This window comes from Serratia sp. Ser99 (assembly GCF_024519545.1).
In the GTDB taxonomy this organism is placed as follows: Bacteria; Pseudomonadota; Gammaproteobacteria; order Enterobacterales; family Enterobacteriaceae; genus Serratia; species Serratia liquefaciens.
Map to the genome: position 1 here is coordinate 111,988 of NZ_JALJRT010000001.1, position 112,592 is coordinate 224,579.

Consider the following 112,592-nt stretch of genomic DNA (forward strand, 5'->3'; position numbering starts at 1 on the left):
TGGCGTCGGAAAATATCGGCATCACGCCATAGGCCCCAGGCGGCACGCGCGCCGCCATCTCTTCCAGCAGGCTGTAGGCATCGATACCCAGCCGTTCCGCCAGCAGCTTCTCTTCGGCACAGAAGGCGTCGCGGAACCAGCGCATGGTCAACCCGGTGAAGAAACTTATCGACTCCGCTTGTGCCATGCCGGGGATCACGTGTGGGTTGATGCGAATGTTCATCTCCGGATCGGTGGCCGGTTCCGGCAGATTGACGATCTGTTGCCAGAAGGTGCCGCCCAGCACGGCTGTCTGCCCGGCATGCACCACCCCCAGCCCCAGGCTGCCCAGTTGCACATCGCCGCCGCCCATCACGACCGGTGTGCCGCGCAGTAAGCCGCTTTGCTGTGCCGCCTGTTCGGTGATGTGTCCCAGCACACAGCCGGTCTCTTTCACCGGCGACAGCATATCGGCACGCAGTCCGGCCATATCGAGCAGCGCCGGACGCCAGTCGCGGTTGACCAAGTCGAGCATGCCGGTGGTACCGGCGTTGGAGGGATCTACCGCCAGTTCACCGCTGAGCATATTTGCCAGCCAGTCGCTGATCATGGTCAGCGTTGCCGCCTGACGGTAAATGTCCGGCCGGTGATGCGCCAGCCACAGCAGGCGCGGCATGGCGCTCAACGCCAGCGTTTGGCCTGAATACTGGTAAACCTCGCGCTCAAAATTATGGTTATGCAGCTCTTTCAGTTCGCTGACTTCCTGGCTGGCACGGGCATCAACGTTGGCGCAGGCCCAGATCGGCACGCCGTCGCGATCGTAGAGTACGATGCCTTCACGCATGGAGCAGCAGGCCACGGAACGGATGGCCTGGCCAGAGAGACCGGCGTTTTGCAGCGCCTGGCGGATACATTGGCAGGTCAGCTGCCAGTTGTGGCTGAGGTCAAACTCCATGGAACCGGGCACGCCCGGCACGGCCAAATGCCGCCATTCCGCCTGGCCCTGAGCGATCTGGTTACCCGCCAGATCGAAGATTACCGCGCGAACGCTGCCGGTGCCTGCATCCAGCGCCATCAAATAGTTATCCATAGCTCACACTCTCTGGGGAGGAACCTTAACTATAGATGCCGTACTGTTTGCACCGGTGGGGGAAGCGGCAGGCCTGGTGGGATTTGTGAGCCAGGCAGCAAAATTGCCCTTGCGGAGGGGCAATCTGTGGGATTAAACCTATGGTTGGAAAGAACATTGACCTTCGAGGTTTAACAAGGAGTCGCCATGCACGTCACACTGGTAGAAATTAACGTTAAACAGGACAAAATCGACGAGTTTATTGAGGTCTTCCGTGCCAATCACCTGGGGGCGATAGAAGAGCCGGGCAACCTGCGTTTTGACGTATTGCAAGATGAATCCATCCCGACGCGGTTTTATATTTATGAAGCCTATCGGGACGAGCAGGCGGTCGCCGCTCATAAAAAGACGCCGCACTATCTGCAATGCGTGGAGAAACTGGAAGCGCTGATGACCGGCCCACGCAAGAAAACCAGCTTTATCGGCCTGATGCCGGGTTAGCGCCGGCGTAGGGTAATTCTGTTCAATACATTGACAAGCCAAGCCGTCAGTCTGGCATCTGTGAACTCTTTCTCAGGTGCCTTTAATGAATATCTATCTTTCCATGGCCGCATTTGCGCTGGCCTCTTCCATCACCCCCGGTCCGGTCAATATCGTTGCCCTGAGCGCGGGGGCACAATTCGGTTTCAACGCCACTCTGCGCCATGTTTCGGGCGCCACGCTGGGGTTTACTCTGCTGTTGATCCTGCTAGGTCTGGGGCTGAACACGCTGTTGGAGCTGTGGCCGGTGCTGACGCAGGTTATCCAGTGGGCGGGCATCGCGTTTTTGTTGTTTATGGCGTATCAACTGGCGTTTGATGACGGCCGCTTGGGGCAGGGTAGTCAACCGCAAGCCCCTTCTTTCTGGTACGGCGCGCTGTTGCAGTGGCTGAACCCCAAGGCCTGGCTGGCGTCGGTGGCCAGTCTGGGAGCGTTTGTTGCCGATGGCGATCGCCTGCTGCTGTGGCAGTTCGCGGTAATTTACTTTGTGATCTGTTATGCCTCGGTGGCCTGCTGGGCTTACACCGGCGCGATGTTGACCGGCCTGCTGCGGCAGGCACGCAACGTACGGCGTTTTAATCGCTTGATGGCGCTGCTGTTGGCAGCCAGCGCCTGCTATCTGTTGGCCGACGGCATTTAGCGTGGGTTTTGGTACTGGCCGGGGGTGGCGGCCAGCAACAGTTTGAAGGTGCGCTGAAAGTGCGCCTGATCGGCAAAACCGCTTTCGCTGGCCGCTGCGGCGATCGGATAACCGCGTTTCAGCAACCGGTGACCGAATTGAATGCGTTGGTTAACCAGATAAGCATGCGGCGTCATGCCGTAACGCTGTTTAAAGGCGCGTATCAGGTATGAGGGCGAAAGCGCTGCCGCCTGGCAGATGGCCTCCAGCGTGAGCGGTTGGGTGCAATGCGCGTTGATAAAGGCTGCCGCCGTCGCCAATCTTGGGTGCTCGTAAGGGGTAACTGGCGTATTCCCCAAAGAGGTCTGCAAATCGCTGAAGTATTCCACCAGAGCGATCTGTTTTTCCAAATGGCAGCGCAGTGGGTCGATCAGTAGCTCATACAGCCGGTTCAGGCCACCAAACAGTTCGGGGTCACGGCTGAGCACCTGAGTGAAGGGGATAAAACGGCCGTCGCCGCCGACGATTTCTTGCTGCAATTTACCCAGCCAGGCGGCATCAATATAAAACATGATGTATGACCAGCGCTGGTCGCCGATGGGGTTACAGGCGTGGGCCTGCTGCGGATTGATGATCACCACATCGCCGGTGCTCACCTGCAACGCTTGGCTGCCGTTAATATAAATACTGGTGCCGTCGGTGATGGCGCCGATGGAAAAGATTTCATGGCTGTGCAGGGCGTAACAAACCTTACGGCCATCTTCAATGGCGCGGGCTTCCACGAAGGGGAGCTGCGGATCACGCCAGAACTGCGGCGCATTAGCGGTCATTGTCTTTCCTTTTCGATGCGGCGGGGCTAGCTTGTGTTATAGCCTAAAACGCGCCGGGGAGGGAATGCGGGTGATGATTTTTAATGTGTTCGGCCGCCTGCTGGGGGTCAAACGGGCAGGGGGCAGTGGCAGCTGTTTCGCGTGACGTTGCCGGAGCGCAAGTATGCGCGCAGTTACGACATCGTGTTGCCGGATGAATTGACCGAAAGCGAGATAGCCGGCTATCTGGGGGACATTTACCACGAAGCCGCGACGGAACGCCATCCTGACGTCGTCAGGATCGAATAAACCCCGGCCCGATAAAAAGGGCCGGAGGATTAATCTTCTTCGTTGCGGGCCATCAGTTGGCGTTGGTGCTCTTCGCTGGCCGCCTGGATCTCTTCCAGGACGGAACCGACATCGGCGCGTTTGTTGCTCTCGACAAACTTGCCGGTAAGCACGCTCGCCGGGGTCAGATTACCTTCCTGGTACAGCGCCCAAATCTCTTTGGCATATTTGCTGCCGAGCAGTTCTGGCGCGTACTGGCCGTAAAACTGCGACATGTTGTTGATATCACGTTCGAACATGCTTTTGGCGTGGTTGTTGGCGGCGGCATCCACCACCTGCGGCAGATCGATAATCACCGGCCCGTTTTTATCCATCAGCACGTTGAATTCCGACAGATCGCCATGCACCAGCCCGGCACACAGCATGCGTACCGCGTAGTTCATCATCAATGCGTGATCGGCCCGAGCCTGTTCCGGCGTCAGGGTGACATCGCTCAAGCGCGGCGCTACCAGGCCTTCTTCGTCGGTGATCAGTTCCATCAGCAGTACGCCATCCAGACAGATATCCGGCTGCGGCACGCGAACGCCCGCTTTGGCGAGCAGGTTCAGCGCATCGACCTCGGTGTTCTGCCAGGCTTCTTCCTGCTGCTGGCGGCCGAATTTAGAGCCTTTGCTCATGGCGCGCGCATCACGGCTGTTGCGCACTTTGCGCCCTTCCTGATAGTTCACGGCCTGCTTGAAGTTACGTTTTTCTGCTTCTTTGTAGACTTTGGCGCAGCGGATCTCTTCGCCGCAGCGCACGATAAAGACGTCGGCTTCTTTGCCACTTTTCAAACGGCGGATGACGTCGTCAATTAAACCATCATCTACCAATGGCTGGAGTCGTTTTGGAATTTTCATGCAGCCTTGTACCCTATTTAGGCTCCGGTGTGAATGGTTTGCTAAGGTGTTACCCCAATTTAGACCTGAAAGGCAAAAAATAGTTTGCCGCCGTTGCGACCGAACGCCGCAACGGCGCACCCACTACAGGGTTTCCGCCAACACCCAAACGCTGACGCTGCCGCCGTTAACCGGGAAAGTCGCCTGTCCCAGTTCGTCGGTGATGACCTCATCCTGACGGTTGCCGAGCAGATCACGCCAGCTTTTATGTGCCAGAGCATCGCCCAGCGAAACCGCTTTGCCGCTTTCAGCCCCGTTGGTGAGCACCACCACGCAGCCAGGGGCATCGGCGGTGCCGCTGCGGGTGAAAGCGACGCAGTTTTTATCATCAAAATAATCGGTTTGCACGCCGTTGGCAAAGCGTTGACGCGCCTGGATCAACTTTTCCAACTCCGGGATCACCGGCATATCAATTTGGTATTCCTGGCCGTCACTGCCTTTATCCTTATAGCTGGCACCGTACAGATCGGGATAGAACACGCAGGGTACGCCTTGTTCGCGCAGCAGGATCAGAGCATAGGCCAGCGGTTTGAACCAGGGTTCGACCGGAGCTTCCAGCGATTGCAGCGGCTGGGTGTCGTGGTTGGCGACCAGCGTGACCGAATGGGCCGGATCGGCGGCGGTCAGGGTGTCGGTGAAAATCTGCGCCATATCGAACCCGTCCCCCTGCTTGGATGCCTGATGAAACTTCAGGTGCAAGGCTACGTCGAACAGCATCACTTTGCCCTCGACCAGGTCAATATACTGTTGTAACGCTGCCAGATCGTGCGACCAATATTCGGCGACGATAAACAGATCGCGCTGCGCGCTGTCACGCACATGATCAGCCCACTCTTTAAAGAACCAGGCCGGGATGTGTTTGGCGGCGTCCAGCCGGAAACCGTCGCAGGGCAGGGTCTCCATCAGCCAGCGAGCCCAGTATTTCAGCTCCTCCGTCACGGCGGGGTTGCGAAACTCAACGTCGGCGCCCATCAGGTAATCGTAGTTGCCTTTCTCGTCGCCGACCTGATCGTTCCAGCCGTCGTCGCCGTAATCATTGGCGATTTTGAAAACGCCTTTTTCATCGGGCTGTTCTACGTAATCCACTCCGCCGAAGCATTTGTAGTCCCAAATGAATTTGGAATAGGTACCTTGCCGCCCTGGAAAGGTGAAGCGGGTGTAGGCCAGGGCGTCAAAACCCTGATCGTTGATGTCATTGCGGTTGTTGGCATCCGCTTTGTATACGTGCACCTGCTCTTTATCGTCGGCCCCGAGCTTATGGTTGAACACCACGTCGTAAATGACCCTTACGCCGTTGTCCCGCAGCCGGTTGGCGGCGTGGGTCAACGCCTCTTTATCGCCGTACTTGGTGGCGCGACTGCCTTTTTGATCGAACTCCCCTAGGTCGAACAGATCATAGCTGTCGTAACCTACCGAATAGCCGCCGGAAGCGCCTTTATAGGCAGGAGGAAGCCACAGGTCGGTGATGCCGATTCCGGCAATTTGCTCGGCGCGTTCGGCGGCTTCCTGCCATAACTTACCGCCATCGGGGTAGTACCAATGGAAAAACTGCAGCAACGTGGTTTTTTTCGTCATGAGCAAGCCGTCCTGTTTGCCAAAAGGAGGTGCAAGATGAGCGGTAGCTCACCCCATCACTGTTACAGCATGGGCTACTTTTGGCAAAAGGGAAACCAGGTTTGGGCGGCCGGATATGCCGCCCTTGGAGGTTAGCGTTGGCTGGCGTAATGCGGCGAGCGCGGGCCATACAAAATGGCGCCGTTCTGGCCGTTTGCCGACAACAAGCGGGTATTGGCGATGGCACCAACATCGAACCCCTTGTCACTGATGGTATCGGCAATTTGCGCGATGGCGGCGCTGATTACCATACCGAGCAGACCGCCGCTGGAGTTGTTGTTATTTTCGTTGCTGGAGGCGGTAGCGCTGCCGGCCCAAAGTTGTTTGCCGTTACGCAAATCGACCAACCTGGCTTTCACGGTAACGCGCGTTTCGCTGTTAATAACGATATAGCTGGTGCCGTATTGTGTGACATCCAGGTACAACACAGCGTCGGCACCGAAGATCTTATGCAGCTTTTGGATACTGACCGCACGGATATCGTTGGCGTTAGTCAGGCCGTTTTGCTGAAAAGTCTCTTCGACCACGGCGACCGGCAGCACATAGTAACCGGCTTCCGCCAACGGCAACGTGGTGCTGGCAAGGACGCTATGGCTGGCTTTGACATCCGGCGACTGATTGACAGGGGGGAGCACCAGGATGGATTTCGGCTTGCTCTCGTGGAAGGCTGCATAATCGTAAGGTGCTTGTTTGGAGCAGCCGCTCAACAGCAGGGTAACGGCGACGCTGAAGAAACCTAATGCACGTTTCATTTAAAGCTCCCCTTATCCTTAGCCATCAGGAAATTCATAAACGGCGCTGATTCCGGGAACAGCGTTTTCTCTGTATTGAACTCGGTCATGGCCTGGCCGGTATTGCCGGTTTTGCTGTACAGCAACCCCAGTTGTGCATGCAGGCCCGGCGGCACGGCTTTATTCTTGGCGCGAGATTTTTCGGCAATTTCTTTTAGCGTCAAAATCTGTTGTTCAGGGCTTTGACCATCCTGTTGGTAATATTGGTAAATCGAAGTTTGATAGCCATCCCAGTTGTAGAGCGTTTTTGGCGCGGCGCAGCCGGCCAGCAGGGTCGCTGCGAACAGCGCCCCACCCATTTTTTTAGTTATCATATTGCTGCTTCTATTCCGTTAGTTAGCAGGGCGCCATGCGCCACTTTCGATACCGGCAACCAGGTTATTGACCGCTTCGCGTACGGCCAGATCCAACACTTTGCCGTTGAGGGTGGAATCGTAGCTGGCGGTGCCGCCGAAGCCGATGATTTCACGGTTGGATAGTTGGTACTCGCCGGCACCTTGGGTGGAGTAAACCACTTCTGAGGTCTGTACGTTGACCACATTCAAATTGACCTTGGCATAGGCCACCTGCGTTTTACCGCGTCCCAGAATGCCCCACAGCTGGTGATCGCCCACTTCTTTACGGCCGAATTCGGTCACGTCACCGGTGATCACGTAGTTGGCGCCTTTCAGCGTCTGGGTTTGGCCTTTAATGCCGGCTTCGGTTTTCAACTCATCCATATTGGCGCGATCAAGCACGTTGAAGCGGCCGGTTTGCTGCAGATGGGTGATCAGGATGGTTTTTGACTGGTTGCCCAGGCGATCGACGCCATCGGAGAAGATGCCGTTCATATAGCTGGAGCGGTTATCGAACTTGCCGACGGAGATAGGGCTGCGCTGCCCCTGGTAGCTGGTGTTGTAGGTCGCCACTTTAGGTACTTCCAGAGAGCGCGAGGATTCAGTAGCACAGCCTGCCAGCAGGCTGACGGAAAGGGCGACTGAGCAGACAACGAGTGATTTTTTCATCGGAATACAATCTCTCCATGATTATAAAAGCGCACAAAACAGACCGTTTTGCGCCAGGAATTTAAACGGCAGGGGAAATAACAGGTGCTATTTAAACGGGGCAATCCTGCCATGGATATGTAACAAAATACAACTGAATATCGACATAATTGGCGCTATTGGGGATTAAATAACTCATTCAAATACAATGGATTGTGTAAGGATATCATTCGTATTTTATCTGGTTTTCTGAATTGTCCGGTTTTTGATGGGTTTATTATTTGTAAAATGTATATTTTATGGCTTTTTATTTTATAAATTTAATTCAGTAAAGAATGTAATTCTGCGTTAGACGACAGATTGCTGCAGGTGTCTCGTCAGGTTGAGATTTCACGCCGTTTAAAAATCCGTTATGGTAATGAATATTAGGTAACACTATCAACTAAGTGAAGTGTTTTAGCGCTGGTACCAACGGGGACATTGATTGTGAACATCAGAGATTTCAGGGCATTGTCGCGCAACCTGGTCAGAGAACTGGGCATGCTGAATAAACAGAGTAACGGCAGCCGTTTTTCACCATTACAGATCCATATTCTGATTGAGATCAGCACGCTACCCCTGGGCGTGACCGAACTGGCCACCCGATTGTGTATCGATAAGGCCAGTGCCAGCCGGGCGGTGCGTAGCCTGGTTGCCGCAGGCATGATTGAAGCGGTGGATTATCCGCACGATAAACGCCACAACCTGAATCAACTGACCCGTTTGGGCCGTAAAACGCTGGCGGCGATAGACACCAATGCCGATGGTTTTATGCAGGATGCATTGGCGCAGTTGGACGATGATGAGTTGGCTGCCACTACGGCCGCGATGAAAAAGATGACCTCGGCATTACGTAACGCACGTAAGCAGCGTGACGCCGCTTTGCGGGTTCGTCCGATAACCCAGGATGATGATGCCGCGATGGCGGGGATTATTTGCAACGTATTCCGCGAGTACGGCATGGATAAAATGGAAGGCGTTAGTCTGCACGATCCCGATTTGGATCGCCTGACCGGCGTTTACCAGGATAACGGTGGAAAATATTGGGTGCTGGAACAGGAAGGCCAGGTAGTGGGGGGCGTCGGCATTGCCCCTTTGGCGGGCGGTGACGTCGGTTACTGCGAGCTGCAAAAACTGTTTTTCAAACCCAGCGTACGCGGGTTAGGCATGGCGCGTTACATGGTGGTGCAGGCGCTGAAAGCGGCGCGGGCAGCGGGGTACCGCTACTGTTATCTGGAAACCACCGAGCAGTTGAAAGAGGCGCTGGGATTGTATTATGCGCTGGGTTTTACGCTGCTGACGGAAAGACGCGGCAATACCGGCCACCACGGCTGCAATATCTACCTGCTCAAGAATCTGCAAAGCGACTGAGCACCATCCATAAAACAAAAGGCGGCCCAAGGCCGCCTCTTTGCGCAATAGCTGATTCAGCCATTAATTGTAGATGATCGCAGTACCGTGCAGCTTGTTGTCGCCGGTAGTTGAGATGATCTGGAATGATTTAGCGCCTGCTTCATCCGCTTTGGCCGCCAGTTTGTTTTCCAGGCTGGTCAGGTCGGATGCACCGCTGACGGTGACTACGCCAGCTTTTTGCAGATCTGCCGGTTGAGCGTTAACCAAATCGGCGGCAAAGCTGCCGAATGAAGCGGTGGCCAGTGCGATGGCTGCGATGGTGATTTTCAGGTTTTTCATAGTCTTATTCCTATCTTTATATTCTGTATAAGGTTTTGTCTGTTGGGTCGTTAAATTAATTAACGATCGATAATTTAATGTTAGACGCCTGTTCGACGCTTTGCAACTATTTTTTTAGTGTTCGTTAATTAATTTTTTCTGACAGCTTTTTGCTGGAAGGCCAAAAGCCGTAGCCACTCCAGCATTATTTAATCAACTTATTGTTATTTATAAATTAATGCGGTGCCGTGCAGTTGGTTGTTGCCGCCTGCACCAACGATCTGGAACGATTTTGCCCCGGCTGCGTCAGCCTTGGCCGCCAAACCGGCTTCCAGAGCGGTGAGGTCTGAAGCCCCGCTGACGGTGATCACCCCGGCTTTCTGCTGATCTGCCGGTTGGCTGTTAACCAGATCGGCGGCGAAGCTGCCGAATGAAACAGAGGCCAGCGCAAGGGCTGCAAGCGTCATTTTTAAGTTTTTCATGAAGTTATTTCCTGTTTTATCAACGTAAATAGGCGTATTTGAATTGGTTGTCGCTAATTACTTAACGATCGATAACTAAATGGTAATCTCTTCTCGACGAGAGCGCAATATTTTTTTATAATGACCGTTAATTTAATTGGCAAGCCCTGCTGCAGAGCGGGATAAGAGAGGGTCTATGAGCATCAATGAAGAAGTCTGCGCCAAAAAAACGCGTGGCAGACCGAAGCAGTTTGATCGCGACCGTGCGCTGGAAAGCGCACTCGATCTGTTCTGGCTGCATGGTTATGAATCCACCTCGATGGCCGATCTGGTCGAGGTGACCGGTGCCAAAGCGCCTACGCTGTATGCGGAGTTCGGCAATAAAGAAGGGTTGTTCCGCGCAGCGGTAGAGCGCTACCTGGAAAAATACACCACGTGCATCAACCAACGGCTGGAGCAGGATTTGCCGGTGGCGGAGATCGTCGAGGATTATGTGCGTTCTCTGGCGCAGCTGTTCACCGATCCGGAAAAACCGTCCGGCTGCCTGATGGTTTGTGCGTCCGCGGCGTTATCGTCCTCTTCCGGTGATGTGGCCGAGATGCTGCGCAAAAAGCATCATATGCAGGAGGCCAGCCTGAAGGCTTGCTTCGACCGCAAGGTAGAACAGGGCGAACTGTTGGTGAAAACCGATACCGCGCTGCTGGCCAAATTTATCATTTGTACCATTGAGGGCATGTCGACGCAGGCACGCGAAGGCGCCAGCCGTGAAGATTTGTTGCGTTTGGTTGATGCGTTGATGCTGGTCTGGCCGCGCCTGAGTCAGGTGGGCAATAAGGTCTAAGAAGGGCACACGGCAGGAATAAAGGCCGCATCGCTGCGGCCTTGGTCGGTATTATTGGTTAACCGGGATCACCGCACCCTGGTATTTTTCGCGGATGAAATCCTGAATCGCCTTGGAGTGCAGCACCTTCACCAGCGCCACAATTTCCGGCTTGTTCACGTCGGCCTTGTGCACGGTGATGATGTTGGCATAAGGGTTGTTTTCGCCGCTTTCCACCGCAATCGGGTCTTTGGTCGGGTTCAGCCCGGCGTCGATGGCGTAGTTGGCGTTAATCACCACCGCATCGCCCTCGTCGTTGTTGTACATCTGCGGCAGCAGTGCACCTTCCACATTGGCCTGGAACTTCAGGTGTTTCGGGTTTTCCACCACGTCAGAAATGCGCGCATCCACCTTGCTCACGCCCGGCTTCAGTTTAATCACGCCCTCTTTTTCAAAGATCGACAAAATACGACCTTCTTCCGCCACCGCGTCACGCATGATGATTTTGCCGTTGTCCGGTAAATCCTTCAGGCTTTTGTACTTCTTGGAGTAAATACCGATAGGTTCGATATGGATAGCGCCGGCGCTGACAAAGTCATAGCTCTTGTCGTCGGCATGATCCTTAAGCACCGAATTCAGGTAAGGCACGTGTTGGAAATAGTTGGCGTCAATATCGTGGCTGGCCAGCGCGGTGTTCGGCAGGATGTAGTCCTGGAAAGGTTTGATCACCAAATCTATGCCTTCCTTCGCCAGTATCGGCTTGGCCTGCTCGAGGATTTCCGCGTGCGGCACGTTAGATGCGCCGACCACCAGCTTGGTTTCCGCCGAGGCACCCAAAGAGGCCAACGCGGTCAGTGAGGCGAAAGCCAGCATCATAATTTGTTTTTTCATCATCATTATTCCCTGGTTATTTATCGTTTATCGAGCGTGGTTGTAAGGGTGTCGCCAATGAACTGGATAACGAAAACGATCAATAAAATCGTCAGCGTTGCGGCCAGCGTCACGTCACCGTGGTTGCGTTGAAAACCTTCCAGATAGGCCAGATTGCCCAGCCCGCCTGCGCCAATCACCCCGGCCATCGCGGTGTAGCTCACCAGCGCGATCAGGGTAACGGTAATGCCTGAAACCAGTGCCGGTGAAGATTCCGGCAGCAGCACGCGGAAGATAATGGTGCTGGTTTTGGCGCCCATCGATCGCGCCGCCTCAATCACTCCTTTGTCGACTTCGCGCAGGCCAATCTCGACCAATCGGGCGTAGAACGGTGCCGCGCCGACGATTAGCGCCGGCAATGCCGCATCGGCGCCCAGAATGGTGCCGATCAACGTCTTGGTGAACGGGATCAACAACACGATCAGAATGATGAAAGGAATGGAGCGGAACACGTTGACCAGCACTGAAATCAGCGAATAGACGGCGCGATTTTGCAGCAGCTGACCGCGGGAGGTCAGGAACAGCAACACCCCGAGGACGATGCCGAGTACCAGCGTCGCCAAACCGGCGATCCCGGTCATATACAGGGTTTCCCAGGTGGCATTCAACAACGAATCAAGACGCAGGTGAGGGAACAGTGACTCAAGCATGTTTAATGACCTCAACGGCGATCTGTTGCTCTTTCAACAGCTTCAGCATGCTGTCGATTTGCAGGTCGTTGCCTTCGACGTGAATGTAAAGTTCGCCAAAGGAACCATTCAGGGTTTGACTGATTTTGCCGTGCAGAATGTTGATACTTACCTTGTAACGCAGGATAACGTCGGAAATCACCGCCTGATGGGTCTGCACGCCGACAAACGTCAGCTTGAAAATCGCGCCCGACAGATGTTGGCTCAACAGCGGATTGAAGCTTTCCTCGGTTTCCTGATATTGCGAAACCTGTTTGACGAACTGTTGGGTGATCGGCTGCTGCGGCCGGGTGAACACGTCAATCACCGGGCCTTCCTCAACGATGCGACCGTTTTCCATCACTGCCACCCGGTGGCAAATTTTGCGCACGACGTGCATTTCATGGGTGATCAGCACAATGGTCAGGTTCAGTTTGCGATTGATGTCCAGCAGCAAATCGAGAATCGAGTCTGTGGTTTGAGGGTCGAGCGCCGAAGTGGCTTCATCGCACAGCAGAACCCCCGGATTATTGGCCAGCGCGCGGGCGATGCCGACGCGCTGTTTTTGTCCGCCGCTCAACTGCGACGGATAAGCATCTTCGCGGCCCTGCAGCCCAACCAGTGCGACCAGCTCCGCCACTCGCGGTTTAATCTGTGCTTTGGGCACGCCGGCGATTTGCATGGAAAAAGCAATGTTCTGACTGACGGTGCGTGACCACAGCAGGTTGAAGTGTTGGAACACCATGCTGATTTTCAACCGCGCCTGGCGCAAGGCGTTGCCTTCGGCTCCGGCGATATCGAAACCTTCAACCTGAATGCTGCCGCTGCTGGGCGTTTCCAGCCCGTTCAGCAAGCGGATCAGCGTGCTTTTACCGGCGCCGCTGTAGCCGATGATGCCGTAGATTTGCCCGGCCTCGACCGTCAGGTTGACGTCATCCACTGCGACAACGCGGCCCTGTGCGCTGTCAAAAGTTTTGCAAACGTTCGAAAGAACGATCATAGAGAAGCGAATCCTTATTTAATACATCACAGAATTCCGTCCGGAGTGCGTCACGCCGGAAAGGGATCGGCTTCTTGGGATAAGGGCAGACGGAACCTCTGTTGCTGGGTGAATACGGGCCAATCCTACCGGGGGTTTATAGTGACAGGAAGAATGTAAATTCTATTAGTTATTCTGATTTGGTATATCAAGTGATGAGCGGAAGTGATGGTAAAACGACGGCCAGGGCAGACCATGGCCGAGGGGTTGGCGTTAGCGTTTGGCGAGCTTCATGTGCAGCAGCGGGAAAGGGTTGCCCTGGCCGTCGAGCGCGGAACGCCCGGTGATTTCAAACCCGTAGTGGCGGTAAAAACCGCTGGCCTGCGGGTTCTGTTCATTAACGTCCAGCTGCAACTCGTTATGCAAGGTTTCCGCATGCTCCAGCAGTGCCTTGCCGACGCCCTTGCCGCGCTGATCCTGATCGATAAACAGCATTTCCACTTTGTTGCCGCTCAGTCCGATAAAACCGCAGGGCTGGCCGGTGCCGTCCACGGCAACCCAAACGTTGACCGCAGGCAGGTAATCGTTCAGCACCAACGGATAGAGCTTGGCGATGTCTTCTTCGGTAAGAAAATGGTGGGTAGCGCGTACCGAACGCTGCCAAATCTCCACCAGTTGCGCATTGTCTTCTGCCGCGCGAGCTCGGATAGTGAACATGATAACTCCCGTATTTGGACTCATTTATTTTAAACCCGGCCCCACAGTCTGGCTACGGTCAGGGCGATAAAGGCTTCCAGCTTGGCGGATTGCCGCCTTTCGGGCAGATAGACCAGGTGCATCGGGCGCGGCAGTGGTGAATACTCCGGCAGTACCCGGACCAATCTGCCGGCGGCGATATCTTCATCCAGCAGCAGAGTGGCATGCAGCGCGATGCCAAAATCCGCCAATGCCGCCCGGCGTACCCCTTCACCGGAGTCCATTCTCAATCGAGGCCTGACCGGTACGCTGATCTCTCCCGGCGGCCCCAACAGCCGCCAAAAGTGGTTGCCATCCCACTGGCTGAAACCAAAGCAGCAGTGTGCGCTGAGCTGCTCCGGCCTTGTGGGTTCACCGTGCTGTGCCAGATAATCCGGCGAGGCAGCCAGCGTCATGCGGTAATCGGGCAGGGCGCGTGCCACCAGGCCGTCGTCCGCCACCGGCCCGATGCGAAACGCGGCCTCGTAGCCTTCTTCGATCAAATCCACCTTGCGATCCGACAGCACCACTTCCGCTTCCACCTCCGGGTGCCGTTGCAGGAACTCGGTCAGTATCTGTGTCAGAACACGGTTGCCGAAGGTGACCGGCGCGCTGATGCGCAACAGCCCGCTCGGGGAGCTTAACAGCGCCCGCGCACTGGCTTCGGCCGCGTCGGCATCGGCCAGCAGTCGGCGGCAGCGTTCGTAAAACACCCGACCGGCCTCGGTCAGCCCCTGGCGGCGAGTAGTACGATTAAGCAGCGGCGCATTCAACCGTTGTTCCAGAGCGCGAATGTGTTTGCCAACCATGGTCGGTGAAATAGCCATCTCTTCGGCGGCGGCGACGAAGCTGCCTTTTTCCACCACCCGTACAAACACCGCCATGCTGGTTAATCGATCCATTATAAACCCTTGGTGTTTTCTGAATGCTTTTTAGGCCACTGTTGCCGAGTATAGCGCTTTGCGATAATCAATCTATCGACCGTCAGTGTGTTATTGGCGGAAATTTTCCGGAGTGGCGATATGCAGGCATTAGCGTTTGAACAATTTGGCGGGCCGGACGTGCTCGAATACCTTGAGCTGCCGACGCCGGCGGTACCTGCGGGTACGGTACAGGTACGCATGGGGGCCGCCGGGCTGAATTTTGCCGATATCTATCGCCGTAAGGGCAATTACGTGCTGCACGGCAATCCCCCTCATATTGGCGGTTACGAAGGGGTTGGGACCATCATTGCCTTGGGTGAGGGCGTTCAGGGGTGGCAACTCGGAGAGCGGATTGGTTTCGCTGACGTACCTTTTTGTCATGCCACTCGCATCAATGTGCCGGTGGAGCACGCGCTGCGTCTGCCACAGGCATTGAGCGACGTTGAAGCCGCCTCTATTTTGCTGCAGGGGCTGACGGCGCAGTACCTGATCAATGACAGCGTTCAGGTCAAGGCGGGCGATCGCGCCCTGGTGCATGCCGCCGCCGGCGGTGTCGGACAGATCCTTACCCGGATGCTGGTGGCGCGTGGCGCGCAGGTTTACGCCGTTGTCTCTTCGGCGCATAAACAGCAGATTGCGTTAAACAACGGCGCGGTGGCGGCCTTCACTTATCAGCAGGATTGGGTCACGCAGATTGCCGCTCTGACCGACGGCGGCGTTGAGTACGGTTTTGACTCCGTGGGCATCACCCTGCAACAAAGCATCGACGCGCTGTGCCCCGGCGGTCGGGTGGTCACCTTCGGCATGGCCGGGGGTGAGGCACCGGCGATCTCTGCCTATCAGCTGATGATGGATTCCAAAGGCGTAGTGGGGGGCGATCTCTGGACTTACCTCAATAGCGCAGAGGCGCGACGTACGCGGGCCGAGCGTCTGTTCAGCAGTTGGCAGAATGGGGAGTTTGCTATCCCGCACATCGAAACCTTCCCGCTCAAAGAGGGGGCGTCGGCGCACCGTCGCCTGGAAGATCGCAGCTTTGCCGGCAAAATTGTGCTGCTCAACGATAGCGACCCGCGGAGTTAAAAGCCGTATTTCGCTTCATGTTACACTGGCCGCCAGAAGCTAAACGGGGCCAGTCAGGATGGAAGTGATACGCGCAGCGATAGAAAAACAGGTCATCAGCCTGACCGGGCTGGCGCTCGGCGGCATTGATTTTGAAAATCCGCCGGGGGATCCAGGCCTGTTCGGCCCGCAGTCGGTTATCTGGCAGGTGCACAACGATTTTACCTCGATGCTGTGCGGGGGCGTCAGCGCCTTGCTGATGCAGATGCTGCACCCGCTGGCGTTGGCGGGAGTGTGGGATCATTCCAACTTTCGTGACGATATGCTCGGCCGCCTACGCCGTACCAGCCAGTTTGTCTCCGTCACCACTTTTGGCCCCACCGCCGAAGCCGAACGCCTGATTGCCAAAGTCAAAGCTATACACCTGCGGGTCAACGGCGTCAGCAGCGACGGCAGGCCTTACGCCGCCAGCGATCCTGAGTTGCTTACCTGGGTACACGTGGTGGAAAGCAGCCGTTTTTTGGCCAGCCATTTACGCTACCGCAACCCGTCTCTTCCCCGTGAAAAGCAGGACCAATATTACCGTGAGGCTGCACGCGTAGCCGCAGCCTTGGGGGCTGAAGAAATCCCAACCTCCTGCACGGCGGTAGAGGAGTATCTGCAACGGATGCGCCCGCAATTGGTGTGCGATGAACGCACGCGGGAAGTCGCGCGTATTCTGCTGGCCGCGCCGGCCCCCAGCGCATTGGCCCGGCCTTTTGGCGCTTTAGTGATGCAGGCGGGTATCGACCTGCTGCCTGACTGGGCGCAACAACAGTTTGATTTTCATCCCGGAAACTTACGCCGCCGCCTGGTGCGCACCGGTGCAGGGGGCGTCGGTAAAGTGCTGCGCGCCTCAATGCGTAATGGTTCATATCAGCGTGCGCTGCGCCGAATTAACCGACAGGCCTGAATCGGCGCAGACTATAATTCTTACCAATAACCCGATGTTTCGGGGCACTTTTGAGACTTTTACGGGTGATCCGAGCGGTAATGCGCTTTACACTGGATAAAAGCCAATTTCCATTTTATTTAGCGTGCAGCATTATTCTGCGCCTTGAGCCTATTTGAGGTTATATGAACGAGTCACACGTACTTGCTGAAGTCAGTAATGAGAACCAGACGCTGGTCGCGGTGGTTCAGCAAGATCACCGGGCTGCTTATTTTTATATTTACCCTTCAGAAGAAAATAGCGAACGTTTTCAGGTGCGCGCTTGCTGGCTGCGTAACCTGGCCGCTGCGCCGCAGCAGGAAGACAGCGCGGCACTGGCGCTGGGGCAGCCACCGATGCTGGCGGCCGAGTTTTGCCGCAATCTGGAAGGGGAAGCGCCGCTGAACCCGGAAGGGCTGACGGTGGTTTGGACCGAGAGCGATGACGGCGCGGCACTGTGGTATTACGGCCAATTGCTGGCGGTGATCCCCGGCTGGAGCCTGTATATCGACCATTCGGTATGTTATTCCGCCAGCTGCATTAAAGAGAGCCCGCTGGCTTATCCGCTCGGTTCCGCTTCCACCAATACCCAGTATGCACTGGCGGAAAGTACCCGTCAGTTCTGGCGCAGTTGGCAGCGGGAGGAAGGGAATCCCTGGCCCAAAATGCAGAGCGATTATCAGGCGCATTACGAGCAGCATTTTGGCCCCTCGGTGAAATACTACGCCATCGATCAGGGCAAGTGGCCGCCGATGGCGATCACTCAGCATGAACGCGACGGCATCTACTATTTCCTTACCCTGGGTGTCAGCATCCGGCCGATGCCGTGGGTAGAGATCCTGTTTAACGACGACGCCTCCCGCTATCGCCGCATGGAAATGGGTATCGCCATCGACGGTCAATACATGACCGAGGAAAATGCGATACAGATGGCCAGCGCGTTGGCCGGTTTCGCCCACGTGCCCTGGTCAAAAATCACCTGGTTTGGCGAAGGGCATACCCTGGAGTCTGAAGTGGCGCCTCAGGGTTATGAGGGCTACGTGCTGTCTTCCTCCTTTTATCCGTATCACGAGCATCTGAGCTTGCCGAAACAGTATGGCGATCCGGTCAATATTTTCTGGGCCAGCCCGGTATTTGAAGCCGAGCGTCTGCTGGCGCATGCGACGCCGAATGGGGGGCATGAGTTGGTTAACAAACTGCGTGAGCAGGGAGTTGACCATATCTTCCGTCCGCGTCAGCCGGTATGCTGAGACGGAATTTATTCTCTGGAGCCAATCATGAAGTCAGCGCTGTTGGTTATTGATGTGCAGAAAGGGTTGTTTACACCGCCGCCGGCGGATGCCGAAGCGACGATCGATCGCATTAACACCCTGAGTGCCGCTGCCCGTCAGGCTGGCGTGCCGGTGATTTTCATTCAGCATCAAACGCAGCATGATGAGTTGGCGCACGGCAGTGACGCCTGGCAACTTGATCCCGGTTTGCAGGTAAAGGCCGGCGATCATCGGGTAGAGAAAACCACGCCGGACTCATTCCTGCGTACCGGATTGGGGCCGCTGTTGATTGCGAACGGTATCTCGCATCTGGTGGTTTGCGGCTATTCCACCGAATTTTGCGTGGATACCACCACCCGCCGCGCCGCCGCGCTGGGTTACCCGGTGACGCTGGCGGCCGATGCGCATACCAGCCATGACAAAGCGCATGCCTCCGGCCTGCAGATCCGCGCCCATCACAACGCCACACTGTCGAATATCGAAAGCTTTGGTGTCCTGATCGACGCACTGCCAACGGCAGAAATTCGTTTCTGACGGCCAGATAAAAAAGCCCGGAGCGATCCGGGCCTATCAGGATTACTTCAATCCGGCTCTGCGTGCCGCCACTTTGGCCAATGCCGACCAATCCAAATCTGCGTCGCCTTGCGCCACCGCGTCGAGGAAGTTGTCCTTTAGCACGCTGGCGAACGGCATTGGCGTGTGGCTGTTGGCACCGGCCTCTAGCGCCAGGCCGACGTCTTTCATCCCCAGGCTTAATTTAAAACCCGCAGGTTCAAACTTTTCTTCGGCGATCAACCCTCCATAACCCTTGTAAGCCGGAGAGGCAAACAGGGTACTGGTGAGCATGTGCAGATAATCCGCGCCGGAAACGCCGTAGTTGCGCACCAGTGCACTGCCTTCCGCCATCGCCTCAATGGCGCTGGCCAACGTGAAATTGGCGGCGATTTTAACGATGTTGGCCTGCTCGGGCTCATCGCCAAAATGCCAGGTCTGCTGGCCGAGCACCTCAAACAGCGGCTGCACTTTGGCGAGCAACAGCGGATCGCCCGCCGCCAGAATATTCAGCTTGCCGGCTGCGGCTACGTCCACCCGCCCCAACACCGGTGCGGCGATATAACCGACGTTGCGCTCCGCGTGCAGCAACGCCAGCCGTTTGGCCAACGCCACCGAGACCGTCGCCATATTGATGTGAATCGCTCCCGCCCGCAGCTGTTGCAGCAGCCCGCTTTCCACCACTACCTGCTCGGTGGCGGCATCGTTGGCCAGCATGGTGATCAGTACGTCCACCTCCGCCAGTTCTTCCGGCTGCCGAGCCTGCACGGCCCCGGCGCTCACCAAAGGCTGCGCTGCCTGGGGCGAACGGTTCCATACCTTTACCCCATAGCCAGCCTGCAACAGGTTGGCGGCCATCGCGCTGCCCATACCGCCCAGGCCGGCAAATCCGATCTTCATATCGCGTTCCTTTTCTCAGGTTATCTTCCTTCACCCTAACGCGACGCTCGGAGAACGCAAATGGCGGAATGTAACGCTTTCTTAACCGACCCGCGCCCCCCCGTTAATCGAGGTAACGGTTCCGGTGATGAAAGAGGCCTCTTTCGAAGCCAGCCACAGCGCGGCGCTGGCGATATCCTCTACCCGGCCGGTGCGCCCCATCGGTGTTTCGGCCGCGATGGCGTCAATGCGATCCTGCGGCAAACCGGTACCGAAAAAGCGAGTATCGGCGATAAAGCCCGGCGCAATGGCGTTAACCGTGATGCCTGCTTCGCCCAGTTCGCGTGCCAGGCTGAGGGTAAAACCTTGCACGCCGGCCTTGGCGGCAGAGTAGCCCAGAGCACCGGCGCTGCCGCTGCCGCATTGGGCGGCGATCGAACTCAGGTTGATGATGCGACCGCCCGGTTTACGCAGGTACGGCAACATCGCCAACGTAAACAAAAAGGTACTTTTCAGGTTTCCGTCGATCACCGCGTCCCATTCCTGCTCGGCCTGCGCCAGGGGCGTATCGGCGGCAATCACCCGGGTAAAACCGGCGTTGTTGATCAGCACATCCAAAGTGCCCAGATCGGCGGCCAACTGGGCGGCCACTTCTTCCACCGCGCCACGTTGGCTCAAGTCCGCCGCATAATAGCGGGTGCCGTGGCCAATTTGCTGCGCCGCCTGTTGCAGGCGTTGAGGGTTACGCGCCACGATGGCGATGCGGTAATCCTGTTGTGCCAGTTGCTGGGCGATGGCCAGTCCAATACCGCTGGATCCGCCGGTAATCACCGCTGTACGTTGCGTCATAGCTGATTCTCCTGTGCCCGTGGTCCACGCCGGAATGGCGCAGAACTTGAGGGTTCGGAAAGTATTGGCTTTCGCTATCGATACATCCAATACTCTATTTATGCTTCCAAAATACGAAAAAGGTATCACGTGATTGAGCTACGCCAACTGCGGCAATTTGTCGCCGTCGCCGAAGAGATGAGCTTTCACCGCGCCGCCGAGCGTTTGCACATGGCGCAGCCGCCGTTGACGGCCGCCATCAGAAAGATTGAGCAGGAACTGGGTGTCCCCTTACTGGAACGCGGCAACCGGATCACGCGCATCACCGAAGCTGGGCAGGTGTTTCTGATCGAGGCGCGGCGGACCTTGGCGCAGTTTGAGCGCACCCTTGGCAATACCCGACGTGCGGCGCGTGGCCTGACGGAATCGCTGCGGTTGACCTTTGTCGATAGCACGGTCAATGCCCTGTTGCCGGGGATCCTGCGCCAGTTTCGTCAGGCGCACCCGCAGGCGGAGTTTCATTTGCAGGAGGCCACCACCGCCGAACAGTTGATCGCGCTGCGCGACGATCGCGCCGATATCGGCATGGTGGTCCTGCCGATAGCGCCACAGGATGAGCTGCAGATTCTGCCTTTTTTACAGGATCGCATGGTGCTGGCGCTGCCAGATCACCACCCTTTGGCGACGCAACGGCACGTGACGCTGAGCGATTTGGCCGATCAGCCCTGGGTGCTGTTTCCGGCACATTATGGGCCGGGGATGCACGCGGCGATTTTGCAGGCCTGTGCGGTGGCGGGGTTCAGCCCGCGTATCGTGCAGGAAGCTCGGCAGATGCAAACCATCGGCGGGCTGGTGGCCGGTGGGGTGGGGATTGCACTGATGCCGGCTCTGTTTGCGGTACTGAAATCACCCGGTGTGGTGTTCCGCGAACTGAGTGGCGCAGGTAGCCCGGTGCCCTATACGCTGGCGCTGGCGTTACGCACCCCTTCACCGCTGATCGAGGCATTTTGTCGTATCGCCGGCGAACAGGCGGCGGCCTGGCAGCGTGCGGTTATTGACAACCGGCGCAGTGGGGGGATACCTTAAAAGCATGAATATGCCGATGCACTCCACTCACAGCCGGTCTTGGTGGCGCCTCCTCTGAAGGCGGCACGGGTATTCACACCTCTTTTCAATGCCGCCGGTTCTGGCGGCATTTTTATTGCGTTGATCCGGTGGTGTATTTACTTTCAGGAGCAATGCAATGAGCTACACCATTTTGACCGGCGATCGCGCCACCGGATCCCTGCATTTAGGCCACTACGTCGGATCCTTGCGCCAGCGCGTTGAGCTGCAACAACAGCATCAGCAAACGGTGCTGGTCGCGGACCTGCAGGGGCTGACCGATAACGGCAACAATCCGCAAAAAATCAGCGCCAACGTGCTGAATCTGGTCGCCGACTACCTGGCGGTCGGCATCGATCCGCAGAAAACCACGATTTGCCTGCAATCCGCGCTGCCGGCGCTGGCTGAGCTGACCATGTATTATCTCAATCTGGTCAGCGTGGCACGGCTGGAGCGCAACCCCACAGTGAAAAGCGAAATTATCGAAAAAGACTTTTCCCGCAGCCTGCCGGCCGGTTTTCTGGTTTACCCGGTCAGCCAGGCGGCGGACATCACCGCATTTGGCGCGACCCACGTGCCGGTTGGTGACGATCAGCTACCAATGCTGGAGCAGACCAACGAGATCGTGCGGCGTTTTAATCGCATCGTTGGCAGACCGGTACTGACGGAATGCCAGCCGTTGCTGAGCAACGTCGGCCGCCTGCCGGGGCTGGATGGGCAGGGCAAGATGTCGAAATCGCGCGGCAACACCATTACTCTGGGCGCCGATGCCGAGCAGGTGCACAAGGCGGTTATGAGCATGTTTACCGATCCTGGTCACCTGAACGTTAAGGATCCCGGCCGCGTGGAGGGCAATATGGTGTTCACCTATCTGGATGCTTTCTGTGAGGATGCCGATCTGGTTGCCGATCTGAAGGCGCAATATCGTCGTGGCGGGCTGGGGGACATGAAAATCAAACGCCTGTTGGAAGATTGCCTGCAAAGCCTGCTGGAACCAATCCGTACCCGTCGGGCCGAGTATCTGGCCGACAAGGGCGAGCTGTTGCGCATTCTGCAGCAGGGCACCCAGCGTGCCGATAAGATCAGCAAGCAGACGCTGGCACAGGTGAAAGGCGCGTTGGGGCTGGATTTCTTTAGCCTGTGTTGAACGCACGCCCTCAACCGTGGGAGAGGGCGGCGGGGTGAAATCCTTAGGCGGCGCTGTCAACGATCGGGTGTTTAACTACGAAGATATACGACAGTGCACCTATCAGGGTGAAGCAGGAACAGAGGATGAGCGCCAGGTTGAAAGAGTGGGTGGTATCGAGGATCCAGCCGGTGACCACCGGCGCGAACGAAGCGAAGATAAAGCTGGCGAAGTTTTGAATGCTGCCGACGGAGGCCGTCATGCGCGAGGTTACCGCCACGTGGATCAGGCCCCAGCAGGAGGTGCCGGCAAAGTGGATACAAAACAGCGCCATGCCGATCAACAACACCGCGCTGTAGGTGGTGGTAGCCTGGGCAACCACGGCGGTAAAGGACGCGGACAGCAGCATGCCGGCCACAATGCAAATTTTGCGGCTTTTCAGCGGTGCCATTCCACGCCGAACTAAAAAGTCGGTGACGAAACCGTTCGACAACATACCTGCGGCGCCAAACAGGAAGGGGATGGCACTCATTAGCCCGGTGCTTTTCAGGTCCAGATGGTAAGTGGTTTGCAGGTAACCCGGCAGCCAGGCCAGATACAGCCAGGCGGTGTAGTTGATGCCGCTAAAGCCGATCATCATGCCCCACATGGTGCGGTTTTTGAATAGCCCACGCCACTCGCGAAAGTTCATCGGTTCAGGCCGCGCGCTGACGCTACCGGCGTTCAGATAGGCCTGTTCCTGAGCACTCAGGCTGACGTCCTGCCGGTTGCGGTACAGCATGTACCAGCCGATCGACAGGGCGATCCCCAACACGCCGATGGTGATGAACATACCGCGCCAGCCGAAGGCCAGCATCATGGCCGTGAGGATCGGCGGGCTGATCGCCAGCCCGATGGTCGAAGCGGCATTGAAAATGCCCATGGGCATGCCGCGATCTTTAATGTTGAACCAGTCATTGATCACCTTTACACCACACGGATTCATTGGCGCTTCGCCGATCCCCAGCCCGATACGTACCCAGATAAACTGGGTGAAGTTATGGATCATGCCGGACAGCGTTTGAAATAGCGACCAGACAAACATCCCGATCCCCAGCATCAGACGTGGGCCTTTTCGATCCAACAGCGGCCCGCAGGGCAGTTGGGCGATGCCGTAGGCCAATGAAAAAGCCGACAGCAGCAAGCCGATTTCGGTACCGCTCAGCCCCATTTCTTCCCGAATGGTGGAGTTCGCCACTGAGAGCGAGCTGCGATCGAGAAAATTGATTATTGCCGCCAGAAATAGCAACAACATGGCCGTAGTTTGGATTTTTTTAATTTTTGCCGAGCGGACTAACATGCCATCCGGCGGCATAGGAATTATGTTATCGGAATAGGGATCCGTTTGTGGTTTTCCGCTATCGACGGTATGGGTTCTTTCCATCTTTCTTTGCCTCCAGAATTTCGCATTAATAATATTTTTTATTCCGGGTATTCCCCTGGGAAGTGCATTAGCAGGTGGTCGGCAGTAAGCCTAGTGGGCGAAATGGAGTTGGCGGTGTGTTTTGTCGCGGTTCCGTGCAGCAGCCAATATTTTGCTGCTTTTTATCGGTTTTAAATGCTGTGGGGGTGTTTTTTATCAATAAAGAGCGCCACCCCGAATCAGGCGATGCTCTGATTGATCGAGCGGATCATGGACTGCTTGGCGGTGTCCAGATGGCGGTGCAGGCCGTTGATGGCTTCCTGATCGTTACGGCAGATCAACGCGCTGAGAATAGTCATGTGTTCTTCAATGGCGACGATATTGCGCTGTTTAAGATCGGTTTCATCCCACTGGTAGTGGAAATGGAAAATCACGGAAATGATCTCCAGCGACTGGTTAAAGAACGGGTTGTTGGCGGCGGAGAGGATCAGCCCGTGGAAATCGCGATCCAATTGGGAAAACAGGCGATAGTTGTCGCTGATGTTTTCCCGCAGTTGGCGGTGACGGCTCAGCAGCTCTTTGGCCTGCAGCCAGCGCTCGTCGTGCATCGGCAGATTGATAAAATGGGAAAGGGCGTGCGTTTCCAGCATCTGGCGCAACTCAAACAGCTGTTCGGCGTAGCGTTGATCAAATTTCTTCATGCTCCACTGACCGCGCTGGACGCTGTCGATCAGGTTGTAACGGCTGAAGTGCAGCAGAAACTCCCGCACCACCACCGGGCTCACGTTGACCGCCCGCGACAGCTGCAGTTCGCTGAAGGTGTCGCCAGCGCGCAGCTGCTTTTGGTTGATCATTTGGTAGAACGCCTTTTCAAACTTTTTCCCCTGTTCATCAAGAGAAAGGCTCTGGCAGTCGAAGCCATCTTGCGGCAGTGCCCGGCGTAAAATAACGTAGTCATCGCCAACTTTTTCCAGCACGCCACACTGGGACAAGTGCGCCAGCGTATGGCGCACGGTGGTGCGGCTGATGTTGTACATTTCGGCCAGGGCGGCCTGAGACGGTAGCGGCGAGCGCAGGTGGCCGTTATTGATGCTGTCGATCATCTGGTTTACCACGTTTTGCCGCAGGTTTTGGGTTCTGCTCATGCTGTGCCTCAGGTGTTTTTTATGCATTTAAAACCAATTTAAATCGGTTTATTTAGCGATACCTCACAGATTTGTCTGAACATATCGGCGGCGCTCCGGTTTTTATTTAATAACCTCCTCATCATTAGTGGAGGAAAAACGATGACAACAATGAAAACCTTAGTGTGTGAGCAGCCGACAAAATTAGTTTATCAACGGCGTCCGGTGCCTTTTCCTGCCGCGCAGGAAGTGGTGATCAAAATAATCACCGTCGGCATTTGCGGCACGGATATTCATGCCTGGTCCGGTCATCAGCCTTTCTTCAGTTATCCACGCGTATTGGGCCATGAAATATGCGGTGAAATTGTCAGCGTCGGCAATAACACCACTGACTGGCAGGTGGGCCAGCGGGTGGCGGTAATGCCGTATATTTCTTGCCACCGCTGTGGCGCCTGCCAAAGTGGCAAAACCAACTGCTGCGAGAATATTTCGGTGATGGGTGTTCATCAGGATGGCGGTTTTTGCGAATACCTCAGCGTGCCGATCGGCAACCTGCTGGCGGTGGACGATGTGGCTGCTGAAGCGGCGGCGCTGATTGAGCCCTTTGCCATCAGCGCTCATGCAGTGCGTCGTGCCGGGATTGCGGCGGACGATCAGCTGCTGGTGGTAGGTGCCGGGCCTATCGGGCTGGGCGTCGCGGCGATCGCCAAAGCCGATGGCGCGCAGGTGGTGGTGGCGGATACCAGCGCCGAGCGTCGGCGGCACGTCGAGCAGGTGTTGCAGTTACCAACGCTTGATCCGCAGGATGAACGCTTTGATGCGGCGCTGCGCGGCCAGTTCGACGGCAAATTGGCCGCCAAGGTGATTGACGCCACCGGCAACCCGCAGGCGATGAACCACGCCGTCGATCTGATTCGTCACGGCGGCAGCATCGTGTTTGTCGGCTTGTTTAAGGGCGACCTGCAGTTCTCCGATCCGGAGTTCCATAAAAAGGAAACTACCCTGATGGGCAGCCGCAACGCGACCGGCGAAGACTTTGCCAAGGTGGGGCGGCTGATGGCGGCAGGGAAAATCACCGCGCAGATGATGCTTTCACACCATTTTGATTTCGATACCCTGGCGGAGCATTACGAAGCGCTGGTGATCAACAACAGGCAGTTAATTAAGGGTGTCATTCACTTTCAATAAGCCCCAGCGGGAAATGATGGCACGCGTCATTTCCCGGCCATAAAAGCATCATCCCGTTGTCATAAACTTATCCGTTAATAGGTGCCCATAATGATTAGTCACTGAAACCAGAGAAATCATATGGCTCAGGCACTGTTAAAACTGGCACCAACCGATTTTCCAGGGCAGCAACCGGTTCAACTACAAAAAGTGTTATCGGTTAAAGGTTTGGGAAAAGCGTATAAATCTCAGCATCGCGTGCTGGATGACATCAACTTCGATCTGCACGTCGGTGAATTCGTGGCGGTGATCGGGCGTTCCGGCGCCGGCAAATCCACCTTGCTGCATACCCTGAACGGCACCATTCCTTCGAGCTGTGGCGAGATGCTGCATTTTGAGGATGACGGCGTAGCTCAGGATATCGCGCAGCTTTCCCCTCGTCAGATGCGGCAATGGCGTGCCCGCTGCGGCATGATTTTCCAGGACTTCTGCCTGGTGCCACGGCTGGACGTGATGACCAACGTGCTGTTGGGGCGACTGAGCCACACCTCGACCCTGAAATCCTTCTTCAAACTGTTTGACGATACCGACCGCGCCCGTGCTATCGAGCTGTTGCAATGGCTCAATATGCTGCCGCATGCCCTGCAGCGCGCCGAAAACCTGTCAGGCGGTCAGATGCAGCGAGTGGCGATCTGCCGCGCGCTGATGCAAAACCCCAAAATCCTGCTGGCCGATGAGCCGGTGGCGTCGCTCGATCCGAAAAATACCCGTCGCATTATGGATGCGCTGCAAAAAGTCAGCGAAAACGACATCGCAGTGATGGTGAACCTGCACTCGGTCGAGTTGGTAAAAGAGTATTGCACCCGGGTGATCGGCATTGCACAGGGCAAGATCGTGTTTGACGGCCACCCTTCGCAATTGAACGAACGGATACTGCACCAACTGTACGGCGAGGAAGCCAATCAGATCCATTAACCACCAGAACCTTTATCTTCACTTTTACCTTTACACACACAAGGCATTGTAATGAAAAAAGTATTGAGTCTGACCACAGTGATGGCCGGCGCGATGATGGTATTTAATGCTGCCGCAGCGGATGCACCTAAAGAACTGAATCTGGGCATTCTTGGCGGACAGAACGCCACCCAGCAAATCGGCGACAACCAGTGCGTGAAGCAGTTCCTGGACAAGGAACTGAACGTGGACACCAAGCTGCGCAACTCCTCTGACTATTCTGGCGTGATCCAGGGCCTGCTGGGCGGCAAAATCGATCTGGTGCTGAGCATGTCACCGTCGTCGTTTGCCTCGGTCTATATCAAGGATCCGAAAGCGGTAGATATCGTCGGCATCGCGATTGACGACGTAGACCAATCTCGCGGTTACCACTCCGTGGTAGTGGTTAAAGCCGGTAGCCCGTATAAAAAGCTGGAAGATCTGAAGGGCAAGGCCATTGGCTTCGCCGATCCGGATTCCACTTCCGGTTTCCTGATCCCGAACCAGGAGTTCAAGAAACTGTTCGGCGGCACGGTAGACAATAAATATAACAACGCCTTCTCTAGCGTCACCTTCTCCGGCGGCCATGAGCAGGACATCCTTGGCGTGCTGAACGGCCAGTTCGAAGGCGCGGTGACCTGGGCGTCGATGATCGGCGACTACAACACCGGCTATACCAGCGGCGCGTTCAACCGCATGATCCGTATGGACCATCCCGATCTGATGAAACAGCTGCGCATTATCTGGCAGTCGCCGCTGATCCCGAATGGCCCAATCCTAGTGAGCAACTCGCTGCCGGCTGATTTCAAAGCCAAGGTCGTGACGGCCATCAAGAAGCTGGATAAGGACGATCACCAGTGCTTCATCAAGGCCATGGGCGGTAAACAGCACATCGGTGACACTACTCTGGCGGAATACCAGAACATCATCGACATGAAACGTGAGCTGACCAAAGGCGACCGTTAATGCTGACGGGGCTCGGCCTGGTCGAGCCCCGCTGAATTCCTCACGTCGGAAACCTATTTTGAATACAGATTTTGCGCACTACTACCAACAGATCCGCAGCAAGCAAAAGCGCGAGACGCTGTTTTGGTCGCTCGGTCTGGTGGCGCTCTACCTGGGCGCTGGCAGCATCGCCGAGTTTAACCTGCACACCGTGTGGGTCTCCATTCCTCACTTCTTTGATTATCTGGCGGAAACCATCCCCACCCTGCATTGGAATCTGCTGTTCGCCGATGGCCGCACCGAAGGCTCTTTGGCCTACTGGGGTTATCGGTTGAATATCCAACTGCCGCTGATTTGGGAAACGCTGCAGCTGGCGCTGGCGGCCACCATTCTTTCGGTACTGGTGGCGGGGGCGCTGGCATTCCTGGCGGCCAATAATACCCACAGCCCGGCGTCGTTGCGGCTGGCAATCCGAACGCTGGTGGCGTTTTTGCGCACCATGCCGGAGCTGGCCTGGGCGGTCATGTTCGTGATGGCGTTTGGCATCGGCGCCATTCCGGGCTTTTTAGCCCTGGCGCTGCACACCATCGGCAGCCTGACCAAACTGTTTTATGAATCGATCGAAACCGCGTCCAACAAGCCGGTACGTGGGCTGGCGGCCTGTGGCGCGACGCCGCTGCAGCGCATGCGGTTTGGCCTTTGGCCGCAGGTAAAACCGGTCTTCTTGTCGTACAGCTTTATGCGCCTGGAAATCAACTTCCGTCAGTCGACCATTTTGGGGCTGGTGGGGGCGGGCGGCATCGGCCAAGAGCTGATGACCAATATCAAACTCGATCGCTATGACCAGGTCAGCATGACGCTGCTGCTGATTATTCTGGTGGTTTCGCTGCTGGACTATGCCTCGGGCGAACTGCGCAAACGGGTCGTGGAGGGGAAAAAATGATCACAGCACCAACGCTCACGGCGGAAGGAATGCAGGCGCTCAAGCAGCAGCATCCGGAAATATTCTCGCAGCAGCGTCGCTACCTGCGCACCGTCGGCATCATCGCGGTAGCGATCGCGCTGTATTACCTGTTCTTCTTCCAGTTTTTCGGCATCTCCTGGCCGCAGTTCGTTAACGGATGCCATCAGCTTGGCCGCTATTTTATGCGCATGTTCGTCTGGCATGATTTCGTCAACTGGCCGTTCATGTACTATTTCCAGCAGATTTTCATCACCATCGGCATCGTGTTCGCCGGGACCATTACCGCTTCGCTGATCGCCTTGCCGCTGTCGTTCTTCGCAGCGCGCAACGTGATGTCAACGCCGCTGTTGCGACCCATATCGGTGGTGGTGCGGCGGTTTTTAGATATTTTTCGTGGCATCGATATGGCGATCTGGGGGCTTATTTTTGTCCGCGCGGTTGGTATGGGGCCGCTGGCCGGGGTGCTGGCGATCGTGATGCAGGACGTTGGGCTACTCGGAAAACTGTATGCGGAAGGGCATGAGGCGGTCGATAAATCCCCGAGTCGTGGTCTGACGGCGGTGGGGGCCAACGGCCTGCAAAAGCACCGTTACGGTATCTTTACCCAGTCGTTCCCGACCTTTCTGGCGTTAAGCCTTTACCAGATTGAATCCAATACCCGCTCGGCGGCAGTGCTGGGCTTTGTGGGGGCCGGCGGCATAGGGTTGGTGTATGCGGAAAACATGCGGCTGTGGAATTGGGACGTCGTGATGTTTATCACGCTGATCCTGGTGGTGGTGGTGATGATTATGGATAAGGTGTCGTCGATCCTGCGTAATAAATACATCATCGGCGAAGACATTCCGTTGTACCAGCAGAAAAGCCAAATCGATTAAGCCCCGATACTATTTCACTGGCGGTTGGACATATTTGGCTTCTGATGCTGCGTTATCCACTTACAAGATTAACGCAGCGTATAAATAGCCAGGTAATTATGATTAAGGCGCAATGTCACCGTTGCGCCTTTTTATTTTATGGGATTTATCCCCCTCGCTGTTCTATGTGTTGTGTGGTACTTCAGTAATCGCTATCGATTAGTGCGTAAGTGCATTCTTAATTATTTTATCCAGGTCTGTTAGAGGACAAAATAACCTTGAGGAATGCAGGATGCCAACTATCACTAAATCAAAATCACTTTATACTTTGACGCGACCCGTTTGGTTAGATGCTGCGGGCATGAGCAAAGGGATTGACCACGATCGTCAACATCTGGGGATTATTCTCGCCGCCGGCCAAGTGGTGCGAGTTCGCCAGACCAATGCGGCCTTTAGCGGCAAGCTGAAGCTGCGCTTGCTGAACGACGACAGCAAAACCGAGGCCGAATTCACTATCGGCAGCAGCTGGGTTGAGGCCAGCGTGAAGGCCGTATCCGTGCCGTTTATCGACACGCCATACGCGGCTGGGGCGCCCGTCGTGGAGGTTGAGTACCCGGACACGTCGAAAATCTTGCCGGTCTACCGTAAAGGCGAAAACGAAACGGCGTTCTTCGCCCGCTGGGATAATCAGGATGCGGAATTTGCACTTGTCGAGTCCGACTACGCGGCGCTGCTGGTGCCAAAAATCAGCAAAAAAGAGCTGAAGGCGCTGGGCGAAGCTAAAAACATCGACGGCCTGATCGCCTATTACGATCGCATTTTCACTTTTTATAATGCGCTGGCGGGGGTGTCATTCGAGGCTGAGAATGCTTCAGATCTTAATATCAAAAACCGCTACTTTATTAAGGCCGATAAAAATGGCGCCGGCGCTGCTTATTACGGTGGTCGTTGGACGGCGGAAACCAGTAATTCGGTCAGCAGTTTCTGGCTAACCCCGAAAGACAATAACTGGGGAAGCCTGCATGAAATTGCCCATGGTTATCAGGGCCATTTTATGGGCGATAAATACTTCGCCACCGGTGAGATGTGGAACAATATCTATGCTGCCTGTTATCAGGACGTGATGCTGGGGGCGCGCAAATATCAAGAAGGCTGGTTGTATGCGCATGGCGATATGGCCGGCGTGGAGAAGGTTATTGTCGATTTTATCGCCAACGCTACCCCGCTTAATCAATGGGACCTGCGCTCGAAACTCTACTTTGCGGTTCTGATGGTGGATAAGGCGGGCAAAAATGCCTTCACCCACTTTAATCAGCAATACCGTAAAAGTTGCAACACCCCAGGCTTTGTTCCTTCCGAACATGCGCTGCTGGATATGCTCAGCGAAAGCTTTGCGGTCTCCGGCGAGCAGATTGACGTTACGCCATTTATCCAACTGGTCGGCGGCTACGTCACACCGGTCCAGCAGAAGCGTAATGTCTTTAGCCATGCGAAAGCGGTTTATCCTCTCTATCAATTGGTTGCCGCGCAGGATCTTGATGAGGTGAAAACGCAGTTGAAGCTGGACTCCACCCTGCGTCTGGTGGATTCAGCCCAGTTGAAGGCTACCGGTCTGAAAGGCAACGTTACCCTGAGCTTTGACATTGACGATTTCACCCAGATTTACGGCGAAGATCTGATCCTGCTGGAAGGGGCCCGTTACGTTCGCAAAATGCGGATCGACAGCCCAACCCTGGTGCTGAAAGAGCTACCGATTGGCGTTTATACCCTGCGACTGCCTACCGGCAAAGACCGGAAGTATCAGTTGGCCCAGGGTTACCTGGTGCTGAAACAGGGCGATAACGCGCTGAAGCTCGGTTTGGTTAAAAAAGTTGCGTCGCCGATCGCTACGCAAGAAATTAACCTGTTGGGGCTGAGTGATGCCGTTTTCGCCACGGTTGTGGCCGATCGCGGCTGGGGCAAAGTGGTGATTGACGTTACCAGCAAGGAACCGCACTCTTACTTCCCCGGAGAGACCTATGCCAAAATCACCCTGCGCAATGCACAAGATGCGGTGATCTTCAGCAAGGATATCCAGGGTACCGCCGCGAGCCTGAGCCATGATGAGTTGCCTCTTGCCGTCGGCGACAAAATTGAAATCTATCATGTGGAGCCGGGACGCGTACGGGTGGCACCGGCCTCTCCGGATATCATTGATAATAAAAATAAAACCAACGTATTGACGATCACCCAATACGGATTGAAGAACGAAACCTTGTCGGGAGATCCGCAGGCAGCTCTGTTGGTGCGTCTTGAGGCAGCGGTACAGCGTCTGCGTGAATACCGTCAGGCCTATTTAGCGCCGTTCAGTGAGTTTAAAGACGATATCTATCTGGCGATCAATACCTTCGACAGCCCGCAGCGCGAGCAGTTATCGGCAAGCTATCAGGACTGCATTCCGGCTCACAATACCCGGCCGGGAGATCACCTGGGCAATGCCTTTACCATTGCCGGCAAAGGCATTGGCGATCGTCAGTTCCTGACCGGTACGGTCGATTTGGTGAAGAAAACTTTCACCCTGTCGATTGGGGCAGGGATTGCACATCATTACTTCACGGATGTTTATGCGGCCGTTAGCTACACGGATGCGGAAGGAAACGTACTGTATAGCGATGAGGTGGTGGGTAACCAGGAGCAACAGGCTCGTTCGGTCGTGTTGCCAATTTCCGGCTACGGCGGCGAGGTGATCCAACTGCGTCATGAGGAACCGGATAACCGCCTGATTATCACCAACGAGATGCAGCATGTCCGGCTGGCTGAAAAGGGCAAGCAGCAGAGCTATTGCCTCACGCCGGTGGGGTTGGAGCGGATGGCTGAATAACCTATACCCGTCATACTTGAAGCTGCCTCTGTGTTGGCTGCGCTCACTTACCCGAATCACTTACTACAGTAAGCTCATCGGGATGCGCTCCCTTGCCGCCTTGATGCAACTCCAATTATTTAGGGTATATATATGGTGCCGGTTTGATAACCCAAAAGCCAAATCGATTGAGAAACCCTGCACTGATCCTTATACTGCCGCACATATTCAAGGCGTGCGGCACTTATTTGATTTAACAACGCGAGCACGCCTTCCGGTTTACAAGCTAAAGGCAATTCTATGATCAACAATGACGTGCTGCGCAGCGTGCGCTACATGCTGAGTATTAACGACGCGAAAATGGTCGAGATTATCAAGCTGGATAATTTCGATGTTGCGGTCTCGGCAATGGGTGCTTACGTCATCAAAGAAGGTGAGCCAGGTTTCGAGAAGTGCCCGGACGAAGTGATGGCTCACTTCCTGAACGGTCTGGTGTTTTTCAAACGCGGCAAGGACGACAAGTTCCCGGCGCCGGAAGTGGAACTGCCGATCACCAATAACCTGGTGTTGAAAAAGCTGCGCGTGGCGTTTGAGTTGAAAGATACCGACATGCATCAGATTTTCACCGCCGTAGATTTCCGCATTTCCAAGCCGGAGCTAAGTGCGCTGTTCCGCAAAGAAGGCACCAAAAACTTCCGCCCGTGCGGCGATCAGATGCTGCGTTATTTCCTCAAAGGTTTGGCGCAACGTCTTCGCGGCGCATAAGTTACGCCACCATTGATGAAACCCGCTGCCCAACGCCAACATCCTGTTGGCGTTGTTCTTTCTGCGATATGAACCAAAATCGAGCTTAACTCTTATTTAGCGCCTCAAAAACGGCTCCAATTCTCCGCGTCGTCATCGGCAACCGCTGGTCCTTTCGCTGCGGTAATAACCTGCGGCCGGACATTAATCGCGGCGGGCACGGACGTGGATAGTTTGAAAACGGCGACGGTTTGGTTCAAGTGATTGGCCTGATCTTCCAGCGCACTGGCGGCGGAAGCTGATTGTTCAACCAGCGCGGCATTCTGCTGGGTCACCTTATCCATTTCGTTAACGGCCTGCGCGATCTGTGCAATCCCACGGCTCTGCTCTTCTGAGGCGCTTGAGATCTCCTGCATGGTTTCCGTGACCTGACCGATGGCGGTTACAATCTCCGTCATGGCTCCGTTAACGTTCTCTACCAGATCGTTGCCCTGACTGACGCGCAGCACCGACGTATCAATCAGCGTTTTAATTTCTTTGGCTGCCTGAGCGCTGCGCTGTGCAAGGTTGCGCACTTCACCGGCGACCACGGCAAAGCCACGGCCTTGTTCACCTGCACGCGCCGCTTCCACTGCCGCATTCAGGGCCAAAATATTGGTTTGGAAGGCAATGCCGTCAATGACGCTGGTGATATCACCAATTTTGCGTGAGCTGTCGGCGATATCGCTCATGGTGACCACCATTTTGCGAGTAATCTCGCCGCCGTTGATGGCACTTTGCGAAGCGCTTTTCACCAACGAAGTGGCAGCGCCGGCGCTCTCTGCGTTGTTTTTCACCGTAGCAGAAAGCTGCTCCATGCTGGCCGCCGTTTCTTCCAGTGAACTTGCCTGTTCTTCCGTGCGGCTTGAGAGGTCGTTGTTACCCGCGGCAATTTCCTGCACGCCGGTATAAATATTTTGCGTGCCTGAACGGACGGCGCTGACGGTATTCGCCAGCTCATCACGCATATTGACGAGGCCTTGCATCAGCTTGCCAATTTCATTATTCCCACTGGCATTAATTTCTATCGCCAAATTTCCGTGTGCAATTTCAGCTTGATAGTCGATAATCTGATTGATTTTGTTGATCACATATTTTCTGATCCAGACCAGTACCACGCCGGTTAGCAGAATAAAGATGAAAATAAACGTCAACGATAAAGGCACCATTTTATGGTAACTGTCCTGTGCCGCAATACCCGCTGGAGTAATAATATCGTTGGCAACGTAGGCTGAGGTCTCATCAAGCGCAGACATGAAATGCGTGGCTGAGCTATTGTGCATAATTGTTTGGAAACGGGAGATATCGCCATCTTCCAGGCTGATAATTAATTTAAGCAGGTCGCCGCGTGCTTTTTCATACAGATTCTTGACGTTCTTGGTCCGCGCTTGTTCATCCTGATCCTTCAGTGACAGTTGATAAAATTCTTCCATCAATTTATCAACTTCAGTGAGGCGCTGGCGAAGTTCGCCCAGAGATTTTTTTGCATTGTGATTTTGTGGCTGCGTGCTGAGCATCAAGGCATCTTTCAGCACGTCTTCACGGATCTCGGTAACGGAAGCGTAGGCATTATCCATTGCCATGATTTGATTAAAGCCGGAGGAGATTTGTGTAATGCGGTTATTGGTGCCTGAGGCATCCAGAATGCTCCATGCGCCGGAGAATATCTGAATAATACAGAATAGGGTTAAAATCCCCATTAGCCCGTGGGAGATTTTTAATCGTTCAAACATAGTACAACCTGAGATTTCAGTGAGGTGCCAGTGCGGCAAATAACACTATTTTGCCGCGAGAAGTGCTGTGTGTTTTCGGCAGATTACGATAAAACTTTAGTGATTAATTGGGGGCGGGATTTGAGTGCCATAATATCTTTGTTTTTAACTTTTCGTTTTTAGTTGAAACATACAGATAACATGAACTGGCCTGAGACCTATTATCCAAAGCCCGGCAGTAAAGTAATAGCGATACCTCGAGGGAAAATAGCTTAAGATTTTGTAACGGAGCGTATTTATTTTTCCAGGTAATTATTAATCATGTTTCTATTTTGATGGCGGTGCAGCCAAACCCAAACAGGGCTCAGACTGCTGACAAACGCTCGAAAAGGCTAAACCGGTAGGGGTCGAACATATTCGACCCGATTTAATTCATTGATTATGCTATTGGGCGCAGCATGCAGCGCCCCTACCATTAAACAACAGAGCACTTTGTCAACGGCTTCAGCTCGCAGGGGGGATTGGCGAAGCGCCGAGCAATTGCTGCGCCAGCGATTCTGCGTGTTGCGCCACCTGCGGCAACCCCATCAGTTCACCGAAGCGTCCGCGAGCGGCGGGGCCTGCCACGTAGAGACGATCGTTACTTTTTCCCTGGCGATCAATCGCTCGCGAGTGGGCATCAACCCAAATTCCCAGCGCCAGCGGATCGGGCTGGATAGCCCCTTCCGCTGCGAGCTGCTTCAGCAGCGTATCGCTGTTGAGCAACGCACCGTGCGCCGGGCCAGTTGTGACAATCAGTTTATCCACCCGCAGAGTTTCCGTGGCGGCTTTACCGCGTGCCTTCACCGTCAGAATGAGCGTTTCTTTGTCTACCTCAACCTGCTTAAGGCTGGCGGCCAGCACCTTAAGGCGCCCATTTTGCTGTAGCAGGGACAATACCTCACTGACCTGCGGTGCAATGCGGTAACGGTGCACGTCCCACCATGGACGCAGATGGCGTAGAAAACGCCGCTGTTCTTTCAGCGAAAGCCGTTGCCAAATCTGCTGTCCGTTCAGCCGTATGTCATCCAGTACCCCTTGCCAGGGCAGGCCTTCCTTGGCGGCCAGCGCTACTTCCTGTCGGACTCGCCGCAGCCAGGCGCGGGCGCTGTCGGCCTGTGGACGCCGATAATCAAGCTGGCGAGGCGGCGACTCACCGGTCAGATTTGGCCGGGGCAGCAGGCCGCGGCGCGAGAATGCCAGGATCGGCCCACGATGCCCCTGGCGGTCAAGCGATGCCACCACGTCAGACATGGTTAATCCGGAACCGATGATAGCCACCCGCGCACTCTTCTCCACCTCGATTAACGCATCTGTCCGCCACGGGTTGGCGATAAGGCCTGGATGGTCTTGCGGCACCTGCTGTAGTTGTCTCGGTACGTCAGGGGGCGGGTGGCTGATGGCCAGCACCACCTCATCCGCGCGATATCTATCCCCGGAGGCCGTCAGCACCTCTGCATTTTGCAGCGCCACGGCATAATCCTGAACATGGGTGACCTCTACTGGCGATGTTTCCAGCGCAGCGGCCAGCTTGTCGACGATATAGGCGGCAAACCGTCCCCGTTGCGGATAAAGGCTGCCATCACTCCAGAGCGCTTTGTCATCCTGTATGAGGCCTCCCTCCGCCCTCAGCCAGCGGTCGAAGTCACCTTCTTCGGCGGCGGAAAGCTGCATACGTGCGGCAGGGACGTTTATGCGATGCGCCGGGTCGACCGTGCCATAAGCCACGCCCTGAGCCAACTGGGCTCGAGGCTCGATAACGATCACCTTCAGGCCGGATTGGCCCAACCGCGCCAGATGAATAGCCAGCGCGGTACCGCTAAAGCCGCCGCCAATGATGACAATCTGCCGATCAGCCATGACTTAACACCGGTTGCTGTTGGCGTTCCAGCTCGCGAACCCGGGGGATCACTTCGCGGCCAAAGAACTCCACCTCTTCCTGAAAATGCAGGAAGCCCAGCAGCATCAGATCCACGCCGGCTTGTTTGAGTTCGACGATCCGCTCCGCTATCTGCTGCGGGGTGCCAATCAGGTTGGTTTTGAAGCCATCGTTATATTGCACCAAATCCTCCAGCGTCGATTTCGCCCAGTTACCTTCCCCCTCAGGGGAGGCGCTACCGGCATTTTTCACCTCAGACTGGAACCCTTTCACCGCATCCGGATTCGCATTGTCCAGGATATCACGCAGTACGCTTTGCGCTTCCTGCTCCGTTTGGCGGGCAATGACGAAGCCATTGACGCCGATCTTGACCTCGTGCTGATTTTCGGCGGCTTTTAGCTGGATATCTTCAACCTGCTGACGGATACCTTCCGGGGTGTTGCCGTTGGTGAAGTACCAGTCGGACACTCGCGCGGCCATATCCCGCGCGGCTCTTGAACTGCCTCCCTGGAAAATCTCCGGTTGCGGATCCAGCGGTTTCGGCTTCAGCGAATAGTCGCGGAAGCGGTAGAAATCACCGGCAAAAGTGAAGCTGTCCTGCTGCCAGATGCCCTGCAGGCAGCGAATGAACTCTTCCGAACGCAGATAGCGCTCCTCGTGATCCAGCCAGGGTTCGCCAATGGCTTTGAACTCGCCCCGGAACCAACCGCTGACGATATTGACCGCAATACGCGCGTTGGACAGATGGCTGATGGTGGCAATCTGTTTGGCGGCGAGGGTTGGATTCCATGGGCCCGGCAACAGGGCGGCGATGACCTTGAGCTTCTCCGTCGCTCCCAGCAAGTCCTGTGAAAATGTCACCGACTCATGTTGATTATCCGCGCCATAGCCGGCGGTAAAGCGGATCTGCGTCAGGGCATAGTCAAACCCGGCGCGCTCGGCAATTTGCGCCAGCTTGCGGTTATAGTTTGCATCCCAACTGGTGCGCTGAGGGATTTGGCTGATCACCAGGCCACCCGACACGTTAGGGACCCAGTAGGCGAACTTGATCGGTTCATTGCTCATGGTTTTCTCCTCAGTTTCACTTTTTCACCGGACGACGATCGCCGCCGATGGTTTCTCCAAATGGCCCGGTGTTAACCGTGCGCTGACGTTTTTCGACGTTGCCCGCCAGCGGCAACAGCGGCATTACCAATTCGGCAAACCGATGAGCCTCTTCCAGGTGCGGATAACCCGAGAAAATAAAATTAGTGATCCCCAATGCCTGATATTCACGGATGCGTTCGGCAACCTGTTGTGGATTGCCGACCAATGCGGTACCTGCGCCGCCGCGCACCAGCCCCACGCCTGCCCATAAGTTGGGGGCGATGCGCAAGCTGTCCTTCGAGCCACCGTGCAGTGCGCTCATGCGGGCCTGTCCGGTCGAGTCCATACGCGAGAAAATTTTCTGTGCGGCGGCGATGGTGTCATCATCCAAATGGGCAATCAGTTTGTCGGCGGCAGCCCAGGCTTCCTCTTCCGTTTCCCGAACAATGACGTGCAGGCGAATGCCGTAGTCCAGCGTGCGTCCGCGCTCCTGTGCGCGCCGACGCACCACGGCAATTTTCTCCGCCACCTGCTCAACCGGTTCTCCCCAGGTGAGATAGGTGTCAATCTGGCTCGCCGCTACCTCCAGCGCTTCCTCTGACGAGCCGCCAAAAAATAGCGGTGGCCCGTTCTCCTGTACCGGCGGGAACAGCACTTCAGCGCCTTCAACCCGCAAATAATCGCCCTGAAAATCGACCTTTTCGCCTTTCAGCAGGCGAGAATAGACCTCCAGAAACTCGCGGGTGACCTGATAGCGCTCGGCGTGACTGAGGAAGATCCCATCGCCTTTGTTCTCGACGGGATCGCCACCGGTCACCACGTTGATTAACAGACGTCCCTCCGAAAGGCGATCCAGCGTGGCGGCCATCCGCGCGGCAAGGCTCGGGGGCTGCAACCCAGGGCGCACGGCGACCAGATAGCGCAGACGTTTGGTGAGGGGGGCGAGTGCGGCAGCGACCAGCCAGGAATCCTCGCAGCTTTTGCCGGTTGGGATCAGCACGCCGTAATAGCCAAGGTTGTCTGCCGCCAGCGCAACCTGTTGCAAATAAGGCAGATCTACGGCTCTTCCGCCCTCGGTCGTGCCCAGATAACGGCCGTCGCCGTGGGTCGGTAAGAACCAGAATATGTTGATGTTTTGCGCCTGCCGTTCGCTCATTAGTCATTTCCTATATAACGATATCTTAATTTATTCAATAGAATATCCATGCTTGGTTATAAACAACCAAGCAGAAAGCATGCCAAAATGATTGGTTATTTTTGTTCTTATCTATTAACGGGTTAGCGATTTTTGCCGTGGACGGTTTTGCTGCAAATGCAGCAGTGACTGATGGCAGGCTGTTGCATTTGCAGCAACGGGGGCGGTCGAGCCTCTCGTCTTGTCTGGCCGCTGTCGGTATTGTTTCTGTACTGTTCCCTTAAAGGTATCGACGATGCAAAGCTCCGGTCCGCGATTAATTGACCCCGCTTCTCTTGCCTTCCAAAACGTTCTGGATCGTCTGGCTCCGACGGACGCCACCGTGCTTATCGTGGGCGAAACCGGCACGGGTAAGGAGCTAATGGCCCGCTATCTGCACCATCACAGCCTAAGGCGCGATCGCCCCTTTCTGGCGGTGAACTGTGGCGCGCTGACGGAGAGCCTTGCCGAGTCGGAACTGTTTGGACATGAGAAAGGTGCTTTCACCGGGGCGGTGGATCGCCACCAGGGGTGGTTCGAGGCGGCAGAAGGGGGCACCTTGCTGCTGGATGAAATCGGTGAGTTAAGCCTGCCGCTACAGGTAAAGCTGCTGCGTGTATTGCAAGAACGGGAAGTGACCCGAGTGGGCTCCCATCGGCCGGTAAAAGTGAACGTCCGCGTCGTGGCCGCTACCCATGTGGATCTGGCGAATGCCATCCGCGAACGCCGCTTTCGTGAAGATCTTTATTACCGGCTCAACGTGGCCGCCGTCACTCTGCCTCCCTTGCGCCAGCGGCGGCAGGATATTCCACTGTTGGCTGAGCATTTCCTGACGCTGTACGCGCGGCGGTTGGGGCGCCCTCAGCTGCGTCTTAGCGCAGAGGCGCTGGCCACACTGATGGATTACCCGTGGCCGGGGAATATCCGCGAGCTGGAAAACACCCTGCATAATGCGGTGCTGCTCAGCAAAGCACCGCTGATTACGCCGCAACAGCTGAGGCTAAGCGCTGAAATGGCCAGCTTGCCGCCTCAGGGGGATGCTTCGCTGGACAGCTTTCTTCGCCAGCAGTTGGCGGGTAACGATGGCCCCCTCTACCAGCGGGTGATCGACTCGCTGGTGCGCAATGCTTTTGAACTGAGCCAGGGTAACCAGTTGCAGGCCGCGGCGCTGTTGGGCATCAGCCGTAATACGCTGCGTACCCATCTGGGGCATCTTGGCTTAATCAAAGCCAGGAGAAGCGCCGGCGGCACGGCGTTAAAATCAGGCCGGGAGACCGGCAGCCGCGAACGCGAACTGCGTATTGGTTACCAGAAGTTTGGCAACCTGGGAATACTCAAGGCCCGCCAGTCGCTGGAGGCGCGCCTGGCCGACAGTGGGGTGAGCGTGTTGTGGAGCGAGTTTCCTGCCGGTCCTCAGTTGCTGCATGCCCTGACTAACCGAGAGATCGATTTTGGCACCACCGGCGAGGTTCCTCCTTTATTTGCTCAGGCCGGCAACAGCCCATTGCTGTACGTTGCCTGGGAACCGGCCGCACCACAAAGCGTGGCGTTGCTGGTTACCGACAACAGCCCGATCCGCACTCTTGCCGACCTGCGCGGAAAGCGGATTGCGGTCAATAAAGGCTCCAATGTGCATTATCTGCTGTTGCAGATCCTTGATGAAGCCGGATTGACGCTGGAAGACGTACGGGTGGTTTATGCGCCGCCAAAATACCCGCTGACCCCCAGCGATCATCATGCGGTGGATGCCTGGATGATGTGGGATCCCTTGCTGAGCGATGCCGAACAAAGCGGGCAGTTCAGGGTTATCGCCAACGGCGTAGGGCGGGTGAGCAACCATCAGTTCTATCTTGCTCACCGCGATTTCGCCGGCCACTCTTCCGATTTGCTGCACGGCCTGATGGCGGCGCTGGAACAAACCGGGCGCTATATTGACGCCCATCGCGACGAAGCGGCAACGCTGCTGTCGGCCGAACTGGGACAAGGTATCCCCTCGCTCACCCACGCACTGGCTCGCCGCAGCCATCAGACACGCCGAATGGATTTAAATATCATTCGCCAGCAGCAGGCGATAGCCGATCGTTTTTACGCTTTGGGGCTGTTACCCCGAGCGATTAAAGTTCGCGAGGCGATATGGCAGTGACGGGTTACTTCCGTCATCAACCCAGTTCCCTTGGCGCTAATGCATTCATCAAAGTGGGCTGCGGCTTGTTTGTGATCAATCGAAAAGCGGCATTTAGCCGTGTGAGTCGAGAGCGTGGTGCATACCAGAAAGCCCCGCCAGCGCTGTAATAACAGAAAGTATACTGCACCTTTTTTGCTCGCCGATTGTGCAGCGCTGGTGCAGGATGATTATTTTATTGTCATAAGTTTTAATTATAATTTATTGAAATCATACGATTAAAAATTGGCACGTCGGTTGCTCTATTGAATCCCATCTTGTGTACTAGATGGAATTCAGCCGATGACCCAGCCTGTTAATACGCTACGTGGTTTTACCCTCAGCGAATGGCAACACCACTATCACACCCGCCCGGCCGACGAGCGCATTGCCTGCGTGCGCGCTACCCTGACTGCACTGGCCGCCGACCTGCCGGCGGATGACAACGCCTGGCTGTATCTTGCCAGCGCCGCACAGCGTGAAGTGCAGTACCAAAGATTGGCGCAGCGGCTTGAAGCGGTTGCCGGCGATATCAGCCAGCTCCCGCTGTTTGGCGTACCCTTTGCGGTAAAAGACAACATCGACGTCGGTGGCTGGCCGACCAGCGCGGCCTGCCCGGAGTTCGCTTATCTGGCGGCGTCGGATGCCACCGTGGTCGCCAATTTGTGCGCTGCCGGTGCCATCGTGATCGGTAAAACCAATCTCGATCAGTTTGCGACCGGGCTGGTGGGCACCCGTTCGCCACACGGCGCGGTGGTCAACAGTTTCGATAGCCGCTATGTCAGCGGCGGTTCCAGCTCCGGTTCGGCGTCGGTAGTGGCGCGTGGCCTGACGCCGTTTTCTCTGGGCACCGACACCGCAGGTTCGGGGCGCGTTCCGGCCGGATTCAACAATATTGTCGGCCTGAAACCGACCAAAGGCGGGCTGTCGAACCGTGGCGTGGTGCCCGCTTGCCGATTGAATGACACCGTATCGGTGTTTGCCCTGACGGTGGCGGACGCTGCGCTGGTGGCCGAATTGGCCGGCGGCTATGACGCAGCCGATGCCTATTCCCGCATTAACCCCCGCACCGCCCCGGCGGATTTACCTGCGTCACCTCGTTTCGCGGTGCCTGCGCAACTCGAATTTTTCGGCGATGTGCAGGCCGAGCGGGCATTTCAGCGGGCGCTGGCGCAGTTGAAAAGCAGCGGCGTGACGCTGGAAACCCTCGATTTTACGCCGTTTCGCGTGCTGGCGGAGCAGCTCTACTACGGCCCTTGGGTGGCGGAGCGCACCGTGGCGGTCGAAGCGATGCTGAGCACCAATCCGCAGGCCATCAATCCGGTAGTGCGCGGCATCGTCAATAACGGCCTGAAGTACAGCGCCTGCGATGCTTACAAGGCGGAATACCTGCGTGCCGAACTGACGCGGCAGATTGAGCAGCAACTGGCTCCCTTTGATGCGCTGGTGGTGCCGACCTCGCCGACGATCCGCACCCTGGCGGAAATGGAGCAAGAGCCGGTGTTGTTTAACTCGCAGTTCGGCACCTACACCAATTTCACCAACCTGGCCGATCTGAGCGCACTGGCGCTGCCTGCGCCGATGCGTGACGACGGATTGCCTGCCGGTATCACCCTGATTGCACCCGCCTGGCACGATCGTGCGTTGGCGGCGTTCGGCCAGCGCTGGCAGCAGGCCCAGGATCTGCCGCTTGGCGCAACGGGTCGCCGGTTGCCTGCTGCTCAATTCTTGACGCCATCCAGCCAGCACGTGCGGGTAGCGGTGGTCGGTGCGCACCTCAGCGATATGCCGCTGAATTTCCAGCTCGTGCAACGCGCGGCAACTCTCGTAGAGCAAACCACTACCGCGCCGTGCTATCGCCTCTACGCCCTCGCCAATAGCCAACCGCCAAAGCCGGGGTTGGTCAAAACCGCTCAGGGGGCCGCCATCAACGTCGAACTATGGGATATCCCGCTGGCGCGTTTCGGCGAGTTGGTGGCCGAGATCCCGGCGCCGCTGGGTATGGGCACCTTGCTGCTGGCAGACGGGCGACGGGTGAAAGGCTTTATCTGCGAACCCTGGGCGCTAGAGGGCGCGACGGACATCACTGAATTTGGCGGTTGGCGCCACTACATCGCCAGCCAGAAGGGGGCCTGATCATGTTTACTACCGTATTAATTGCCAACCGCGGCGAAATTGCCTGCCGGGCGATCCGCACCCTGAAACGTCTGGGCATCACCAGCGTAGCGGTTTATTCCGACGCCGATCGCAATGCGCCGCACGTGACCGAGGCTAATCTGGCGATACCGCTCGGTGGCGACAAGGCCGCTGACAGCTATCTGTGCATCGACAAGATCCTGGCGGCCGCGGCGCAAACCGGCGCGCAGGCGATTTATCCGGGCTATGGCTTCCTTTCCGAGAGCGCCGAGTTTGCCGACGCCTGTGAAACGGCGGGCATCGCTTTTATCGGTCCGACGGCGGCGCAGATCCGCGAGTTTGGCCTGAAACACCGTGCTCGCGAGCTGGCGGCGGTGGCGCAGGTGCCGATGACGCCGGGTACGGGCCTGCTGAACAGCGTTGAGGAGGCGGTCAGCGCTGCCGGCCGCATTGGCTATCCGGTGATGCTGAAAAGTACCGCCGGTGGCGGTGGCATTGGCCTGACGCGCTGCGACGATGAAGCCGCGCTGCGTGAGGCTTATGACAGCGTAAAACGCCTGGGTGAGCAGTTCTTCCGCGACTCTGGAGCCTTTATTGAGCGCTTTGTCGATCAGGCCCGGCACGTGGAAGTGCAAATATTTGGTGACGGTCAGGGCTGGGTGGTGGCGCTGGGTGAGCGCGACTGCTCATTGCAACGCCGCAACCAGAAAGTGGTGGAGGAAACCCCGGCACCGAATCTGCCCGCCGTCACGCGTCAGGCGCTGCATCAAGCCGCAGTGGCGCTGGGGGCGTCGGTCAACTACCGCAGCGCCGGCACCGTGGAATTTATCTACGACGCTGCGCGTGACGAGTTTTATTTTCTGGAAGTGAATACTCGCCTGCAAGTGGAGCATCCGGTGACTGAATGTGTCACCGGGCTGGATCTGATTGAATGCATGTTGCAGGTGGCGGCGGGCGATGCGCTGGACTGGGCGGCGTTGCAACGAGCGCCGCAGGGGGCATCGATTGAGGTGCGCATTTATGCCGAAGATCCGCTGAAGCATTTCCAACCCAGCCCCGGCGTGCTGACTGAAGTGCACTTTCCGGACGACGTGCGCGTCGACGGTTGGGTGGCCACCGGCAGCGAAGTGTCGGCCTTTTATGACCCGATGATCGCCAAGCTGATCGTTCATGGCGAAGACCGCCGCCAGGCGCTGGAGAAAATGCGTGTCGCGCTGGATGCAACCCGACTGCACGGGATTGCCACTAACCTGGACTACCTGCGACAGGTGATTGCGACTGAGGCATTCCAGAACGGCAGCGTCTGGACACGCATGCTGGACAGCTTCCGGTTCCAACCCAATAGCATTGAAGTGCTGCAGCCGGGCACCTACAGCAGCGTGCAGGATTATCCCGGCCGTGTTGGCTATTGGGATATCGGCGTGCCGCCGTCCGGGCCGATGGACGACTTCGCTTTCCGGCTGGCCAACCGCATTGTCGGCAACCACCCCAGCGCCGCCGGGCTGGAGTTTACCCTGCAGGGGCCGACCCTGCGCTTTCACTGCGACGCCATCATTGCCCTGACCGGTGCGGATTGTCCCGCCGATCTGGACGGTGAGGCCGTGGCCTACTGGCAGCCGATAGCGGTGCGTGCCGGTCAGGTACTGCGTTTGGGGCGAGCACAGCGGGGATGCCGTACCTATCTGGCGGTACGCAATGGTTTTGACGTGCCGGTGTATCTGGGCAGTCGTTCGACCTTTGCGCTGGGGCAGTTTGGCGGCCACGCGGGCCGTACCCTGCGCGTGGCGGACATGCTGGCGGTATCGCAACCGGGTTTGGCGGCCGCCACTACCCCGGCGCCGATTGCGGCCCCGCAGGCAATGGACGAAAGCCTGATCCCGCAGTACGGCAATCTGTGGAATATCGGCGTGCTGTATGGTCCGCACGGCGCACCCGACTTCTTTACCCCGGCATCCATCGAACGTTTCTTTGCCGCCGAATGGCAGGTGCATTACAACTCCAACCGGTTGGGCGTACGCCTGTCCGGGCCTAAACCGGAATGGGCGCGACAGGACGGCGGCGAGGCGGGGCTACACCCGTCCAACGTGCACGACTGCGAGTACGCCATCGGTTCGATTAACTTCACCGGCGATTTCCCGGTGATCCTTACCCGCGACGGACCGAGCCTGGGCGGCTTTGTTTGCCCGGTGACCATCGCCAGGGCGGAGCTGTGGAAGGTCGGTCAGGTGAAACCGGGGGATCGCATCCGTTTTCATCCTATCGGTTTCAAGCAGGCGCAGTCGCTGGAGCAGGCGCAGCTCGGCAGTATCGAAGCCCTGGCGGCGGTGAAGGCCATCACCCTGGCACCGCCGGATCTGATGCCGGGCACGACCGCCTCCGCCGCCATAGTGGCGGCGTTACCGGCCACCGACAGTCGGCCGGCAGTGGTCTATCGCCAGGCCGGAGATGGTTACATTTTGCTGGAGTACGGCGACAACGTGCTCGATCTGGCGCTGCGGCTGCGCATCCATTTGCTGATGCAATCGCTCAAGCAGGACGTGATCCTGGGCGTGGAGGAGCTGGCTCCCGGCGTGCGATCGCTGCAGATCCGTTATAACAGCCGCATTATCGGTCAGGCCGATTTACTCCAGCGCTTGTTGGCGCGCGAACAGGCGTTGGGTGATGTCAGCCAGCTGAAAGTGCCGACGCGAACGGTTTATCTGCCGATGGCGTTTGAAGATTCCGCCACGCTGGGCGCGGTGGAACGTTACCAGCAGACGGTGCGTTCGTCGGCCCCCTGGTTGCCGAACAACGTCGATTTTATCCAGCGCATCAACGGGCTCGGCAGCCGCGAGCAGGTGCGCGACATCATCTTCGACGCCAGCTACCTGATCCTCGGGCTGGGCGACGTCTACCTGGGCGCACCCTGCGCGGTGCCGATCGACCCGCGGCACCGTTTGCTCAGTTCCAAATACAACCCGGCGCGCACCCATACCGCCGAAGGCACGGTTGGCATCGGCGGCATGTACATGTGCATCTATGGCATGGATTCGCCGGGCGGCTATCAGTTGGTCGGACGTACCTTGCCGATTTGGAACAAATTTCTCAAAAACCCGCAGTTCAACCCCGGCGAGCCCTGGCTGCTGCATTTCTTCGATCAGGTGCGTTTCTACCCGGTGAGCGAGCAGGAGCTGGATGAGCAGCGCGAGGCGTTCCGCGAAGGGCGCGCGCAGATCCGCATTGAGGACAGCGAATTCGATTTTGCCGATTACCGCCGTTTTCTGGCGGAAAACGCGGAAGACATCAGCGCCTTCCAGCAGCGCCAGCAACAAGCATTCAGCCACGAAGTGACGCGCTGGCAGGCGGAAGAGGGGGAGGCCGAGGCCCAATTGTTGCCACCGCAGACTGATGAGGAAGAGGTGGATGGCGACCTGGTCAGCGCCGACCTGAATGGCAGCGTGTGGAAGATCCTGGTTGAGCCGGGGCAGAGGGTGGAAGCCGGTCAGCCGCTGATCGTGGTCGAGGCGATGAAAATGGAACTGGCGGTCACCGCGCCGCGCGCCGGGATCATCAAGCGCATCAGCTGCCAGCAGGGGCGACCGGTGGGGCCGGGCGATGCGCTGCTGTGGCTGGAACACGCCAGCTGACGCTCAATCATTCACGTCGGGGCGCGCTATGCCGCGCCCACGGAGAGGCATGCGATGCAAATCACCAATAACCGCAGCAAGGCTCGGCCGGAGGGGCTGGCGGAACGTATCTATCTGCAGCTCAAGGACGACATTTTTGATTTTCACCTGCTGCCGGGCGATCGCTTCAGCGAAAACGAAATTGCCGTGCGTATGGACGTCAGCCGTACGCCAGTGCGTCAGGCGTTGTTCTGGCTGGAGCGCGAGGGCTACGTAGAGGTGCATTTTCGCAGCGGCTGGCAGGTGCGGCCGTTCGATTTTGCCTACTTCGAAGAACTGTATGACCTGCGCATCGTGTTGGAGTGCGAAGCGGTAAAACGGCTGTGCGCTCGGCCAATGGGCGAGGTGCCGGGGCAGTTGGCGGCGCTTACCCGTTTTTGGATCGACGAACCGCGGCTGGAGGAGGGAAAAACCGTCTCAGTGCACGACGAGCAGTTTCATATGGCGCTGGTCGAGGCGGCGGGGAATGGAGAAATGGCCCGTATTCACCGCGATTTGACCGAGAAAATTCGCATCATACGTCGGCTCGATTTCACCCAGGAAAGCCGGGTGGAGGCGACCTACAACGAACACGCCGCCATTTTGCGGGCTATCTTGCAACACCGAACCGAGGAGGCGCAAACGCGGCTCAGTCACCATATTGCCGTCAGCAAGGCTGAAGTAAGAAAAATAACTCTGCATATGCTGCATCAGGCCCGGCTTCGTCAGCCATAACCCGGCGTCTTTCGAGCTGCAGCGTTGTTGGCTGCAACTCGAAATTCCTAGGGTTAATTCTTCTTAACAAGGTGGGTTTTCTAACATCAACATCAGGAGTTTGAATTATGCAACGTCGTCACTTTATAAAAGCTTTTGCGTTGTCCGCCACCGTGATCGGCATGGGGATGGCCTGGGGCGTACAGGCCGCCGACACCATCAAGGTCGGTATCCTGAGCTCGCTGTCCGGCACCATGGCGATTTCTGAAACGCCGCTGAAAGACGTGGCGCTGATGACCATCGACGATATCAACGCCAAAGGTGGCGTGTTGGGTAAAAAGCTTGAGCCGGTGGTGGTGGATCCGGCCTCCAACTGGCCGCTGTTCGCCGAGAAGGCGCGTCAGTTGTTGAGTCAGGACAAGGTGGCGGCGGTGTTTGGCTGCTGGACTTCGGTGTCGCGTAAGTCAGTGCTGCCGGTGTTTGAAGAGCTCAACGGCCTGCTGTTTTACCCGGTGCAGTACGAAGGGGAAGAGATGTCGCCGAACGTGTTCTACACCGGTGCCGCGCCTAACCAGCAGGCAATCCCGGCGGTGGAGTATCTGCTGAGTGAAGACGGCGGAGCGGCCAAACGCTTCTTCCTGTTGGGAACCGACTACGTGTATCCGCGCACCACCAACAAGATACTGCGCGCCTTCCTGCATGCGAAAGGGATCCAGGATAAAGACATTGAAGAGGTCTATACGCCGTTCGGTTACAGCGACTATCAGACCATTGTCGCCAACATTAAAAAATTCTCCGCCGGGGGCAAAACGGCGGTGATCTCCACCATCAACGGTGACTCCAACGTCCCCTTCTACAAAGAGCTGGCCAACCAGGGGATCAAGGCTACCGATGTGCCGGTGATTGCCTTCTCGGTCGGTGAAGAAGAGCTGCGCGGTATCGACACCAAACCGCTGGTGGGTAACCTGGCGGCCTGGAACTACTTCGAGTCGGTGGATAATCCGACCAACAAGCAGTTTGTCAGCGAATGGCGAGCCTACGCCAAGGCCCATAACTTGCCGAACTATGCCACCGCCGTGACCAACGACCCGATGGAAGCGACCTATGTCGGTATCCATATGTGGGCGCAGGCGGTTGAGAAGGCCGGAACTACCGACGTTGATAAGGTGCGCGCCGCCATGGCCGGACAGACCTTCGCTGCGCCATCGGGATTTACCCTGACCATGGACGCCACCAACCACCATCTGCATAAGCCGGTGATGATCGGTGAGATTGAAGGCAACGGTCAGTTCAACGTGGTGTGGCAGACCGATGCGCCTGTTCGCGCTCAGCCGTGGAGCCCGTACATTGCCGGCAACGACAAAAAGCCGGATCACCCGGTAAAAGGCGGTCAGTAAAACCCGGTTCCCCCGCTGCGGCGGGGGCAGGCTACGACGCCCCATTGCGACGAGACACCCGATGAAACTTTTCTCTTTAAGCCAACTCAGGCCTCTGTGTTTTCTGCTGTGCTGCCTGCCGATGTTCGCGCAGGCGGGTCCGGCCGATGAATTTGCTACGGCCAATCGCACGCAGCAAGCCAAATTATTACAGGCATGGGCCACCGCGCCGGATGCTTCGCGACTGCCGTTGCTGCAAGCGCTGAAACAAGAAAGTGTGGTGATCGACGACGCCAAACATGCCTTTGTCCAGCAGGGCGAAAATTACCAGCCCTTGTCTGGCAGCGCTGCCCCGGTCGGCACACCGAAGAAGCTGTGGTTGAACAACCGGCTGCGCATCCTGATTGCCAACGCACTGTCTGCGCATCGGCTGGTCAGCGAGGACCCGGCGGTGCGTTTACAGGCGGCGCAGGCCCTGCAGCGCGAGGCGCAAAGCGATCAGTTGCCGCTGCTGACCCAGCGTTTGGCGCTGGAACAAGACAGCCGGGTGCATGAGGCATTGAGCATCGCGCTGGCGAATCTGCAACTGAACGATGCCGATGCCGGGGTACGCCTCAACGCGGTGCGCTTGCTTGGCAGCTCGGGCGATCCTGAAACGCAAACGCGCCTGCAGGCGTTGACGGAGACAGGCCATGAGCCGGACGCCGCGGTACGTGCCGAAGCGATGAAAAGCCTGAGCAGCGTGAAACATCGGCTGATGATCGGTGACCTGATCGGCCAGGCATTTACCGGTCTGTCGCTGGGTTCGATCCTGCTGTTGGCGGCGCTCGGTTTGGCAATCACCTATGGCCTGCTGGGGGTGATCAACATGGCGCACGGCGAAATGCTGATGCTCGGCGCCTATTCGGCTTATCTGGTACAGGGGCTGTTTCAGCAGTTTGCGCCGCAGTGGCTGGCGCTGTATCCGCTGGTGGCGCTGCCAGTGGCGTTCGCCATCACGGCCTGCATCGGCATGGCGCTGGAGCGCACGGTGATCCGCCACCTTTACGGCCGACCGCTGGAAACGCTGTTGGCCACCTGGGGCATTAGCCTGGTGCTGATCCAAGGGGTACGGGTGCTGTTCGGTGCGCAAAACGTGGAGGTCGCAAACCCGGCCTGGCTGTCGGGCGGTATTCAGCTCCTGCCGAATCTGGTGCTGCCGTGGAACCGCATTGCCGTCATCGTGTTTGTGGCGCTGGTCCTGATCCTCACCTGGCTGTTGCTGAATAAAACCCGACTGGGCATGAACGTGCGAGCCGTGACGCAAAACCGCGCCATGGCCGCGTGTTGCGGTGTGCCCACCGGCCGTGTCGATATGCTGGCGTTCGGGTTGGGGTCCGGCATTGCCGGGTTGGGCGGCGTAGCCTTGTCGCAGTTGGGCAACGTCGGGCCCGAGCTGGGGCAGGGTTATATCATCGACTCCTTCCTGGTGGTGGTACTTGGCGGCGTGGGCCAGTTGGCCGGTACGGTGGTGGCGGCTTTTGGCCTCGGCATCCTCAACAAAATTCTCGAACCACAGATTGGCGCCGTGCTGGGTAAAATCCTGATCCTGGCGCTGATTGTCCTGTTTATTCAAAAGCGTCCTCAGGGGCTATTTGCCCTCAAGGGCAGGGTGAATGACTGATGAGCCAACCTTTGACTGTAACCGGGGTGCAAAAGGCCCCCCGGCTGGCGCTCGGCATCGGCGGGGTGGCGTTGCTGACGCTGTTAATCATGCCGTTTCTCGCGCTGTTACCGGCGGATCACCCGCTGGCGATCTCCACCTATACCTTGACGCTGGTAGGCAAAATTCTGTGCTATGCCGTGGTGGCGGTGGCGCTTGATCTGGTGTGGGGCTATGCCGGGTTGTTGTCCCTGGGTCATGGGCTGTTTTTCGCCCTGGGTGGCTATGCCATGGGCATGTACCTGATGCGCCAGGCGGCGGGAGAGGGCCTGCCGAGCTTTATGGCGTTCCTGTCCTGGAGCGAACTGCCCTGGTTTTGGAGCGGCACCCAGTATTTCGCCTGGGCATTGTGCCTGATTGTGCTGGTGCCGGGCGTGCTGGCTTTTGTCTTCGGCTACTTCGCCTTCCGTTCAAAAATCAAAGGCGTCTATTTTTCCATCATGACGCAGGCATTGACCTATGCCGGCATGCTGCTGTTCTTCCGCAACGAAACCGGGTTTGGCGGTAACAACGGCTTTACCGGCTTCACCACGCTGCTGGGTTTTCCGATCACCGCGACTGGCACACGGGTGGCGCTGTTTCTGGCAACGGTGTTGTTGCTGGCGGCCAGTTTGGCGATCGGCTTTGCCCTGGCGCGCAGCAAGTTTGGCCGGGTATTAACCGCGGTGCGCGATGCGGAGAATCGCCTGACGTTTTGCGGCTACGATCCAAAAGGTTTCAAGCTGTTCGTCTGGACGCTGTCGGCGGTGCTGTGCGGCCTGGCCGGGGCGTTATATGTGCCGCAGGTGGGCATTATCAACCCGGGTGAAATGTCGCCGACCAACTCGATCGAGGCCGCCATCTGGGTGGCATTGGGCGGGCGCGGCACCTTGGTGGGGCCGCTGCTCGGTGCCGGTATCGTCAACGGCGCCAAAAGTTGGTTCACCATGGCGATCCCGGAATACTGGCAGTTCTTCCTTGGCCTGATGTTTATCATCGTCACGCTGTTCTTGCCCAAAGGGGTTATCGGCCTGCTACGCAGAGGGAAATCACAATGAATTCGCTGCAAATGACTGACGAGTTGTTCACCCAACCGTTGCCGGCGGATAAACATCGCCAGCAAACCGATCCGGTGCTGTTGCTCGACAAGATCAACGTCAGCTTCGACGGTTTTCGCGCACTGAGCGATTTGTCGCTGCAGATTGGCGTAGGGGAATTGCGCTGTGTGATCGGGCCAAACGGGGCAGGGAAAACCACCTTGATGGATGTGATCACCGGCAAAACCCGGCCGGACAGCGGCAGAGTATTTTACGATCAAACTGTCGATCTGACCGCGTTGGATCCGATGCAGATTGCCCAGGCCGGCATTGGCCGCAAGTTCCAAAAGCCTACGGTGTTTGAGGCACTGACGGTGTTCGAAAATCTTGAGATTGCCCAGAAGGCGAAGAAATCGGTGTGGGCCTGCCTGCGCGCCAGGCTGAGCGGCGAACACCGCGACCGTATCGATGAAATGCTGAAAACCTTGCGGCTGGGCCATGAGCGACATCGGCCCGCCGGACTGCTGTCCCACGGGCAGAAGCAATTTCTTGAGATTGGCATGCTGTTGGTGCAGGAGCCGCACCTGTTGCTGCTCGACGAACCGGCAGCAGGAATGACGGATGCGGAAACCGAGTACACCGCCGAGCTGTTCAGCGCATTGGCGGGCAAGCATTCACTGATGGTGGTAGAGCACGACATGGGCTTTGTCGAAACCATCGCCGATCATGTCACCGTACTGCATCAGGGCCAGGTGCTGGCGGAGGGCTCTTTGGCGCAGGTGCAGGCCAACGAGCAGGTGATTGAAGTCTATTTGGGGCGCTGAGGAACCACTATGTTGCAGGTTAACGAGCTGAATCAATACTACGGCGGCAGCCATATTTTACGCGGCCTGTCGTTTGAGGCCCGCATCGGTGAGGTGACTTGCCTGCTGGGGCGCAACGGCGTGGGGAAAACCACGCTGCTGAAATGCCTGATGGGGCTGATCCCGGTTAAAAGCGGCACCCTCAGTTGGCAGGGAACGGCCCTTAACGGCAAAAAACCGCACCAGCGTGTACAAGCGGGGATCGCCTATGTGCCGCAGGGGCGAGAGATTTTCCCGCGGCTGACGGTAGAGGAAAACTTGCTGATGGGGCTGGCGCGTTTTTCCGGCACCGAGGCACGTAAGGTGCCGGAGCATATTTATGAGTTATTCCCTGTCTTGTTGCAGATGAAAGATCGGCGTGGTGGCGATCTCTCTGGCGGGCAGCAACAGCAGTTAGCGATTGGGCGTGCGCTGGCCTGTCGGCCGCAGTTGTTGATCCTCGACGAGCCGACCGAGGGGATCCAACCTTCGGTGATCAAAGAGATCGGCGCTGTGATCAAGCAGTTGGCAGCAGGTGGCGATATGGCGATCCTGCTGGTAGAGCAGTTCTATGATTTTGCCGCCGAATTGGCAAACAGCTATCTCGTGATGTCGCGTGGCAGCATCATTCAGCGCGGGGCAGGCAGCGCGATGGAGCAGGACGGCGTACGCGGGCTGGTGGCGATATAAACGTGGGGATTACCCAATAAATTGCGTGCGGGTGGGATCCTGGGAGTGATGCAAAACCCTGATGATTCTTACCCAATGGATATCTTCACGAAAATAAATGAGATGCCCAGCGGCTGGCAGAACGCAGAGATCTTGTGCAATCAAGGCTACGTTTCTGCCAAGCTGAGAATGGCTAAGATTATCAAATGCCTTATGAATATGGTTAAGGTAGTCTTCGGCGGCTTGTAATCCATACCGCTCCAGGCCATAGAAATAAATACTTTCCATGTCATCCAGCGCTTTTGGGCGGACGACTATTTTTCTCCGCATCCTTTTGTTTTACTCCGTATTCTTTTCATGAACACATCTCGATCCCACTCTTGGGCATCGCCACTATTTTCACCTTCGGCGATCAAGCGGCGCAGTTCTTCCAGTTTTGATGCAGCTGTACGTTCGCGCAGGGTACGTACCGATTCGCGGATGACCTCACTTGGGGTACGGTAGTCGCCGCTGGCGACCAGGCCTTCGACAAACCCACGCAGTTCTTCACCCAGGTCTACCGTTAACGTTCTGCCCATTGTGCGCCTCCATCAATTATGTCTCTTTTGTAAGATTTGTTCTTACAATATAGTTGCTAAGATACTCCAGGAACTGACCGACTGCAAACCTCGGTCCGTTTGGATAATCGGGGATACACCTAAAATAATTAAGGATAATTATGAACGAAATCAATATCTCACGCCTGTCTTGTATCGTCCTGTCACTGTTCCCGGCCCTGTGGGGGATTTTCAGCCTGCTGAACAATACTGCGGATTTTGCCAATACCGCCCGGCATGCCGTGGGGCCCCTGCTAACTATGCAAAATACCTATCAGGTGCCCGGTCTGATGTGGCGTGCCATCACCGCGCCCTGGGCCGGAATGGTCGGGTTGGCGTTTATTACCCTGCTGGAATCTCTGGCCGGGATCGCGGCAACCTTGGGCATAGTGTTGATGGTGAAACATAGGGGTCACTCTTATGCGACGTTCGCCAGAGGCAAAGCCTGGGCCATGCTGGGTGCGCTATGTGCGATTACAGTATGGGGGATCGGTTTTATGGTGGTCGCCGGCGACTGGTTTATGGCCTGGCAGGCCAAGGAGGATCCGCTGGCGGTGCAGCTGGGTGCCTTACTGTATATGGTGCCCAATACGCTGGCGCTGATGTTGTTGATGCTGCAACGGGACTCGCGATAGGCGCTGAGGGGGCGACATTTTAATAAAACTGCGGCGAAGTTCGCGAAAGTGTTGCCAAATGCTAACCTGCCGCAGTCTGTCACATTTCGTTCATAATTGTGCCATAGCATAATGACTCTTAAATAAATTGATAATAAATCAACAGGTTAAATTTTTTAAGGGAACAGGCATGAGCGATAAACCACAGAATGATTTGCCGCCGTCGGCGCAGGATCAACAGCAGCAACCGAGCAACCCGGCGCGTCGCCGCTTTTTGGCGGGGGCGACGGCATTGGGCGTTGGCGCTTCCATTGCCCCCTTGGCCGGAGCCGCGGCGGAGGGGAACAAAAAAGTGCTGCTAAACGCTTTGCCGCAAAGTGCGCAAAACTCATTGCTGCGGCGCTATGTGAAGAATGTGGTGGTGATTTACGCCGAAAACCGCAGCTTCAACAACCTGTTCGCCAATTTCCCCGGGGTAGAAAAACCGCTGTCGGCGCTCAAGCCGGAGGAGTTCCAGCAGCGCGATCGCGATGGTCAACTGCTGGATACGCTGCCGCCGATCTGGAAAGGCCTGGTGCCGAAGGCTCAGGAAGTCGGGCATGTTAACTACAAAATCGACGAAGATGCGGTTTTTACCACTCAACTGCCGAACCAGCCGTTTGTGCTGACCGGGCCGCAGGGGGAAAACCTGCCGCATGGCGTGGTAACTCGCGATCTGTGGCACGTGTTTTATCAGAACCAGATGCAGATCAACGGCGGCAAAAATGACAAATTCGTCGCCTGGGCCGATTCCGGTGCTCTGACCATGGGCTATTACGGCGATGGCGCATACAACCTGCGGCTATGGACGTTGGCGCAGGAATTTACCCTGTGCGATAACTTCTTCCAGGGGGCGTTTGGCGGCTCGTTCCTCAATCATCAGTATCTGATTTGCGCCCGCCCACCGTTCTACCCCGACGTGCAAAACTCTGTCGCCAAAGACGGCATTGCTCAGCTTGAAAGCGACGACGTGACGGACTGGCGTTTGAAGCCGCTGAGCGATTCGCCGGTCAGCGCTTCATTCGGCATTCCGCTGTTCGGTAAAAGCCTGCTGACGCCGGACGGTTACGCGGTCAATACCATGGCGCCACCGTACTGGCCGTCATGGACGCAGGATGAGAAAGATCCGACGTTGGCGGATGCCACCATGCCCAACGTTATGCCGCCACAGAAACACCCGCACATTGGCGATTTGCTCAGCCAGAAAGGGATCGATTGGGCCTGGTACGCCGGTGGTTGGCAGTACGCGCTGGACAACCGCAAAGATCAGGGTGATTTCCCCGGCGCACCGGATTTTCAGTATCATCATCAACCGTTCAATTACTTTGAAAATCTGGGGCCGTCCAACCCGCAGGCGCGCGAAGCTCATTTGCGTGATGGCGGCATTGGCGATTCAACCGCCGGCAATAAATTCCTGGCGGCGGTGGAAGCGGGCACCTTGCCGCCGGTCGCTTTCTACAAGCCACAGGGCAACCTCAATATGCACGCCGGCTATTCGGATGTCGAAGCCGGAGACCGTCATATTGCCCATATTATCAATAGCCTGCGTAATGGCCCGCAGTGGGATAATAGCGTGGTGGTCATTACATTCGATGAAAACGGCGGCTGGTGGGATCACGTTGCACCGCCGCAGGGGGATCGTTGGGGACCTGGCTCGCGCATTCCAGCGTTGGTGATCTCACCGTTCGCCCGTAAGGGATATGTCGATCACCAAGTGTACGATACCGGATCCATCTTGCGATTCATCAGTCGGGTGTTTGATTTGCCAACGCTGGAAGGGCTGGCAGATCGCGATAAGGCAATGGCGACGCGTGGCCAGAAACCCTTGGGGGATCTGACCGGCACGCTGGAGTTTCCGGGTTAATCTCATGCTTGAGCGCTGGAGTTACAGCGCTTTCGACATATACCAGATGCCGATGGAACCTTGGGCGCTGGTGTAGCAGGTCTCGCCGCAAATGCTCAGCCCCTGACGTTGGTAAAAACGCTGGGCGCTGGTGTTGCGCTTTAGCACCTCCAGCCACAGCGTTGTCTGCCGGCGTTCGAGTGCCCGCTGCTGCACCTGTTCAAAAAAACGCTGGCCATAACCCTGGCCGGCATATTCCGGCAGGAAATAGATTTTCTGCAGTTCTGCGCCCGTCTGTTGAGTGGGCGCCAGCAGGCTGTTGAAGTTCAGCCGTGCATAGCCCACCAGACGCTCGTCTTCATAGCCCAACAGCCAGCACACGTCCGGATCCTGCAGGGTCTGCTCCAGGGCTTCGACCGCAAAGTCCTGAGCCAAAAAAGCATCCAATTCCGCTTTATGGTGCCAAAGTTCGCCAAAATGGGCCTGATAAGTACGAATACCGACGTCACGAACTAGCGCTAAATCATGGCGTAAAGCCTGGCGAATACTGAACATGTAAACCTCTTGATGGATAGGAACAGGGCCGTTGGCGAGGATTTAGGCAATCCAGCGCATACTCAATTTACTCAATATCCGCATACCGGAGGGAGTATGACCGAGAAACAACACACCCATCGTCGACAGGGACATCCATGGCCATGCAGATGCTCACTGCCGATCAGCTACAGCATCTTAAGCCAAGTAAAGGTTCGGCGCGATTCCTGGTAGTTGAAATCGATCCCGATGCTCATCAACCCCAAGGCCAGAGCCACGTCGGTAATAACGCTTTGCGTAAAAAACTGACGTGACCCCGCGGTGGAGCCGAATACGGCGATGCAAATGCTGGAGATTGCGTGGGATAGGGTGACAAAGTCTGCTGGAGTGAAGGTTCCGGTAGCTGCAGTCGACATTGAAAGCGAAGCCAGTGAACCTGACGCTTTAATGGAAACGAGTTATCTATTGCTGTTAGCACGGTATCAGTAACAGATAAAAGCGTTTTAATACATCTATTCGAACTGGCCGATAGCATGGGGATGACGCTTCTGGAGGGGGTTTGAGCACGCCAATATTATCGGTTTAGCGCTTTTCCTCTCCTCTTCCTGATCCTGGCAGAGCCCGATCAGTCCAAATGTTTTGGCGTCTCGCGCCTGAATCCCAGACCGATAATCCGGCCAAACAAATGTGGCAACCAACGGCTGTCGCCTACCCGGGCCATCAGTTTGGAGCTCTCGCCGGCACGGCGTTTTTTCGGCCTGCGCTGGCTCATTTTGATTTGCAGGAACTGAGTGGCTTTGGTGGGGAAGTTGCGGCGTCGCTGTACCTGCTGCAGGTGTTTTAGCTGCAAGCGCTGGCTGCGCAGCGGGGGAATGATCGCGTTGGCGGTCGCGACTGCATCCTGAATCGCCAGATTCACCCCAACGCCACCGATGGGTGACATGGCGTGCGCGGCATCGCCAATGCACAGCACGCCCGGCTTGGCCCACTGATCCAGACGATCGATGCGGATGCTGAGCAGCTTCACCTGTTGCCAACTGACGATCGTTTGCAGGCGATGATCCTGGAACGGTGCCACCTCGGCAATCTGCAGTAAAAAATTCTCCAGCCCGTCTTGTTGGATCGCCTCGAAGCTGCCTTTTTCGATCGAATAGCCACACTGCCAGTATTCACCCCGGTCGATCATGATGAAGTTTTGCTTTGGTCCGGTGTGGCCCATCGACCAGGCCGGATCACTTTCCTGTTTATCGATTTTCATCCACAACACGTCGCGCGGTGAGCCAAAACTGTGGCTGCTGAGAGAAGCCTGTTCACGCACCACCGAGTTGCGTCCGTCGGTACCTATCACCAACTGGCAGCGAACGCGGATCGGCCCTTCCGGCGTGTCCGCCAGCACGCCGCAGACCTGGCCGCGATCGTACAACAGCTGGTGCACCTGCGCGGACTTGATCAGTGTGAATTCGGGAAAGGCGGCGGCCTTTTCTGCCAGAAAGTTGAGAAACTCCCATTGCGGCATAAAGGCGATAAATTTGCAGCGGGTTGGCAAGCGTGTGAAGTCTGCCAGCCGAATGTCACGCCCGGCGATCTCGGCATGCAGCGTTTCCGCACGCTGGTGTGGCAGAGCCAGCAATGCTTCCAGCAGGCCAAGCTGGTGCATGATTTCCAGCGTCGAGGGGTGAATGGTATCGCCGCGAAAATCTCGCAGAAAATCGGCGTGTTTTTCCAGCACCGTCACGTTAATGCCAGCCCGAGCCAACAAATAGCCGAGCATCAGCCCGGCGGGGCCGCCGCCAACGATACAGCAACGGGTGACATAAGGCGTGATCAGGGACTGTGGCATAGCGGTGACCTCAACGAGTCGCATCCTGCAAATCGTTATTGAAAACTTTATTATGATAATGATTATCAATATCAAATAAGGCTGTCAACCCGTAACACTGTGTGGTCAAAGAGTGAAAACCGATTTTTGCCCGTGCTCGCCTGGCGTCAGGCTTTACCTCACCCTGAATGGCAGCCCCGTCGTCACCGGCGGGCAGGGGGAAGAGTATTCCCGAAGGCCTTGCTGAAAGCGGTTGACCCGCGATGCCTGACGCGCCATCTTTATCCATAAATCGGTATTATTTTGATTAATGGTTCTTAAAAACGGGACGGTCAGTATGGGGCGTGTCACCTTTGATCTCGAAGATCTGCGCAGTTACGTTACCGGTATTGAGTTGGGCAGTTTCGCTAAAGCGGCGGAGCGGCTGGGGCGCTCAACCTCGGCGGTCAGCGCGCACCTGAAAAAGCTGGAGCAACAGGTTGGCACCCCGATTCTGCGCAAGGCCGGGCGCAACATGGTGATGACCGAGGCCGGCGAGACATTGCTGGGCTACGCCCGCCGGCTGCTGGAGCTGAACGATGAGGCCGCCGCGGCGGTGCGCGGGCTGGATTTGCATGGCCGGGTACGCTTGGGGTTACAGGAGGACTTCGGGGAAACCTTTTTGCCGCAGGTGTTGGGCAGTTTCACTCGCGCGCATCCGCGTGTGCGCATCGAAGCGCGGATCGCCCGCAATGCCGAGCTGATCGACTGGGTATTGAAAGGGGAGCTGGATTTGTCGCTGGCGTGGGACGGGGGCATCAGCACGCCATTTCACCAGGCGCTGGGGCAAAGGCAAATGCACTGGATCGCCTCGCCTGATTTTGATCTGTCGCTCTGGCGCAGTGGGCATGAACCGCTGCCGTTGGTGATGTTCGACGCCCCTTGCCTGATGCGCAGTGCGGCGACGCAGGCATTGGATCGCGCCGGGATTGCGTGGCGTGTCGCCTTTACCAGCCGTAGCCTGAATGGCGTATGGGCCGCCGTCAGCGCTGGGCTGGGAGTGACGGTACGCACCGATGCCGGGCTGCCGTCGGGATTATCCCTTCTGCCGCCCGGCATGTTACCGGCGTTAAGCCCGCTTGGCGTGGTGTTGCATCGCGCACAAGAAACTCCAACGGCGGCCATTCAGCGGTTGGCGCAAATCGTGGCCGACAGAATCAAAAACTAGTCCTGCTCGATCGGCTGATTGCCGCTCAGCGCACCCCATTCGGTCCAGGCGCCGTCATACAGTTTCACCTGTTTTGCATCGAGGGAAAGCAGGCCAAAAGCCAGCACTGCCGCAGTTACCCCGGAGCCACAGCTGGTGATGATTGGCCCGTTGAGATCGACGCCCTTGTCGCTGAAGGTTTTCTTGAGGGCTTCCAGCGATTTGAAGCGGCCGTTTTCCAGCAGTTCGCCGTAAGGAATATTGATGCTGCCGGGAATATGGCCACGGTGCAGGCCAGGGCGCGGCTCTGGGGCTTCAGCGTAAAAACGCGGCGCGGCGCGTGCGTCGAGGATCTGCACCTGCGTGTTCAGCGCCTGTTCCACCTGCTGCATAGTGACTACCGCGTCTGCATTGAAGCGGGCGTTGAAGGTTTGCTGCGTGCGTTGCGTTGCGCCGGTTGCCAGCGGTTGGCCCAGGGCAGTCCAGCCGTTGAGGCCTTCGTCCAGTACATAAACCTGCTGCGCGCCAAAGTTACGGAAGGTCCACCAGCCGCGTGGGGCAGAGAACTGATTGCCCTCGTCATAGAACACAATGGTGTGTTGATCGCTAATGCCCAACTTGCCTGCCGCCGCGCTGAAGGCTTCCGCCGTGGGCAGCATATGCGGCAGATCGGTGTTTTTATCCGCGACGTCATCGATATCGAAGTACACCGCGCCCGGGATATGACCGCGTTCAAATTCGGCAAGCATATCTTTTTTCGGTACCAGGCCGACCGGAGACATTCTGACATCGACCACGACCAGATTTTCATCGTTGATATGTTGTGCAAGCCATTGGGGAGTAACCAGAAACGGAGAGTTCATCGTCATTGTTCGCCTGTGGTGAAAACGGTTTTTCACTATACACCAGCGCGCACTCCGATGAGGTAAGATGTTAGCTCAATGGCGAAAACGGGAGCCAGGCGGGATGACGGATAAGCATTTTGGCGGCGCGAAAATCGCGCTGTTATGCGGCAACAGCGTGCTGACCTATCAGCGAGACGACAAGCCCGACATTCCCTGGCCTGGCTGCTGGGATCTGCCCGGTGGTGGGCGCGAAAACGAGGAAACGCCGCTGCAATGCGTGCAGCGGGAAACCCTGGAAGAGTTCGGCCTGCGGATTGCCGCGGGGCAGGTTCGTCATCAGCAGCGCTACGAGGGGATTTTCGCTGGCTATCCACCGACCTGGTTTATGCTGGGTGAAATCACCCCGCAGCAGATTGCCGCCATTCGCTTTGGCGATGAAGGGCAGCGCTGGCAGATGATGACACTCGACCGCTTTATCCATCACCCGCAGGGGATCTCCCATCTTCAACAGCGGCTGGCGGAGCACCTGCAGCGTTAGGGTAGCTCCTCGGCCTCCACCCGGGCGATCAGCGCCTCCAACTGACGGTCGGAAAAGACCTCAATGCCATTTTGACGCAGCAGTTCGGCGGTGACGCCGCTGCCGGGTTTGGTCTGGCCGCTGAAAGAACCGTCGTAGATAAATTGGCTGCCGCAGGACGGGCTGCCGTCGGTGAGCAGGGCAAAGCGGCAGCCGTGGCGCTGCGCGGTTTCCAGCGCCAGATGGGCGCCAAGCAGGTAACTGTCGGTGACGTCACCGCCGCTGATCTCCATAACCCGAGCCCGTTGCGCGAGCACCGTGGCCCCTTCGGCGGTCGGAGTGATTTCTGCTGAGGGACGTGGCGTGGAAAAGCCGGCGGCCAGTTCCGGGCAGCAAACCACCAAACGGCCTTCGCGCTGCCAGCGCAGCAGGGTGAGATGGGGCAACGGTTTATCGGAACCGTTATAGCGAACTTTAAAACCGGCCAGGCAGGCGCTGAATAAAATTTTTGACGGCATGGGTCTGTCTCTGTCGCAGTGGCGAAAGCGTGGCACAGGTGGCCCACGCGCGCGGCTTTAACATAGCAGAATCAACCCGCCGAGGGCAGGGCCAAACGGTTAATCTCCACCGGTTCAAGGATGCGCAAGTCTGTCTCGCGCCGTGCCACGGCCAACATTGCCAGTCCGATACGTTCGGTGGTGGTGACCTGATTGGGAAACAGCCGTTGGGCGCCAAACCACAGCGGTTTAAAAAGCCGGTACAGCAGATCATAAAGCCGGGTTCGGGAGCGGATGCCGTGCAGCGGCACGATAACGCCCGGGCGGAACATCACCGCATGGAACGGCAGCGCCAACAAGGCATTTTCGGTTGCGCCCTTGACCCGTGCCCACATGCTGCGGCCTTGCTCGCTGCTGTCGGTGCCGACGCCGGAGACATAAATAAAGACCATGTTCGGGTTTAACCGCGCCAGCGGGCGGCCCGCAGCCAGCGTCAGATCGTAGGTCAGGGCACGGTAGCGTGCTTCGCTCATGCCGGCGGAAGATACGCCAAGGCAGAAGAAGCAGGCGTCGTAGCCGCTGAGCTGAGTCTCCAGGGCGGACAAATCACTCAGATCGGGCAACGTCAGTTGGCGGAGCTTGGCATCGCTTTGCGCCAGTTCACTGCGGCCGATGCTCAGCACTTCCGTCACCTGCGGATCGAGCAGACATTCGCGCAGTGCGCCTTGCCCGACCATGCCGCTGGCGCCGAATATTATCACTTTCATAACCTGTTCTCCTGACGCCCGGCGATGCGTTGATGACGCCAGCGGTTCGGCGTTTGTGATTCCCATTGCATAAAGGCGCGGCTAAATGAATTCAGTTCTTCGAACCCGAGCACGAAGGCAATTTCACCGGGCTCCAGATCGGTATCCGACAGCAGATGACAGGCCGTACGGTGGCGGGTTTTATCCAACAGTTGCTGATAGCTGTAGCCGTGCTGTTGCAGACGACGCTGCAGGGTGCGTGGGCTGAGGTACAGCTCGGCAGCCACGCTGTTCACGCTGGGTCGTTGTCCGCGCATGCTACGGGTGAGGATTGCCATCACCCGTGCGGGCAAACTGTCGTCCTGCTCGACCTTGGCTAACTCGGCTTCCAGCCCAGGCAGCAGCACGGCCAGCATGTCCTGGTTATAGGTGATAAAGGGCTGCTGCATCAGCGCACGATCAAATATCAACACGTCCAACGGGGCGTCGAAGCGGATCGGACAGCTAAAATGGCGCAGCAACGGCGAAGCGGGATCGTGGTGCCGCGTCAGTTCAATCGCCCTCGGTTGAATAGCCAGGCCGGTGCCACGACGGCACAGAGTGGTGATGGACGCAAACATGGCGTCCACCAACAGTTCAGGGGCATGACCTTCGGCCATGGTCCAACGGGTGTGCAACCGCACGGCCTCGCCGTCTTCCGTCAGCGTCAGTTCTTCGGGACACACCAACCGCTTGTAGCGGGCGACTTTTTGCAAGGCCTCCCCCAGCGTCGCCGAATGCAGCGCCGCGACCGAAGCGATATCGTAATGCTCCGGTGCGACGTCACTGCCGAGGCGAAGACCAAAGGCCGTATCATCGGTCAGGCGCGGGAGCGCCTGCCAAATATCAAAGAACTGCCTGGTGGAAAGCTTGACCTTTTCGCGCCCGTGGCTGAGCAGCCCGCTGGGGAGGCCGGCCAGTTGACCAAGCTTTTCAATATCCACCCCCAGCGCTTTGAGACGAATGGCTAAGGCGCTGGAGACCGGGATTTGATCGCTGCTCATGGTGTTCCTTATGATTTGCCGGCCACTAACGCCGCCATGGTTTCGTGATCCGCTTGGCTATCGTCCCGGTCGGTGCTCAGGCTGAGGTAACGGAATTTGGCATCCGCCGCTTCCCGTTCGGCCTGCACCTGTCCGGCGATAAATACCGCATCGCTGCCGAGTAACAGGCGCAGCGGGGGTTCATCCATCTCGGCGATCTGCAAGATAACCTGCGCGGCCTTGGCCGGGTCGCCGGGTTGGTGGCCGTTATGCTGTTGTAAGTAGTCTAGCATGGGCCCAAGCGTTGCCTGATAAGCGGCGCTGACAGGGGCGATGGTCATTGATGAGCCGGCCCAGTCGGTGCGGAAACCGCCGGGTTCAACCAGGGTCACCTTCACGCCGAAGGGCGCAATTTCTTTTGCCAGCGATTCGGAGAAGCCTTCGACCGCCCACTTGGCGGTGTGGTAAGCGCTCAGACCCGGTACGCCAAGGCGTGCGCCTATGGTGGAGATCTGAATGATATGGCCGCTGCCCTGTTGACGCAGCACCGGTAGCGCCGCGCGGGTGACGTTAAAAACGCCATAGAAATTGGTATCGACCTGGGCGCGGAAATCGGCTTCATCGGCATCTTCCACCGGCGCGATGTTGCCATAGCCGGCATTGTTGACCACCACATCCAGTCGGCCGAAGCTGTCTATTGCTGTCTGTACCGCACGTTTGGCGGCCACGGCGTCAGTAACGTCCAGCGCCACGGTGACCACTTGCTCACCGTACTGTTCCACCAGCGACTGTAACTGCTGTGGCTGGCGTGCGGTCGCGACCAGACGGTGGCCGGCGGCCAATACAGCCTGCGCCAACTGCTGGCCCAAACCGCGTGAACTGCCGGTAATTAACCATACCTGAGACTGAGACATAACCACCTTCCTGTACCTGCTTGTTGAAGAGGTTCTACTCTAGAAGGTTCGTCCACATGCGGATAATCCGATTGCGCCAGAGTTTAATCCGATCGCGCCAATGTGATGTCGCGCTCTGGGGCGTGCGCCAGCATCAGCATTTGAATGGTCTCGCCAACCCGTTGCACCGCTTGTTCAATCTCTGGCGTCAGCTTGGGCGCATAGTTGATACGCAGGCAGTTACGGTATTTACCGGAGGCGGAAAAAATGCTGCCGACGGCGATCTGCACACCCTGTTGTTCCAAATGGCGATTTAGCCGCAGGGTATCAAACGCTTCATCCAGCTCAATCCACAGCATAAAGCCGCCGCGCGGTTGGCTAACACGGGTACCGGGCGGGAAGTACTTCATAATCCATCCGGTCATCACGTCCCGGTTCTGCTGGTAGCGGGTACGCATGCGCCGCAAATGTTGCAGATAGTGGCCGTGGCGGATGAATTCGGCAATCGCCAGCTGTGGCTGGGTCGCGGTAGAGCCGGTGCCGATATATTTCATGTGCAACACGCGCTCCAGATAACGCCCTGGGGCAATCCAACCGATGCGCAGGCCGGGCGCCAGCGTTTTGGAGAACGAGCTGCACAGCAATACCCGGCCGTCTTCATCGAAGGATTTGATGGTGCGAGGCCTTGGGTATTGGTAGGCGATATCACCGTATACGTCGTCTTCGATGATCGTCACATCGTAGCGCTGCGCCAGCGTCAGCAAACGCTGTTTGCGCTCCTCCGGCATAATGTAACCCAAGGGGTTATTGCAGTTGGGCGTCAACAGAATGGTTTTCACCGGCCACTGCTCCAGCGCCAGTTCCAGCGCCTCCAGGCTGATCCCGGTCAGCGGATCGGTAGGGATTTCCAACGCCTTCATGCCCAACCCTTTCAGCGTTTGCATGGTGCCGTGAAAGCAGGGGGAGTCTACCGCCACGATATCCCCCGGCTGGCAGACGGCGCGCAGGCCGGTGAACAACGCCTCGTGGCAGCCGGTGGTGATCACCAACTGGTCGGCGCTAATCTGGCAACCGGAGTCCAGCAGCAGCCGGGCGATTTGTTCACGCAAGCCGATAACGCCTTGAATGCTGTCGTAGAGCAGGCTGCGCAGATCGCCGTGACGCCCCAGGGTGCCCAGCGCTTTGGTCAACGGTTTCAGCGTAGGTTCGCTGATATCCGGCATGCCACGGCCGAGCTGGATCACATCTTCGCGTGGTTTATTACGGATCAGTTCCAGTACCTGCTCCCACTGCGAAATATCCACCGGTCGCTGCACCGGACGGGTGACGGCAGGAAGCTCGGCCAGAGTGCGGCGCCTTTGTACGAAATAGCCGGATTTGGGGCGCGCTTCCACCAGTTGGCTCTCTTCCAGCAGGCGATAGGCCTGTTGCACCGTGCTGATGCTGACGCCGTGTTCCAGGCTTAGCGCGCGCACCGACGGCAGACGATCGCCGGCCGGATAGAGCCCCTGTTCGATGCGTTGGCTAAGGAGCGCGGCCAGGGTGGCGTAGCGTGTCATACAGATACCCAAAGTGAGAATGGTTGAGGAAAAAACCGGTACAGATGAGATTAAATTAGACCATTCAGATAGGCAGAGACAGCTTTTGTATGGAAAAAATATCAACGCCCTGAATCTGTATTGTTTTTCGCGCGATCAGCATCATAGGTTTCGTGGCCAAACCGAAAGAGGACCTGTGATGAGCATTTCTGTTGAGGGCGAACCGGTACAGCACCGGGCGAGATTTCCACTTTGGCAGTTGTACCTGCAGCGTTATCGCACCCGTAGATCTTTGTTGCAGTTGGACGATGCTCAACTGGCGGACATTGGTCTGTCGCGCGCACAGGCAATGCAAGAAGGGCGCAAGCCTTTTTGGAGAACATAAATGTTGAAATTGTTGGGTAAGGCCTCGTCGATCAATGTGCGCAAAGTATTGTGGACCAGCCATGAACTGGCGTTGCCGCTGACCAGAGAAGACTGGGGCAGTGGTTTTCGATCCACGCAAACACCGGAGTTTTTGGCCCTCAACCCCAATGGCCTGGTGCCGGTATTGATTGACGGCGATCGGGTGCTGTGGGAATCCAACACGATTTGTCGTTACCTGGCGGGCCGGGAAGGGCGTCAGGATCTGTTGCCGACAGAACTGGGCGCACGGGCAGCGGTAGAAATGTGGATGGACTGGCAGGCCACCGATCTCAACAACGCCTGGCGCTATGTTTTCATGTCGCGAGTTCGCCAGGATGCCGCCTACCAGGATCCGGAGCGACTGGCAGCGGCGGAGCGGGAGTGGAACAGGTTAATGGGCATGCTCGAACAGCATTTGGCGCAGGGGAATGCTTATATTGCTGGCACGACCTTTAGCCTGGCGGATGTGGTCATTGGGCTGTCGCTCAATCGTTGGCTGATGACGCCTTTCTCGCGCCCGGATTACCCAGGGTTACAAGGGTATTTGCAACGGCTGCAACAGCGGCCGGGTTTCTTGCTGTATGGTGCCAACGGGTTGCCATGATATGAAATAAAATATTCATTTTGGCCTGACATCTTTGGCCAGAAGACGCAGCGTACCCTCGAGGCTGCCTCGTTACATTCCCGTCTGCAAGGTTTCATGAACGGCATCACGGATATGAGTTTTATTTTTCTCTTTGCTTGTTATTGAAATTTATATTTCATATAACCGTATCACAGACGGTGCGTTTCATTGGGTGGCGCGCTGACCAGATTACGGATACAGGTAACGGGAGAGGGTGATGAAACAGGTACGCGTTGGTTTAATTGGCACCGGCTACATTGGGCGCTGCCACGCTATTGCTTATGCGCAGGCTGCCACGGTATTTCCACTGAAGGGGGAACTGGTGTTGGAAATGCTGGCGGAAGTGACGCCGGAGCTGGCGCAGCAGCGCGCTGCGGAATTTGGTTTCTCTCGTTCGACCGCCGACTGGCGCCAGCTGGTGGCCGATCCGGCTATTGATGTGGTGGATATCTGCGCGCCGAATTTCCTGCATAAGGAGATGGCGCTGGAAGCGATTCGCCACGGCAAACACGTTTATTCTGAAAAACCGCTGGCGTTGGACGCCAAAGACGCCGCTGAAATGGTGCAGGCTGCTCGCGCCAAGGGGGTTAAAACGCTGGTGGGTTTCAACTATATGAAGAACCCGACCAGCCAGCTGGCGCGCGAAATTATCGCCAATGGCGAGATTGGCGAAGTGGTGCATTTTTACGGCACCCACAATGAAGATTATCTCGCCGATCCGCGTACGCCTATCGACTGGCACTGCCGCAAGGCCACGGCCGGGTTAGGCGCGCTGGGCGATTTGGCGGCGCATATTGTCAACATGGCGCATTACCTGGTGGGTGACATTGTGGCGGTCTCCGGCGATATGCAGACCATCATCAAACAGCGCCCGGATGCGAAAGACCCTACGCTGATGCATCAGGTTGAAAATGAGGATCAGGCCAGCGCGCTGGTGCGTTTTGCCGGTGGCGCCATGGGTACCATCGAGACTTCACGCATTGCCTGCGGGCGCAAGATGGGGCTGACCTACGTGGTCACCGGAACCAAGGGTACGTTAAGTTACACCCAGGAGCGAATGGCGGAGCTGAAGCTGTATCGTCACGATGAGCCGGCGGAGCGCCAAGGGTTTAAAACGCTGCTGGTAGGCCCTAAGCATCCGGATTACGCCGCCTTCTGTATTAGCGCAGGGCACGGCATTGGTTTTAACGATCAGAAAACGGTGGAGATCCGCGACCTGGTTAACGGCATTGCCGCCGGTGATCGCATGTGGCCTGACTTTGAAGAGGGCTGGAAAGTATCTTGCGTGCTGGATGCGATAGCCGCCTCCGCCGAACAACGGCGCTGGCTGGAAATTAATCGCGATTAACCCAGGGCTATGACGCTCACAACTTGAGAGCGTCATAGCTTAACTGGCTAATAAGTTAATAAGCTATTAGCTTGATAACTTGCTGCGGTGATAGCCTGCCAATCAAAAAGCGAAGCAGGAACAACCGAATGCGCCCCAAAAGGCATTGTCGTCTGAAACAGGAATGCTGGAACGGCGGGCGACGTCATGCTGATGCGCGTGCACGCCGCAAGGGCCGCAACACTGGTGCGCCTGGCTCAGCACCCCGACGCGGGCCGCGGCAGAAGGAGGGGCAGAGCGATAATGCCCCGGCACCTGGGTCACCGGCGACCAGTCAGGCAGTACCGGAATTGCCGGCGGTGCCAGCGGTGAAAAACTGCCGGCGGCGTACACCACCTTGCCGTCCACCACCGTCATCACCGATTCAATCCCCTTGATCTGCTCCTCGGGTACCCTGAAATAATCCTGCGACAGCACGGCCAGATCGGCTAACTGTCCGACCTTAATCTGTCCTTTTTTACCCTGTTCGGTTGAGAACCAGGCGCTGCCCTGGGTCCACAACATCAGGGCCGTTTCGCGATCCAGTCGCGCACTGTCGTCGTACATCGCCATACCGCCAACGGTACGGCCGGACACCAGCCAATACAGCGCCGTCCACGGGTTATAACTGGCCACGCGGGTGGCGTCGGTGCCTAACCCTACCGGCAACTCGGCCGCCAGCATTTTTGCGACCGGCGGCGTCTGTTTGGCGGCTTCTTTGCCGTAGCGTTCGGCAAAGTATTCCCCCTGAAATGCCATGCGATGCTGTACGGCAATGCCGCCGCCCAGCGCTTTCACCCGCTCGATGTTACGTTCTGAGATGGTTTCCGCGTGGTCGAAGATCCAGTGCAGGCCATTGAACGGAATATCGCGGTTCACCTTTTCGAACACGTTCAGCATGCGGCTGATGGATTCGTCATAGGTGGCATGCAGGCGGAACGGCCAGCGGTGCTCGACCAGATGGCGCACTACGCGCTCGAGCTCATCTTCCGTACCTTCCGGCAGATCCGGACGCGGCTGGAGGAAATCCTCGAAGTCGGCGGCGGAGAACACCAACATTTCACCGGCACCGTTATGACGGTAAAAATCGGTGCCCTGACCGGGTTTCAGCATGTCGGTCCACAGCTGGAAATCTTCCAGCTCCTGCTTCGGTCGCTGAGTGAACAGGTTATAGGCGATACGCAGAGTGAGTTGCTGCTTATCGTGCAGTTCGGAAATCACCTGATAGTCATCGGGGTAGTTCTGGAAGCCGCCGCCGGCGTCGATGGCGCTGGTCAGGCCCAGGCGATTGAGCTCACGCATAAACTGACGGGTGGAATTGACCTGTTGTTCAAGCGGCAGCTTGGGCCCTTTGGCCAGCGTGGCATACAGGATCATGGCATTAGGCTTGGCAATCAGCATGCCGGTTGGGTTGCCGTTGCCATCGCGCTGGATCTCACCCCCCGGCGGGTTTGGCGTGTCTTTGGTGTAGCCCACCACTTTCAGCGCGGCTCGGTTGAGTAAAGCGCGATCGTACAGGTGCAGAATAAACACCGGGGTGTCCGGCGCCGCCTGATTGATTTCGTCCAGCGTTGGCATGCGGCGTTCCGCGAACTGGAATTCGGTCCAGCCGCCGACCACCCGTACCCATTGTGGGCTGGGGGTACGCAGTGCCTGCTCTTTCAGCATGCGCAGCGCATCGGCCAACGACGGCACGCCTTCCCAACGCAGCTCAAGATTGTAGTTCAGACCGCCGCGGATCAGGTGCAAGTGCGAGTCATTGAGGCCGGGGACGGCGGTGTGGCCGTGCAGGTCAATCACCTGAGTTTCAGGTCCTGCATGCTGCATAACGTCGTTTTCACTGCCGACGGCGAGGAATTTGCCGTCGCGGATAGCAATCGCCTGGGCGGTAGGCGCCTCGCGATCGACGGTGTGAAATTTACCGTTGGTGATAATCAGGGAAGCAGAGTTACTCATAACGTTCTCCCGGCAGGCCGCCTAACGGCGGGTGAGCCATTGATGAAATATGCGTGTGACTATCGGCATCCAGAGGAAGACCACCAGGGCGACGACGGTGGCGTCATTAAGCAGGTGGCCGACCAGCGTGCCGTTCAACTGCGGCAGCAGGTTTCCCCAAAACCAGGGCACCAGATTGGTGGACGGAAAAATCACCAGCAGGGTGATCAAAAATTGTTTCCACTTGGCGGGCTGGCGGGTATTGGCGCTCGGCGGCGTGAACCAGAATTCTGCGCCGGGCCGAATTTCAATGCTGTCGCTCTCCAGCAGCAGCGGCGAAACTTCCTCGATGTAGCGTTTGCGCAGCGGTGAATTCACCCACTGGGACAGGTTGTCGAGATTGTCAAAACGAACCAGTACGGTGTAGGCCTGCTCATGACCGGTGGGGCGGATCACGTTAACGCCCAGATGTCCGGCAAAGTTGGCGGCTTCGGGCATAATGCGCTTCAGCCAGGCCTCGTAGGCCGGTTCCTGCCCCGGCGCCAAACGGTGAGTGATAACTAGCGTGACATGCTGCGGGTGGGCCATAGCACCGACTCCAGAAAAACCCCGGCGACGCGGCCGGGGTTAAGGTTTATTTCGCCACCCGCGCCGGGGCGTGATGCACCATGGTGTAAGCGTAGTCAACGCCCATGCCGTAAGCACCGCTGTGTTCGCGCACCAGTTCCATAACCGCGTCATAAGTCTCTTTGCGCGCCCAGTCGCGTTGATACTCCAATAGCACCTGCTGCCAGGTTACCGGGATGGCACCGGCCTGCACCATACGGTCGATGGAACGCTCATGCGCATCCACCGAGGTACCGCCGGAAGTGTCGGTGACCACGTAAACTTCATAGCCTGCCTCGAGCGCCATCAGCGCCGGGAAAGTCAGACAGACTTCGGTCCACAGCGCGGAAATCACCAGCTTTTTGCGACCGGTGGCTTCAACGGCCTTTACGAAGGCTGCGTCTTCCCAGGAGTTCATCGAAGTGCGTTCAATCGGGGTGATTTCAGGGTGAACCGCCAACAGTTCTGGCCAGATATAGCCGCTGAAACTTTCGGTTTCAACCGAGGTGAAAAGGGTGGGAACATTAAAAATCTTGCCGGCTTTCGCCAGACCGACCACGTTGTTTTTCAGCTGCTGGCGATCAATATTGGCCACGCCAAAAGACATTTGCGGCTGGTGGTCAATGAAAATCAGTGCAGAATTATCTTTATCAAGCAATTGAAACTTAGACATTATTTACCTTCCCAGAAAGACTTATGTTTAACAACGGGTGAATGTAACGTCGATAAACCGCATGGTAGGCAGGGGCTGATTTCAAAGATAGCGCAGAATTTTTGCCGTCTTGTTGAGTTTTTTTATACACGGAGAGGAAGTGATGAGGTTAAACCTGGAGGCGTTATTGATTTTGGATGCGCTCGATCGGCATGGGTCATTTGCGGCCGCCGCCGCCGTGCTGTTTAAAACACCTTCGGCGTTGAGCTATATGGTGCAAAAACTGGAGAGCGATCTCGACATCACCTTGCACGATCGCTCAGGCCACCGCGCCAAATTCACCGATACCGGCAAGTTGATGTTGGAAAAGGGCCGGGTACTGTTGCGCGCCGCGCAGGATTTGGAGCAGCAGGCTCGCTATGTGGAAAACGGCTGGGAAAGCGAGATCACTCTCGGTATCGATGCCTCGTTTCCTTTTGAGCGCCTGTTGCCGCTGATGGAAGAGTTTTATCAGCAGAATCACCATACCCGGCTGCGCGTTAGTCACGAGGTGTTGGCGGGATCCTGGGAGTCGCTGGTTTATGGTTGTGCGGATATTATTATTGGCGCGATTTGTGAACCCCCGTCGCGGGTAGGCTATGCTTTTAGTCAGTTGGGTCGGTTGGACTACGTATTTGCCGTCGCGCCGCAACACCCGCTGGCGACAATGGCGGAGCCTTTGCCGAAGGCGGAGATTCGTCAGCACCGAGCCGTGGTGGTGCGTGATACCTCAAGGGTGAACGCACCGCAGAACCTGAATATTCTCGAGGAGCAGGACACCTTGACGATATTCGGTTTCGACGCCAAGTTGCGGGCGCAGCTCAGCGGTCTCGGCTGTGGTTATTTGCCGCGTTATTTGGCTGAACCTTACCTGAAAAGTGGCGAGTTGGTCGCGAAAAACGTCGAATCTGAGCGCTGCAGCGACGTCGCTTATTTTGGCTGGCGTGAGAATAACGCCGGTTTGGCGTCCAAATGGTGGCGTGAACGCTTGCAGCAGTGTGCCGATGCCGGGAGCCTGTACCCGGCATCTTGATGCCCCGCCATTGTGCGGAACGACAAGGATGCAGAATGATGAAAACAGGGATGTGGCTTTTGGTAGCGTTGTTACCGTTGCTGGCCGGTTGTAATACGGACCGCGGTTCCGAGGTTGTCGGGCTGGAAAAACCGATGGCTGCCGCGGCATCGGTGCAGCCGCCGTCGGGCAACTACCCGGAAAGAATGCGTCGTGCCATTACGCAAGAAATGCCGACGCTCGGCAAATACAAATCCCAAACCTGTTCGATCAGCATTCATCTGTTACCGGACGGCTCCCTGAAGGACTTCAAGGTACTGGCAGGCGATGCTGAGTTTTGCGCTGTAGCAAGTCAGGCAGTACAGCGCGCCAAACTGCCCAAAATGACCAGTCAGACCGAATACGCCTTATTCAACAGCTCGGTGCTGGATTTCGTTCCCTGATGCCGATGGCTTACCGCATCGGATGCCGGGATGCGGTGAGCAAAATACCTGTTACAACATGCCCTTCTGCGCAAAGGTGATGCGGGTGGCCTCATTGAGGTCAAGTTCACCTAACTTGTCAGGCCTCACCCAGGCCACTTCCTGAAACTCTTCATTGACGGTGATCTGACGATTGGCACTGACACAATCGAAGATCAGATACAGCATATAGATAGGCTCTTGTGTCCCGTCAGGATATGTCTTGGTGCGGACATCATCTCTGAAAGTCCAGGGTGTCATCTGTGTGATCTGCAGCGCTTCGCCTAATTCTTCTCTGATCTCACGACGGAGCGCTTGCTCAATGGTCTCTCCCGGTTCCATGCCACCGCCGGACAATGCCCACTGGCCGGGAAAAACACCGCGGTCATCAGCCATTTTACAGAGTAAATACTCGCCATTATTCTCAATGATTGGGCAGACAATGATCCGTTGACGCATGCAACCTCCTGATGTGACGAATTTTTATTGCTAACGTGGGCAAAGGCTTTTCGACTCGGATCTTACCAGCAATCGCTGCTGGCGGACGGCGTTGAATTCAATGAACGCGCGATAATGGGAGCGCCATCAATAAAAGCGGCATAAATAGCTGATTTTTAACTTTGCTTTACCGCTTTCGTTATTTTGAGCGCCTGCGCTGCTCGCAGATACTGAGGAAAATGACCCACAGCGAGCCGCCGCATGTCCTCAGCCAAAAGCCACAGCCATTATTTGCATTCTGCACAACACCTTTGGATCCAACAGCTTAACCAGCGCTGGTATTGGCGATGCGAGTTGCCGACCTGGGGCATCATGGCGGCGGTGTACGGCGGCTGGTTTGGGGTGGTGCACTACTGGCAGTCGCTGGGACCCTGGCTTGGCACGCCGTTGCTGATTTTGTTGGCCACCTGGTATATGTCGTTGCAGCATGAGCTGATCCACGGCCATCCGACGCGGTGGCCCCGCATCAATCAACTCTTTGGCCTGTTGCCGCTGGCGGTGTGGTATCCCTATGGGCTGTATCGCGATTCGCATATTCAGCATCACCGCAATGAACATCTGACCGACCCGCATGAAGATCCCGAAAGTTATTATTTCAGTCAGACACAGTGGCAGCGTTATCCCAGATTGTTTCCGCTGTTGGCCAAGGTGCGCAATACGCTTAGTGGGCGGATTGTGTTCGGTCCGGCGCTGGATATCGTCGCGACGGGGGTTAATGCGCTGAAAGCGATTGCCGCCGGTGAACTGCGCACGTTGGCGATGTGGTTGGTGCATCTGCTGCTGCTGGCGGCAGTGCTGGTTTGGCTGAAGCAACATGGCATTGGCACGGCGTTTTACCTGTTGGCGATCGGCTATCCAGCGCTGGCGCTGACCAAGATAAGATCGTTTTTTGAGCACCGCGCCGTTGAAGCTCCGCAGGCACGTTCTATTATTAATGAGGCGGCTTGGCCGTGGCGGCTGCTGTTTCTCAATCTGAACTATCATTTAGTTCACCATGATCTCCCCGGCTTGCCGTGGTACGGTTTAAGGCAGGTCTATCTGGCGGAGCGCGGTGCTTACCAGCAGCGCAGCCAGGGATTTGTGGTGCAGGGCTATGGCCAATGGGTCAGCGAATACGCTTTTACCCCGGTCGCCGTTGGGGTTCATCCGTTTAACGCCGGCGAGGCGCTAAAGGAAGTTCAGGGCGAAACCGAAGCCTGGCCGGCGGAGACTTTTATCGTGCGATGGAAACGCGCGTCTCAGGATTTTCCAATCGATCTGGCCAAATAGCCGGAAAATACACAACAAGAGGAAAAAGTATGGCAATCACCCCATTACGTGGTCGCGTTTTCGCTTTGGCACTGGGTTTACTTGCCGCGAGTATCGGCGTGGCTCAGGCGGCCGATACGGTGCGCGTGGGCTCAAAAATCGATACCGAAGGCTCGCTGCTGGGTAACATCATCGTGCAGGTGCTGGAGTCCAACGGCATCAAAACCACCAACAAATTACAGCTCGGTACCACCAAGGTGCTGCGCGGGGCGATCACCTCCGGCGAGATTGACATCTACCCGGAATACACCGGCAACGGCGCATTTTTCTTCTCCGATGAAAAAGATCCGGCGTGGAAGAACGCCCAGGCCGGTTTTGAAAAGGTCAAAAAACTCGATTACGACAAGAACAAAATTGTCTGGCTGGATGCTTCGCCGGCCAACAATACCTGGACTATTGCCATCCGTCAGGACGTGGCGGACGCCAACCACCTGAAGACGCTGGCCGATCTGGGCAAATGGATCAACGGCGGCGGCAAGTTCAAACTGGCGGCCTCGGCGGAATTTATCGAACGTCCGGACGCACTGCCGGCATTCCAGAATGCCTATGGCTTTAAGCTGAATCAGGATCAACTGCTGTCGCTGGCTGGAGGGGACACGGCGGTGACCATTAAAGCGGCGGCGGAGCAAACCTCCGGCGTGAACGCGGCCATGGCTTACGGCACCGATGGCCCGGTGGCGGCTCTGGGGCTACAAACGCTGGAAGACCCAAAAGGGGTGCAGCCGATTTACGCACCGGCACCGATCATTCGTGAAGCCGCGCTGAAACAGCACGCCAATATCGCCGAGTTGCTGAAGCCGGTCTTTGCAACGCTGGACGGCCCGACGCTGCAAAAACTTAATGCGCAGATCGCGGTGGAAGGTCAGGATGCCAAACAGGTTGCGGCCGCTTATCTGAAAGAAAAAGGATTGGTTAAGGGATAGCGCTGATATTCCCTCTCTCTCCATGGGAGAGAGGGAGAGCAGGGCCCATTGACTATGGAGCCGGAGAGTTTCTTTGATTATTGCCGTAAAAAACCGCGTATTACTGACGCTGCTTGTTTTGTTGCTGCTGGCCGCATTTGGCCTGCCGTTCCTCAGCTATGCCCCCAATCGCCTGCTGTCGGGCAAGAGCATTTCCCTGATTTCCCTGCTGCACGGCCCGGCGCTGTGGCTATTGGCCCCGCTGTTGGTGCTGGCAGTGCTCAGCCTGTTGCCACCGCTCAGGCGCAATGCATTGTTGACCGCGCTGGCGGCTGCAGCGCTGCTGGCGCTCACCTTCTGGCTGAGCGGGCATGCTGCGCAGCAGTTGGCGCAGGATGGTTCCAAACTGGCGCGTACCTCCTGGGGCAGCGGCTGCTGGCTGATGCTGGCGCTGAGCCTGCTGATGGCTGCCGATGCCATCACCCGCATCACGTCTTCGCATTTGTGGCGCATGCTCGGCAACCTGCTGGTGATATTGCCTGCGCTGGCGCTGCTGTTCGGCCATCAGTTGGATCAGCTTTCGCTGCTGAAAGAATATTACAACCGGCAAGATGTGTTTGATGCCGCGCTGTTGCAGCACCTGACTATTCTGCTGGCGACGATGGTCCCGGCGCTGCTGATCGGCGTGCCGCTCGGGGTGTTGTGTTTTCGTTCATCCCGTTTGCAAACCCCGATCTTCTCCACGCTGAACATTATCCAGACCGTGCCGTCGATTGCCCTGTTCGGCCTGCTGATCGCACCGTTGGCCGGATTGGCGAAGGCGGTGCCCTGGCTGGCGGAACACGGCGTCAGCGGCATTGGCATGGCGCCGGCGATAGTCGCCCTGGTGTTGTACGCCCTGTTGCCGCTGGTGCGCAGCGTGGTGGCCGGGTTACAGAGCGTGCCCGCCAGCGTGATCGAATCTGCCAGCGGTATGGGGCTGACGCGCGGCCAGATTTTCTTTCGCGTACAGCTGCCGTTGGCTTTGCCGCTGTTTCTGACCGGCGTGCGCATTCTGGCGGTGCAGACCGTCGGTATGGCGGTGGTAGCCGCGTTGATCGGTGCCGGAGGTTTCGGCGCCATCGTTTTCCAGGGTTTGCTGAGCAGCGCGCTGGATCTGGTGCTGCTGGGCGTGATCCCGGTGATCGTGATGGCGGTAATCGTCGATTCGCTGTTTAAATTTATGGTTTCAATTTTGGAAGTGTCACGCCGATGATTCAGTTTAATCAGGTCAGCAAGATTTTTCAGGGTAAGCCGGCGGTGGACGATCTGACGCTGCAGATTGCCAAAGGCGAATTTGCCGTACTGATCGGTACCTCAGGCTCCGGTAAATCCACCACATTAAAAATGATCAACCGGCTGATCGAACACGATCAGGGCAAAATTTACTTTGCCGATGAAGAGATCCAAAAATTCAAACCGCAGGATCTGCGGCGCCGCATGGGCTATGCCATTCAGTCGATCGGCCTGTTTCCGCATTGGACGGTAGAGGAGAACATCGCCACCGTGCCGCAATTGCTGAAATGGCCGCGGGCACGGATCCGCGATCGGGTGACCGAATTGCTGGAGCTGTTGCACCTGGAGCCGGAACTGTTCCGACACCGTTATCCGCACCAGCTTTCCGGCGGGCAACAGCAGCGGGTGGGAGTGGCGCGCGCGTTGGCTGCCGATCCGGAAGTGTTGTTGATGGACGAACCCTTTGGCGCTCTCGATCCGGTAACGCGCACCGCGCTGCAGACGGAGATTGCGCGTATTCATCATCTCTCCGGGCGCACCATCGTACTGGTGACGCATGACATTGACGAAGCGCTGGCATTGGCCGATCGCATCGTGTTGCTCGATCAGGGCCGTGTGGTGCAACAAGGCACGCCACTGGAGCTACTGACTGCACCGGCCAACGATTTTGTGCGCGATTTCTTTGGCCGAAGCGATCGAGGCATCAAATTGCTTTCTTTAGGCACGGTGGCGGAACGGGTGCGGCCCGGGCATGCGGACGGTGAACCTATTTCCTCCACCATGAACCTGCGTGAAGCGTTGTCGGTATTTGTGGCGCGCGGCAGTGAATGCTTGCCGGTGGTGGGGGAGCAAGGAGAGGCACTCGGCGTGCTGCATTTCAACGATCTGATTGCCCAAAAGGCGCTGTCATGAGTGCGCCTAAAGCCCTGCGTTGGCTGCGCGATCCGCTGCCCTGGACCTTTGCCCTGCTGCTGGCGCTGGTGTTTGGCATGAATCATTTGCATGGCCTGTTTGCAGCCTGGTTTCCCGATCTGGAAAGGCCGGTGTATCAGCAGGACAGTTTTATCTCGCTGGTGTGGGCACATCTGTTGCTGGTCGCGGTCTCCAGTCTGATCGCCGTGGTGATTGGCGTAGCGGCTGGGATCGGCGTGACGCGCCCTGCCGGTAAGGCGTTTCGTTCGCTGGTGGAAACCGTGGTAGCGGTCGGCCAGACTTTTCCGCCCGTGGCGGTGCTGGCGGTAGCGGTACCTGTGATGGGCTTTAGCGAACAGCCGGCGATTATCGCACTGGTGCTGTACGGTTTGCTGCCGATCTTGCAGGGCACGCTGACGGGTATTGAATCGGTACCCAGCGCGACCCGCGAGGTTGCGCAAGGGGTTGGTATGAGCGCCAGGCAAATTCTGTGGCGCGTCGAACTGCCGCTGGCGGCGCCGGTGATTGTTGCCGGTATTCGGACCTCGGTGATCATCAATATCGGCACGGCGGCAATCGCTTCCACCGTCGGCACCAAAACGCTTGGTTCGCCGATAATCATTGGCCTGAGCGGTTTTAATACCGCCTACGTGATCCAGGGCGCGGTAGTGGTGGCGCTGCTGGCGATCATTACCGATATGCTGTTTGAGCGCTGGGTGCGCTATCTCACCGCCTGGCGTCAGCAGACGCAGGCGGCTTCTTCTGCGGGGTAAGGGAATAGGATGCAAGTATCTTTGCCGATGTACGGCGTGACCCATCAGCCGGCCGAATCTTTCTGGCGAGTGCTGCGCGGTAAATTACTGCAGTTGGGATTGCCGCTGGCTCCTGAACAGCTCGTCTGGCCGCACGACCTGGCTCAGCACTGGCTACAGGACGATTTATTGCTCAGCCAAACCTGCGGTTATCCGCTGGTCAGCAGCCTGCAGCAGGTGCAGCTGATCGGGACTTATCACTACCGCGTCGAGGGTTGTGAGGGCGCGAATTACAGCAGTTGGTTAGTGGTGCGCGACGACGACCCAGGCGAGCGGCTGGCGGATTTTCGCGGCCGGATCGCCGCATACAACAGTACCGACTCTCAGTCAGGGCATAACAGCTTGCGTGCGCTGATCGCACCCTTGGCACAGAACGGCAGCTTCTTCAGTGCTGCCATCGCCTCCGGGGCGCACTATCAGTCGCTCAAGCTGATCCAAAACCGCCAGGCAGACATTGCTGCCGTCGACTGCGTCAGCCTGGAACTGTTGAAACGGGCACGGCCACAGGCGTTGGCCGGGCTGAAAATTATTGGACGAACGGCCAGCGTGCCGGGGCTACCCTTGATTACCTCGTCGCAGACCCCGCTGGAACAGCTGGAAATACTGCGTGCCGGGGCGAAGGCGATGCTGGGCGAAGCGGTAAGCGACAATCTGCTGATCGGCGATTTCAGCCTGGTGCCGCGTTCGGCATACCAAATAATCACCGAGCTGGAGCAGCAGGCCGCCGCCCGCGGGGTGACAACGCTGTAAGCTTATGACTGGCCTGCGTTCAGGCGGCGCTAAAGCGTGCGTTCAATTTTTGATCGACAATGATCTCGAAGTCAGTAAATAAGGCTTTGGGTTTGACCGTTCGGCCGCGTTTTTCCATCGATACCAGACCGTGGCCGCTGAGCGTTTTCAGCGTGGCGGAAAGATTGCTTATTTGCCGACCGGAGAGTTCCGCCAATCGGCTCATGGTTTCCGGTTTTTCCGTATCAATCATCCGCAGCAAGGCAATATTTTCATTGCTGAGCACCTGGGCCAAAGCAATCATTGAGGTGAACCAGACCTGCGGTTCACGCTCCTGCGGCTGGTATTCACCTTTTGCAATGGCCAGTATCCGTTTGCGGATCAACTCTTCAGGCATTACGCCAATCAGTGCTTTCATCTTCAACCTCGGTTTTCTCTCTTGCTTATGACTTCATCGATTTTAGTGAAGAAATCTTCCACCAACTGAAAAGCGGAATGAAACTCATAGGGTGAGCCTTTATCCGTGGGCGTCTGATGTTGGTGGTCGTAAAGTATTCGGCCTGAAAATCGCCCTTTTCTAGGGACTTTAATGGCATGGGCATTGTCGATGCCAAACACTCGGGTGTTGTATTTATCATGCAGCGTCAAGTTGTAGCGTATGCCATGGGGAATGAAAGCCGTTTTGGTTACTTTCCATGCTTCTATTTTCCACCAGTAGCCATCTTCACGGTTTACTCGGGTGCCATGAAGGCTAAGGATGTAGTCCAGTCCATTGCTTGCATCCATTTTCAGTACTCCAGAAAGTTATGATTTAACCATAACTCTTGAGTGTTTTACGGTCAATGCTATTTCATCAGGAAGAGTGGCAGACTGAATAGATGAGACTTTGACCGCAGAATGGGGTTGAACACAGCGGTAATTTGTTGACGTTTCTGTCGGCGGCAGCGCGCAGAAAATCGCACCAACGGTTGGCGAAAGAAGAGAAGGGGAATTGCTGCTGAAATGGAGCAATGAGGCGGTTACCGCGCCCTTTGCAGATACCGGTGCGCGTCAGGCGACTGCAGCGTTTTTTTACAACAACGCTGCCAGCGCGGGACGCATCACTTGGCCTGAATGCTCTCTGCCGGAGTGGCAGTGGCGGCGGCTTCGTGTGACGTGGCGGTCTCTTCTAGCGGCGTGGTGGAACGGGTGTACATATTCAGCCCGGCCAGGAATACGCCGCCGAGTGAACCAAAGGCACACAGAAAGATAACGATAATGAACGATTTTTTCAGCATGGGGATGATTTCGCAGGTTGCCAGGAACAACGGGAATTATAGACGCTTCGTAATATGAAACAAGAATCGTTTTAATACCCGTCGTCTTTCAAGCTGCAGCGTTTAAATCTGTTTCCGGTGGATTTGTCACTCCAGCCGCTGTAGGGGGCGAATACATTCGCCCCGATTAATTCGGCCGCAGCGTGCAGCGCCTCTACCTTTCCCTGCTTATGCGACTGACCGGGCGAGCAAACAGGAATTTGCCCAGCGTCACCAGCACCACCGCCGCTACGATAATCACCAGCGCCGCCCATTCACGCGGTGCCAGCGATTCGCCGGCAAAACCGATGCCGAGCAGCACGGCCACCACCGGATTGACATAGGCATAACTGGTGGCTACCGCCGGACGCACGTTTTTCAGCAAAAACATATAGGCGCTAATGGCCAACATGGAACCGAAGATAATCAGGTATCCCAGCGCAAAGAAACCTTTGGCGCTGGGCATCTGCGTCAGGCGTTCGCCGCTGAGCTGACTGACGACCAGCAGAACCACTCCGGCAACCAGCATCTCCGCCGCGCCCGCCATCGGTCCGGCCGGTAGCGAAATACGTGACCCCAGCACCGAGCCAAAGGCCCAACTGGCGGAAGCCAGCAGGATCAGTAACGCACCGGTAGGGTTGCCCACCAGGTTATTGCCGGTATTGAGCAATACGATCCCCACCAGGCCCAATGCGATACCTGCCCACTCCAGCTTGGTATTGCGCATGCCCCAAAACAGGCTGAAGAACAGGGTGAACAGCGGTACCGTCGCGACCATCACGGCGGCAATACCGGAAGGTACGTGCTGGTGTTCCGCCACGGTCACCAGACCGTTACCCACCGCGAGTAGCAAGATACCGATAGTGCCAGCGGCCAGCCACTGCCTGGGGGTTGGTAATGCATGGCCGCGCAACGCTAAAAAGCTGAACAGCACTATGCCGGCGACCAAAAAGCGGATCCCGGCCATCATCAGCGGTGGCCAGCTCTCCACGCCCAGACGAATAACGAAGTAGGTAGAACCCCAGACAATATATAACGTGAACAGCGCCCCGATTAACGGCAGGACGTTACGGCTACTTTGACTCAGCATGGATATTTATTCTGCAGGGAGGTTATTATTAGAGGACTCAGTAAACCCGATCGCACGGAAGATTAGCAACGCTTTTCACTATTTTTTAACGGCAAGGTCGGCTGGCGAACCGATGAGAATCGAGAGAGAACGCCAGCCTGCAGATAGCCTTGAGCCGAGTGCCGATTACAGCAGCGAAATACGGTAGGCGCAGCGGCGTGCACCGGCCAGAATATGTTCGGAACGTTCAACCTGCGCCTGCAACACCTCGGTGAAAATACTCAGCTCAGCACGGCAGAACCCCTGACAAACGGTAGCGGCGGCGCAAATAGGGCAGTGGTTCTCTACCAACAGAAAGGAGCCGTCTTCCTGAGTACGGCATTCGGCCATATAGCCTTCGCGGCAACGAATGGCCGTCAGACGCTGAACCCGTTCCTGCAAGTCGGTAGCGCCAATCATCGCCTGTTTGTAATTAATCCGCGTTTCTTGCTCGCGGGTGTCAATCAATAATTCAATCGCCTGCTCGCCCAGCTTGTCGCGTACGGTACGCAGCAACTGTACCGTCAATTCTGAATGGGTATCCGGAAAGCGCGCATTGCCGGCGGCGGTCAGGTGCCAGAGCTGCACCGGTCGGCCGACGCCGCGGGTTTCCGCCACGGCTTCAACCAGCCCGTCTTTGGCCAGTTTGACAAACTGCTGGCGCGCAGCCTCACCTGTGGTGCCAAGAACCTTTCCTGCATCAGACGCTTGTTGTGGGCCGCGGGTTTTTAATAGTGTCAGCAAACGGTCACTGACCGATTGTGCGGGACTACCGCCATTTTCCAAGTTTATTCTTGACATATTTCTCCGCCTCGCCCTACCATTATTCCAAGTTAACTCTTGTTAAATTTAACGCAATATCACTATTAACTCAATGCCCTTCCTCTGAAAACAGGACGACAACCGTGATAACCAACGATGATAGCCGCTGGGCCGACTTATTCTCCGGCAAAAATGGCGCCAGTGCGATCGCGCTCTCACTCGGCGTAGCGCTGCATGCGATCAATATTCTGGTCGCCACCACCATTCTGCCCTCGGTGGTGCAGGATATTGGTGGCCTGAATCTGTATGCCTGGAACACCACGCTGTTTGTGGTGGCGTCGATTCTCGGATCGGCGTTATCGGCACGTCTGCTCAGTGGTTACGGTGCACGCAGTGCCTATCTGGTGGCGTCGCTGTTCTTTATTGCCGGGGCAATGCTGTGTGCATTGGCGCCGTCGATGCCGGTGATGCTGATAGGTCGCACCGTGCAGGGGTTCGGCGGCGGGCTGATTTTCGCGCTTTCGTACGCCATGATCAACCTGGTGTTTGAGCAAAGACTTTGGCCGCGGGCAATGGCGCTGATTTCGGCGATGTGGGGTATTGCTACGCTGGTGGGGCCGGCGGTGGGCGGCATTTTCGCCGAACTGAACGCCTGGCGCTGGGCCTTTGGTATCCTGTTGCCAATCATGGTGTTGTATGCCGGGTTCACCTTCCTGATCCTGCCGAAAGGCAAACCGCAACAGCAGGCAGCGCCGCTGCCGGTAGCCCAGCTGTTGCTGTTGGCGGTGGCGGTGCTGGTGGTATCCGCCGGCAGCCTGGCCGACAGCGCCTGGGTCAATTTTGGCGGTATTGCATTGGCCGTGCTGATGATGGTTTGGCTGATTCGCCGTGAAGCACACTCCCGCGCCCGTCTACTGCCTCAAGGCGCTTTACGCCGCGGTTCCCCTCTGGCTTCGCTGTATATCACCGTCTCCCTGCTGGTTGTGGGCATGACCAGCGAAATCTTCGTGCCTTATTTCCTGCAAACGCTGCACGGGCAGTCACCGCTGATTTCCGGCTATATCGCAGCCACCATGGCGGCGGGCTGGACGCTGTCGGAGATCCTCAGTTCGGGCTGGCGCAGTGCGGGTATGCGTCGGGCCATTATCAGCGGGCCGCTGTTTGTGTTTGTCGGGCTATTGGCCCTGGGCGTATTGATGCCAACGCCTTCCGGTGGTCATTGGTCGGCACTGACGCCGATTGTCATCGCTCTGACAGTGGTGGGGTTTGGTATCGGTTTTGGCTGGCCACATCTGCTGACGCGTATTCTGCAAGTCTCGCCAGAGGCGGATAAGGATATTGCCGGCGCGTCGATCACTACGGTGCAACTGTTTGCCACCGCGTTCGGTGCCGCGTTGGCGGGGATGGTCGCCAACCTGGCCGGACTGAACGTGCCGGGTGGGGCACCGGGTGCCGCCTCCGCCGCGCGCTGGCTGTTCCTGCTGTTTGCCTTGGCGCCGCTGCTGGCGGTTTTTAGCGCCTGGCGCTGTGCGGCGATTACTCCACCTGTTGTGGCAACCAGCGATGCCGAGGTTGCGCTGGCATCGCCGGGGTTGTCGCTCTCTGCCACCCCTGTGAGCGAATGCGTTCGTCCTGAATAAGGCGGGTGCCGCCTGCTGGTTTTTATAACTTCGCAGGGTTTACTTTAAAATCTGATTGACGAATCCCGTATTTGAGATTATTTCTCTCATATGGGATTTTTCATATCAGGGCTATAGAGATCATGGATAACGGAGTGGACAGCGCCGATCTTCGCTTGGCGCAACGGCTGTCTGATTTACGCCAGCAGCAGGGCTGGTCGCTGGAAGCGTTGGCGCAGCAAACCGGCATCAGCCGGGCAACGCTATCGCGGGTTGAGCGTGCGGAAACCAGCCCGACTGCCTCGTTGTTGAACAAACTGTGCGCGGCGTATGGGCTGACCATGTCACGGCTGCTGAGCGAGGTTGAGGACGAACCGCCAGAGTTGCTGCATCGCGAACAGCAGACGGTGTGGGTTGATCGCGCCAGCGGTTTTCATCGTCGTTCGGTATCGCCGCCCACCGCCCTCTATAAGGCGGAATTTATCGAGGGCACGCTGGAGGCCGGCGCGGTGATCGCTTATGACGCCCCTTCGATACACGCGCTTGAACACCATTTATGGCTGCTGGAAGGCCGGCTTGAATTGACGCTGGAGGCGCGAACTTTTCAGCTAGAACCGGGCGATTGCCTGCGTTACCGCTTATTCGGCGCTTCAAAATTTCATGCACCCGGCCCCGAGCCGGCCCATTACACCCTCGTTATCTGCAGGCCATAATCATGATTGAGATACAGCAATTGAACGTCGATGCGGTACAGAGTGCGATCCCTGAACTGGCGGCGATACTGCATGCCAGCGTCTCGCAGGGGGCGAGCATCGGTTTTGTCATGCCGTTTAGCCTTGAGCAGGCGCAGGCGTTCTGGCACCGTCTGTTGCCGGCTATTGAACGGAAGGAAAGGCTGCTGCTGGTGGCCCGAGATCGAGATGCCGGAAGGGTGGTCGGTACGGTGCAACTGCTGCTGGATATGCCTGATAACGGCCGCCACCGGGCGGAGGTGGTGAAGCTGATGGTGCACCCGGATGCTCGCCGTCAGGGCATTGCCCGCAGCCTGATGTTGCAGGTGCAACAGCTGGCGGTTGAGCATCAACGGCATTTACTGGTGCTGGATACCCTGACCGGCGACACGGCGGAAGGCCTGTACCGTCGGCTGGGCTTTCAACTGGCGGGCAGCATTCCGCAATACGCACGCGCCAGCAATGGCGGTGCGCTGGATGCCACCAGTTATATGTATAAATTGCTCTGACTACCCCGTCGTTTTTCAAGCGTTATCGCCTAAGGGGGCGAACGTATCGCCCCCTTAATCAGAACGCAGCCAGCGCCGTCCCTGCAAGGCTCAGGAAGTTATTGTCCGTTCCAGGCCTTGATTGCCTGTTGGCGAATCTGCAGCTTTTGCTCTGGCGTCAGCTTGTTATAGTCCTTCGCCATGCCGCTTTCCCAATCGCCGTACAGCGGATTGGGCAACACGATAAACTCGGTGCCGAATTTGCTTTGGTTGTCGGCGACGAACGCCCGCCGCTGCGCATTATCTTTGTGGTAGGTCGCGGCGCCGAAGTCGTTCAGGTTGTCACCGGCGTAAACCACGATGTCGTAACCGGCGTTCTTGATTGCGTCGAAACGCGCCTGCTTGTTGGAGGTATCACCGCTTAACAGCACGGTTTTTTCCGACATGCCGGTGAAGCCCAATTTTTGCATATTGGCCAGCGTGGCGGCGTATTCAGACTGTTTGCGGTTGGAGACGTAAAACATGGTGCCCTGATGACTGTTGACGTAGCGGGCAAACTGCACGGCACCTGGCACCGCGCCAGCCTGTTGCGCCTGTGACCACTTCGCCCAGGTGGCAGCGGCGAAAGGTTGGCCCTGCTGCGCCTGCCAGCCGGAATAAGGGCTGTTATCCAGCATGGTTTCGTCCAAATCGACCACCACGGCCTTCTTCTTGCCCGGCGCGGCCTTGGCCTGATCAAAGGCCAGCCTGGCGCTGTTGAAGGCCTGGTGCGTCAGCGCCTGATATTCGCCGGATTGCTGGAACCAGTTCAGCGCCAGCACGGATTGCTCAGCCAACTGCTGTTGTGCCTGCCGATCGGTTTTTGCTGGCTGCACGCAGCCGGTCAGGGTCACCAGCGCAATGCCGATCGCCGCGCCGAGGGCCATTTTCTGTCTCATTATTCCTGCCATAAATAAATCACTCTCTGATTGTTATTGTGGTGTGTTCAAGGTCATCGTCATTTCAAACTGGCGCAACGCGTCCTGCTGCCAGCCGAGTCGGTCGAAGAAGGGGGCGGCCACTTCAGGAACGTAAACGTTGGCTACCAGCGGTAACGGCGCAAACTTCGCCTGTAATGCAGCCAGCATGGTACGGGCATGGCCCTGACTGCGGTGCTGCGGCGGCACGTAGATCATGCGCAAAAAGCACTTGTCGGCGCCCAACTGCACCACCGCATAGGCCTGGTGGCCAAGGCTGAAAGCATGGGGTTTGCCGGGTAGCTTGAACAACGTCTCCGGCGCGATCAGCCAGGGCAGGTCGGTGGCACCCTCGGCAATCAGGCGGTGAGAGACGAACAGCGGGTCGATCTCTTGCAACTGCGCAACTTCGGCAAGTACCGGCGTAGCGGCCAGATGCCCGGTCAGCGTGCGGACGATTTGCAACCCGGCCCGATGGTAGAGCGCCAACGCAGCCTCGTTCCCTTCAATCACTTCCAATGACAGTTGACGATCGCCGCGCTGATGCGCGTCGGCGACAATGCGTTTCATCAAGGCTTTTCCCAAGCCTTTGCCGCGCATTTCCGGACGGATGGAGAGTGCCGATATCCGGCTGTGCAGGCCACGGCGGCTGATCAGCGCCAGCGCTACCGGTTGTTGCTGGTGGGTAACGATAATACTGTCGTTCAGGCTGAGGTCTTCGGCACCAAAACGGCGGGCGAAGGTATCACCGTCAATCACGAAACGTACAATATAGTTTTCAAAACAATGACAAAGGATCTGCGCCAGCTCGTCGCTGCTGTAGCGCAGGGCGCTTTGATACTCGAAGCTTTCGTCGGTGTGCATGAGCTTTCCCTGTCTAAGGCGGAAGCTATACATCTAGACCCGATTGTTTTATAAGGCAAGTTTCCGCGTGCGGTTACGGGATATGCAGCGGTAAATGAGGCAGGAACAGGCGGTAAAAGCACAAATGAAAAAACCGGGCGTTGCCGCCCGGCGAAGTAACTCTGGGTATAAAGTGAAGCTAAGGTTTGCAGTGGTGGTTATTCATCACATCAGAACTGGTAGGTCAGGGCGACGGCAATCACGTTGTCGTCTTTCAGCCCCAGCTTGTTATCGCCGTCGAGTTGGTTGATTTTATAATCGACATAGGTCGACATGTTCTTGTTGAAATAGTAGTAGGCGCCAACGTCGATATATTTCACCAGGTCGGCGTCGCCGATGCCTTCAATATCTTTGCCTTTCTGCTGAACATAACCCAGCGATGGACGCAGACCGAAGTCGAACTGATATTGAGCAACCAATTCCAGACCTTCCGCCTTATTGGCAAAGCCGCTTACGGAAGTGGAATTATTATTGATAGTGGCGGTGCCGGAGATTGGCGCGATATTACGGCTTTGCGAATAGGTTGCTGCCAGGTAAACATCGTTGTTGTCGTATTTCAGGCCGCCGGCCCAAATATCGGCTTTGTCGCCCTTACCGAAGGTGCCCGCTTTTTGCCCGGCAGTACGGTTGGAAGAGGCATAGGCGGCACCCACGCTCAGGCCGTCGATGATTTCATAGCTGGAAGACAGACCCCAACCGTCGCCGTTCGCCTTGCTGTTGGAACGGCCGTCGTTTTCGTTCTTGCCCTGGTACTGTACCGCGAACTTCAGACCTTCAACCAGGCCGAAGAAGTCATTGTTACGGTAGGTTGCCACGCCGTTGGTACGACCATTCATAAAGTTGTCGGTTTTGACGTAGGCGTCATCACCGAACTCGGGCAGCATATCCGTCCAGGCGCCGACGTCATAGATAATGCCGTAGTTGCGGCCGTAGTCGAATGAACCGATATCTTTATATTTCAGACCGGCGAAGCCCAAACGGGTTTTGGTATCTTTTGTGCCGTCAGATTCAGAGTGGTTGGCTGCTATTTGATATTCCCACTGGCCATAGCCAGTCAGCATATCGTTAATTTGAGTAGCGCCTTTAAAACCGATACGCACATAGGTTTTATCGCCATCATTACCGGCATCGTCAGAGAAATAGTGCAGTGCTTTTACGCGGCCGTAAAAATCAAGTTTGTTGCCGTCTTTATTGTAGATTTCTGCTGCCTGTGCTGTCTGCGCAATTAAAAGTGCCGGAATAATAACGGCCAGAAGATTACGTTTCATGATTTACCCTGCTTTATTCGATTGAAAGACGCTTATCATCAGTAGTACTGCTGTTTCACTGTGCCGCCTGTTTGTTTGCAGCGAGGATTTTTTACCGTAGTTATGTGATCTATTTATGACAAAATATTCATTTCCATGTCGAACGATTAAAAATCTCGCGGAAAGCGTCTGTTTCTTCTACGGGCATCCAGAATTCCCCGTGATGCCCATCAGGTCGCTGCCAAAAATCATGCGTGAGATTTATACGTTGACGACTTCATTCAGCGCATCAGGAGGGCTTATTGTCCTGTTTATGTGAATGATTGATGCTGAAAATCCCGATTTTCAGCCATGCAGGTTGAGGGTAGCGTAAAGCTTCCCTTAAGCAGCAGGAGTGCAAGATGCAACCTTCCCAACAGGCTGGACAGCAGGCGTTTGGCGACATTGCCCCCAAGTTGGCGCAGCTCAGCGACAGCGTATTATTCGACGATGTATGGCAGCGACCGGGGCTCACGCCGCGCGAGCGCAGTCTGATCACCGTGGCGGCGCTGGTGGCGCTCAACCGCGTGGAGCAGATGCCGTTTCATCTGCAACTGGCCGAACGCAATGGCGTGAGCGTTGAACAGCTCGCCGAGGCGATCACTCATCTGGCGTTTTATGCCGGTTGGCCAGCGGCGGCCTCTGCCGTGGCACGCCTGCGCGAATTGAAACAGGAGTAGTCCCATGCCATTCAGCCGTATCGCTTTGCATCAGGGCAAGTCAGCGCAATACCTGAAAACCTTATCTGACAGCCTGCACCAGGCGCTGGTCGAGACTTTTAGCGTGCCGCCGGCCGACAAGTTTCAGGTCATTGATCAATACCGCCCCGGCGAGCTGATTTACGATCCCCATTATCTCGGCGGCCCACGTTCGGCGGATTATGTGCTGTTTTACATCACCATTGGCCGTCCGCGCGATACCGCCACCAAACAGCGTTTTTATCAGCGGTTGGCGGCGTTGCTGGAAGAAAACCTGCAGTTGAGCCCGCAGGATGTGATGGTAGTGATTACCACCACCCAACAGGACGAGTGGTCGTTCAGTGCGGGTCGCGCTTCAATGATCGAAGGCTAGGCTGACGCAGCCGACGGTCTGTGGGACAATAGCGCCATCATTTCGTTGAGATACAGAGTTGAATGGCGCTCTCCCCCGCAGTTAAAGATCAGATTGGCCAGTGGTACAAAGCCCTGCAGCAACAAATACCGGATTTTATTTCCCGTGCACCGCAACGGCAGATGATCGCCGAAGTCGCGAAAACCCTGGCCGGAGATTATCCGCGCCACCTGGCGATTGAGGCGCCGACCGGCGTGGGCAAAACCCTGTCGTACCTGATCCCAGGGATCGCCGTAGGCCGCGCGGAGAGCAAACCCCTGGTGGTCAGTACCGCCAACGTGGCGCTGCAGGATCAGATCTACAGCAAGGATTTGCCGTTGCTGAAGAAGATCATTCCCGATCTGAAATTCACTGGTGCCTTTGGCCGCGGGCGCTATGTTTGCCCGCGTAATCTGGCGGCATTGAGCACCGACGTCAGCGAGCAGGGCGATCTGACGCTGTTCCTGGATGACGAACTGGCCCCTTCCAGCGGGGAAGAGCAGGCGCTGTGCCAGAAACTGAGCAAAGCGCTCAGCCGCCATGAGTGGGACGGGTTGCGCGATCATTATCAGCTGACGATCGACGATCCGCTGTGGATTAAGCTCAGCACCGACAAGGCCAACTGCCTGGGGCGCAACTGCCACTACATCCGCGAATGCCCGTTTTATCTCGCCCGTAAAGAGATTGAAACCGCCGACGTGGTGGTGGCTAACCATGCTCTGGTGATGGCGGCGTTGGAAACGGAATCGGTACTGCCCAACCCGAAAGAGCTGTTGCTGGTGCTGGACGAAGGCCATCACCTGCCGGAAGTGGCGCGTGACGCGCTAGAGATTGACGGTGAAATCACCGCGCTGTCGACCAATTTGCAACTGGACATGATCGTGCGTCAGGTTGAACAGTGCATGACGCAATATCGCCCGAAAAGCCCACCGGGGCTGACCAACGACGAACGTTTGAAAAATCACTGCGAAGAGATGCGTGAGCTGATCCAGATTTTCGAGCATCAGGTCAGCGCCTATCTGCCGACCGACACCGTGATTGCCGAACACCGGTTTGAAATGGGCGAACTGCCTGCGGCGATGGTGGAAACCAGCGCACGCTTGTTCAAGCTGACTGACGCGTTGCGTGGGGTGGCGGAATTTATCCTCAACGATCTCAGCGAGCAAACCGGTAAGCACGACATTGTGCGACTGCACCGTTCAATCATTCAGATGAGCCGCACCCTGGGTTATCTGGAGGCGATGAGCAAACTGTGGCGGCTGGCGGCGCTGGACAAGTCTTCCAATGCGCCGATCTCCAAATGGGTCACGCGCGATTTGCGCGATAACGTGACGCACCTGTATTTGCACTGCGTAGGCATTCGCGTGAGCGACCAGCTCGAAAAGCTGTTGTGGCGCAAGGTGCCGCATGTGGTCGTCACCTCGGCGACTCTGCGTTCATTGAACAGCTTTGCGCGCCTGCAGGAAATGAGCGGGCTGAGCGAGAAGGCCGGCGATCGTTTCGAAACCCTGTCTTCGCCGTTTAACCACGTTGAGCAGGGCAAGATTGTCATCCCGAACATGCGTTTCGAACCGGCGATGGCCAACGAAGCTGAGCATCTGGAAGAGATGGCGCGCTTTTTCCGCGCCGAGCAGGCCAGCGGCAAACACAAGGGCATGCTGATCCTGTTCAGCAGTCATCGGGCGATGCAGACCTTCCTCAGCTACGTGACCGATTTGCGCCTGATGCTGTTGGTACAGGGTGATCAACCGCGTTATCGCTTGGTGGAAGAGCACCGCAAGCGGGTCGAAAAAGGCACTGCCAGCGTGCTGATCGGCCTGCAGTCGTTTGCTGAAGGGCTGGATCTGAAAGGGGAATTGCTGACCCAGGTGCATATTCACAAGATCGCCTTCCCGCCGATCGACAGCCCGGTGATCCTGACCGAAGGCGAGTGGTTGAAGTCGCTGAAGCGTTATCCCTTCGAGGTGCAAAGCCTGCCGAGCGCCTCGTTCAACCTGATCCAGCAGGTGGGCCGACTGATCCGCAGCAATGAATGCCACGGCGAGATCGTGATTTACGATCGCCGCCTGCTGACCAAAAGCTACGGCTCTCGCCTGCTGGCGGCATTGCCGGTGTTCCCCATCGAACAGCGTGAGGTGCCTGAAGCCGACAAGGCGCACCAGGCAGCGCTTAAATCCGCCGCCGAAGCGGAGAAAAAGAGCAAGAAGCGCAAGAGCCCGTTCGCCCGCAAACGTACCCGTTAATCACAGCATTGGCGGCAGGCGACGTTTCACCGGCGTTGTTTTGACGATGGAGGTATTGCTCTGTGCGCGCTCGGCCAGCCGATCGAGGATCTGGTCGAGTTGCTCCATCGAATGCGCCACCAGGCGCACGATAAAGCAGTCTTCGCCGGTCACCTTGTCACACTCAACCACCTCCGGGATCTCCTGAATCATTTGCTCGACCTTTTTCAGCATGCCCGGCAGCGGTTTGATGCGCACCAGCGACTGAAAAGCGTAGCCCAACGCCTGCAAATTGACGTTCAGGGTGTAGCCCTGGATCACGCCGCTCTCCTCCAGCCGCCGCAGCCGCTCCGAGGTACTGGGTGACGACAACCCGACGCTGGCGCTGAGGGTTTTCAGCGATACCCGCGCATCCTCTGCCAGCAGGTTCAGGATTTGACGATCGATAGCATCCATAGGCTCTCCATTAGGTGTTTTTCAATTCATGCCTTAATTAAAAAGGAATTTAAGCATTATTGCCTTTTTTATGCCATGGAAACCGCTGCAGGAAAGCCGCAAGCTAAGTGCATAGGCTCACTGTGAGGAAACCAAGATGAATGCAGAGATAAAACACGGCTCGCTGGAGATGATCGCCGCGATGCTGATTTCCGGTACCATCGGCTGGTTTGTGCTGATGTCCGGCCAGCCGGTGATCAACGTGGTGTTCTGGCGCTGTGCGGTAGGGGCGCTGGTGCTGCTGGCCATTTGTGCTGCGCTGGGGCAGCTGCGGCGCGACAGCCTGACGCGTGCTACGTTGCTGGTGGCAATCGCCGGCGGCGTAGCGCTGGTGGTCAATTGGCTATTGTTGTTTGCTGCCTATTCCTATGCGTCGATCTCCATCGCGACGGCGGTGTATAACACGCAGCCGTTCATGCTGGTGGCGCTGGGGGCGCTGTTTCTCGGCGAGAAGCTGACCCTGCGTAAGCTGTTTTGGTTGGTATTGGCGTTTATCGGCATGACGCTGGTGGTGTTGGCGCAGCCCAAACAGGCTGGTGGACAGAACAACTACCTGATGGGCATTTTGTTGTCGCTGGGCGCGGCATTTTTTTACGCGCTGATGGCGCTGGCCGCCAAACGGCTGAAAGGGACGCCACCGCATCTGATCGCCTTGATCCAGGTAACGGTCGGCGCGCTGATGCTGTTGCCGATGGTAGATTTCCACGCGCGGGCCAATGCCGGACAGTGGGGTATGCTGGTGACGGTGGGTGTATTGCACACCGGGATCATGTATGTGTTGCTGTATGGCGCGATCCAAAAGTTGCCGACCAACCTGACAGGTTCGCTGTCGTTTATTTATCCGATCGCCGCCATGCTGGTGGATCGCCTGGCGTTCGGTCACCGATTGGTGGCGCTGCAGTTTGCCGGCGCTGCCCTCATTTTGCTGGCGGCGGCAGGCATGAACCTGCTGGGGGAGCGCCGCGTTCGGCTAGCGGCTGCGCCAGGCGGCAAGCAGGCCCCCGAACAATGACAACGCCAATAACAACAGCATCACCGGCGTGTAGCCGTAGCTCGGGTAAATCAGGGTCGCCACCGCCAGGCCAACGGCGCCGCCGAGATTGTGCAGTGTCCAGGTGATGCCTAACGCGCCGCCGCTTTGCGACTCGCTGACGCTGTTGAGTGTCGCCAACACCAGCGGGCCGAGAATGCAGCCCCAGCCCAGCCCCATCAGGGCGAAGGCCCCGAGCAGCAGCGGCAGCGGGCTGTCGACGCTAAACCGGCTTTGCAGGGCGGCGGAGCCGGCAAGGGCGGCAAAACCGAGGATCAACGCCGCGCGTGGGCCGGATTTATCCACCCATCTGCCGACCCAGGGCGAGAGAGCTGCCATCACCGCGGTGGTTGGCAGCAACAACAGTCCCAGCATCGTTCCCTGGTAGTGGCGGGTGTTTTCCAGGTAAATCGGCATCAAAAAGAAAGCGGCGCAGTAGAAAAAGGCCAATAGCGCGCTCATCAGGCAAACGCGCAAAAAGGCGGGACGCCGCAGCAAAACCAGCGGTACCAGCGGCGAATGTGCCCGTCGTTCAACCGGCAGTAGCAGGCCGAGCGCGGCGAGCGCCAGTGCAGCCGTTAACCCGGTTTTTGCGCTCAGCCATCCCCATTGGCTGCCCTGACTGATGGCCAGCAGCAGCCCGGTAACGCCGATCACCAACAGCAATAAACCGGGGATATCCAGCCTGCTGCCTTGTTGGGCGCGAGACTCTCGAACGGTTCCCAGGCAGAAGGCGAAACTCAGCGCAATCAGCGGCACGTTCAACAGAAACACCCAGCGCCAGCCCAGGGAACCGACCAACAGGCCACCGGCCACCGGGCCGATCGCCAGACCCAGGCCGTTGACCGCCAGCAAAATGCCGATTGCACGACCGCGCTGCTGCGGCGGCCAGGCATCGGCGACAATGGCCGTAGTGGCGGTGTACAGTACCGCGCAGGCGGCGCCCTGCACAAAACGCCAGACGTTGAGCAGCTCAATACTGCCTGAGAGCCCGGCGCCCAACGACGCGGCGGCGAACGTCAGCATTCCGCAGTACAACACCCGACGACGGCCATACAGATCCGCCAGCCGCCCGGCGCTGACCATAAAGGCGCACAGTGCCATCACGAACAACGTCATCACCCATTGTACGCTGCTCAGGCTGGCGGCCAGCTCACGCTGGATCGCAGGGATGGTGGTATTGACGATGGTGAAATCGATACAGCCCAAAAAGCTGGCGATACTGATGCCAATCAGCAGACGCCATAGTTGGGGCGTGCCGCTGTCGGTCAGAATTTCACTGCGTTCGCTCATAGGGGTTTCCTGGCAGAGAAAGAGTGCGTTCAGTTTACTCAGCGAAGGCGGTAGCCAGTGGCGTTGTTTCATCGTTTAATAGGCGAATTAATATCGCCAATAGGGCAGGCCTGATGATTTCCAGCGAACGATTACATGCAATCCGCGCCTTTGTGCAGGCGGTGCAGGCCGGTGGTTTTAGCCGTGCCGCCGAGCAACTGGGCCTTTCGCGTTCAACGGTGGGTAAAGCCGTGGCTCGGCTGGAACAGCGGCTGCAGGTGCGGTTGTTCCAACGCACCACGCGCAGCCTGTCGCTGACCGATGAAGGGCAGTTGTTCTATGACGATTGCCTGAAGGCGCTGGCGGCGCTGGAAGCGGCGGAAAACCAGCTGGCGGTTCGGGCCCAAACGCCGGAGGGACGACTGCGGGTATCGCTGCCGGTGCTGTTCGGCCAAAAGTGGGTGATGCCGCCGCTGCTGGCATTGGCGGACCGTTACCCGAAATTGCACATCGAAGCGTTGTTTTCCAACCGTGCGGCAGATTTGGCGGAAGAGGGGATCGATTTGGCAGTGCGTATCGGTTCGCCGGGTGATGCCGCAGCCATCACCGCACGGCAACTGGGTGAGCAGCAGCAAATACTCTGCGCAGCTCCGGGTTATCTGACACGACAGGGGGAACCGAGCACGCTAGCAGAACTGTCGCAGCATCAGGCGATTGGCTTACTGCGTGATGGGCGTAGCCAGCCGTGGCATTTGCTGGATGAACAGGGGAAAGCTCAGCGACTGTCGCCACCGGCCCGTTTAAGATTGGGCAATATGGAGGCGGTGCTGGGGGCTGCCTGCGCCGGTCAGGGGGTTGCCATGCTGCCGCGTTGGCTGGCGCATGATGCGCTGACGGCCGGGACGTTGCGTGAGGTTTTACCCGGCAGCTGCGGTGCAGGGCTGGCGATTAACGTGGTCTGGCTAAAAGGGACCGGCATGCCGTTACGGGTGAGGGTCGCCATTGATGCCCTGCTGGCGGCCTTCACCCCCAAAGCGCCGTGGCAGTGATTTGACGCTGGTAAACGCCGGTGGCGCGGCTATGATAAAGCCTGCTTCCCACCATGCTGCGTACGGGTGACTTATGATCGATGCTTCCACCATTTTGCTGTTTTCCGGGGCCTGTCTGGCGCTGACGGTGACCCCTGGGCCGGATATGTTGCTGATTGCCTCGCGCAGCGTTAGCCAGGGGCGTCGTGCCGGTTTCGCGTCACTGGCGGGGATCCAACTGGGTACCTATTGCCACGCGCTGGCGGCGGCGTTAGGCCTGTCGCAACTGTTTGTCGCGGTCCCGCTGGCCTATGATGCGGTGCGCATGTTGGGCGCTGCTTATTTACTGTATCTGGCGTGGAAAACGCTGCGATCCGGCAGCAGTTTGCAGGCTTCTGCGGGATTGGCGGCGGTACCGGCTGCACGCATTTTCCGGCAGGGATTATTCACCAACATTCTTAACCCAAAAATGGCGCTGTTCGTTTTAGCGCTGTTCCCACAGTTTATCGATCCACACGCCGGTTCGCTGGTGGTACAAATGCTGTTGCTGGCGACGGTGTTAAATCTGGTGGGGTTGGTGATTAACGGTGGGTTGATCCTGGCGGTCAGCGGCATGAAAAACCGTTTTGTCGGCCGCCGTTTCAGTGCGCGCTGGCCGAATTACCTGTTGAGCGGCGTGTTCGCCGGGCTGGCCTGCAAGCTGATTTTTGACAGCCGCAAATAGCCTTACGCCTGTAAGGATGCTTCAAAAGCCGCGCTGGCCGGGCATTGCGGTAGCGCGCTGTACATCACCAGCCGCAAATGATTTTCTTCATCGACAATAAACGACGCATGTTCGAAGGTTACCTGGCCGGCGCCCGGCACAATGAACGTGCGTTCTCCCTGGCAGCGACCGTGAATGTCATGCTGTTGCCACAGCTGACGGAACTGAGGCGAAACCTGCTCCAGCGCCTGCACCCGCTGTTGCATGGTGGCGTCTTGTGGCGCACGCGCATAGTCGCGGCGAAAGCTGGCGAGGATTTGCGGTGCCTGCGCTTGCCATTCCACCAGCCGTTGATTGAGTTGGGGATCGGCAAACAGCATCCACAGCATATTGCGCTGATCCGCCGGGCGATCGCCAATCGCGAATAGCCGTTCCGCCGCCGGGTTCCAGGCGATGATGTCCCAGCTCAGATTCATCACGTAAGCCGGTCGCAGTTGCAGATCGTCCAGCAAGCGGCGCACCAGCGGTGAAACCTGACACCACTGATGACCGACCGGTACCGGCGGGCGTTGATGTGCCAGCAAAAACAGATGGTAGCGCCCGGTCGCATCCAGCTTTAATACCCGCGCCAGATTTTCCAGAAAATCGACCGAAACGTTGATTTCCCGCCCCTGTTCCAGCCAGGTGTACCAGGTCAATCCTACGCCTGCCAACGCGGCGACTTCTTCGCGCCTCAACCCCGGCGTACGGCGACGCGTGCCGCTCGGTAAGCCGACGGCCTGCGGTGACAGCTTCTCGCGTTTTTGACGCAGGAAATCCGCCAGATCCTGACGGGTTCGGTTGAGGGTACGCGGTGGCATAGCGGCCGTCCTGTTGCTGTTAGTAATAGTATAACTGGCTATATAGTAACAGTTTATGACATGTTCCATACTGCCGCCATCGTAATCTTTGGAGGCACGTATGGAACAGTCATTAGCACAAGGCGATCGTCGTCTGGTGGGGCTACCGGTGTTGCTGTTGGGCGGCTTTGTGACGGTGTTTGACCTGTTTGTGGTGAACGTCGCGGCGCCAGTGATCCAGCAGCAGTTCGCGGCCAGTTTCGCTGGCGTGGGGTTGATCATTGCCGGTTATGAGTTGGCATTCGGCGTGTTGTTGATAGCCGGTGGACGTCTGGGCGATCGCTTTGGGCGACAGCGTATGTTTAGCCTCGGCATGCTGGGGTTTACGCTGACGTCGGCGCTGTGCGGTATGGCTACGTCACTGAGTATGCTGATCGTTGCGCGTTTTCTTCAGGGGGCGGCGGCAGCGCTGCTGTTTCCGCAGATATATGCGTTGATGCGCGTATTGTACAACCCACATCAGCGGCGGCGCGCCTTTGCCTGGCTGGGGATGACGCTGGGGCTGGCGGCGATTTTCGGCCAGATATTCGGCGGGTTCATTATTGAAGCCGATGTTTTCGGCAGCGGCTGGCGTATGATTTTTCTGATCAATCTGCCGATTGGCGTATTGGCAATCGTGGCGGCGCGTCGCATTCCCGAGTCACGTCTTGAACAAGCACAGCGGCTGGACGGCATGGGCTTGCTGTTGGCGGCGACCGGTTTGCTGTTGCTGCTAGTGCCCTTGTTGGAAGGGCCATCGCGCGGCTGGCCCTGGTGGGTATTACCGGCGTTGGCTTGCGGAATTGGCATGCTGTGGGCTTTTATTCGCTGGGAGCGGTGTCTGGCGCAGCGTTCTGGGGATGCGGTCCTGGATCCTGCGCTGTTGCGGCAGGGCAGTTTTGCCCCTGGGGTGGGCGTGGTGCTGGCGATTTACTCGACCGCCTCTTCGTTCTTTCTGTGTTTTGCCCTGCTGCTGCAAGCGGGAATAGGCCTGACGCCGTTTCAGGCCGGTAGCCTGTTTGCCCCCGCCAGCGCGGCATTTATGCTGGCCTCGTTCCTGGCACCGGGGCTGGTGCAACGCTGGGGGAACGGCGTGCTGGCGCTTGGCGTCGCAGTCTATGCCGCCGGAATGGCGCTGTTGGTGGTGGAGGTGCTGTCGGGCGCGGCGTTGGTACAGCCGTTGTGGTTATTGCCGGGGCTGGTGATCCTGGGCTTCGGCCAGGCGCTGAGCATGACGCCGTTGCTTAATTTGGTGCTCGGGCTGGCGAAAGAGCATCAGGCCGGGATGGCCGCGGGGGTCATTTCGACCGTGCAGCAGGTGGGCGGGGCGTTGGGGATTGCCGCCAGCGGCGCGTTTTTTGTTCCCCTGTTGGCGGGCGGTGCTGGCGCAGAACGTTACGGACAGGCGTTTGCCGGCGCGATGGTTTACAACCTGCTGGCGATGGCCGTTGCCTTCGGCTTGCTGAGGTGGATCATCCAAAAACAACGCAAACTGGCCCTTCAGTAAACCCATGGCGGGTGTTATTGCTATTTACCGCCAACCGTAAATCCCCAAGGAGCCAAGGTAATGTATCTGCCCGCCTCATTCCGTGAAGACCAACTGGACGCTCAAATTGCGCTGGTGCGCGCCAACCCGCTCGGCATGTTAATCAGCCAGGGGGAGCAGGGCCTGGTGGCGGATCCGCTGCCCTTTTTAATCGATGCCGATGAGCAGGGTAACGTCCTGCTGCGGGCGCATTTGTCCCGTGCCAATTCCCATTGGCGGCTGTTACAGGCCGCCAGTGAGTGCCTGGTGATTTTTCAGGGAAGAGACGGATATATTTCCCCTGGTTGGTATGAGACCAAACGCCGGAGCGGCAAAGTGGTACCCACCTGGAATTACAGCGTGGTACAGCTGTGCGGTACGCCACGGATCACGGACGATGCCCGCTGGCTGCGACAACAGCTGGAGGGTTTAACTGCGCTGCAGGAGGGGCATCAGCCTGAACCCTGGCGAATGGAAGATGCTCCGGCCCACTATATTGCCGCACAGATCCAGGGCATTGTCGGCATTGAGATAGTCGTAACCGAACGTTTGGGCAAATGGAAAATGAGCCAAAACCGCAGTGCCGAAGACGCTGATGGGGTGATCGCCGGGCTGCGAGCAGGCGATTCGGACCAGCAGCAACTGGCGGATGAGGTTGAGCGTCGACGCGGATAGGGTATGCTGATCCCAGATTGGATCAGGGGACAGCAGAACGATGGATTACACCAAAATTATCAAAGAAATCGGCCGTGGCAAAAACCATGCGCGCGATCTGGATCGGGAAACCGCTTTCCAGCTCTATCAAAAGATGCTGGCCGGTGAGGTGGGCGAGCTGGAGTTGGGCGGTATTCTGATCGCCCTGCGGATTAAAGGCGAAGCCGAAGAGGAAATGCTCGGTTTTTATCAGGCGATGCAGCAACAGGTGATGCGTCTGCAGGCGCCGCAGGGACGGCCGATGCCGGTGGTGCTGCCAAGCTATAACGGAGCACGCAAGCAGGCGAATCTGACACCGCTGTTGGCGTTGTTGCTGACGCGCGTCGGGTTGCCGGTAGTGGTGCACGGCGTGCTGGACGACAGTACCCGGGTTACCAGCGCGGAAACTTTTCAGGCGCTGGGCCTGCCCTGGTCGCCAGACGCTGCCCATGCCCAACGGCGTTTGGATAACGGCGAAACGGTGTTTATCCCGGTCTCGGCGCTGTCTGCCCCTTTGGATCTGCAACTTGGCCTGCGCTGGCGCATGGGGGTGCGTAACAGCGCCCATACGCTGGCCAAACTGGCAACGCCGTTTGGTGAACAGGATGTGTTGCGCATTGCCAGCGTGTCGCATCCGGAATACGTCGGTCGGGTGGCTTCTTTCTTCCGTCAAATCGGCGCCCGTGGCTTGCTGATGCACGGCACCGAAGGGGAGGCGTACGCCAATCCTCAGCGCTGCCCGCAGATCCATTACATCGTTAACGGCGAGCAGCAAGTGTTGCTGGAGCGTCCGGAGCAGGAGCCCACGCCGGAGCTGCCGGCAGCCAAGGATGCAGAAACCACCGCTCGCTGGACTGAGCGTTGCCTGGCGGGGGACGTGGCGATCCCGCTGGCGATCCAACGCCAGATCGCCTGCTGCCTGTTGGCCGCCGGTGAAGTCGACACCCTGGAACAGGGACTTGAACGTTTACGCAGCGCGTAAAACCCTTGTCTATACTGGAATATTTCGCTAATCGGCTGAAAGGATGGTTATGCAACAGGCTCTCGATTACTTCAATCAATTGAATCAGGACTATCTTGAGGTGCACCGCACCAAAGAAGATTTGTTTTGGCAGAACTATATGGGTATTGGCGATGAGGGCGTTTCGGCCCGCTTCTCGGCGGCGGAAAGCGCCTATAAACGTTTTATCGCCGAGCCGCGTCGGTTAGCGGAAATTCGTCAACTGTTGGCCGGGCTGGAGGCCCTGCCGCAGGATGCTCAGCGAGATGCGCTGCAGCACGGGCTGAACGGTTGGCTACGCTTTTTTGATTGCAACGCGATTGAAGATGCCGAGGCTCAAACGCTGTTGGATCAAATCATCAGCGCTGAGGCGGATCTTTATACCCGCCGCAAGGCTAACCCGGTCAGCCACTTGAATGCCGCCGGGCAGCGGGTGAACGCCTCGCTCGGCGAGCTGTTGACCAATCAGGCGACCAATGAAAATGAAGAGTATCGCCGCAGCTCGCAGAACGCGCTGCGTGAACTGGAGCAGTGGCTGTTGCATAACGGCCTGCCGGAGCTGATTAGCCTGCGAAACCGTTTTGCTCGCCAGATGGGCTTTCGTAACTATTTTGACTACAAGGTGAACAAAACCGAGCGTATGACGCCGGAACAGCTGTTCGCCATCCTTGATCGCTTCGAGCAGCAAACTCGCGAAGCCAACTCACGTAGCCTGCAGCAGTTGGCGGCGGAGAAGGGTGAACAGGCACTGGAACCCTGGAACGTACGTTTTGCCAGCGCCGGTGATGTGACCCGCCAACTGGATCCATACTTCCCGTTTGCCCAGTCGCTGGAGCGTTGGATCAACAGCTTTAAACGGCTGCATATCGGGTTTCGCGGTGCGCAGATGGATCTCGATCTGCTGGTGCGCGAGGGCAAGTACGAAAACGGGTTTATGCATGGGCCAGTGCCGCCGTTTATCCAGCAGGGCAAATGGCTACCGGCACGCATTAACTTTACCAGCCTGGCGCAGCCGGATCAGGTCGGCAGCGGGGCTCATGGTTTAAATACCTTGTTCCACGAAGGCGGTCACGCCGCGCACTTTGCCAATATCTGCCAGAATGCGCCCTGTTTTTCGCAGGAATTCCCCCCGACCTCGATGGCCTACGCCGAAACCCAGTCGATGTTCTGTGACAGCCTGCTGGACGACGCCGATTGGTTGAAACGCTATGCGAAAAACGCGGCGGGTGAGGCAGTGCCGGATACGTTGATTGAGGCCAGCATCGCTGCGCGTCAGCCGATGCGTGCGTTCAACGAACGTCATATTTTACTGGTGCCTTACTTTGAGTGGGCGTTGTATCAGTGGGATGACGAACAGCGCACGCCGGAAGCGATAACCGCACTGGCACGTGAAGTTGAACAAAAAATATTGGGCATCAGCGGCAGCCCGCGGCCGACGCTGGCGATCCCGCATTTGCTGTCGCTGGAATCGGCCTGCTCGTATCAGGGCTATCTGCTGGCGCTGATGGCAGTTGAGCAGACGCGACACTTCTTCTTGCAGCGCGACGGTTACCTTACCGATAACCCGGCAATTGGTCCGGATCTGGCGCGTCATTACTGGCTGCCGGGTAACGGTGTCAGCCACGACGACACGCTGCGGAGTTTGACCGGTGAAGGTTTCAACCCGGACTATCTGGCGCAGGCCTGCAACCAGACGGTGGCGCAGGCCTGGCAGGCTGCGCAGCAAACCATAGCGGCTGCGGTTGCCCGGCCACAGCCGGCGGCAGACTTCGATTTGGCGGCACATATCCGCGTGGTGGATGGCGATCGCGTGCTGGCCGATAACGCCGAAGGCGATGAAAAGATGTGCCGTGATTTCGCCGCGGCGATTAATGCCCGCCTGAATTAAATAGCCATAAAAAAGCCCGCCGATAGCGCGTATCGGCGGGCTTTTTCATTGTAATCCGTTAATTACTTGTAGATTACCGCGGTGCCGTGCATCAGGTTGTTGCCGCCAGCGGAGGTAATGGTGAAAGCTTTGGCACCGGCCGCATCGGCTTTGGCGGACAGTTGCGCTTTCAGGCTGCTCAGGTCGGTCGCGCCACTGGCAGAGATCACACCGGCCTTCTCAAACTGTGTGGCATCTTGTGCGCTGACGTAGTCGGCAGCAAAAGAAGTGAAAGAGACGGCGCTCAGAGCGATAGCAGCAGCAAAAGTTTTGATGTTTTTCATGATGGTCATTCCTGTCTGGTTTTTAAGGGAGAAAGGCGCTTGCCTTTCGATGGAGTGATTATTGCGCAGCGACAGGAAGGATGAAATCGGAGAGTATTGATAATATCGTTCAGTTTATTTGATTATTAATTAAGCCCTCCCTCCAGAGGAGGAAAGGGCCGTTTATTATCGTTTTTGCGCATCCGGGCGAACCAGATCGAAACGGTGTTGCTCCGAGATGCCATAGTAGGCCGTCGGCCCGCCGGCGCGCAGGATAGGTTCGGCAGCAGCGGTCTGATAAACGCCGTGTTGGTCCAGCAGTGACGAATCGATATGTACCGCGACCACTTCTCCCAGTACCAGCCAGGTATCTACCTTTTCCCCGGCGGCGCTTTGCAACTGAATGCACTGTGACAGGCGGCATTCAAAGTTCACCGGGCTTTCAGACACCCTTTCCGCTTTCACCCGACGGCTGGGCAGCGGTGTCACGCCGGCAAAGGCAAATTCATCTTCACCGCGGGCCAGGCTGGCCGAGCTGTTGTTCATGGCATCGGCCAGCGGGCGCGTCGCCAGATTCCAGACAAACTCCCCGGTTTCGACGATGTTTGCCACGCTGTCTTTCCAACCGCTGCTGGCGAAACCGATGATCGGCGGGCGGTAGTTGAAGCAGTTGAAAAAGCTGTAGGGGGCCAGATTGCGCTGGCCGCTCGCGCTGACCGATGAGATCCACCCGATGGGGCGTGGGCCGATGATGGCGTTCAGGGGATCGTGCGGCAGACCATGGCCTGTCGCGGGTTCGTAGTAATATCGGGACTGACTGCTCATAAGTGACCTGGGGTGGCTAAACAGAACTTTTATTCTGACGGGTTTCCCGTCGGCTGCAAGTTTGCCGCTGCTTTATGGTATCTTACGCGCCAGAAATACCTTTAAGAGAGCCCGTCACGGTGGAAAAAAAGAAAACCTTCCCGCAGCAGAAAAGCGGCCTGCACCCGCGTAACCGTCATCGCTCGCGCTATGATTTCCCGGCGCTGATCGCCAGCTGCCCTGCGCTGGAGCCGTTCGTCAAGCCGAATGCCTGGGGCGATATTTCGGTAGATTTTGCCGATCCGGCGGCGGTTAAAATGCTCAACCGTGCGTTGCTGCAACATTTTTATGGTATCGAACATTGGGATATTCCCGCCGATTATCTGTGTCCGCCGATCCCAGGACGCGCCGACTATTTGCACCACCTGGCCGACTTGTTGGCGACCAGCAACGGCGGTGAGATACCGCGTGGTAAAGGCGTGGCGATCCTCGACGTAGGCATTGGCGCCAACTGCATTTACCCGATCGTCGGCCTGCGTGAATACGGCTGGCGCTTTACCGGTTCAGAGATCGACCCGGTGTCGCTCAATTCGGCCAAAATGATTGTCGAGATGAACCCGACACTGAGAAACAGCGTACGTTTACGTTTGCAAAAACAGCCTGAGTTTATCTTTAACGGCATCATTGGCGTGGCGGAGAAGTTCGACGCCACGTTGTGTAACCCACCGTTCCACGGTTCAGAGCAGGAAGCACAGGCGAGTACCCGCCGCAAACTGCATAAGCTGGGCAAGGGTGAGGTGGCGGATAAGCCGGTACAGAACTTTGGCGGCAAAAATAACGAGCTGTGGTGCGAAGGCGGCGAAGAAGCCTTCGTGCGTAAAATGGTAGAGGAAAGCGTGAGTAAGGCGCAAAACTGCCTGTGGTTCACCTCGCTTATCTCCAAAAACACCACTTTGCCATCGATTTACCACGCGTTGAAGCTGGCTGGTGCCGCCGAAGTGCGCACCATTGAGATGGCGCAGGGGCAAAAGATCAGCCGTTTTGTAGCCTGGACCTTCCACGACGCGGAACAGCAGGCTGCCTGGGCGGCAGAACGCTGGCGTTAACTCCCCCTGGGTGCCGGTTATTTGACCGGCACCTATAAATCTTCGCGTTTCCCTTTCAATTTCCGCATGTTGCGTTATTCTCAATACGTCGTCCAATACTAAAAATCTTAAATAAGTTATTTATTCAAAACACAATAGTTACCTTACTTAATTGATATTTTAATCCGGTGAGTTTTATCTGCCAGGAGAATTAGGCCTGCCTGTTTCTCAGGGTGATGCACGTCTGCATGTGGGCGCGGCGTGCAGAAAAAATAAAATGAAAAGCACTTGTCTGCTAAATCATCTGCCAGAAGGATTTTAACCCTATGCTGTTACGATTCAGTCAGTTAAACACCCACAGCCGTGCCGAGTTGAGCGCGATAGAAAATGCCGTTGCCATGATCGTATTTAAACCCGATGGCACCGTGCTGCGCGCTAACGATTTATTTCTAAAAACGATGGGATTTCAACGACAGGAAGTTATCGGCCAGCATCACCGCCTCTTTTGTTCCCCGGAATATGTCGTCAGCCCGGCATATCGCAAACACTGGGATATGTTAAATAACGGCAAGCCCATTACCGATAATATAAAACGCATTCGCAAAGACGGAGAGGCCGTGTGGCTGCAGGGCACCTATACCCCGGTGATGAATAAACAGGGGCGGGTGGTGGAGATCGTCAAGATCGCCAGCGTTGTGACGGAGCGCATCACCCAGGCGCAGGAGCATCAGAGCCTGCTGTCGGCGCTAAACCGTTCGATGGCAATGATCACCTTTGACGCGCAGGGCAAGATCCTTGCCGCCAACGACAATATGCTGAAATTGATGGGCTACCGAATTGAGGAGGCGCGGGGACAAGCGCATGCGGTGCTCTGCCCACCTGAGTTTGCCCATTCTGACGATTACCGCCAGCATTGGCGGCGTCTCGCACGCGGTGAGTTTATCACCGGGCGTTTTGAACGGGTGAACCGACGCGGAGAGCGGGTATGGCTGGAGGCCAGCTACAACCCGATTCTTGATGATGATGGGCAAGTGGTCAAAGTGGTGAAAATTGCTCAAGATATCACCCGGCAGATGATCCAACAGCAGCACGAAGAGGAAATGGTGCGTAATGCCCACCATTTATCACTGGATACTGACCGGACCGCTGCACAAGGGGCCGTGATCGTCCAGCAGGCGGTCGCAGGCATGCAACAGGTTGAAGCGGCCGCGCGCGATACTTCCGCGGTGGTCAGTGAGCTGGGCATTGGTTCACAGCAGATAGGCACTATGGTGGAGGCAATCCGTAAAATCGCCTCTCAAACCAACCTGTTGGCGATTAATGCCTCGATTGAGGCAGCGCATGCGGGTGAGCATGGGCGCGGATTTGCCGTTGTCGCTAATGAAGTACGTACTCTGGCGGAACAGTCTCGCCAGGCGGCGACTGAAATTGAACGTATCACCAAATCTATTCAGCAGGGAGTGGCGGCGGCCATAGCCGGCATGGCGGTCTGTGTGGAACAGGCTGGCGGTGGCGTAACCTTGACGCACGATGCCGGTGAAGTGATTAATCGGGTGAATATAGGTATGCAGGATGTGGTCAAACTGATGCAGACGTTTACCACGGTCAAGCAGGAGGAAACAACCCACTGAGGCCAATAGGCGCTAACCTGGGTGTCGGTTAGCGTCTCTTCTTTTCAATAGGGGCCGGTTTATTATTGGCTACTCGCTGGCCAGGTAACATGAATGATCCGTTATTCGCCATCTTAATGCGTTATTCACAGATCCTGACGTCGTTACCACTAAATTCTCTTCTGCCAGTTGTAATAAGAAATAGCGGGCCTGATAAATACCCAATTGACATTGATCGGCCACTTCTCGAGTGCTCAGCCATTTCTCCGGCGGTGTTTCCGGTGAGATGCACTTGACTGCGCAGAGCTCAGATAAAGAGTTAATGAGCTGTTTTTTTATTATTTTCTTCTTTTCTGTTTCACTGGATTTCATGCTTTGGTTTCCCTCTCTTCAGCAAAGAATAACTGGCTGCTCCCTATTATTCCTCACAAAAAAATAGGTGTGTGATGTGCTTTACACAACGGAATTTGTACTGCCTTTCCCGGTTTGGTGTGGGACCTATGTGTTACGACAATTGCAGCATTATATCGAAAAAATATTATTTTAAGATATAAAATAACGCCATGCTTTGACATTTGGTTTTTTTTTGTGAAAAGCTGGGTTTTTTAGGCATAAAGATCGTGAAACCTTTCTTTGTAATACAAGAGTGGATAAATCTGGCGTAATTAAATCATGTTGGAAATTTTATTTTTAACTATGAACATGTTTTGTCATACTTCTCCGTATCAACAGTGCGAAGGCTAAAATAAACTCTGAGTTTTAGATTAATTATCCGTATGTTTTTCATATGATTATGGACTAGGTCAGGCGATGTAAACTGCCTGTTAGTGATGTGATTACGCCAGTAAAAATTAAATTTATCGCCTATTCAACGGAATGAGCGCGTACGCCTTTTGGCAGAGGGATGTCTATTTCGCAAGAACGATGATGTCCAGCTCGGTGCTGAAAATACTAATGGCCAACTGAGGCTATGTCTTCCCGCTCTCAGGATGTCGGTCATTATTGGAAATCGTTAACGCATTATTTTTAAGGATTAAAAATGAAATTGAACAAAATTATGCTGGCCGTCGTTATGGCAATGGGTGTTTCTTCTTTTGCCGCTAACGCTGTGGATGCCGGTCACGGCAAAGTGACCTTCAAAGGCTCCATCATTGATGCTCCATGCTCTATCGACCCGGACAGCATCGACCAAACCGTGCAACTGGGCCAGATTTCCAACGTGGCGCTGAAAGACGGCGGCTCTTCTTCACCCAAGAATTTTGAGATCCGTCTGGAAAATTGCACTCTGAGTACCGCCAAGACAGTGACTACCACCTTTACTGGCGCCAAGGGTGTGAACGGTTTGGGCATTACCGGCACGGCTAAAGGCGCCAGCATCGTTATCACCGATGGTAAGGGCGCAGCGATTGAGCTGGGTAAAGCAACGGATGCTCAGGGCATTCAGGATGGGAAAAATACCCTGAGCTTCTCTGCTTATCTGAAAGGGGATGGTAAAACCGCAGCTGGTGCAGCTATTGATGTGGTACCGGGTGACTTTACGGGGATTGCTGATTTCACCTTGGCTTACCTATAAGTCGGTCGTTTCAGAGTAAGCATGCGGGATTGTCCGCATGCTTTTTGCTCAAACTCTGCTTCTGGAACGAACCTATGTCACGACAAGCAAGAGCCGCTTTGACATTGCTGGTGGCAGGGCTGACAGCTTGTAATGTCTGTCTTGCTACTCCGCAGGGATGGGGGCGCGTCACGATGCAGGGCGCTATTCTTGAAACCGCTTGTGCTATCGATACATCCAGCCGCGATCAAACTATCACTATGGCAACTATGCCTGTTAGCCAAATTAGCCGTGATGGCGTGGGGAGCATGCGTTTATTTGTGGTTAAGTTGGTGAATTGCACGTTAGTGCGTTTAGATCCCAAACAGCCTAATTGGCAGAACTTCCAAATCACCTTTGATGGTGTCGCGGACACCGGTGGTTTTAATCTGGAAGGGGAAGCCAAGGGCGTTGCGTTACAAATTGCTGATGAGCGGGGCCATATTGCCATTCCCGGCGTTCCTATGCCTGCAATCGGAATAACCCCCGGTGATAGGTATCTGAATTACACTCTGCGGCTGGTAAGTAATAAAAAGATATTAAAACCTGGAGATTACTTATCCACCGTGCGTTTTAAAATGGATTATTACTGATCACATCTTGGCGATATTTATATGAAGAGGGGTGGCGATCATTCAATCCTGTTCAGTCGGGAGGGCAGGGTTTTATTAAGAATAATGATGATAACACTTAACGGATAATTAAAAGGCCTATGGATTATGACCTTATCTCATTTTGTGGCGTTCCCCTCTCGCCCACGTTTATTGGGAATGTTAATCACTTCTTTGCTCAGCGGCGTAACGAATATCGCTTGGGCCGATGACATTCAATTCAACACTGATGTATTGGATGTGAAAGACCGCGCTAATATTGATCTTGGGCAGTTTTCCCGTGGCGGATTTATTATGCCAGGAAATTACAGCATGGCGGTACATCTCAATAAGCAGGAACTGCCAGAGCAAGATATTCCGTTTTATCCCCCAGACAACGATCCCAAGGGCAGCGAAGCGTGCCTGAGTCCACAATTGGTTGAACAATTAGGCCTGCAACCGAGTGCTAAAAACGGGCTGACCTGGTGGCATCAGGGAGAATGTCTGACGGTGAGTAGCCTGAAAGGCATGACGACCAAGGGCGATATTGCCGCCGGTGCGTTATATGTGAGCATCCCGCAGGCGTATCTGGAATATACCGCAGCGAACTGGGATCCACCGTCACGCTGGGATGAGGGCATTCCTGGACTGCTGTTTGACTACAACGTTAACGCCCAAACTCAGCGGCAGGAAAAAGCCGGTACACAAGGTTATAACCTAAGCGGTAACGGCGTAGTCGGGGCCAATCTGGGGCCATGGCGTTTGCGTGCCGACTGGCAGAGTCGCTATCAGCACCAAACGGGTTCCGGTACGCCTAGCGACAAAAGTTGGGATTGGAGTCGCTACTACGCTTACCGAGCCATTTCCCGCCTGGGTGCCAGGCTGATGCTGGGAGAAAACTACCTTAGCTCCGATATTTTCGACAGCTTCCGATTTGCTGGCGCCAGTCTGACGACCGATGACAACATGTTGCCGCCAAACCTGCGTGGTTACGCACCCGAAGTGACCGGTGTTGCTCGCACTAATGCCAAAGTCGTGGTGAGCCAGCAAGGCCGAGTACTGTATGAAACCCAGGTCGCCGCAGGCCCGTTTCGAATTCAGGATCTGAACGATGCCGTATCCGGTCAACTGGATGTGCGTGTGGAAGAACAAGACGGCACGGTACAGCAATTCAAGATGGATACCGCCAGCATTCCCTATCTGACACGTCCTGGACAGGTGCGTTACAAAGTGGCCATGGGGCGACCAACCGATTGGCAGCACAATACCAATGGCCCGGTATTTGCCACCGGCGAATTTTCCTGGGGTATCAATAACGGCTGGTCTCTGTATGGCGGTGGCGTAGCCGGTGGTGAGTACAACGCGCTGGCAGCGGGTATCGGTCGGGATTTACTGATGTTTGGTGCGCTCTCATTTGATGTCACTCAGTCACGGGCCAGCTTGCCGCAGAGCAATGAGATGCTGAGTGGGCGCTCTTATCGCCTGAGTTATTCGAAACGGTTTGATGAGTACAACAGTCAGGTGACCTTTGCTGGCTATCGGTTTTCGGAACAGAACTATATGAGTATGAGCGAATACCTGGACTATCGCACTTACGGTACCCGCTCACAAAGTAGCAAGGAGATGTATACCGTCTCCTTTAATAAGCAATTCCAAGATCTGGGTTTTAGCACCTACCTGAACTATAGCCACCAGACTTATTGGAATCAGTCGGATAACGACCGTTACAGCCTGAGCTTGTCGCGATATTTCGATATGGGTCGTGTCAAAAACCTGAACCTGTCTTTGACCGGATATCGCAATGCTTATAACGGCGTTAACGACGACGGCATGTATCTGTCGCTGTCAGTTCCTTGGGGCAACAGCGGCACCCTCAGTTATAACGGCAGCGTCGATCGCAATGGTAATTCACAGCAAGCCAGTTATTACGATCGCCTGAATGAACGCGACAGCTACCAGATCAGTGCGGGCGGCTCTAACACCGGCGCCACCAGCAGTGGTTACTTCAACCACCAAGGCGATTTGGCCCAGGTGAGCGCCAACGCCAGTTACCAGGCGGGCAGCTACTCGTCACTTGGGGTTACCTTCCAGGGGGGGGCGACCGCTACCGCCAACGGGGCTGCACTGCACCGTACCGGCATAATGGGGGGGACTCGGGTGTTGATAGATACCGACGGCGTGGCCGGAATTCCGGTTCGTGGTTACGGTGCAACTGCGCTGAGTAACCACTGGGGCAAGCTGGTGGTGTCGGATGTCAGCAGCTACAACCGCAACAAGATGAGCATTGATCTCAATGCCATGCCGGATAACGCAGAAGCGAGCAAATCGGTGGTGCAGGCAACCCTGACCGAGGGCGCTATCGGCTACCGACGCTTTGACGTGGTTTCTGGCGAGAAAGCCATGGCAGTACTTCGCCTGGCGGACGGCAGCACACCGGCGTTCGGTGCTACGGTGCTAAATAGCAAGAAACAGAACGTTGGAATTGTCAGCGACGACGGCAGCGTTTACCTCAGCGGTATCAACGCCGGTGAGATCATGACGGTTCACTGGGATGACAAATTGCAGTGCGTACTGGATTTGCCGGCGGTGCTGCCGAATACCGGGACGACTAATCTGCTGCTGCCATGTCACCTGCCGGGCAGTGCTAAATAATGCAACCAGACGAATCAATAAGATGGAAATAAATCAATGAAAATGAACGCCTTCCTTGTCGCGAGCACCTTGTGTTGCGCACTGGGAGTTCAGTCTGCTTACGCCGCTATTGCGCTGGATCGAACCCGGGTGATTTTTGACGGTAGTGAGAAGTCAGTGAGTTTGAACGTCAGTAACGAGAACAAGCAATTGCCCTATCTGGCACAGGGATGGATTGAGGATGAAAAGGGCAACAAAATCACCAGCCCGTTGACGGTGTTGCCACCGGTGCAGCGCATCGAGCCCGGCGCCAAGAGTCAGGTGAAGGTACAGGGCTTGCCGGCGCTGAGTACGTTACCTCAGGATCGCGAATCATTGTTCTATTTTAATTTGCGCGAAATTCCTCCGCGCAGTGAGAAACCGAACACGCTGCAAATCGCATTACAAACGCGCATCAAACTGTTTTACCGGCCCCAGGCGATTCAGCCGGCGGCCTCGGCGTCACCGGCTCAGGAAGCATTAACGCTGAGCAAGGTTGGGAACAAGTACAAACTGATCAATCCGACGCCGTACTTCGTCACTATCGTAGACGGCAGCAATAGCCCGAAGGGATTGCCTCTGAAGGGTTTTGAACCGCTGATGTTGGCGCCGAAAAGCGAAGGCATGTTGAATCTGAACGCAGAGGCACTGGGTAGCAACCCGGTACTGACCTACATAAACGACTATGGCGGGCGACCACAGCTCCAGTTTACCTGTGCGGGCAGTACCTGCCAGGCTAAGTCGCTAAAAAACGGTTAATCATGGACTCAGAGGTACCCTGCGGGTCAAGGAGCAAGACATGCAATGGTATAAAAGGATACTGCAAACGTATCAGGATAGCTTTTGTAAGCGGCAGCGCCCTGCGTGGAGACGGAGA

At 56.7% G+C, this 112,592-nt stretch carries 112 protein-coding genes and 1 pseudogene (1 of these 113 running past the window's edge); 61 read left to right on the forward strand and 52 right to left on the reverse strand.

Annotated elements, in window-relative coordinates:
- A protein-coding gene (gene lsrK, locus NR114_RS00565) for an autoinducer-2 kinase (protein WP_256813862.1) crosses the window boundary here: on the reverse strand, positions 1–1,069 show its 5' portion. It extends 497 nt beyond the left edge of the window; only the first 1,069 of its 1,566 coding nucleotides appear in the window; the start codon lies at positions 1,067–1,069; the stop codon falls past the left edge of the window.
- Positions 1,070–1,255: 186 nt separating this feature from the next.
- On the opposite strand from lsrK, the gene lsrG reads away from it, so the two are divergent.
- A complete protein-coding gene (gene lsrG, locus NR114_RS00570; protein WP_020825799.1) occupies positions 1,256–1,549 on the forward strand; it encodes a (4S)-4-hydroxy-5-phosphonooxypentane-2,3-dione isomerase in 294 nt (97 codons plus the stop codon).
- Positions 1,550–1,634: 85 nt separating this feature from the next.
- Entirely contained in the window at positions 1,635–2,228 is a 594-nt protein-coding gene (locus NR114_RS00575) for a LysE family translocator (RefSeq protein WP_130015949.1), read from the forward strand.
- Here the strand turns inward: NR114_RS00575 and NR114_RS00580 are convergent.
- Complete coding sequence (locus NR114_RS00580) at positions 2,225–3,037, reverse strand: AraC family transcriptional regulator (protein ID WP_256813863.1); 813 nt, start codon at positions 3,035–3,037, stop codon at positions 2,225–2,227. The two genes, NR114_RS00575 and NR114_RS00580, sit on opposite strands and share 4 nt — an antisense overlap.
- Positions 3,038–3,107: 70 nt before the next feature.
- Here NR114_RS00580 and NR114_RS00585 point away from each other — a divergent pair.
- Positions 3,108–3,325: pseudogene (locus tag NR114_RS00585) on the forward strand (hypothetical protein).
- A gap of 29 nt (positions 3,326–3,354) precedes the next feature.
- On the opposite strand, the gene NR114_RS00590 reads toward NR114_RS00585, so the two are convergent.
- The 5 genes from NR114_RS00590 to NR114_RS00610 all read right to left on the reverse strand — a co-directional run bounded on the left by NR114_RS00590 (position 3,355) and on the right by NR114_RS00610 (position 7,651).
- Positions 3,355–4,203, reverse strand: coding sequence for a PA4780 family RIO1-like protein kinase (locus tag NR114_RS00590; RefSeq protein WP_020825803.1), 849 nt, complete (start codon positions 4,201–4,203; stop codon positions 3,355–3,357).
- 123 nt (positions 4,204–4,326) lie between these two features.
- Positions 4,327–5,817, reverse strand: coding sequence for an alpha-amylase (gene amyA / locus NR114_RS00595; RefSeq protein ID WP_201895608.1), 1,491 nt, complete (start codon positions 5,815–5,817; stop codon positions 4,327–4,329).
- A gap of 131 nt (positions 5,818–5,948) precedes the next feature.
- Positions 5,949–6,608: a DUF799 domain-containing protein gene (locus NR114_RS00600; protein WP_256813864.1), complete on the reverse strand. Its 660-nt coding sequence runs from the start codon at positions 6,606–6,608 to the stop codon at positions 5,949–5,951.
- Complete coding sequence (locus NR114_RS00605) at positions 6,605–6,961, reverse strand: DUF4810 domain-containing protein (RefSeq protein ID WP_041414320.1); 357 nt, start codon at positions 6,959–6,961, stop codon at positions 6,605–6,607. The genes NR114_RS00600 and NR114_RS00605 overlap by 4 nt, the downstream gene beginning before the upstream one ends.
- A gap of 18 nt (positions 6,962–6,979) precedes the next feature.
- Positions 6,980–7,651 carry a CsgG/HfaB family protein gene (locus tag NR114_RS00610; protein ID WP_256813865.1) on the reverse strand — a complete coding sequence of 224 codons (672 nt, stop codon included), beginning with the start codon at positions 7,649–7,651 and terminating at the stop codon, positions 6,980–6,982.
- A gap of 465 nt (positions 7,652–8,116) precedes the next feature.
- On the opposite strand from NR114_RS00610, the gene NR114_RS00615 reads away from it, so the two are divergent.
- Complete coding sequence (locus NR114_RS00615) at positions 8,117–9,040, forward strand: bifunctional helix-turn-helix transcriptional regulator/GNAT family N-acetyltransferase (protein ID WP_041414322.1); 924 nt, start codon at positions 8,117–8,119, stop codon at positions 9,038–9,040.
- A 63-nt stretch (positions 9,041–9,103) separates the two neighbouring features.
- Here NR114_RS00615 and NR114_RS00620 read toward each other — a convergent pair whose 3' ends face one another.
- Together NR114_RS00620 and NR114_RS00625 are read right to left on the reverse strand one after the other, a co-directional pair.
- Positions 9,104–9,361: a DUF1471 domain-containing protein gene (locus tag NR114_RS00620; RefSeq protein WP_020825809.1), complete on the reverse strand. Its 258-nt coding sequence runs from the start codon at positions 9,359–9,361 to the stop codon at positions 9,104–9,106.
- Positions 9,362–9,564: 203 nt separating this feature from the next.
- A complete protein-coding gene (locus NR114_RS00625; protein WP_020825810.1) occupies positions 9,565–9,822 on the reverse strand; it encodes a YdgH/BhsA/McbA-like domain containing protein in 258 nt (85 codons plus the stop codon).
- A 175-nt stretch (positions 9,823–9,997) separates the two neighbouring features.
- Here NR114_RS00625 and NR114_RS00630 point away from each other — a divergent pair, with 175 nt between their 5' ends.
- Positions 9,998–10,642, forward strand: a complete 645-nt coding sequence (locus NR114_RS00630) for a TetR/AcrR family transcriptional regulator (RefSeq protein WP_020825811.1) — start codon at positions 9,998–10,000, stop codon at positions 10,640–10,642.
- Positions 10,643–10,693: 51 nt separating this feature from the next.
- Here NR114_RS00630 and NR114_RS00635 read toward each other — a convergent pair whose 3' ends face one another.
- The 5 genes from NR114_RS00635 to NR114_RS00655 all read right to left on the reverse strand — a co-directional run bounded on the left by NR114_RS00635 (position 10,694) and on the right by NR114_RS00655 (position 14,835).
- Positions 10,694–11,515 (reverse strand): MetQ/NlpA family ABC transporter substrate-binding protein, encoded by an 822-nt coding sequence (locus NR114_RS00635; protein WP_020825812.1) that lies wholly within the window; start codon positions 11,513–11,515, stop codon positions 10,694–10,696.
- 17 nt (positions 11,516–11,532) lie between these two features.
- Positions 11,533–12,201 carry a methionine ABC transporter permease gene (locus NR114_RS00640; protein ID WP_020825813.1) on the reverse strand — a complete coding sequence of 223 codons (669 nt, stop codon included), beginning with the start codon at positions 12,199–12,201 and terminating at the stop codon, positions 11,533–11,535.
- Positions 12,194–13,219: a methionine ABC transporter ATP-binding protein gene (locus tag NR114_RS00645; RefSeq protein ID WP_020825814.1), complete on the reverse strand. Its 1,026-nt coding sequence runs from the start codon at positions 13,217–13,219 to the stop codon at positions 12,194–12,196. Before NR114_RS00645 ends, NR114_RS00640 begins: the two co-directional genes overlap by 8 nt.
- 252 nt (positions 13,220–13,471) lie before the next feature.
- On the reverse strand, positions 13,472–13,915 hold the full coding sequence (locus tag NR114_RS00650; RefSeq protein ID WP_020825815.1) for an acetyltransferase: 444 nt from the start codon (positions 13,913–13,915) through the stop codon (positions 13,472–13,474).
- A gap of 29 nt (positions 13,916–13,944) precedes the next feature.
- Positions 13,945–14,835 (reverse strand): LysR family transcriptional regulator, encoded by an 891-nt coding sequence (locus NR114_RS00655; RefSeq protein ID WP_256813866.1) that lies wholly within the window; start codon positions 14,833–14,835, stop codon positions 13,945–13,947.
- A 120-nt stretch (positions 14,836–14,955) separates the two neighbouring features.
- Here NR114_RS00655 and NR114_RS00660 point away from each other — a divergent pair, with 120 nt between their 5' ends.
- The 4 genes from NR114_RS00660 (at position 14,956) to NR114_RS00675 (ending at position 18,690) form a co-directional block, all read left to right on the forward strand.
- A complete protein-coding gene (locus NR114_RS00660) occupies positions 14,956–15,936 on the forward strand; it encodes a quinone oxidoreductase (RefSeq protein WP_256813867.1) in 981 nt (326 codons plus the stop codon).
- A gap of 58 nt (positions 15,937–15,994) precedes the next feature.
- On the forward strand, positions 15,995–16,867 hold the full coding sequence (locus NR114_RS00665; protein WP_115059507.1) for an oxygenase MpaB family protein: 873 nt from the start codon (positions 15,995–15,997) through the stop codon (positions 16,865–16,867).
- Positions 16,868–17,031: 164 nt separating this feature from the next.
- On the forward strand, positions 17,032–18,135 hold the full coding sequence (locus NR114_RS00670) for a suppressor of fused domain protein (RefSeq protein WP_020825819.1): 1,104 nt from the start codon (positions 17,032–17,034) through the stop codon (positions 18,133–18,135).
- A 27-nt stretch (positions 18,136–18,162) separates the two neighbouring features.
- Positions 18,163–18,690, forward strand: a complete 528-nt coding sequence (locus NR114_RS00675; RefSeq protein WP_020825820.1) for a cysteine hydrolase family protein — start codon at positions 18,163–18,165, stop codon at positions 18,688–18,690.
- Positions 18,691–18,732: 42 nt separating this feature from the next.
- On the opposite strand, the gene NR114_RS00680 is transcribed toward NR114_RS00675, so the two are convergent.
- A complete protein-coding gene (locus NR114_RS00680) occupies positions 18,733–19,608 on the reverse strand; it encodes an NAD(P)-dependent oxidoreductase (protein WP_256813868.1) in 876 nt (291 codons plus the stop codon).
- 81 nt (positions 19,609–19,689) lie between these two features.
- Positions 19,690–20,436, reverse strand: a complete 747-nt coding sequence (locus tag NR114_RS00685; protein WP_129942149.1) for an SDR family NAD(P)-dependent oxidoreductase — start codon at positions 20,434–20,436, stop codon at positions 19,690–19,692.
- A gap of 129 nt (positions 20,437–20,565) precedes the next feature.
- Here NR114_RS00685 and NR114_RS00690 point away from each other — a divergent pair, with 129 nt between their 5' ends.
- Both NR114_RS00690 and trpS read left to right on the forward strand, forming a co-directional pair.
- On the forward strand, positions 20,566–21,501 hold the full coding sequence (locus NR114_RS00690) for a LysR family transcriptional regulator (RefSeq protein ID WP_020825823.1): 936 nt from the start codon (positions 20,566–20,568) through the stop codon (positions 21,499–21,501).
- 157 nt (positions 21,502–21,658) lie between these two features.
- Positions 21,659–22,666 (forward strand): tryptophan--tRNA ligase, encoded by a 1,008-nt coding sequence (trpS, locus tag NR114_RS00695; protein WP_256813869.1) that lies wholly within the window; start codon positions 21,659–21,661, stop codon positions 22,664–22,666.
- Between the two features lie 43 nt (positions 22,667–22,709).
- Here the strand turns inward: trpS and NR114_RS00700 are convergent, their stop codons facing one another.
- Positions 22,710–24,068: an MFS transporter gene (locus tag NR114_RS00700; RefSeq protein WP_256813870.1), complete on the reverse strand. Its 1,359-nt coding sequence runs from the start codon at positions 24,066–24,068 to the stop codon at positions 22,710–22,712.
- Positions 24,069–24,286: 218 nt separating this feature from the next.
- The gene (locus NR114_RS00705; RefSeq protein ID WP_116690943.1) at positions 24,287–25,192 is read right to left on the reverse strand and encodes a GntR family transcriptional regulator; all 906 of its coding nucleotides are present in this window, start codon (positions 25,190–25,192) and stop codon (positions 24,287–24,289) included.
- A gap of 141 nt (positions 25,193–25,333) precedes the next feature.
- On the opposite strand from NR114_RS00705, the gene NR114_RS00710 reads away from it, so the two are divergent.
- The 7 genes from NR114_RS00710 to NR114_RS00740 all read left to right on the forward strand — a co-directional run bounded on the left by NR114_RS00710 (position 25,334) and on the right by NR114_RS00740 (position 33,698).
- The gene (locus NR114_RS00710) at positions 25,334–26,359 is read left to right on the forward strand and encodes a zinc-binding alcohol dehydrogenase family protein (protein ID WP_256813871.1); all 1,026 of its coding nucleotides are present in this window, start codon (positions 25,334–25,336) and stop codon (positions 26,357–26,359) included.
- 120 nt (positions 26,360–26,479) lie between these two features.
- On the forward strand, positions 26,480–27,313 hold the full coding sequence (phnC, locus tag NR114_RS00715) for a phosphonate ABC transporter ATP-binding protein (protein WP_020825828.1): 834 nt from the start codon (positions 26,480–26,482) through the stop codon (positions 27,311–27,313).
- 51 nt (positions 27,314–27,364) lie between these two features.
- The gene (gene phnD, locus NR114_RS00720) at positions 27,365–28,297 is read left to right on the forward strand and encodes a phosphonate ABC transporter substrate-binding protein (RefSeq protein ID WP_020825829.1); all 933 of its coding nucleotides are present in this window, start codon (positions 27,365–27,367) and stop codon (positions 28,295–28,297) included.
- A 58-nt stretch (positions 28,298–28,355) separates the two neighbouring features.
- Positions 28,356–29,219: a phosphonate ABC transporter, permease protein PhnE gene (phnE, locus tag NR114_RS00725; RefSeq protein ID WP_020825830.1), complete on the forward strand. Its 864-nt coding sequence runs from the start codon at positions 28,356–28,358 to the stop codon at positions 29,217–29,219.
- Positions 29,216–30,115, forward strand: a complete 900-nt coding sequence (gene phnE, locus NR114_RS00730) for a phosphonate ABC transporter, permease protein PhnE (RefSeq protein ID WP_041414326.1) — start codon at positions 29,216–29,218, stop codon at positions 30,113–30,115. The genes phnE (NR114_RS00725) and phnE (NR114_RS00730) overlap by 4 nt, the downstream gene beginning before the upstream one ends.
- Before the next feature lie 271 nt (positions 30,116–30,386).
- Entirely contained in the window at positions 30,387–32,954 is a 2,568-nt protein-coding gene (locus tag NR114_RS00735; protein WP_234529539.1) for a putative mucin/carbohydrate-binding domain-containing protein, read from the forward strand.
- 279 nt (positions 32,955–33,233) lie between these two features.
- Entirely contained in the window at positions 33,234–33,698 is a 465-nt protein-coding gene (locus NR114_RS00740) for a DUF1456 family protein (RefSeq protein ID WP_020825833.1), read from the forward strand.
- A gap of 104 nt (positions 33,699–33,802) precedes the next feature.
- On the opposite strand, the gene NR114_RS00745 is transcribed toward NR114_RS00740, so the two are convergent.
- The 4 genes from NR114_RS00745 to ssuD all read right to left on the reverse strand — a co-directional run bounded on the left by NR114_RS00745 (position 33,803) and on the right by ssuD (position 39,588).
- The gene (locus tag NR114_RS00745; RefSeq protein WP_256813872.1) at positions 33,803–35,449 is read right to left on the reverse strand and encodes a methyl-accepting chemotaxis protein; all 1,647 of its coding nucleotides are present in this window, start codon (positions 35,447–35,449) and stop codon (positions 33,803–33,805) included.
- A 483-nt stretch (positions 35,450–35,932) separates the two neighbouring features.
- Positions 35,933–37,327 (reverse strand): FAD/NAD(P)-binding protein, encoded by a 1,395-nt coding sequence (locus NR114_RS00750; protein ID WP_256813873.1) that lies wholly within the window; start codon positions 37,325–37,327, stop codon positions 35,933–35,935.
- Positions 37,320–38,411: a dimethylsulfone monooxygenase SfnG gene (sfnG, locus tag NR114_RS00755; protein ID WP_234529542.1), complete on the reverse strand. Its 1,092-nt coding sequence runs from the start codon at positions 38,409–38,411 to the stop codon at positions 37,320–37,322. The genes NR114_RS00750 and sfnG overlap by 8 nt, the downstream gene beginning before the upstream one ends.
- Positions 38,412–38,427: 16 nt before the next feature.
- Entirely contained in the window at positions 38,428–39,588 is a 1,161-nt protein-coding gene (gene ssuD, locus NR114_RS00760) for an FMNH2-dependent alkanesulfonate monooxygenase (protein WP_256813874.1), read from the reverse strand.
- 274 nt (positions 39,589–39,862) lie between these two features.
- On the opposite strand from ssuD, the gene NR114_RS00765 reads away from it, so the two are divergent.
- The 9 genes from NR114_RS00765 to urtE all read left to right on the forward strand — a co-directional run bounded on the left by NR114_RS00765 (position 39,863) and on the right by urtE (position 53,887).
- On the forward strand, positions 39,863–41,749 hold the full coding sequence (locus tag NR114_RS00765; protein ID WP_048761398.1) for a sigma-54-dependent Fis family transcriptional regulator: 1,887 nt from the start codon (positions 39,863–39,865) through the stop codon (positions 41,747–41,749).
- 321 nt (positions 41,750–42,070) lie between these two features.
- Complete coding sequence (atzF, locus tag NR114_RS00770; protein ID WP_234529544.1) at positions 42,071–43,903, forward strand: allophanate hydrolase; 1,833 nt, start codon at positions 42,071–42,073, stop codon at positions 43,901–43,903.
- Between the two features lie 2 nt (positions 43,904–43,905).
- A complete protein-coding gene (uca, locus tag NR114_RS00775; RefSeq protein WP_234529545.1) occupies positions 43,906–47,529 on the forward strand; it encodes an urea carboxylase in 3,624 nt (1,207 codons plus the stop codon).
- A 54-nt stretch (positions 47,530–47,583) separates the two neighbouring features.
- The gene (locus tag NR114_RS00780) at positions 47,584–48,282 is read left to right on the forward strand and encodes a GntR family transcriptional regulator (RefSeq protein WP_046374174.1); all 699 of its coding nucleotides are present in this window, start codon (positions 47,584–47,586) and stop codon (positions 48,280–48,282) included.
- Between the two features lie 107 nt (positions 48,283–48,389).
- Complete coding sequence (gene urtA / locus NR114_RS00785) at positions 48,390–49,658, forward strand: urea ABC transporter substrate-binding protein (protein WP_048761411.1); 1,269 nt, start codon at positions 48,390–48,392, stop codon at positions 49,656–49,658.
- Positions 49,659–49,719: 61 nt separating this feature from the next.
- On the forward strand, positions 49,720–51,300 hold the full coding sequence (gene urtB, locus NR114_RS00790) for an urea ABC transporter permease subunit UrtB (RefSeq protein ID WP_048761414.1): 1,581 nt from the start codon (positions 49,720–49,722) through the stop codon (positions 51,298–51,300).
- Positions 51,300–52,376, forward strand: a complete 1,077-nt coding sequence (urtC, locus tag NR114_RS00795; protein WP_174573927.1) for an urea ABC transporter permease subunit UrtC — start codon at positions 51,300–51,302, stop codon at positions 52,374–52,376. Before urtB ends, urtC begins: the two co-directional genes overlap by 1 nt.
- On the forward strand, positions 52,373–53,179 hold the full coding sequence (urtD, locus tag NR114_RS00800) for an urea ABC transporter ATP-binding protein UrtD (protein ID WP_234529546.1): 807 nt from the start codon (positions 52,373–52,375) through the stop codon (positions 53,177–53,179). The genes urtC and urtD overlap by 4 nt, the downstream gene beginning before the upstream one ends.
- 9 nt (positions 53,180–53,188) lie before the next feature.
- Positions 53,189–53,887, forward strand: a complete 699-nt coding sequence (urtE, locus tag NR114_RS00805) for an urea ABC transporter ATP-binding subunit UrtE (RefSeq protein WP_048761421.1) — start codon at positions 53,189–53,191, stop codon at positions 53,885–53,887.
- A gap of 9 nt (positions 53,888–53,896) precedes the next feature.
- Here urtE and NR114_RS00810 read toward each other — a convergent pair whose 3' ends face one another.
- Complete coding sequence (locus tag NR114_RS00810; RefSeq protein ID WP_234529547.1) at positions 53,897–54,154, reverse strand: type II toxin-antitoxin system RelE/ParE family toxin; 258 nt, start codon at positions 54,152–54,154, stop codon at positions 53,897–53,899.
- Between the two features lie 26 nt (positions 54,155–54,180).
- Positions 54,181–54,444 carry a type II toxin-antitoxin system ParD family antitoxin gene (locus NR114_RS00815; RefSeq protein WP_048761423.1) on the reverse strand — a complete coding sequence of 88 codons (264 nt, stop codon included), beginning with the start codon at positions 54,442–54,444 and terminating at the stop codon, positions 54,181–54,183.
- 140 nt (positions 54,445–54,584) lie between these two features.
- Here NR114_RS00815 and NR114_RS00820 point away from each other — a divergent pair, with 140 nt between their 5' ends.
- Positions 54,585–55,097, forward strand: coding sequence for a DUF2165 family protein (locus tag NR114_RS00820; RefSeq protein WP_020825849.1), 513 nt, complete (start codon positions 54,585–54,587; stop codon positions 55,095–55,097).
- A 169-nt stretch (positions 55,098–55,266) separates the two neighbouring features.
- Positions 55,267–56,979 carry an acid phosphatase gene (gene acpA, locus NR114_RS00825; protein WP_234529549.1) on the forward strand — a complete coding sequence of 571 codons (1,713 nt, stop codon included), beginning with the start codon at positions 55,267–55,269 and terminating at the stop codon, positions 56,977–56,979.
- 21 nt (positions 56,980–57,000) lie between these two features.
- On the opposite strand, the gene NR114_RS00830 is transcribed toward acpA, so the two are convergent.
- The 4 genes from NR114_RS00830 to NR114_RS00845 all read right to left on the reverse strand — a co-directional run bounded on the left by NR114_RS00830 (position 57,001) and on the right by NR114_RS00845 (position 59,600).
- Positions 57,001–57,513: a GNAT family N-acetyltransferase gene (locus tag NR114_RS00830; protein ID WP_020825851.1), complete on the reverse strand. Its 513-nt coding sequence runs from the start codon at positions 57,511–57,513 to the stop codon at positions 57,001–57,003.
- A gap of 167 nt (positions 57,514–57,680) precedes the next feature.
- A complete protein-coding gene (locus NR114_RS00835) occupies positions 57,681–57,908 on the reverse strand; it encodes a hypothetical protein (RefSeq protein ID WP_256813876.1) in 228 nt (75 codons plus the stop codon).
- Between the two features lie 209 nt (positions 57,909–58,117).
- The gene (locus tag NR114_RS00840) at positions 58,118–59,332 is read right to left on the reverse strand and encodes an FAD-dependent oxidoreductase (RefSeq protein ID WP_174573931.1); all 1,215 of its coding nucleotides are present in this window, start codon (positions 59,330–59,332) and stop codon (positions 58,118–58,120) included.
- A 10-nt stretch (positions 59,333–59,342) separates the two neighbouring features.
- Positions 59,343–59,600 carry a hypothetical protein gene (locus tag NR114_RS00845; RefSeq protein WP_234529550.1) on the reverse strand — a complete coding sequence of 86 codons (258 nt, stop codon included), beginning with the start codon at positions 59,598–59,600 and terminating at the stop codon, positions 59,343–59,345.
- A 48-nt stretch (positions 59,601–59,648) separates the two neighbouring features.
- Between NR114_RS00845 and NR114_RS00850 the strand changes: the two genes are divergently transcribed.
- A complete protein-coding gene (locus NR114_RS00850) occupies positions 59,649–60,518 on the forward strand; it encodes a LysR substrate-binding domain-containing protein (RefSeq protein WP_115059475.1) in 870 nt (289 codons plus the stop codon).
- Here the strand turns inward: NR114_RS00850 and sseA are convergent.
- Positions 60,515–61,360, reverse strand: a complete 846-nt coding sequence (gene sseA / locus NR114_RS00855) for a 3-mercaptopyruvate sulfurtransferase (RefSeq protein ID WP_115061084.1) — start codon at positions 61,358–61,360, stop codon at positions 60,515–60,517. The two genes, NR114_RS00850 and sseA, sit on opposite strands and share 4 nt — an antisense overlap.
- A gap of 103 nt (positions 61,361–61,463) precedes the next feature.
- On the opposite strand from sseA, the gene NR114_RS00860 reads away from it, so the two are divergent.
- The gene (locus NR114_RS00860) at positions 61,464–61,880 is read left to right on the forward strand and encodes an NUDIX hydrolase (RefSeq protein ID WP_048761435.1); all 417 of its coding nucleotides are present in this window, start codon (positions 61,464–61,466) and stop codon (positions 61,878–61,880) included.
- Here NR114_RS00860 and NR114_RS00865 read toward each other — a convergent pair.
- The 5 genes from NR114_RS00865 to NR114_RS00885 all read right to left on the reverse strand — a co-directional run bounded on the left by NR114_RS00865 (position 61,877) and on the right by NR114_RS00885 (position 66,576).
- Positions 61,877–62,377, reverse strand: coding sequence for a DUF523 domain-containing protein (locus tag NR114_RS00865; RefSeq protein WP_234529551.1), 501 nt, complete (start codon positions 62,375–62,377; stop codon positions 61,877–61,879). The genes NR114_RS00860 and NR114_RS00865 overlap by 4 nt on opposite strands.
- A gap of 71 nt (positions 62,378–62,448) precedes the next feature.
- Positions 62,449–63,123, reverse strand: coding sequence for an epimerase (locus tag NR114_RS00870; protein WP_020825858.1), 675 nt, complete (start codon positions 63,121–63,123; stop codon positions 62,449–62,451).
- Positions 63,120–64,145 (reverse strand): AraC family transcriptional regulator, encoded by a 1,026-nt coding sequence (locus NR114_RS00875; RefSeq protein ID WP_020825859.1) that lies wholly within the window; start codon positions 64,143–64,145, stop codon positions 63,120–63,122. The genes NR114_RS00870 and NR114_RS00875 overlap by 4 nt, the downstream gene beginning before the upstream one ends.
- Before the next feature lie 8 nt (positions 64,146–64,153).
- The gene (locus NR114_RS00880; RefSeq protein ID WP_048761445.1) at positions 64,154–65,038 is read right to left on the reverse strand and encodes an oxidoreductase; all 885 of its coding nucleotides are present in this window, start codon (positions 65,036–65,038) and stop codon (positions 64,154–64,156) included.
- A gap of 83 nt (positions 65,039–65,121) precedes the next feature.
- On the reverse strand, positions 65,122–66,576 hold the full coding sequence (locus tag NR114_RS00885) for a PLP-dependent aminotransferase family protein (RefSeq protein WP_048761448.1): 1,455 nt from the start codon (positions 66,574–66,576) through the stop codon (positions 65,122–65,124).
- 178 nt (positions 66,577–66,754) lie between these two features.
- On the opposite strand from NR114_RS00885, the gene NR114_RS00890 reads away from it, so the two are divergent.
- The 3 genes from NR114_RS00890 to NR114_RS00900 all read left to right on the forward strand — a co-directional run bounded on the left by NR114_RS00890 (position 66,755) and on the right by NR114_RS00900 (position 68,933).
- Positions 66,755–66,940 (forward strand): DUF1127 domain-containing protein, encoded by a 186-nt coding sequence (locus NR114_RS00890; RefSeq protein ID WP_046374161.1) that lies wholly within the window; start codon positions 66,755–66,757, stop codon positions 66,938–66,940.
- Complete coding sequence (locus tag NR114_RS00895) at positions 66,941–67,564, forward strand: glutathione S-transferase family protein (protein WP_234529065.1); 624 nt, start codon at positions 66,941–66,943, stop codon at positions 67,562–67,564.
- 238 nt (positions 67,565–67,802) lie between these two features.
- Positions 67,803–68,933 carry a Gfo/Idh/MocA family protein gene (locus NR114_RS00900; protein ID WP_020825864.1) on the forward strand — a complete coding sequence of 377 codons (1,131 nt, stop codon included), beginning with the start codon at positions 67,803–67,805 and terminating at the stop codon, positions 68,931–68,933.
- Positions 68,934–69,035: 102 nt separating this feature from the next.
- Here the strand turns inward: NR114_RS00900 and NR114_RS00905 are convergent, their stop codons facing one another.
- The 3 genes from NR114_RS00905 to NR114_RS00915 are packed head-to-tail and all read right to left on the reverse strand — an operon-like array spanning position 69,036 to position 72,165.
- Positions 69,036–70,907 (reverse strand): amidohydrolase, encoded by a 1,872-nt coding sequence (locus tag NR114_RS00905; protein WP_234529066.1) that lies wholly within the window; start codon positions 70,905–70,907, stop codon positions 69,036–69,038.
- A gap of 21 nt (positions 70,908–70,928) precedes the next feature.
- On the reverse strand, positions 70,929–71,474 hold the full coding sequence (locus NR114_RS00910) for an antibiotic biosynthesis monooxygenase (protein WP_115059469.1): 546 nt from the start codon (positions 71,472–71,474) through the stop codon (positions 70,929–70,931).
- A gap of 46 nt (positions 71,475–71,520) precedes the next feature.
- A complete protein-coding gene (locus NR114_RS00915) occupies positions 71,521–72,165 on the reverse strand; it encodes a hydrolase (protein ID WP_020825867.1) in 645 nt (214 codons plus the stop codon).
- A 142-nt stretch (positions 72,166–72,307) separates the two neighbouring features.
- Between NR114_RS00915 and NR114_RS00920 the strand changes: the two genes are divergently transcribed.
- Positions 72,308–73,216: a LysR family transcriptional regulator gene (locus tag NR114_RS00920; protein WP_256813877.1), complete on the forward strand. Its 909-nt coding sequence runs from the start codon at positions 72,308–72,310 to the stop codon at positions 73,214–73,216.
- 35 nt (positions 73,217–73,251) lie between these two features.
- The gene (locus NR114_RS00925) at positions 73,252–73,638 is read left to right on the forward strand and encodes a cell envelope integrity TolA C-terminal domain-containing protein (protein WP_234529067.1); all 387 of its coding nucleotides are present in this window, start codon (positions 73,252–73,254) and stop codon (positions 73,636–73,638) included.
- 51 nt (positions 73,639–73,689) lie between these two features.
- Here the strand turns inward: NR114_RS00925 and nudI are convergent, their stop codons facing one another.
- Complete coding sequence (gene nudI / locus NR114_RS00930; protein WP_020825870.1) at positions 73,690–74,115, reverse strand: nucleoside triphosphatase NudI; 426 nt, start codon at positions 74,113–74,115, stop codon at positions 73,690–73,692.
- Between the two features lie 240 nt (positions 74,116–74,355).
- On the opposite strand from nudI, the gene NR114_RS00935 reads away from it, so the two are divergent.
- From NR114_RS00935 to NR114_RS00960, 6 genes are all read left to right on the forward strand, one after another.
- Positions 74,356–75,423 carry a fatty acid desaturase gene (locus NR114_RS00935; protein WP_234529068.1) on the forward strand — a complete coding sequence of 356 codons (1,068 nt, stop codon included), beginning with the start codon at positions 74,356–74,358 and terminating at the stop codon, positions 75,421–75,423.
- 29 nt (positions 75,424–75,452) lie between these two features.
- Positions 75,453–76,385, forward strand: a complete 933-nt coding sequence (locus NR114_RS00940; RefSeq protein ID WP_020825872.1) for an ABC transporter substrate-binding protein — start codon at positions 75,453–75,455, stop codon at positions 76,383–76,385.
- Between the two features lie 79 nt (positions 76,386–76,464).
- Positions 76,465–77,619 carry an ABC transporter permease gene (locus tag NR114_RS00945; protein ID WP_234529104.1) on the forward strand — a complete coding sequence of 385 codons (1,155 nt, stop codon included), beginning with the start codon at positions 76,465–76,467 and terminating at the stop codon, positions 77,617–77,619.
- The gene (locus tag NR114_RS00950) at positions 77,616–78,551 is read left to right on the forward strand and encodes an ABC transporter ATP-binding protein (protein WP_048761476.1); all 936 of its coding nucleotides are present in this window, start codon (positions 77,616–77,618) and stop codon (positions 78,549–78,551) included. Before NR114_RS00945 ends, NR114_RS00950 begins: the two co-directional genes overlap by 4 nt.
- Complete coding sequence (locus tag NR114_RS00955) at positions 78,548–79,324, forward strand: ABC transporter permease (RefSeq protein ID WP_116690916.1); 777 nt, start codon at positions 78,548–78,550, stop codon at positions 79,322–79,324. The genes NR114_RS00950 and NR114_RS00955 overlap by 4 nt, the downstream gene beginning before the upstream one ends.
- A gap of 9 nt (positions 79,325–79,333) precedes the next feature.
- Positions 79,334–80,113, forward strand: a complete 780-nt coding sequence (locus tag NR114_RS00960; protein WP_256346233.1) for a phosphate/phosphite/phosphonate ABC transporter substrate-binding protein — start codon at positions 79,334–79,336, stop codon at positions 80,111–80,113.
- A 19-nt stretch (positions 80,114–80,132) separates the two neighbouring features.
- On the opposite strand, the gene NR114_RS00965 is transcribed toward NR114_RS00960, so the two are convergent.
- From NR114_RS00965 to NR114_RS00985, 5 genes are all read right to left on the reverse strand, one after another.
- Positions 80,133–80,510, reverse strand: coding sequence for a transcriptional regulator (locus NR114_RS00965; protein ID WP_048761481.1), 378 nt, complete (start codon positions 80,508–80,510; stop codon positions 80,133–80,135).
- 2 nt (positions 80,511–80,512) lie between these two features.
- A complete protein-coding gene (locus NR114_RS00970; RefSeq protein ID WP_046374149.1) occupies positions 80,513–80,878 on the reverse strand; it encodes a DUF6516 family protein in 366 nt (121 codons plus the stop codon).
- Between the two features lie 314 nt (positions 80,879–81,192).
- Complete coding sequence (locus NR114_RS00975; protein WP_162838007.1) at positions 81,193–81,369, reverse strand: hypothetical protein; 177 nt, start codon at positions 81,367–81,369, stop codon at positions 81,193–81,195.
- Between the two features lie 193 nt (positions 81,370–81,562).
- Complete coding sequence (gene yedA / locus NR114_RS00980) at positions 81,563–82,477, reverse strand: drug/metabolite exporter YedA (RefSeq protein WP_142815664.1); 915 nt, start codon at positions 82,475–82,477, stop codon at positions 81,563–81,565.
- A 165-nt stretch (positions 82,478–82,642) separates the two neighbouring features.
- Positions 82,643–83,296 carry a metalloregulator ArsR/SmtB family transcription factor gene (locus tag NR114_RS00985; protein ID WP_046374146.1) on the reverse strand — a complete coding sequence of 218 codons (654 nt, stop codon included), beginning with the start codon at positions 83,294–83,296 and terminating at the stop codon, positions 82,643–82,645.
- A 104-nt stretch (positions 83,297–83,400) separates the two neighbouring features.
- Between NR114_RS00985 and NR114_RS00990 the strand changes: the two genes are divergently transcribed.
- From NR114_RS00990 to NR114_RS01000, 3 genes are all read left to right on the forward strand, one after another.
- Positions 83,401–84,897, forward strand: coding sequence for an MFS transporter (locus tag NR114_RS00990; protein ID WP_234529071.1), 1,497 nt, complete (start codon positions 83,401–83,403; stop codon positions 84,895–84,897).
- 122 nt (positions 84,898–85,019) lie between these two features.
- Entirely contained in the window at positions 85,020–85,589 is a 570-nt protein-coding gene (locus tag NR114_RS00995) for a helix-turn-helix domain-containing protein (RefSeq protein WP_046374144.1), read from the forward strand.
- Between the two features lie 2 nt (positions 85,590–85,591).
- Positions 85,592–86,116 (forward strand): GNAT family N-acetyltransferase, encoded by a 525-nt coding sequence (locus tag NR114_RS01000; RefSeq protein ID WP_256813878.1) that lies wholly within the window; start codon positions 85,592–85,594, stop codon positions 86,114–86,116.
- A gap of 98 nt (positions 86,117–86,214) precedes the next feature.
- Here the strand turns inward: NR114_RS01000 and NR114_RS01005 are convergent, their stop codons facing one another.
- From NR114_RS01005 to ompC, 3 genes are all read right to left on the reverse strand, one after another.
- Complete coding sequence (locus NR114_RS01005; RefSeq protein WP_369982326.1) at positions 86,215–87,033, reverse strand: 5'-nucleotidase, lipoprotein e(P4) family; 819 nt, start codon at positions 87,031–87,033, stop codon at positions 86,215–86,217.
- Positions 87,034–87,066: 33 nt separating this feature from the next.
- Positions 87,067–87,915, reverse strand: coding sequence for a GNAT family N-acetyltransferase (locus NR114_RS01010; protein WP_020825884.1), 849 nt, complete (start codon positions 87,913–87,915; stop codon positions 87,067–87,069).
- Between the two features lie 209 nt (positions 87,916–88,124).
- Positions 88,125–89,222 (reverse strand): porin OmpC, encoded by a 1,098-nt coding sequence (ompC, locus tag NR114_RS01015; RefSeq protein ID WP_020825885.1) that lies wholly within the window; start codon positions 89,220–89,222, stop codon positions 88,125–88,127.
- Between the two features lie 380 nt (positions 89,223–89,602).
- On the opposite strand from ompC, the gene NR114_RS01020 reads away from it, so the two are divergent.
- From NR114_RS01020 to dinG, 3 genes are all read left to right on the forward strand, one after another.
- Positions 89,603–89,920 (forward strand): carboxymuconolactone decarboxylase family protein, encoded by a 318-nt coding sequence (locus tag NR114_RS01020; RefSeq protein ID WP_020825886.1) that lies wholly within the window; start codon positions 89,603–89,605, stop codon positions 89,918–89,920.
- Positions 89,921–89,924: 4 nt separating this feature from the next.
- Positions 89,925–90,311, forward strand: coding sequence for a tautomerase family protein (locus NR114_RS01025; protein WP_201895590.1), 387 nt, complete (start codon positions 89,925–89,927; stop codon positions 90,309–90,311).
- Between the two features lie 62 nt (positions 90,312–90,373).
- The gene (gene dinG, locus NR114_RS01030) at positions 90,374–92,572 is read left to right on the forward strand and encodes an ATP-dependent DNA helicase DinG (protein ID WP_256813879.1); all 2,199 of its coding nucleotides are present in this window, start codon (positions 90,374–90,376) and stop codon (positions 92,570–92,572) included.
- Here dinG and NR114_RS01035 read toward each other — a convergent pair whose 3' ends face one another.
- Positions 92,573–93,007 carry an Lrp/AsnC family transcriptional regulator gene (locus NR114_RS01035; protein WP_020825889.1) on the reverse strand — a complete coding sequence of 145 codons (435 nt, stop codon included), beginning with the start codon at positions 93,005–93,007 and terminating at the stop codon, positions 92,573–92,575.
- Between the two features lie 136 nt (positions 93,008–93,143).
- Here NR114_RS01035 and NR114_RS01040 point away from each other — a divergent pair, with 136 nt between their 5' ends.
- Entirely contained in the window at positions 93,144–94,058 is a 915-nt protein-coding gene (locus NR114_RS01040) for a DMT family transporter (protein WP_256813880.1), read from the forward strand.
- Here the strand turns inward: NR114_RS01040 and NR114_RS01045 are convergent.
- A complete protein-coding gene (locus tag NR114_RS01045) occupies positions 94,017–95,369 on the reverse strand; it encodes an MFS transporter (protein WP_201895589.1) in 1,353 nt (450 codons plus the stop codon). The genes NR114_RS01040 and NR114_RS01045 overlap by 42 nt on opposite strands.
- Before the next feature lie 113 nt (positions 95,370–95,482).
- On the opposite strand from NR114_RS01045, the gene NR114_RS01050 reads away from it, so the two are divergent.
- Positions 95,483–96,397, forward strand: a complete 915-nt coding sequence (locus tag NR114_RS01050) for a LysR family transcriptional regulator (RefSeq protein ID WP_149573420.1) — start codon at positions 95,483–95,485, stop codon at positions 96,395–96,397.
- 73 nt (positions 96,398–96,470) lie between these two features.
- The gene (locus tag NR114_RS01055; protein WP_116690910.1) at positions 96,471–97,100 is read left to right on the forward strand and encodes a LysE family translocator; all 630 of its coding nucleotides are present in this window, start codon (positions 96,471–96,473) and stop codon (positions 97,098–97,100) included.
- Between the two features lie 2 nt (positions 97,101–97,102).
- On the opposite strand, the gene NR114_RS01060 is transcribed toward NR114_RS01055, so the two are convergent.
- Positions 97,103–97,939: a helix-turn-helix transcriptional regulator gene (locus NR114_RS01060; RefSeq protein ID WP_048761502.1), complete on the reverse strand. Its 837-nt coding sequence runs from the start codon at positions 97,937–97,939 to the stop codon at positions 97,103–97,105.
- 100 nt (positions 97,940–98,039) lie between these two features.
- Between NR114_RS01060 and NR114_RS01065 the strand changes: the two genes are divergently transcribed.
- The 4 genes from NR114_RS01065 to NR114_RS01080 are packed head-to-tail and all read left to right on the forward strand — an operon-like array spanning position 98,040 to position 103,063.
- Positions 98,040–99,464, forward strand: a complete 1,425-nt coding sequence (locus tag NR114_RS01065; protein ID WP_256813881.1) for an MFS transporter — start codon at positions 98,040–98,042, stop codon at positions 99,462–99,464.
- Between the two features lie 60 nt (positions 99,465–99,524).
- Complete coding sequence (locus tag NR114_RS01070; RefSeq protein WP_256813882.1) at positions 99,525–100,157, forward strand: FMN-binding negative transcriptional regulator; 633 nt, start codon at positions 99,525–99,527, stop codon at positions 100,155–100,157.
- Positions 100,158–100,197: 40 nt separating this feature from the next.
- Complete coding sequence (gene ybiB, locus NR114_RS01075) at positions 100,198–101,157, forward strand: DNA-binding protein YbiB (protein ID WP_048761508.1); 960 nt, start codon at positions 100,198–100,200, stop codon at positions 101,155–101,157.
- Positions 101,158–101,206: 49 nt separating this feature from the next.
- Positions 101,207–103,063 carry a M3 family metallopeptidase gene (locus tag NR114_RS01080; RefSeq protein ID WP_256813883.1) on the forward strand — a complete coding sequence of 619 codons (1,857 nt, stop codon included), beginning with the start codon at positions 101,207–101,209 and terminating at the stop codon, positions 103,061–103,063.
- 62 nt (positions 103,064–103,125) lie between these two features.
- On the opposite strand, the gene NR114_RS01085 is transcribed toward NR114_RS01080, so the two are convergent.
- Both NR114_RS01085 and NR114_RS01090 read right to left on the reverse strand, forming a co-directional pair.
- Positions 103,126–103,386: a YdgH/BhsA/McbA-like domain containing protein gene (locus NR114_RS01085; protein ID WP_020825899.1), complete on the reverse strand. Its 261-nt coding sequence runs from the start codon at positions 103,384–103,386 to the stop codon at positions 103,126–103,128.
- A gap of 165 nt (positions 103,387–103,551) precedes the next feature.
- Positions 103,552–104,190: a flavin reductase family protein gene (locus NR114_RS01090; protein ID WP_256813884.1), complete on the reverse strand. Its 639-nt coding sequence runs from the start codon at positions 104,188–104,190 to the stop codon at positions 103,552–103,554.
- A gap of 119 nt (positions 104,191–104,309) precedes the next feature.
- Between NR114_RS01090 and rlmF the strand changes: the two genes are divergently transcribed.
- Both rlmF and NR114_RS01100 read left to right on the forward strand, forming a co-directional pair.
- Positions 104,310–105,275, forward strand: a complete 966-nt coding sequence (rlmF, locus tag NR114_RS01095; RefSeq protein ID WP_020825901.1) for a 23S rRNA (adenine(1618)-N(6))-methyltransferase RlmF — start codon at positions 104,310–104,312, stop codon at positions 105,273–105,275.
- Positions 105,276–105,580: 305 nt separating this feature from the next.
- A complete protein-coding gene (locus NR114_RS01100; protein WP_020825902.1) occupies positions 105,581–106,885 on the forward strand; it encodes a PAS domain-containing methyl-accepting chemotaxis protein in 1,305 nt (434 codons plus the stop codon).
- Between the two features lie 69 nt (positions 106,886–106,954).
- Here the strand turns inward: NR114_RS01100 and NR114_RS01105 are convergent, their stop codons facing one another.
- Entirely contained in the window at positions 106,955–107,236 is a 282-nt protein-coding gene (locus tag NR114_RS01105; RefSeq protein ID WP_256813885.1) for a FaeA/PapI family transcriptional regulator, read from the reverse strand.
- A gap of 667 nt (positions 107,237–107,903) precedes the next feature.
- Between NR114_RS01105 and NR114_RS01110 the strand changes: the two genes are divergently transcribed.
- From NR114_RS01110 to NR114_RS01125, 4 genes are all read left to right on the forward strand, one after another.
- On the forward strand, positions 107,904–108,437 hold the full coding sequence (locus NR114_RS01110; protein ID WP_116690902.1) for a fimbrial protein: 534 nt from the start codon (positions 107,904–107,906) through the stop codon (positions 108,435–108,437).
- Between the two features lie 74 nt (positions 108,438–108,511).
- Positions 108,512–109,048: a fimbrial protein gene (locus NR114_RS01115; protein ID WP_256813886.1), complete on the forward strand. Its 537-nt coding sequence runs from the start codon at positions 108,512–108,514 to the stop codon at positions 109,046–109,048.
- Positions 109,049–109,174: 126 nt separating this feature from the next.
- Positions 109,175–111,697 carry an outer membrane usher protein gene (locus NR114_RS01120; RefSeq protein WP_116690901.1) on the forward strand — a complete coding sequence of 841 codons (2,523 nt, stop codon included), beginning with the start codon at positions 109,175–109,177 and terminating at the stop codon, positions 111,695–111,697.
- A 36-nt stretch (positions 111,698–111,733) separates the two neighbouring features.
- A complete protein-coding gene (locus NR114_RS01125) occupies positions 111,734–112,474 on the forward strand; it encodes a fimbria/pilus periplasmic chaperone (protein WP_144079331.1) in 741 nt (246 codons plus the stop codon).
- Positions 112,475–112,592: the final 118 nt, after the last annotated feature.

Bases quoted from the DNA above. Each gene is read 5' to 3' on its own strand.
- lsrG (WP_020825799.1), top strand. From the start codon at position 1,256: ATGCACGTCACACTGGTAGAAATTAACGTTAAACAGGACAAAATCGAC.
- NR114_RS00575 (WP_130015949.1), top strand. From the start codon at position 1,635: ATGAATATCTATCTTTCCATGGCCGCATTTGCGCTGGCCTCTTCCATC.
- NR114_RS00580 (WP_256813863.1), bottom strand. From the start codon at position 3,037: ATGACCGCTAATGCGCCGCAGTTCTGGCGTGATCCGCAGCTCCCCTTC.
- NR114_RS00590 (WP_020825803.1), bottom strand. From the start codon at position 4,203: ATGAAAATTCCAAAACGACTCCAGCCATTGGTAGATGATGGTTTAATT.
- amyA (WP_201895608.1), bottom strand. From the start codon at position 5,817: ATGACGAAAAAAACCACGTTGCTGCAGTTTTTCCATTGGTACTACCCC.
- NR114_RS00600 (WP_256813864.1), bottom strand. From the start codon at position 6,608: ATGAAACGTGCATTAGGTTTCTTCAGCGTCGCCGTTACCCTGCTGTTG.
- NR114_RS00605 (WP_041414320.1), bottom strand. From the start codon at position 6,961: ATGATAACTAAAAAAATGGGTGGGGCGCTGTTCGCAGCGACCCTGCTG.
- NR114_RS00610 (WP_256813865.1), bottom strand. From the start codon at position 7,651: ATGAAAAAATCACTCGTTGTCTGCTCAGTCGCCCTTTCCGTCAGCCTG.
- NR114_RS00620 (WP_020825809.1), bottom strand. From the start codon at position 9,361: ATGAAAAACCTGAAAATCACCATCGCAGCCATCGCACTGGCCACCGCT.
- NR114_RS00625 (WP_020825810.1), bottom strand. From the start codon at position 9,822: ATGAAAAACTTAAAAATGACGCTTGCAGCCCTTGCGCTGGCCTCTGTT.
- NR114_RS00630 (WP_020825811.1), top strand. From the start codon at position 9,998: ATGAGCATCAATGAAGAAGTCTGCGCCAAAAAAACGCGTGGCAGACCG.
- NR114_RS00635 (WP_020825812.1), bottom strand. From the start codon at position 11,515: ATGATGAAAAAACAAATTATGATGCTGGCTTTCGCCTCACTGACCGCG.
- NR114_RS00640 (WP_020825813.1), bottom strand. From the start codon at position 12,201: ATGCTTGAGTCACTGTTCCCTCACCTGCGTCTTGATTCGTTGTTGAAT.
- NR114_RS00645 (WP_020825814.1), bottom strand. From the start codon at position 13,219: ATGATCGTTCTTTCGAACGTTTGCAAAACTTTTGACAGCGCACAGGGC.
- NR114_RS00650 (WP_020825815.1), bottom strand. From the start codon at position 13,915: ATGTTCACTATCCGAGCTCGCGCGGCAGAAGACAATGCGCAACTGGTG.
- NR114_RS00655 (WP_256813866.1), bottom strand. From the start codon at position 14,835: ATGGATCGATTAACCAGCATGGCGGTGTTTGTACGGGTGGTGGAAAAA.
- NR114_RS00660 (WP_256813867.1), top strand. From the start codon at position 14,956: ATGCAGGCATTAGCGTTTGAACAATTTGGCGGGCCGGACGTGCTCGAA.
- NR114_RS00665 (WP_115059507.1), top strand. From the start codon at position 15,995: ATGGAAGTGATACGCGCAGCGATAGAAAAACAGGTCATCAGCCTGACC.
- NR114_RS00670 (WP_020825819.1), top strand. From the start codon at position 17,032: ATGAACGAGTCACACGTACTTGCTGAAGTCAGTAATGAGAACCAGACG.
- NR114_RS00675 (WP_020825820.1), top strand. From the start codon at position 18,163: ATGAAGTCAGCGCTGTTGGTTATTGATGTGCAGAAAGGGTTGTTTACA.
- NR114_RS00680 (WP_256813868.1), bottom strand. From the start codon at position 19,608: ATGAAGATCGGATTTGCCGGCCTGGGCGGTATGGGCAGCGCGATGGCC.
- NR114_RS00685 (WP_129942149.1), bottom strand. From the start codon at position 20,436: ATGACGCAACGTACAGCGGTGATTACCGGCGGATCCAGCGGTATTGGA.
- trpS (WP_256813869.1), top strand. From the start codon at position 21,659: ATGAGCTACACCATTTTGACCGGCGATCGCGCCACCGGATCCCTGCAT.
- NR114_RS00700 (WP_256813870.1), bottom strand. From the start codon at position 24,068: ATGGAAAGAACCCATACCGTCGATAGCGGAAAACCACAAACGGATCCC.
- NR114_RS00705 (WP_116690943.1), bottom strand. From the start codon at position 25,192: ATGAGCAGAACCCAAAACCTGCGGCAAAACGTGGTAAACCAGATGATC.
- NR114_RS00710 (WP_256813871.1), top strand. From the start codon at position 25,334: ATGACAACAATGAAAACCTTAGTGTGTGAGCAGCCGACAAAATTAGTT.
- phnC (WP_020825828.1), top strand. From the start codon at position 26,480: ATGGCTCAGGCACTGTTAAAACTGGCACCAACCGATTTTCCAGGGCAG.
- phnD (WP_020825829.1), top strand. From the start codon at position 27,365: ATGAAAAAAGTATTGAGTCTGACCACAGTGATGGCCGGCGCGATGATG.
- phnE (WP_041414326.1), top strand. From the start codon at position 29,216: ATGATCACAGCACCAACGCTCACGGCGGAAGGAATGCAGGCGCTCAAG.
- NR114_RS00735 (WP_234529539.1), top strand. From the start codon at position 30,387: ATGCCAACTATCACTAAATCAAAATCACTTTATACTTTGACGCGACCC.
- NR114_RS00740 (WP_020825833.1), top strand. From the start codon at position 33,234: ATGATCAACAATGACGTGCTGCGCAGCGTGCGCTACATGCTGAGTATT.
- NR114_RS00745 (WP_256813872.1), bottom strand. From the start codon at position 35,449: ATGTTTGAACGATTAAAAATCTCCCACGGGCTAATGGGGATTTTAACC.
- NR114_RS00750 (WP_256813873.1), bottom strand. From the start codon at position 37,327: ATGGCTGATCGGCAGATTGTCATCATTGGCGGCGGCTTTAGCGGTACC.
- sfnG (WP_234529542.1), bottom strand. From the start codon at position 38,411: ATGAGCAATGAACCGATCAAGTTCGCCTACTGGGTCCCTAACGTGTCG.
- ssuD (WP_256813874.1), bottom strand. From the start codon at position 39,588: ATGAGCGAACGGCAGGCGCAAAACATCAACATATTCTGGTTCTTACCG.
- NR114_RS00765 (WP_048761398.1), top strand. From the start codon at position 39,863: ATGCAAAGCTCCGGTCCGCGATTAATTGACCCCGCTTCTCTTGCCTTC.
- atzF (WP_234529544.1), top strand. From the start codon at position 42,071: ATGACCCAGCCTGTTAATACGCTACGTGGTTTTACCCTCAGCGAATGG.
- uca (WP_234529545.1), top strand. From the start codon at position 43,906: ATGTTTACTACCGTATTAATTGCCAACCGCGGCGAAATTGCCTGCCGG.
- NR114_RS00780 (WP_046374174.1), top strand. From the start codon at position 47,584: ATGCAAATCACCAATAACCGCAGCAAGGCTCGGCCGGAGGGGCTGGCG.
- urtA (WP_048761411.1), top strand. From the start codon at position 48,390: ATGCAACGTCGTCACTTTATAAAAGCTTTTGCGTTGTCCGCCACCGTG.
- urtB (WP_048761414.1), top strand. From the start codon at position 49,720: ATGAAACTTTTCTCTTTAAGCCAACTCAGGCCTCTGTGTTTTCTGCTG.
- urtC (WP_174573927.1), top strand. From the start codon at position 51,300: ATGAGCCAACCTTTGACTGTAACCGGGGTGCAAAAGGCCCCCCGGCTG.
- urtD (WP_234529546.1), top strand. From the start codon at position 52,373: ATGAATTCGCTGCAAATGACTGACGAGTTGTTCACCCAACCGTTGCCG.
- urtE (WP_048761421.1), top strand. From the start codon at position 53,189: ATGTTGCAGGTTAACGAGCTGAATCAATACTACGGCGGCAGCCATATT.
- NR114_RS00810 (WP_234529547.1), bottom strand. From the start codon at position 54,154: ATGGAAAGTATTTATTTCTATGGCCTGGAGCGGTATGGATTACAAGCC.
- NR114_RS00815 (WP_048761423.1), bottom strand. From the start codon at position 54,444: ATGGGCAGAACGTTAACGGTAGACCTGGGTGAAGAACTGCGTGGGTTT.
- NR114_RS00820 (WP_020825849.1), top strand. From the start codon at position 54,585: ATGAACGAAATCAATATCTCACGCCTGTCTTGTATCGTCCTGTCACTG.
- acpA (WP_234529549.1), top strand. From the start codon at position 55,267: ATGAGCGATAAACCACAGAATGATTTGCCGCCGTCGGCGCAGGATCAA.
- NR114_RS00830 (WP_020825851.1), bottom strand. From the start codon at position 57,513: ATGTTCAGTATTCGCCAGGCTTTACGCCATGATTTAGCGCTAGTTCGT.
- NR114_RS00835 (WP_256813876.1), bottom strand. From the start codon at position 57,908: ATGTCGACTGCAGCTACCGGAACCTTCACTCCAGCAGACTTTGTCACC.
- NR114_RS00840 (WP_174573931.1), bottom strand. From the start codon at position 59,332: ATGCCACAGTCCCTGATCACGCCTTATGTCACCCGTTGCTGTATCGTT.
- NR114_RS00845 (WP_234529550.1), bottom strand. From the start codon at position 59,600: ATGGATAAAGATGGCGCGTCAGGCATCGCGGGTCAACCGCTTTCAGCA.
- NR114_RS00850 (WP_115059475.1), top strand. From the start codon at position 59,649: ATGGGGCGTGTCACCTTTGATCTCGAAGATCTGCGCAGTTACGTTACC.
- sseA (WP_115061084.1), bottom strand. From the start codon at position 61,360: ATGAACTCTCCGTTTCTGGTTACTCCCCAATGGCTTGCACAACATATC.
- NR114_RS00860 (WP_048761435.1), top strand. From the start codon at position 61,464: ATGACGGATAAGCATTTTGGCGGCGCGAAAATCGCGCTGTTATGCGGC.
- NR114_RS00865 (WP_234529551.1), bottom strand. From the start codon at position 62,377: ATGCCGTCAAAAATTTTATTCAGCGCCTGCCTGGCCGGTTTTAAAGTT.
- NR114_RS00870 (WP_020825858.1), bottom strand. From the start codon at position 63,123: ATGAAAGTGATAATATTCGGCGCCAGCGGCATGGTCGGGCAAGGCGCA.
- NR114_RS00875 (WP_020825859.1), bottom strand. From the start codon at position 64,145: ATGAGCAGCGATCAAATCCCGGTCTCCAGCGCCTTAGCCATTCGTCTC.
- NR114_RS00880 (WP_048761445.1), bottom strand. From the start codon at position 65,038: ATGTCTCAGTCTCAGGTATGGTTAATTACCGGCAGTTCACGCGGTTTG.
- NR114_RS00885 (WP_048761448.1), bottom strand. From the start codon at position 66,576: ATGACACGCTACGCCACCCTGGCCGCGCTCCTTAGCCAACGCATCGAA.
- NR114_RS00890 (WP_046374161.1), top strand. From the start codon at position 66,755: ATGAGCATTTCTGTTGAGGGCGAACCGGTACAGCACCGGGCGAGATTT.
- NR114_RS00895 (WP_234529065.1), top strand. From the start codon at position 66,941: ATGTTGAAATTGTTGGGTAAGGCCTCGTCGATCAATGTGCGCAAAGTA.
- NR114_RS00900 (WP_020825864.1), top strand. From the start codon at position 67,803: ATGAAACAGGTACGCGTTGGTTTAATTGGCACCGGCTACATTGGGCGC.
- NR114_RS00905 (WP_234529066.1), bottom strand. From the start codon at position 70,907: ATGAGTAACTCTGCTTCCCTGATTATCACCAACGGTAAATTTCACACC.
- NR114_RS00910 (WP_115059469.1), bottom strand. From the start codon at position 71,474: ATGGCCCACCCGCAGCATGTCACGCTAGTTATCACTCACCGTTTGGCG.
- NR114_RS00915 (WP_020825867.1), bottom strand. From the start codon at position 72,165: ATGTCTAAGTTTCAATTGCTTGATAAAGATAATTCTGCACTGATTTTC.
- NR114_RS00920 (WP_256813877.1), top strand. From the start codon at position 72,308: ATGAGGTTAAACCTGGAGGCGTTATTGATTTTGGATGCGCTCGATCGG.
- NR114_RS00925 (WP_234529067.1), top strand. From the start codon at position 73,252: ATGATGAAAACAGGGATGTGGCTTTTGGTAGCGTTGTTACCGTTGCTG.
- nudI (WP_020825870.1), bottom strand. From the start codon at position 74,115: ATGCGTCAACGGATCATTGTCTGCCCAATCATTGAGAATAATGGCGAG.
- NR114_RS00935 (WP_234529068.1), top strand. From the start codon at position 74,356: ATGTCCTCAGCCAAAAGCCACAGCCATTATTTGCATTCTGCACAACAC.
- NR114_RS00940 (WP_020825872.1), top strand. From the start codon at position 75,453: ATGGCAATCACCCCATTACGTGGTCGCGTTTTCGCTTTGGCACTGGGT.
- NR114_RS00950 (WP_048761476.1), top strand. From the start codon at position 77,616: ATGATTCAGTTTAATCAGGTCAGCAAGATTTTTCAGGGTAAGCCGGCG.
- NR114_RS00955 (WP_116690916.1), top strand. From the start codon at position 78,548: ATGAGTGCGCCTAAAGCCCTGCGTTGGCTGCGCGATCCGCTGCCCTGG.
- NR114_RS00960 (WP_256346233.1), top strand. From the start codon at position 79,334: ATGCAAGTATCTTTGCCGATGTACGGCGTGACCCATCAGCCGGCCGAA.
- NR114_RS00965 (WP_048761481.1), bottom strand. From the start codon at position 80,510: ATGAAAGCACTGATTGGCGTAATGCCTGAAGAGTTGATCCGCAAACGG.
- NR114_RS00970 (WP_046374149.1), bottom strand. From the start codon at position 80,878: ATGGATGCAAGCAATGGACTGGACTACATCCTTAGCCTTCATGGCACC.
- NR114_RS00975 (WP_162838007.1), bottom strand. From the start codon at position 81,369: ATGCTGAAAAAATCGTTCATTATCGTTATCTTTCTGTGTGCCTTTGGT.
- yedA (WP_142815664.1), bottom strand. From the start codon at position 82,477: ATGCTGAGTCAAAGTAGCCGTAACGTCCTGCCGTTAATCGGGGCGCTG.
- NR114_RS00985 (WP_046374146.1), bottom strand. From the start codon at position 83,296: ATGTCAAGAATAAACTTGGAAAATGGCGGTAGTCCCGCACAATCGGTC.
- NR114_RS00995 (WP_046374144.1), top strand. From the start codon at position 85,020: ATGGATAACGGAGTGGACAGCGCCGATCTTCGCTTGGCGCAACGGCTG.
- NR114_RS01000 (WP_256813878.1), top strand. From the start codon at position 85,592: ATGATTGAGATACAGCAATTGAACGTCGATGCGGTACAGAGTGCGATC.
- NR114_RS01005 (WP_369982326.1), bottom strand. From the start codon at position 87,033: ATGAGACAGAAAATGGCCCTCGGCGCGGCGATCGGCATTGCGCTGGTG.
- NR114_RS01010 (WP_020825884.1), bottom strand. From the start codon at position 87,915: ATGCACACCGACGAAAGCTTCGAGTATCAAAGCGCCCTGCGCTACAGC.
- ompC (WP_020825885.1), bottom strand. From the start codon at position 89,222: ATGAAACGTAATCTTCTGGCCGTTATTATTCCGGCACTTTTAATTGCG.
- NR114_RS01020 (WP_020825886.1), top strand. From the start codon at position 89,603: ATGCAACCTTCCCAACAGGCTGGACAGCAGGCGTTTGGCGACATTGCC.
- NR114_RS01025 (WP_201895590.1), top strand. From the start codon at position 89,925: ATGCCATTCAGCCGTATCGCTTTGCATCAGGGCAAGTCAGCGCAATAC.
- dinG (WP_256813879.1), top strand. From the start codon at position 90,374: ATGGCGCTCTCCCCCGCAGTTAAAGATCAGATTGGCCAGTGGTACAAA.
- NR114_RS01035 (WP_020825889.1), bottom strand. From the start codon at position 93,007: ATGGATGCTATCGATCGTCAAATCCTGAACCTGCTGGCAGAGGATGCG.
- NR114_RS01040 (WP_256813880.1), top strand. From the start codon at position 93,144: ATGAATGCAGAGATAAAACACGGCTCGCTGGAGATGATCGCCGCGATG.
- NR114_RS01045 (WP_201895589.1), bottom strand. From the start codon at position 95,369: ATGAGCGAACGCAGTGAAATTCTGACCGACAGCGGCACGCCCCAACTA.
- NR114_RS01050 (WP_149573420.1), top strand. From the start codon at position 95,483: ATGATTTCCAGCGAACGATTACATGCAATCCGCGCCTTTGTGCAGGCG.
- NR114_RS01055 (WP_116690910.1), top strand. From the start codon at position 96,471: ATGATCGATGCTTCCACCATTTTGCTGTTTTCCGGGGCCTGTCTGGCG.
- NR114_RS01060 (WP_048761502.1), bottom strand. From the start codon at position 97,939: ATGCCACCGCGTACCCTCAACCGAACCCGTCAGGATCTGGCGGATTTC.
- NR114_RS01065 (WP_256813881.1), top strand. From the start codon at position 98,040: ATGGAACAGTCATTAGCACAAGGCGATCGTCGTCTGGTGGGGCTACCG.
- NR114_RS01070 (WP_256813882.1), top strand. From the start codon at position 99,525: ATGTATCTGCCCGCCTCATTCCGTGAAGACCAACTGGACGCTCAAATT.
- ybiB (WP_048761508.1), top strand. From the start codon at position 100,198: ATGGATTACACCAAAATTATCAAAGAAATCGGCCGTGGCAAAAACCAT.
- NR114_RS01080 (WP_256813883.1), top strand. From the start codon at position 101,207: ATGCAACAGGCTCTCGATTACTTCAATCAATTGAATCAGGACTATCTT.
- NR114_RS01085 (WP_020825899.1), bottom strand. From the start codon at position 103,386: ATGAAAAACATCAAAACTTTTGCTGCTGCTATCGCTCTGAGCGCCGTC.
- NR114_RS01090 (WP_256813884.1), bottom strand. From the start codon at position 104,190: ATGAGCAGTCAGTCCCGATATTACTACGAACCCGCGACAGGCCATGGT.
- NR114_RS01100 (WP_020825902.1), top strand. From the start codon at position 105,581: ATGCTGTTACGATTCAGTCAGTTAAACACCCACAGCCGTGCCGAGTTG.
- NR114_RS01105 (WP_256813885.1), bottom strand. From the start codon at position 107,236: ATGAAATCCAGTGAAACAGAAAAGAAGAAAATAATAAAAAAACAGCTC.
- NR114_RS01110 (WP_116690902.1), top strand. From the start codon at position 107,904: ATGAAATTGAACAAAATTATGCTGGCCGTCGTTATGGCAATGGGTGTT.
- NR114_RS01115 (WP_256813886.1), top strand. From the start codon at position 108,512: ATGTCACGACAAGCAAGAGCCGCTTTGACATTGCTGGTGGCAGGGCTG.
- NR114_RS01120 (WP_116690901.1), top strand. From the start codon at position 109,175: ATGACCTTATCTCATTTTGTGGCGTTCCCCTCTCGCCCACGTTTATTG.
- NR114_RS01125 (WP_144079331.1), top strand. From the start codon at position 111,734: ATGAAAATGAACGCCTTCCTTGTCGCGAGCACCTTGTGTTGCGCACTG.